The organism is Extensimonas soli (assembly GCF_029211265.1).
GTDB classification, from domain to species: domain Bacteria; phylum Pseudomonadota; class Gammaproteobacteria; order Burkholderiales; family Burkholderiaceae_C; genus Extensimonas; species Extensimonas soli.
In genome coordinates, this window is record NZ_JARGEL010000011.1 from 55,008 (window position 1) to 168,086 (window position 113,079).

Sequence of the window (113,079 nt, forward strand, 5' to 3'; positions counted from 1 at the left end):
GCCATCGTGGCGCAGACGGGCAACATGTACAACGGCCTGTGGTATCCGATCATCATCGCGGCCATCACCGCGGTGGTGGGCACGCTGTTCGTGCGCGAAACCAAGGACGTCGATATCTACGCCAACGACTGACCACCGCGTGCGTTCACGTGATCCAGGTACAGCCTGGCGCCGGCCGTGGTCTCCTGCACGCTCGCGGCGACGATGCCCGAAAACCCCGCCGTCTGCCCGATCAGTAGATCGGCATGGGCGCATAGGCTAGCGACGGCCAGGGCAAGGCCTGCCCATAGTGACATCCAACGTTGCATTTCCTTCTCCTCTGAGGGTAGTACTCGCTGACAAACAGGTATTCAGTCTAACGGACATGACGTGAGGCACACCCCTCCTACAATGCCCCGCCTCACCCACACACGACCCCCATTGCAGCCATGACCCAGGGACTGATACGCATCCGCGGCGCGCGCCAGCACAAGCTGCAGAACCTCGACCTGGACCTGCGCATGGGCGAGCTCACCGTGGTCACGGGCCCCAGTGGCTCGGGCAAGTCGAGCCTGGTGTTCGACACGCTCTACGCCGAGGGCCAGCGGCGTTACGTGGAAACCTTCAGCGCCTACGCACGCCAGTTTCTCGACCGCATGGACAAGCCCGCGGTGGACAAGGTCGAGGGCGTGCCGCCGGCGATCGCGATCGACCAGACGAACCCCGTGCGCAGCTCGCGCTCCACCGTGGGCACGATGACCGAGCTCAACGACCACCTCAAGCTGCTGTTCGCGCGTGCGGGCCGGCTGTTCGACCGGCAGACCGCGCTGCCCGTGCAGCACGACACGCCCGAGAGCATCTACGCTGAGCTGCAGCGGCGCTGCGCCGCCGAGGATGCGCGCATCGTGCTCACCTTTGCCGTGACCGTGCCCGCGGGCACGCCGCCCGAGCAGATCGAGCAATGGCTGTCGGCGAGCGGCTTTACCAAGGTGCAGGCCGAGCGCGAGGAGCCCGGCGCGCCGGGGCAGGCGCCCGTCAAGGTGCTCGACGTGGTGGCCGACCGCTTTCGCTGGAGCGTGGCCGACAAGGCGCGCGTGGTCGAGGCGATCGAGCTCGCGCTGCAGCGCGGCGGCGGACAGCTCACGGTGTACCGGCTGGGCGAAGGCGGCAAGGCTGCGGGCGAGGCCGGGCGCGAAAGTAAAGGCGATGGCAATGCCGACGGTGCGCCCGAGCGCTGGCGCTTTTCCAGCGGCCTGCACTGCCCCGACAGCGGCCTGCACTATCACGAGCCGCTGCCGTCGATGTTCTCGTTCAATTCCGCCGTGGGCGCGTGCCCGACTTGCCGGGGCTTTGGCCGCGTGATCGGCGTCGATTGGGGGCTGGTGATCCCCGACGACAAGCTCACGCTGCGCGCCGGTGCGATCAAGCCCATACAAACGCCCGCCTGGAAAGAGGTGCAGGCCGACCTGCTGCGCCACGCCGAGGCCGCGGGCATCCCGCGCGACACGCCCTGGAACCGACTCACGCCCGAACAGCAGCACTGGGTGCTGCAGGGCGCGCCGGGCTGGTCGGGCCAATGGCAGAAGCAGTGGTACGGCATCCAGCGCTTTTTCGACTACCTCGAAAGCAAGGCGTACAAGATGCACATCCGCGTGCTGCTGTCCAAATACCGCAGCTACACGCCCTGCCCGGCCTGCGGCGGCGCGCGCCTGCACAGCGAAAGCCTGCTGTGGCGCGTGGGCAGCAAGGCCGCGGCCGACGCCGTGCTCGAACCCGCGCAGCGCTTCATGCCCGTGGGCCTGCCCTGGAGCCGCGCGCAGCTCGAGGCGCTGCCGGGCCTGTGCCTGCACGACCTGATGCTGCTGCCCATCGCGCGGCTGCGGCGCTTTTTCGCGCTGCTTACAGAAGAACTGCAGCAGGCGCAAAACGCTTCTGAATCAGGAGCTGCCAGCGCTGTACCCACGAGCGCAAAGGGCGGATTTGACCTCAAATCGCACGGCGAGGCGCAGGCGCTGCGGCTGCTGTACGACGAGATCAGCACGCGCCTGCGCTACCTGTGCGACGTGGGCATAGGCTACCTCACGCTCGACCGGCAAAGCCGCACGCTCAGCGGCGGCGAGGTGCAGCGCATCAACCTGACCACGGCGCTCGGAACCTCGCTGGTCAACACGCTGTTCGTGCTCGACGAGCCCAGCATAGGCCTGCACCCGCGCGACATGCACCGCATCACCGAGGCCATGCTGCGCCTGCGCGACGCGGGCAACACGCTCGTGGTGGTGGAACACGACCCGGCCGTGATGCTCGCCGCCGACCGCGTGATCGACATGGGGCCGGGCCCGGGCGCGCAGGGCGGGCGCATCGTCTTCGACGGCACTCCTGCGGCGCTGCGCCAGGCCGACACGCTCACGGGCGCGTACCTGAGCGGGCGCAAGCAGGTCGGCTTCGGCTACAAGCGCCGCGTGACCGAAGCCACGCCGCGCCTGATCCTCGAAGGCGCACGCGCGCACAACCTGCAGAACGTGACGGTGGAGTTTCCGCTGCAGCGCATGGTCACGGTGACGGGCGTGAGCGGCTCGGGCAAATCCACGCTGATCCAGGACATCCTCGCGCCTGCGCTGCTGCGCCACTTCGGCAAGCCCACCGAGCCGCCCGGCGCACACGAGCGCCTGCTCGGCGCCGACCACCTGAGCGACGTGGTCTTCGTCGACCAGTCGCCCATAGGCAAGACCGCGCGCTCCAACCCCGTGAGCTACGTCGGCGCCTGGGACGCCATCCGCGCCCTGTTCGCCGACGCACCGCTCGCGCGCCAGCGCGGCTACACCGCGGCCAAGTTCAGCTTCAACAGCGGCGACGGCCGCTGCCCCACCTGCGGCGGCTCGGGCTTCGAGCATGTCGAGATGCAGTTTCTCAGCGACGTCTATCTGCGCTGCCCCGACTGCAACGGCCAACGCTACCGCCCCGAAATCCTCGAAGTCACGATCGAGCGGAAATGGGGGTCAGATTCCAATTTTGCCGACGCTTCGGGCGCGCTCCAGAAATTGGGGTCAGATTCCAATTATTTTGGCGACTCTGAAGAGGGGCAGAAATTGGAGTCTGACCCCAATTTGGCAGAAGAAGGCCGGAAATTGGAATCTGACCCCAATTTCCGCTTCCGGCGCCTGAACGTGGCGCAGGTGCTGGAGCTCACGGTGGCCGAGGCGGTGCAGGCGTTTGCGCAGGACCGCGAGGTGCTGCGCATGCTGCAGCCGCTCGTGGACGTGGGGCTGGGCTATCTGGCGCTGGGGCAGCCCGTGCCCACGCTGAGCGGCGGCGAGGCGCAGCGCCTCAAGCTCGCGGGCTTTCTGGCGCAGGCGGGCAAGAGCGCGTCGGCGAGCCGGCAGCCGCTCGCGCGCAAGGGCACGCTGTTCTTGTTCGACGAGCCCACCACGGGGCTGCACTTCGACGACATCGCCAAGCTCATGCGTGCGCTGCGCAAGCTCCTGGACGCAGGGCATTCGCTGATCCTGATCGAGCACAACCTCGACGTGATCCGCGCGAGCGACTGGCTGATCGACCTGGGCCCCGAAGGCGGCGACGCGGGCGGGCGCATCGTGGCCGAGGGCTCGCCCGAAGACCTGCGCCAGCACCCGAGCTCGCACACCGGCCAAGCGCTGCGCGACTACGACCAGACGCTGGGCCTGGGTTCAGGCGCCGTGCAGGAAGCGGCACCGATACTCCTGCAAACAGAGCTGCCCACGCAAGCAGGACGGGCGCAAGAGGCCCCAAACACTATAGACATCGTGAACGCTACCGAGCACAACCTGCAGCACCTGAGCGTGCAGATTCCGCGCGGGCGCTTCAACGTGGTCAGCGGTGTGAGCGGCTCGGGCAAGTCCACGCTGGCCTTCGACATTCTGTTCAACGAGGGCCAGCGCCGCTACCTCGAAAGCCTCAACGCCTATGCGCGCAGCATCGTGCAGCCCGCGGGGCGGCCCGAAGTCGATGCGGTTTATGGCATTCCGCCCACGGTGGCGATAGAGCAGCGCCTCTCGCGCGGCGGGCGCAAGAGCACGGTGGGCACGAGCACCGAAATCTGGCATTTCCTGCGCCTGCTCTACGTCAAGCTCGGCGTGCAGCACTGCATCCACGACGGCGCCGCGGTGCGGCCGCAAACGCCCGAGCGCATCGCCGCGCAGCTGCAGCAGCAATACCGCGGCCAGCACATCGGCTTGCTCGCGCCGCTGGTGCAGGGCCGCAAGGGCATTTACACCGAGCTTGCCGAGTGGGCGCGCGCGCGCGGCTACAGCCATTTGCGTGTGGATGGTGAATTCGTGCCCACTGCGCCATTTCCGCGCCTCGACCGCTTCAAAGAGCATAGCATCGAGCTACCCGTGCTGAGTTTGCACGTGACGCCCGAGGCCGAAGATCTGCTGCGCGACGGACTGGCGCGCGCGCTCGAATTGGGCAAGGGCGTGCTGCACGTGCTCGCGCCGCTCGACGGCCTGGCCGAGGCGCTGGCCGCGGGCGTCTCTACGGCCGGGGTCGGCACGCTGCAGGTGTTTTCCACCACGCGCGCGTGCCCGGTGTGCGCGACCAGCTATGCCGAGCTCGACCCGCGCCTGTTTTCGTACAACAGCAAACACGGCTGGTGCCCCGACTGCGTGGGCACGGGCGTGCTGCTGAACAAGGAGCAGCGCAAGCTGTTCGACGATTCGCAGCGCGCCGACGACGCCAAGGGCCGCGAGCAGACCTTTGCCGAGCCCGAAGTCGAAGACCTGGCCGACACCGTCTGCCCGAGCTGCCAGGGCACGCGCTTGAACGCCACGGCGCGCGCGGTGCGGCTCGAATTGCCGGGCGCCGGGGCGCTCGCCACGACCGATGTCGGCACCGACGCCAGCGCCACGGCCAGCACCTTGACCGAGATCCCGGCCGACACCGCCACGCACGCCGGCATCGCCATCACCACGCTCGCGCGCCAGAGCGTGCGCGAACTGCGGCGCTGGTTCGCGGGGCTGCGGCTGCAGGGCCGCGCGGCCGAAATCGCGCGCGACCTGCTGCCCGAAATTCAAAGCCGCCTCGCCTTTCTCGAAGAAGTGGGCCTGGGCTACCTCACGCTGGACCGCGGCGCGCCCACGCTCAGCGGCGGAGAGGCGCAGCGCATCCGGCTCGCGGCGCAGCTCGGCAGCAACCTGCAGGGCGTGTGCTACGTGCTCGACGAGCCCACCATAGGCCTGCATGCACGCGACAACCGCGTGCTGCTGCGCGCGCTGCAGCAGCTGCGCGACCAGGGCAACACGCTGGTGGTGGTGGAGCACGACGAGGACACGCTGCGCGCCGCCGACCACCTCATAGACATTGGCCCCGGCGCGGGCCGGCGCGGCGGGCGCCTGGTGGCGCAGGGCAGCGTGCAAGACCTGGCCGCCGAGCCCGCATCGCAAACCGGGCGCTACCTGCTGCACGCCATGCGCCACCCGCTGCAGCCGCGCCGGCCCGTGGTGCCTGACCCGGCCTGGGAGAGCGGGTGCTCTGCAGCCACGCAAAACGCTACGGATAAAGAAGCTGCCAGCGAAGATTCCATAAGCGGCAAGGCCGAATTTGACCCCCAAACCGTGCAGCCCGCCGAATGGCTACGCCTTTACGGCGCGCAGCTGCACAACCTGCAGCAGCTCGACGTGCGCGTGCCGCTGCGCCGCCTCGTGGCGGTCACGGGCGTGAGCGGCTCGGGCAAATCGACGCTCGCGCGCGAAGTGCTGCTGCGCAATGTGCAGGCCTGGGTGCAGCAGCGCAGCACGCGCGCCGGGCGCGAAGCCTTGGACGCGGGGCGCGCGCCGGCGCTCGTGGGCTGCACGGGGCTCGCGGGCTTCGAGGGCATAGACCGCGTGCTCGAAGTCGATCAGACCCCCATAGGCAAGACGCCGCGCAGCTGCCCCGCGACCTACATCGGCTTTTGGGACACGGTGCGCAAGCTGTTTGCCGAAACGCTAGAAGCCAAGGCGCGGGGCTGGGGGCCGGGGCGCTTTTCGTTCAACACCAGCGCGGGGCGCTGCACAAGCTGCGAGGGCCAGGGCATACGCACCATAGGCATGGCCTTTTTGCCCGACGTCAAAGTGCCGTGCGAGGCCTGCCACGGCGCGCGTTTCAACCCCGAGACGCTCACGGTGCGCTGGCGCGGCAAAAGCATTGGCGACGTGCTGCGCATGGAAGTGGATGAGGCGGTGGAATTTTTCGCGAGCATGCCCAGCATCGCGCACCCGCTGCAGTTGCTCAAGGAAGTGGGCCTGGGCTACCTCACGCTGGGCCAGCCCAGCCCCACCCTTTCGGGCGGCGAGGCGCAGCGCATCAAGCTCGTGACCGAGCTCAGCAAGGTGCGCGACGAGGTCGGCCGCCGCGGGCAAAAGGCGCCGCACACGCTCTACGTGCTCGACGAGCCCACCGTGGGCCTGCACATGGCCGACGTGCGCCTGCTCATCGCTGTGCTGCACCGCCTGGTCGACCACGGCCACAGCGTGCTCGTGATAGAGCACGACCTCGACCTGATCGCCGAGGCCGACTGGGTCATAGACCTGGGCCCCGAGGGCGGCGCCGAGGGCGGCCGCATCACCGCTGCGGGTACGCCTGAAGCCGTCGCGCAGCTGCCCATTCCCACGGGCCAGGCGCTCGCGCCGGTGCTCGCGCGCGGGGCGGACGGGACAGGTGGCGCGGACTGAGAGGGCAGAGCGCCAGCCTGAGCCCCCCTTGGGCGCGCGCCGCATGGGGGCCTGCGAGGCTGAGCTTACGCGGTGTCGGCCGCCGCAATCACCCCGCCGCCCAGGCACACCTCGCCCGCGTAGAGCACGGCGCTCTGGCCGGGCGTGACGGCCCACTGCGGCGTGGCGAATTCGAGGCGGAACTGGTCGCCCTGCGTGTGCACCAGCGTGCACGCGGCGTCCTGCTGGCGGTAGCGCGTCTTGGCCGCGTAGGCGCCCGGCGCGGGCGGCTGGCCGGCGACCCAGCTCGCATCGAGCGCGTCCAGGCGCTGCGAGAGCAGCCACGGGTGCTCGTGCCCCTGCACCACGCGCAGCACGTTGCTCGCAAGCTCCTTGCGCGCGACGAACCAGGGCGCGTGCGCGCCACCGCCGCGCTGCGCGCCGCGCTCCTTGACGCCGCCTATGCCCAGGCCCTGGCGCTGGCCCAGGGTGTAAAAGCTCAGCCCCACGTGCTCCCCGAGCTTGCGCCCCTTGTCGTCGAGGATGGGGCCGGGCGTGTGGCGCAGGTAGCGCTGCAAAAATTCACGAAACGGCCGCTCGCCGATGAAGCAGATGCCGGTCGAGTCTTTTTTCTGCGCGTTCGGCAGCCCGATTTCGGCAGCGATGCGACGCACCTCCGACTTTTGCAGCTCGCCCACGGGGAACAAGGTCTTGGCAAGCTGCGCCTGATTCAGGCGGTGCAAAAAATAGCTCTGGTCCTTGCCGGCATCCAGCCCCTTGAGCAGCTCGAACAGCCCGCTCGCCGGGTTCTGGCGCACGCGCGCATAGTGGCCGGTGGCGATTTTTTCCGCGCCCAGGCGCATCGCGTGGTCGAGAAAGGCCTTGAACTTGATCTCGGCATTGCACAGCACGTCGGGGTTGGGCGTGCGCCCGGCTTCGTACTCGCGCAAAAATTCGGCGAACACGCGGTCTTTGTATTCGGCGGCGAAGTTGACGTGCTCGATTTCTATGCCCAGCACGTCGGCCACGGCTGCGGCATCGACGAAATCGACATTCGACGCGCAGTATTCGCTGTCGTCGTCATCTTCCCAATTCTTCATGAAGATGCCGACGACTTCATGCCCCTGCTGCTGCAAAAGGTAGGCCGACACGGCGGAATCCACCCCGCCCGAGAGGCCCACGACGACGCGGTATTTGTGCATGGGCGGAATTATCCCGCGCCCCAGGGTGTTGCCAGCTTCTCAGGCGCCGTTCCACACGCTCGTGTCGGTGTGGATCAATTCGAGCGGGTGGCGCTGCCCGCCCAGGTAATCCTGCAAACATTGCAGCAGCACGGGGCTGCGGTGGCGCTCGGCGCAGGCGCGGATTTCATCGGGCGTGAGCCAGAGCGCGCGCACGATGCCCTCGTCGAGCTGGCGCCACTCGTGGTGCGTGCCCACCGTGCCCGCAAAGGCAAAGCGCAGGTAGGTGATGTCGTCCCCCGTGCGCGTGCGCCGGAAGCGGTTGAGGTAAACGCCCACCAGCGCCGTGGGCGTGAAGTCGTAGGCCGTCTCCTCGAGCACCTCGCGCACGCAGGCTTCTATGGGCGACTCGCCCGGGTCCAGGTGCCCGGCCGGGTTGTTGAAGCGCAGGCCATCGGCCGTGTCTTCTTCGACGAGCAGAAAGCGGCCGTCGCGCTCGATCAGCGCCGCCACGGTGACATTGGGTTTCCAGCGGTTGGGCATGGCGCGCATTATCGCCATGCGGCCCGAGAGGCTGAGGCTCTGGCGCGCGCGGCCCGGGCTGACATCCCCGCGCAAAACACGAGCCGTCAAAATACCGGCATGACTTCCCCCACCACACCCCCAGCCCCCGCCGGCGCGGCGCCCGCACCAGCCTGTGCCCTCTCCACTCCGCCGCGCGCCCTGGCGCTCGAAGGGCTGACGAACTTCCGCGACCTCGGCGGCTACACCGGGCTGCAGGGGCGGCCCGTGAAGTGGCGGCGGCTGTTCCGCTCCGACCAGCTCGGCGCGCTCACGCCGGCCGACCAGCAGCGGCTCGCAGAGTTGGGCATAGTCCGCGCGGTGGACTTTCGCGGCATGCACGAGCGCGCCGCGCAGCCCTACGCGCTGCCGGGCGTGACGCAGTACGCGCTGCACGTCGAGCCCACGGTGGTGCAGCGCGTGCAAGAGCTGCTGCAAAAAGGCAGCGCGCCCACGCCGGCCGAGACCGTGCGGCTCATGCAGGACACCTACCGCGCCTTCGTGCACGACAACGCGCCGCGCTTTGCCGAGCTGCTGCAGCTGCTGCTGGCGAGCGACGCGCCGCTGGTCTTCCACTGCACCGCGGGCAAGGACCGCACGGGCTTCGCCGCCGCGCTGATCCTGCTCGCGCTCGGCGTGCCGCGCGAGGTGGTGATGCAGGACTACCTGCTCACCAACGCGCTATACCGCCCGCCGTTCCTCGCGTCGTCCAGCACGCCGCGCGAGGTGCTCGAGGTGATCTGGTTCGTGCGCGAGGATTTCCTGGACGCCGCGCTGCGCCTGATCGACGCCGAATACGGCGGCCCAGAGCCCTACCTGGAGCGCGTGCTCGGCCTGAACGCCGCGGCGCGCGCCAGGCTGGCGCAGCTGTATCTGCAGCCGCCCACGGCGTGATCGCTTCGTTTTGCGTAGCTGCTTGTGTTTGGTGTGTTGTCAAAAGTGTCCTTGTCCCTGAATTCCGTATCCCATAACCGATATCATGGGCTGGCTGGCTTGGGTTGAGCGGCAAGCCAGTTTTGGCCTATCTGGGACACGGTTGCCCCAGGCAAGTCGAACTAGCCTGACAACCTTTTCAGGAAACCGCCGACTTGGACTATCAACCCGCCAAATTGAACCTGCTGCCATTGAATCTGGAAGGCCTTCAGAACTCCCAGACCCACTGCCAAAAATTCTGAAACAGATATCACGGTAGCATTGACAACCGTCTGATGAGGAAACCATACCGGATCTTTGCCTCATCTGCCCGACACACTCAACCCTATGTCGAACAGCACTCGCTACGAACCTCAGGATTTATTCAAGGTTGCCAAGTTTATTGCGCGCATCAGCGGCACCCGGAAAATCGGGCATCCCCAGTTCCTGATCGCGCTGGAATTCTTCAAGCCGCTGAAAGGCGACGACGATGCCAGTCGCCGGATCGCTCCCAAAGATCTCCAGGCCGCCACGCCTGTCATCCTGAACGCCTATGACGGTAATCCGCGCTTGCCTCTGTCCGAGGAAATGCGCCAGATGCGCAACGACATGGACCTCACTGGTACGCAATTCGAGGTCATCGACGAAGCCATTCATCCAACCGAAACCAGCACCGCATTCATTCGCATGCTGGTTCGCAGCATGGAAATCGCCGGGAAAAATGAATGGGACATCACGCTGGAGACCATGCTGACCGCCTGGGGCAAAGAGTCTGGTGCCTCTGAGCGGGACCGGGTGTGGGCCAAAACCTTTTCAGAGTCTTTGTTCACCTATTTGCGCGGGAACCCCTACCATCTTTATGATTCGGCAGCAGACCCAACCCCCTCTGCGGGGCTGACACCATCCACCAAAGCCGCAACCACAACGAAACCCTGTCCCGCCACGCTACGGGCTACGCTGCGAACTCCCTACACCCAGGCGCTGAGCGAGCAGGTGCTAGGGCAACCGTTGGCCTTGCGCTGGTTTGATGAATCGCTGCTGCTGAGCGCGTGGATGCCCTCCAGGCGAGCCCACCCTGAAGTATTCCTGCTTGCTGGCCCTTCGGCGACAGGCAAGTCCACCTTTGTTGACGCCTTGCGGCAGGAGTGGGCACTGCGAGGCGGTGAGCACATCACCATCGACATGGCCAGCATGCTCTCTTACAACGAAGGGTTTGGCCTGACCGGCCTGCGTGCAGGCTACGATTCTGCCGGGCCCGGACGCCTGACCTCCTACGTACAGGAGCATCCTGACGCTCTGGTGATATTGGAAAACGTCACCCAGGCGCACCCGAACGTGCAGGCCCTGCTGATACCCTTGCTGACCAGCGGCAAACTCGCCGACGAATACGGTTTTGGCCCCGGAGCTGACCGCGGCCATCCCGACTCCAGAGACGTGTCATTTGCCAACGCGACCGTGATACTCACCTGTACAGTCGGTGAGGAAGTATTTGAGCTGCCTGCCAACCTAAAGCGATACGACTCTGACCCTGACGCACTGGTGGCCTTGCTGAAAGATGCCATGGGCAACATTGCGTCCGATGGCGTCCGGTCGCGCAACCCGCGCACGCGGGATACCGAGCAGCCCAGCCCCCTTGCGCCCTACCTCCGGCAAGTCAACATGCTCCCCTTCAGACCGCTGGGTCTGGCAGCGTTGGAGCAACTCGCCTTGGCCGGCGTGGCGGATGTAGAGAACACACTGGCCGCCAAAGGAATAGCGATCCACTGGACTGCAGGCGGCGGAGACGCTCGCCAAAAGCTGGGGCGCATCCTCGCGCTATCCAGCGCCCCACAATTCAGCCCGCTGATGGTGCGGCAACTCGCGGCAGACCAGATCCTGCGCCAATGGTTGTATCAAAACACCCACCTCACAGACGTGCATGAACTCAGCGTCAGCATTGAAGACGCTGACCCAGAAGCCATCAACCCGAGCCAAACGCCGGAGGCCTTGCAGCGCGAGTTTTTCCGGCGCGGGCAACGCCTGGCATTCAGGGTCACCGCACAAGGCCCGGACCAGTTGCTCCTCGGTGACATCCGGATCGACCGGGTCGCCACCCAGCAAGACTACGGCATTGAGGGCGGGCTTACGGTCGAAGTACCGCAACAGAAATTCAAAGACATCTTCGGCCATGACGTCATCAAAGACCGCCTTGCCGAAGTGGTGCGCCTTCTGAAAGACACCCACCCCCAAAACCAACTCAGCCTACCGCGCGGCATGTTGCTGCACGGGCAGCCGGGCACCGGCAAAACCATGCTGGCCAAGGCGCTGGCCTGCGAAGCTGGCTTGCCTTTCATCGCCGCCAGCGGTCCACAATTGTTGCAGATCAACGCTATTCGCACCATTTTCCGCAGAGCACGCCAATACGCCCCGTGTTTGGTTTTTCTGGACGAAATCGACGCCCTGGGCGTACGTGGCCAGGGCGGGATTGACCCCTGCATCAACCAACTGCTTGTGGAAATCGACGGCTTCCAGGCCTCCGATGAAGGGCATGTGTTCGTGATCGCGGCCACCAACTTCCACGACAAGGTAGACCCGGCCCTGACACGATCTGGCCGTCTCGACCTGTGCTTGGAGGTACCCCTGCTCGACCGCGATGCCCGCCGCCACTTCCTGGAAAAGCTGCGTGCAGAAATCCGTCTGAAGGCCGGCGAGGCCTTCCCGCTGGATGACCTGCTGGAGTTGAGCGCCGGAATGTCCGGTGCCGACCTGGAGAAACTGACTCGCGAGGTGCATCTGACGGCGATCCGCCGGGGACAACAGGAAGTTACCCGGGCAAACCTGCTGGAAGAGCTCAACGTCATCAAGCATGGCGCCAGGCTCGATAACCCGCCGCTGCGCACCCAGTTGGCCGTCACTGCGCATCACGAAGCGGGGCATGCCGTGGTCGCGCGTGCGCTCAATCCAGATGTCCGCATTGAACAGGTCACCATCGTGCCCCGCCGCAATGCCTTGGGGTTTACGGCCTACTCGGAAGAGTCTTGTCCCCGGAGGGCATTTGATCGACAAGAAGTCATGGACCTCATCTGCGTGGCCCTGGGCGGCAGGGTCGCCCAGCGCAAGTACATGGCGCAGCAAAAGGGCGAGCAAGCGCTGGACACCGGCAGCGACGCGGGCGCAGAGTCCGACTTGAAACAAGCCACCCGACTGGCGTGGTTGGCCGTTACCACTTGGGGACTGGATACAGAATTTGGCTGGGTTTCCATCCAACCCTGGGACAATGAATCATCCATACCGAAGCTCCTGGAAGAACTGGCCACACAGCGCGTCAAGGCTTGGATGGGAGAAGCACGCACGAAGACAGAGCAGGTGGTGGACGCAAACTGGCAAGCCATTTGCCGCTTGGCGGACGGATTGCTGGCTGAAGAAATGCTTTTGGGGGATAAAATCGAATCACTGTTCAAGGAAATAAAGAAATGATTGACCGTTGCTATGAGGTTGTTCTGATAAGAGAAAAAAAAGCACCAAACAAAAGCAAATCATCTTCTGGCGATTATCGTCCAGAAATAATCGTGTACCTTCCCGACGAAAATAACCAAAAAAATAATCAAGACAAAAAATCATTGCAAAGCGGCGAAGACAAACCAAGAGCAATTGATAAAAAAGATAAACAAAAGGGAGGTGCGAATAGTCTGGAAAATATGAAGGAGCCAGGCATATGACCAGCAGCGCAGAAAAACAAAACCTTCGCGCAGAATTACCTGATTCCAAGACCAAAAATACACCAAAGACAAATGAATCGCCAAATTCCAACCAGTCCGTTTTTGAATCGAAAGGGATTAATATTCGTCGCGTGACGAATTTAAAAGACGAGTTCCCAGAAGAATCTTATGAAGTGATTCGCTTGTATAAGCTAGAGAAAAAAACAGCAGAATGGAGAATATCCTACTTTAACCCTTGTCTTTCATCACCCCTAGACCCGCATGCAGAAACATTCATATGGAAATCCATGTGCCCCACCAGGGGGCTTTGGGAATCGAATGCTGTCGACCAAGCCATACTAAACCGCCTATTTTTATTGGGCAGCATAACCGCCGCCAAGATTAAAATCAAACAACAGCTCGTCGATTTATCTAAAACAAATACAGATGGCAATAAGGACGCCCAAGAGAACGGGCTACGCCACCGCCCTCCAAAAATCTTCGCACTTTCGAGTGGCGCATTGTGCCTGTCAGCAATTTCACTGATTTTAGTTGAAGCTTATTTGCCAAATCCACGGCCATGGATATTTTTATCCCTAGAAATATCTAGAAGCACGCCGCTCTGGATAGTTTTTGTATGTGCTTTCGCGATTTATTTCGGTGCTTTTGCAGAAGCCATTTACCAATCATTGCACAAAGATGCAGATCATGAAAAAATTGAAGACCTGTCCGCATCTACTGCCAAAATTCGCTCCGGCATTTCGCAGGAATACCTAAAAGTGGCATGCGGTCATTTTGAGGAAACTGGTGAAATAAAAGACATTAGCAGTAGTCAAATTTTGCCAGAATTCATGATTCGAGAAATTGATGAAGAGTTACAAATCAAATCGTCTTTTGATAGCCTAGATAAAGTGATTTCAAATCAACTGCAGGCTGTTTCCATAGATCATCAAAAAAGACAAGGGCAACGATTACACGTCCAAAAAAGCGTCGTGGCAGCAGGCAGCGGCATCTTCACCGGATTTTTCACTTACGAGGTGGGTGATTCGATATTGAAATTCATCCATGCATCACAGCATGCAGACGACCGCTCCTTGCAATACTGGCTGTTCACCAAGGCGGGCGTCTTTGCCGCGCGGCAGGGGGAGGGCATGTCTGCTGCTGAAATTCCCGTACATCCCGTGGTGGGTGCAGCGCATACGGAACAAGAGGCTAAGCATGATCCGACCGCCACCGTCAAAAGTATTAACGAACTCGACCAGCACTATGGCCACAATTTCGCCCACCATGAGATCATTGGGCAGGCTTGGCTACTGACCATCACTATTGTGGTCACCTGGATCGCCGGGTTTATTGCCTGGCACAAGCCCCACGAGCAACGTGGTGGCGGACACGAACACCACGGCTAAAATTACCTTTGAAAGGACTTCTAAATGACCATTAGCGCCCAAAACTTGGCCCAGCGCTATATCGATGCGCTCACGGAAATCGGCGTGGCTGCCAAGCGTGATGATGACAATGATGTCGTCTTCAAAATTCTCGGCACAGGCTCGTTCTACCTCTCTCTGGATGCGGAGAAAGACCCCGAATTCATGCGACTGGTCTTTCCCAATTTCTATGAGAGCAAGGACGCCCTGCCGGTGCTCAAAGCCATCAACACCGTGAACATGGAGAATAAGGCCGTCAAGCTCTGGGCCCGTGAACGCGATGGCAAGTTCCATGTCTCGGCGTCGATCGAGAGTTTTCTCGCATCGCCGGACCAAGCCCCCGACCCTGGCTTGCTGAAAGCCATATTGGAGCGCTGCCTTTCAGCCACCCGTGCGGGTGTGGAGAGCTTTGCTGAGGAGATAGAAAAGTCCGATGCTAGCAAGCCCGAGGATGGCGCTTCAATCTGACCACTGCAACTGAACACCTTGGACGGCGGGGGTCCATAGAATTTTCCGACACCAGTATCCGTTATCAGGAGACCCCATGAGCGCCACCCTCGCCAGCCTCCAAGTGGGCATCCACCCCGACAACCAGGTGTCCGAGCTCAAGGACTACAACCTCTACAGCAGCGACCCGGTGCTGCGCCGCGTCGTGGCGCGCGGCGGGGCGCAGTGGCGCGAGGAAGAGCTGCTGCGCCAGGGCGCCGAATACGGCGCCGAGGCCACGCTGCGCGCCGCCGAGGACGCGAACCGCTACGCGCCCGAGCTCGTCGCCTTCGCGCCCCTGGGCCAGCGCATCGACCAGATCAAGTTCCACCCCGCGTGGCACCAGATCATGGCGATCGCGCGGCGCAACGGCATTGCCAACCTGCCCTTCACCGACGCGCGCCCCTCGGCCTGGACGGCCTACGGCGCGTCGCTGTTCATGCACAGCCAGATCGAGGCCGGCTCGGCCTGTCCGACCACCATGACCAAGGCCTGCATCCCGGTGCTGCGCCACAACGCGCCGCTGTACGCGCTCACGGCGCCGCTGCTCGCGTCGCTCGAACACGACGCGCGCGACATCCCGCTCGCGCAAAAACGCTCGATCGCGGTCGGCATGGGCATGACGGAAAAGCAGGGCGGCAGCGACGTGCGCACCAACACCACGCGCGCCGTACCCGCAGGCAACGGCCCCTGGGGCGACGAATACCTGCTCACGGGGCACAAGTGGTTTTTCTCGGCGCCCATGTGCGACGGCCACCTGGTGCTCGCGCGCACCGACGCGCACGGCCCGAGCTGCTTTTTCGTGCCGCGCTGGCGCCCCGACGGCAGCAAGAACCCCATCCACCTGCTACGCCTCAAGGACAAGGTGGGCAACCGCTCCAACAGCGGCTGCGAGGTCGAGTTCCACGAGGCCTGGGGCGTGCGCGTGGGCGACGAGGGGCGCGGCATCCCCACCATCATCGAAATGGCCACCTTCACGCGGCTCGATTGCGCGCTCTCGAGCGCGGGGCTGCTGCGCCAGGCTTTGGTGCAGGCGCTGCACTATGCGCGCCACCGGCACGCCTTCGGCCGCGCGCTCGCCGATCAGCCCATGATGACCGAGCTGCTCGCCGACCTCGCGCTCGAGTCCGAGGCCGCGACGCTGCTGTCCATGGATCTGGCCGGGCGCTTTGGTTCTGACGATGCGCTCGACGGCGCGTGGCGGCGCATCATGACGCCCGCGGCCAAGTTCTGGGTCTGCAAGCGCGCCGTGGCCCTGACCGGCGAGGCCATGGAGGTTTGGGGCGGCAACGGCTACGTCGAAACCAGCGGCCCCATGGGCCGGCTGTTCCGCGAGGCGCCGGTGAATTCGATCTGGGAGGGCTCGGGCAACGTGATGTGCCTGGACGTGCTGCGCGCCATCGCGCGCCAGCCCGAAGACGCGCAGCGCCTGCTCGAGCATCTGCACGACGTGGCCGCGGCTGCCTCCGCGCCGCAGCTCGTGGCGCAGGTGCGCCAATTGCGCGCCGCCCTCGCGCAGCCGCCCGCCGAACTCGAACGCCAGGCGCGCCGCTTCACCCAGCGGCTCGCGCTCAGCGCGCAGGCCTGCCTGATGCTGCAGCACGCGAGCGCCGAAGCCGCAGGCGCCTTCATCAGCAGCCGCTTCGACCCCGACTGGGGGCCGGTCACGGGCATCAGCAGCGGCACGAGTGACCCAGGCGCGCTGCTGCGCGCCGCCTGGGCGGGTTGAGGCGGTTGAGCGGGAAGCGCTGGAGAATACGCGGGTAGAGGCGGATTGGTGTGGCCCGGACGGGGCTTGGTACGGCTCGGGTCTGGCCTGATAGGGGGCACCACCGTGCGGGTAAACCCGCATCGCCCGATCGGCGCGCTTGCCGGACACTGGGTTACGTTACAACTTTTTGTTCATTGCGAGCACATCCATGGCAGCCCCTTCAGTCCAACCCGTCGTCGCCAAAGCCACGCGGCGGCTCATGCCCTTTCTCGCCCTGCTGTTCCTGCTGAGCTTCCTCGACCGCGCGAACGTGAGCTTTGCAGCGCTGGGCATGAACCAGGACCTGGGCTTCACGCCCACCGTCTATGCCCTGGGCGTGGGCTTTTTCTTCTTTGGCTACGTGCTGTTCGAAGTACCGAGCAACATGATGATCGAAAAAATCGGCGCGCGCCGCTGGATCGCGCCGCTCACCATCGCCTGGGGTTGCGTGGCCGTGCTCATGGCTTTCACCCACAACGCGAACTCGTTCTTCACGCTGCGCTTTCTGCTCGGCATGGCCGAGGCCGGCCTGCTGCCGGGCTTGTTTTTGTACCTGACCTACTGGTTTCCGGCCGAGTACCGCGGCCGCATGAGCGCTTTCATCATGGCCGCCATGCCGGTGGCGCTGATCATCAGCGGCCCCTTGTCGGGCGCCATTCTGGGCATGAAGTCCTTGCACGGGATTGCCGGCCTGAAAAACTGGCAGTGGATGTTCATCCTCGAAGGGCTGCCCACGCTGCTCGCGGGCCTTGCCGTGTACCGGCTCATGCCCGACCGCCCGCGCGACGCCGCCTGGCTGCGCCCCGACGAAGCGCAGGCGCTCGAAGACGCCCTCGCGCGCGAGAGCCAGCAGGCCACGCCGCAGCACCGCAGCAGCCTGCGCGACGGGCTGTTGTCCCTGCCGGTCATTTTTCTGAGCCTGGCCTACTTCGGCGCCCTGATCGGCAGCTTCGGCATCATCTTCTGGGTGCCTCAGATCGTGCGCAGCTTTGGCGCTTCGACGCTGCAGACGGGCTTCATCTCGGCCATCCCGTTCATCGTCGCGCTGGTGGCCATCATCACGCTGGGGCGCTACGTGGATCGCACGGGGCGGCGTTTTTCGGTGTCCATCGTCGGGCTGCTCGCGGGCGCGCTGGGGCTGTGGCTCGCGGGCGGCACCACCAATCCGGTGTTGGCCATCGCCGCGCTGAGCCTGGGCGCCGCGGGCATCATGGGCTCGACCGGGGGCTTCTGGACGCTGCCGCAGCTCTACCTCAAGGGCAGCGCGATCGCGGGCGCGTTTGCCATGATCAACTCCGTGGGCGCGCTCGGCGGTTTCGTCGGCCCCTACATCATCGGCTGGGCCAAGGAGCACTCGGGTGGCTTCGGCCTGGGCCTCACGCTGCTGAGCCTGGGGCCGCTGGCCGCCGCCGTGCTTGTCGCGCTGCTGGGTAGCGTGCGCCGGCCGCAGTTGGCTGCAGCTTGAGAACCTGTTCATGAAAAGATCATGAACAGGTTCTGCGGGGGTGGGACGGTGGGGCAGCTCGTCTATAGCGGCCAAACGGGCCACAGCGCGCCAGCCCCTGACCCGGGCACCAGGCGAACGATCAGCCTGTTCGGGCTATCGCTTTTCATGTTGCATGGCCTTTACAGTTCGATTGAACAAATGTGAAAAAAGAGGCATGCCACGCACCTGTCGGTGATTGCACCATGGAGCCTTTCTGGTGCGCCGCCCCATTTCTTCAACCCATCATTCCTATGTCGTCCGTATCCAACCCCGCCCTGAAATATGCCTTTGCCTGTCTGTGTGCAGGCTTGGCGTTTGCCGATGTCCATGCGGGCGATACCGCGGGCACCGTGAAGACCGTCAAGGGCGCGGTGCACGTCGAGCGGGCCGGGAAAAGTACCGGGGTGGCCGTAGGCAGCGAAATTCAAGGCCGCGATCGCATCGTGACCGGTGCCGACTCTTCCGTTGGCATCACGCTGCGCGACAACACCCAGCTTTCGGCCGGCGCCAATTCGGTGCTCGACCTGAACAAATTCGCTTTCGACACGACGACCCACGACGGCGCGCTCGATGCCACGGTCAGGCGCGGCTCGCTGGCCGTGATTTCCGGAAAGCTGGCAAAGGCCAATCCCGACGCCGTGCGGTTCAATACCCCGACCTCCACGCTGGGCGTGCGTGGCACCGAATTCATCATCGAAGTCGGTGATAACGGGGAGGATGCGCGGTGAGCCTCGCGAACTGGTATCGGCGTCTCGCCGGCGGGGCCGCCGTCGCCCTGCTGGCAGGCTTGTGCGGGTGCAGCACGAACCCGGACAGAATCATCTTGCTGCCGGACCCGGAAGGTCGGGTCGGTGCGGTGATTGTCCACAGTGCCAGTGGCGAGCGGGTGCTCGACAAGGCCTACGCTGAAGTGGGCGTAGGCAAGGGCGGCGCGATGGAAACGACGCAGGAGAGCCAGGCCGGCGTGCAGCAACGCTACGGCGAGTTGCTGGCGGCGCGGCCCCCGCGCCCCATGAGCTTTACCGTGCATTTTCTGTTCGACTCCGCCACCGAAGTGGCCCCGGAATCGCTGGCCATGCTCGAAACCATCAAAACCGTTCTGGCGAACTGGCCGGCCCCTCAGCTCGTGGTGGTAGGACACACGGACCGGGCCGGATCGGTCGAGTCCAACGACAAACTGTCGCTGCGGCGGGCCGAAAGCGTGAAGGCCTTGTTGATCAAGAGCGGCATCCCTGCGCAGCAGATAGAAACCGCCGGACGCGGCGAGCGCGAGCCCCTGGTGGTCACGGCGGACGGCATCCCCAACCTCCAGAACCGGCGTGTCGTCATCACCGTCCAGTGAGAGGCTGAGAGCCTTTCGTCCATGGTCGCCTTGCACACCAAAACACCCCCGCGCGTCGTTGCAAATGCTCGCCATAGCCCGCGCTATGGCTGCGCTTTGCGCCGCTATCGGTGGCGTTTTGATGCGCCTATCGGCCGCGGCCGAAAAACTCTCAGCCCCTGAGCCGCGCCGGCGGTTGCGCGCGCGGCTTGTCGGTCTTGGTCACCCTGTACCGCGATGAAACGCTATCTCCGTCAATGGCTTGCGTTCGCCAAGCACCTGCTGGCGGCGCACAAAGGGCGTCCGGTGGCCTTGCTGGTGCTGCTCGGCCTGAGCGTGCTCAACCTGTCCAGCGAATGGCCCAACGACATTGCGCGTCCGGCTTTTCTGGGAACCCTGGACGCTGCGGTGCCCGACACCTTCAAGTCTGCCCGGCAGTTGCTGTTCGACCAGTACCAGCGTCGCTTTCCGCGCATCCCGAGCTCCGAGCCCGTCACCATCGTGGCGATCGACGAGGACACGCTGGCCCGTATGGGCCAATGGCCCTGGCCACGCAACCGACTGGCGAACCTGATCGACGCCATTGCCGCCCAGCATCCGCTGGCCATCGGTCTCGGCATTTACATGCCCGAGCCGGATCAGACTTCTCCTGACAAGGTCGCCGGCAATTTGCCGAAAACGGCGGCGGCCCTGGCGGCCGGCCTGCGGGCCTTGCCCAGCCACGAAGCGCTTCTGGCGCGCTCCCTGCGGGCGGCGCCGACCATCCTGGGGGCGGTGGGCTTCGAGAACGCCGCCTTCACCACCAGCACCGGCCTGCGCACCGTGCCGATTTCCGTGCATGGCCCCAACCCGCTGCAGTGGGTGCAACGCTTCAGCCACGTGCTGGCCAGCCTGCCAGAGTTGCAGGCCGCCGCGCACGGTCAGGCGATGCTGAGCGCCCCCGTCGAAGGCGGTGTGATCCGGCGTTTGCCCATGGTCTTCGGCCTGGGCGACAAGCTGGTGCCCAGCCTGCCGCTGGAAATGCTGCGCCTTGCCACCGGTTCGTCCGCCATCGATGTCTTTGCCGATGGGGCGGGCGTGCAGGGCGTGGGGGTTGCGGATGTCACGGTGCCCACACAGGCAGACGGCGACATCTGGCTGCATTTCGCGTCCATCCAGGCGACGCGCAATCGCTACGTGTCGGCGCGTGACATTCTGGCCGGCAAGGTCGATCCCGAGCGCATCCGGGACAAGCTGGTGCTGGTCGGCCTGACGGGCGCCGGTCTGGCCGACATGCGCACGACCGCGCTCGGGGAACTGGTGCCGGGCATAGAGATCCAGGCCCAGGCCATGGAAACCGTGTTCGAAGGGCGCTTTCTGCGGCGCCCCGTCTGGCTGAAATGGGCCGAAAGCAGCTTCATCCTGGTGTTCGGCCTGCTGATCATCTGGTATGTGCCGCGCACCGGTTCGCGGCGGCTGGCGGTATTCATGCGCGCGGTGCCCAAGGCTTCCGCTGTGCTCGGCATCGTGTTGAACCTGCTGCTGTTGTCGCTCAGCTTCCTGGTGTTCGTGCGCCTGGGTCTGCTGGTCGATGCAACCTCGATTTTCATCGTGCTGTCGGCGGTCATGAGCTGCTTCTTCTCGACCAACCTGCTGCACGCGGATGAAAAAGCCAGGCCTGCCGCCACGCCCACGTCCGCGCAAGGGCAAGGCGCCGACGCCGAGCGCGCCCCCGCGATGGCGCAGGCAGGGCCTCTCTGATCGGCACGGCCCGGGCGTTCGGTAACCCGGGTAGAGCGGGCATGTCGGGTTCGTTCGCACCTTTTCGGTAGCTAAACGGACCACCCCCGGCCCCCGCGCAAGGCGGGCGCTTCGCCCGTTCGGGCTATCGCTTTCCATGGCGCAGACCCTTACAGTCGATTCCACTGAATCTGAAAGGGAAGGAGTTCGCCATGCAAGCCATTTTTCGCCCCCTGTGCGCCGCCATCCTGGTGTCTGCTGCCGCCGTAAGCCATGCAGCGACGTGGACACAGCCTGCGATTTCGGGTGGCAACAGCTTTACGGTCACCTATCAAAGTAAGGCGACCAACCTGACCGTCACCCCTGACGGCCTGAACACTGGCGATGTCTGGTACTACGACAGCAACCTGACGCCGCAAAGCCCGAGTGCCATCTTGGGCTACCTCGCCACCCAGTTCAACGTGGCGCCAAGTACCTTGAGCTTGGCAGCGTTCTGCAACTCGGACGGCACGGGTTGCAGCGGTGCAAGTGTTTCAGGACCAGCAAAGGGAACTACAGGTACCTATTCCTTCAACACCACCAGCGCATTCGACTACCTGGCGGTGCACCTGGGTGGTGGCGAGTTGCTCTTTCACTGGGCCATCCCTACCAGCAGTTTCACGATCAGCGGTCTGACCGGTGGCGCTTTGAGCGACTACCGCGCCTATGTCAGTTCCGTCCCCCTGCCCGGCGCGGCCTGGCTCTTCCTCTCGGCTCTGGGCCTGGGTGGCGCTGCGCGCCGCATGCGCAAGCCTTCGGGGGCAGCGGCAACCGTTGCGGCTTGAGCGGTTCGCCGCGCGGATGATGCTTCTTCGGCGCTCTTTGTAGGAGTGCCGGTACGGAATGAGGGCGAGAGAGCAGGGCGTGCTTTCTCGCCCTTGCGCTTTTTGCAGCGTGAGCGCGCGACCGGGCGATGCCCTGTTGCCGATTCAGTCGCCGTGCGCGTGCCATAGGCGCAGCGGCGCAGCTTGGCCCCAAAGCGTCCAAGGCCAAAGCGATCTGCAATCATGCGGACCTCTGCTCTGATTTGCTGCAAAGCCCGCCATGTCCCCCATCCTGCAAACCCAGCCGCTGGGCCCGCTGTGGCCCACCATCGATCCCTTTTTGTTCTGCGCGCACCACGACGACGCCTACCCCGCTGGCAATGGTGCCTTCGGGCCTGCGGCGGCGCTCGCCGGGCGGCATATCGGCAACGATTTCAGCCGCCAGGACGGCTGGAGCATGTACCACGGCAGCAGCGTGCCGGGCTTTCCGGCGCACCCGCACCGCGGCTTCGAGACGGTCTCCATCATGCGCCGCGGTTTCGTGGACCATGCCGATTCGCTCGGCGCGGCGGCGCGCTTTGGCGCGGGCGACGTGCAGTGGCTCACGGCTGGGCGCGGCATCGTGCACGCCGAGATGTTTCCGCTGCTCGACGCGAGTGCCCCTAACCCGCTGGAGCTGCTGCAAATCTGGCTCAACCTGCCCGCGCGCCAAAAAATGGCGGCGCCGCACTTCACCATGTTCTGGCGCGAACGCATCCCGCGGCTCGTGCAGCGCGATGCGCAGGGCCGCACGAGCACGGTCACGGTGATCGCAGGTGCGCTGCCGGAGGTGCTTCAGGGGGCGGCCGAGCCGCTGCCGCCACCGCCCGAGTCCTGGGCCGCGCAGCCCGAGGCCGACGTGGCGATCTGGACGCTGCAGCTCGGGCCCGGCGCGCAGTGGCGGCTGCCCGCGGCGCGGCACACGCAGACGCGGCGCATGCTCTACTTTTTTGCAGGCGATCGCCTATGTATCGGACCGCAGGAAGTGCAGGCGCACGCCGCGCTCGAGCTGCACGCGGGGCAGGACTGGCTGCTCAGCAACACGGGCGCATCAACGGTCGAATGCCTGCTGCTGCAGGGCCGCCCGATCGGCGAGCCCGTGGCGCAGTACGGGCCCTTCGTGATGAACACGAGCGCCGAAATTCACCAGGCCATGGCGGACTACCGGCGCACCCAATTCGGCGGCTGGCCCTGGCCCACGAGCGCGCCGGTGCACGGCCCGCTGCCGCGGCGGTTTGCGCGCCACCCTGGGGCGCAGGTGGACAACCTGCCGGGTTGAGACTGAGAAGGTGGTGCGGGATAGCGCCGCGCGGCGCTGCAGCGGGCGTGAGCGGTACGCACGGCTGCGCGCACGCAGCCCCCGCGCTTCATGGATGGGCTTCTTCACCGACAATGCGCATCCCGGTCCACGCGCCGCGCATCCATCGTTTATCTGGTTTTCTTTCCCATGCCCATCACGCAAAACACCGCCGTCACGCTGAACTACCGCATCACCAGCCCGCAGGGCCAGCCGCTCGATGCGGGCACGCTGGCTTATTTGCACGGTGGCTACGGCAACCTGTTCCCCAAGGTCGAAGCCGCGCTCGAAGGCCAGGATGTGGGCTTCGCGACCACCATTGAGCTCAGCCCTGAAGAAGCCTTCGGCGTGCGCGACGAGCGCCTGGTGCGCACGATCCCGAAGTCTGAATTTCCGCCCGGCGTGAAGGTAGGCGGCCAGCTCGAAGGCGTGAACGACGCGGGCGAGCGCCAGCTGTTCCACGTGGTGAAGATCAAAGGCCCCGAGGTGCACCTGGACGGCAACCACCCGCTCGCGGGGCAGGCGCTGCGCTTTGTCTGCAAGGTCACCGCCGTGCGCCCCGCCACGCCCGAAGAAATCGCGCACCGCCACGTGCACGGTGCGCATGGGCATGCGCATTGAGGCTATCCTGATGCTATTGTTTAAATAGCTGCTTGCGCTTGTGTATCAAGCGTCAGAGGCTATTTTCGCTTGAACCCAGATTGTTCGTTAGGACGCGGGATGGTGGCGAGGCGGCTGGCGTGGCAGTTTGATCGCGGGTGAGAAGTCCATGGCCAGTGCCATGGACGCCGAAGCCGCGGCCAAAATGACCGGCAGACGTCCGCCAACGCCCGCGTAGGTGCGCAGCACCGCCTAATGGACAATCTGGGTTGAAAAAACAGGGCGACGCAAGGCTCACTCCGGGCGGCTGAAGCGCGCCGCGAGCCACACCAGCAGCAGCACGGGCAGGCCCAGCAGCGCCGTCGCGGTGAAAAAATGCGCGTAGCCGAAGGCATCCACGTAGCGGCCCGAAAAGCCCGCGACGAACTTGGGCAGCAGCAGCATGATGGAGCTGAACAGCGCGTACTGCGTGGCCGAATAGCGCACGTTGGTCAGGCCCGACAGGTACGCGACGAAGGCCGAGGACGCAATGCCGCCCGCGAGGTTGTCCGCCGAGACCACGGCCACGAGCGCACGCAGGTCGTGCCCGTGGCCGGCCAGCCAGGCGAACAGCAGGTTGCTGCCCGCGCTCAGCACCGCGCCCAGCATGAGCACGCGCATCACGCCCAGACGCAGCGCCAGCGCACCGCCGACGAAGGCGCCCAGCAGCGTCATCGCCACGCCATAGACCTTGGTGACGGCGGCGACTTCATCCTTGCTGAAGCCCAGATCGACATAAAACGGGTTGGCCATGATGCCCATGACCACGTCGCTGATGCGATAGACGGCGATCAGCGCGAGGATCAGGCCCGCCTGCCAGCGGTAGCGGCGCCAGAAGTCGGCAAAGGGCTCGACCACCGCGCCGCGCAGCCAGGCCGCGAGGTTTTGCGCCGGCGCGGGCGCAAGCGGCGCGGGCTCGGGCGAGAGCAGCACCGTGAGCATGCCCACCGCCATGGACGCCGCCATCACGAGGTAGGCCGTGCACCAGGCGCCGTTGTCATAGCCTGCTGCGCCCTGCGCGCGCGCCGCGATCCAGAGCACGCCCGCGCCGGCCCAGATCATCGCGAGGCGGTAGCCCGTCTGGTAGGCCGCGGCGAGCGCGCCCTGCATGCGTGCGTCGGCCGATTCGATGCGAAAGGCGTCGAGCGCGATGTCCTGCGTGGCCGAGCCCAAGGCCACGGCGAGCGCGCAGGCGACGATGGGGCCGAGCGCCTGGCGCGGGTCGGCAAGCGCCATGCCCGCCAGCCCCGCTACCACCACGGCCTGCGCCAACAGCAGCCAGCTGCGCCGCCGCCCGAGCAGGCGCGTGAGCAGCGGCAGCGGCAGCCGGTCCACGAGCGGCGCCCACAACCACTTGAAGCCATAGGCCAGGCCCACCCAGCTCAGGTAGCCTATGGTGCTGCGGTCCATGCCCGCCTCGCGCAGGCGAAAGCTCAGCGTGCCCAGCACCAGCAGCAGCGGCAAGCCCGCCGCAAAGCCCAGCGCCAGCATGCGCAGGCTGGCCGGCTCCAGATAGATGCGCAAGGTCTGCTGCCAGGACGGGCGGGGGGATGGTGAGGAATCAGGCATGGCGAGGGCGGATTTTTGCATGCGTTGCCGGCGCTGCGGCGTCGCCATCAAGCGCAAGCAGTGACGTCACACGCCACGTGCATCGCGGTGTGTTAGAACCCCGGCTCTTCGGACAGATGGCCCCGCCAGCCGCTGCACGCCTTTTGCACTACACAGCACCATGCTCGCCCTGCCTTCCATCACGCCTTTGGAACATGTCGCTGCCGTCGTTGCCGGCTTGCTGGTGTATGTGGTTGTGTCGCGTGCGCAGCGCCAGCGGCGCCAGCCCGCCGCGGCGCTGGCCTGGGTGATGACGATCACGATCTTTCCGTACCTGGGGGCACTGCTGTTTCTGATCTTCGGCACCCGCAAGGTGGCACGCCCGGCCACACGCACCCCGATTGCCACACCGGAATGTCTTGCGCAATGGGCGCCACCCTGGGCCACGCAGCTGCTCGCCGCCATGGGGATCGCCGGCCCGCAGCCCAACGCGGCCGTGGCCTTTCAGGCGGACGGCGCGGATTCTCTCGCCGCGCTGCTGGCCTTGCTGCGCAGCGCGCGGCAAACGCTGGACTTGTGCACCTTCATCCTCGGGGACGACGAAGTAGGTGCCGCCGTGGCGGCCGCGCTGGCCGAGCGCGCGCGCAGCGGCGTGCGCGTGCGCCTGCTGGTCGATGCCGTGGGCAGCCTGAGGACGCTGCACAGCCACGATGCCGTACTGCACCCCGCCGGCGTGCAGCGCCGCGTCTTCATGCCGCTGCGGGGCCGCCCTCGGGGACGCATCAATCTGCGCAACCACCGCAAACTGGCCGTGGCCGACGGCGTGCAGGTGTGGAGTGGCGGGCGCAATCTGGCCAAAGAGTATTTTCTGGGTCAGGCAGGGGATGCTCCCTGGATAGACCTGAGCTTCACCACGCACGGCCCGCTGGCTGCGCAGGCGCAGGCTTTGTTCGACGGCGACTGGGAACTGGGGCGAGATCTCGCGCCGGCGCCGCCTGCCGCAGCCATGCCTGCGGTGCCGCCGATGCCAACCCTCGGCATGTTCGGCATGTTCGGCAGCGATGTCTGGCAGGCATCCGGTGCGCTCGCCCAATGGGTGCCGAGCGGGCCCGACTTCCACGAAGACACGCTGCACGCCTTGCTCCTGAGCGCCGTTTTCCGCGCCGAGCGCCGGCTGCTGCTCGTGACGCCGTATTTCGTGCCCGACGAGGCGTTGCTGGAGGCGCTGCTGCTGGCCGTCACGCGCGGCGTGCAACTGCTCCTGGTGCTGCCGGCACGCTCCAACCACCGCCTGGCCGACTGGGCGCGGGGCCGCGCGGTGCGTGCTGTCGCCGCGGCGGGCGCGCAGGTGTGCCTGCTGCCCCAGATGCTGCACGCCAAGGCCGTCGTGGTGGATGAGGTGCTGGCGCTGTGCGGGTCGGCCAATCTGGACTGCCGCAGCTTTTTCCTCAACTTCGAGGCCATGGCGGCGTTTTACGACCGCGCACAGATCGACTGGCTCGCCCACTGGGCCCAAGCCACGGCAGCATTGGGCCAGCCCGTGCGGGCCACGCCCCCAAGCTGGTCGCGCGACCTGCTTGAAGGCGTGGTGGGGACGGTGGCGTTTCAACTTTAGGGAACCACCGGGTTTTGCGCGCCGAAAGCGCACTGCCCCCTGACGGCGCCCATTTTCACGAGCCGCTCACTCCATCCACGAGATGAACTGCGCGCGCGGGCGGCGCACCTTTTTGAGCGACACCAGCCAGTCGTTGGCCGCATCGCGATAGCCCAGCGGCATGATGGCCACGCTGCGCAGGCCGCGTGCGCGCAGGTTCAGCAGGGCGTCGAGCGCGTCGGCATCGAAGCCTTCCATGGGCGTGCTGTCCACTTCTTCGAACGCCGCCGCGACCAGCGCCACGCCCAGGCCGATGTAGGCCTGGCGCGCGGCATGCTGAAAGTTGACTTCGGCGCCGCGCTGCGGGTAGCGTGCGAGCAGCATCTGCCGGTAGGCCTCCCAGCCCTCGTTCTTGCCGCCGCGCTCGGCGTTGGTGTGGTCGAACACGGCATTGATGCGCTCGGCGGTGTAATCGTCCCAGGCAGCAAACACCAGCAGGTGCGAACCGTCGCCGATCTGCGTCTGGCCGTTGGCGATGGCCTGGATTTTTTCGCGCAGCGGCGCATTCGTCACGACGATGACCTCGAACGGCTGCAGCCCGCTGGAGGTGGGCGCAAGGTGCACGGCCTGCAGAATGCGCTCGACCTTCTCCTGGGGCACCTTTTTCGTCGGGTCCATTTTTTTCGTGGCGTAGCGCCATTGCAAGCGTTCGATCAAGTCCATGGGAACTCCTTCAGTGAAAAAATGTCTATAGCAGCACACGCGCGGCCTGCCACGCTTGCGGCCGCGTTGCCATTGTCCGCCAGCGCCCGCGCCCGCGCCCGCGCAGGTGCGCAGCACCGCCTCATGGACAATCTGGGTTCAATGGATTGCACCACGCTTTTTGCACTCGCGTCATGACAGATTCCCCCGCACCACCGCCCGCCGGCCCGTCGTCACTTTCGCCTTCATCGGCGCCTTCCTCTGCGCCCACCTCGCCCCCGCGCCGCGTGAGCCCCTGGTGGCGCGGTCTCAGTGTGGTGTTGCTGCTCGTGCTCGTGCTCGGCTGGGCCACGAGTGTGAGCCTGTACGAGCAGCTCAAGGCGCAGATCCACCACCTTCAGGCCAAGATCGTGGCGCTGCCGCAGGTGCACTACGTGGCCGTGCTCGTGGATGAGCAACAGCGTCCGGCCCTGCTCGTCACCTACGACCCCAAGGCCAAGGCCCTGCAGGTGCAGCGCCTGAACGCCGTGCGCGAGGGGCCCGAAGACAGCATGCAACTGTGGGCGCTGGACGGCAAGAACCCGCCGCGCTCGCTCGGCCTGGTGCTGAGCAAGTACCAAACGCTGCAAATCCCCGTGCAGCCGCAGGCGCTGCAAGGCGCGGTGGAGCTGGCCGTGAGCGTGGAAGACAAGGGCGGCGTGTCCGACCGCCAGGGGCCGCGGCTGCCGTACTTGTTTCGCGGCTGGTGGATTCAGAAGGCGATCTGATCAACCTGCCGGGTGGTCTTCACGGCTTCTTTGCAGCGGGCTTTTCCGCCGGGTTTTCCACCGCATCCGGCAGCAGGCAGCCTTCGCGCACTTGTAACTGGTTGTCGCGCGCAAAGTTCAGCACGAAATTCCAGGCCATGGGTTCGTGTTCGCGCAACTCGGTGTTCACCACCACGCACTTCACGCCGTCGAGCGTGGTCGGAATGCACCAGGGGGAATAGCTCAGGTGGCTGCCCGGCGCGGCGCCGCCGGGGCGGAACTGGCTCATCACGCCCGCCAGGCGCTCGGCCCAGTCGCTGGGGCGAAAGGTCTTGCCTTCCTGGGTGACGCCCAGGATGAAGACTTCGTTGGCGGAAGGAGAAACCATCGGGGTTGGAGTGGTGGGCGGCAAAGCGCATGGCAGGATCGCTGCATGCTGCACCGCAGCGAAGATTCTAACTCTTATATAAGAGCTGTCATTTCGCCGTGTCCGTCCTGCCCCTAAAATGGCTGCTTTCCAGCCCGGCGCGTGTGGCGTCGCGCACTGCGGGCCAACCCGCCACCACTGCACCGCCAGGAGATTCGCGCATGACCGCTTTCATCGAGGCCGCATCGCCCCACGTGATGAACACCTACGGGCGCCTGCCCATCGCGCTCTCGCACGGCCAGGGCTGCCGCGTGTGGGACGTGAACGGCAAGGAATACCTCGACGCGCTCGCGGGCATCGCGGTGAACACGCTGGGCCACAACCACCCCAAGCTCGTGCCGGCGCTGCAGGAGCAGCTTGGCAAGCTGATCCACACTTCCAACTACTACCATGTGCCGCTGCAGGAGGCGCTGGCAGCCAAGCTCGCCCAGCACGCAGGCATGAGCAACGTGTTCTTCTGCAATTCGGGCCTGGAGGCGAACGAGGCCGCGCTCAAGATTGCGCGCAAGTTCGGACACGACAAAGGCATAGAGCGGCCCGAAGTCGTGGTCTATGAAAAAGCCTTCCACGGCCGCTCGATCGCCACGCTCTCGGCCACGGGCAACCCCAAAGTGCAGGCCGGCTTCGGCCCGCTGGTCGAGGGCTTCATCCGCGTGCCGCTCAATGACATCGCCGCGCTCGAGCGCGCCACCGCGGGCAATCCCAATGTGGTCGCGGTGTTCCTCGAAACGATCCAGGGCGAAGGCGGCATCCACCCCATGCGCATCGAATACCTGCAGCAACTGCGCCGCCTGTGCGACGCGCGCGACTGGCTGCTCATGACCGACGAGGTGCAATGCGGCATGGGTCGCACGGGCAAGTGGTTTGCGCACCAATGGGCGGGCATCGTGCCCGACGTGATGCCGCTGGCCAAGGGCCTGGGCTCGGGCGTGCCCGTGGGCGCGGTGGTGGCCGGCCCCAGGGCCGCCAACGTGCTGCAGCCGGGCAACCACGGCAGCACCTTTGGCGGCAACCCGCTGGCCATGCGCGCGGGCCTCGAAACCCTGCGCATCATGGAAGAAGACGGCTTGCTCGACAACGCCGCGCGTGTGGGTGCGCACCTCAAGGCCGGGCTGGAGCGCGCCCTGGGCGGTTTGCCGGGCGTCAAGGAAGTGCGCGGCCAGGGTCTGATGCTGGGCGTGGAGCTCGCCAAGCCCTGCGGCGCGTTGCTGCAGCGCGCGGCCGACGCGGGTCTGTTGATCAGCGTTACGGCAGAGAGCGTGATCCGCATCGTGCCGCCCCTCATCCTCACCGCCGCCGAAGCCGACGAGATCGTCGCGCGCCTCGCGCCGCTGGTGCAGGCCTTCCTGGCCGAATGAACCGGACTCGGACATCCCCATGAAACACTACCTGCAATTCACCGATTTCAGCGCCGACGAGTACGCCTACCTCTTTCGCCGCGCCGCACTCATCAAAAAGAAGTTCAAGGCCTACGAAAAGCACCACCCGCTGGTGGACCGCACGCTCGCGATGATTTTCGAAAAAGCCAGCACGCGCACGCGCGTGAGCTTCGAGGCCGGCATGTACCAGCTTGGCGGCTCGGTCGTGCACCTGACCACGGGCGACAGCCAGCTCGGCCGCGCCGAGCCGATCGAGGACACGGCGCGCGTCATCAGCCGCATGGTCGATCTGGTGATGATCCGCACCTTCGAGCAGACCAAGATCGAGCGCTTCGCCGCGCACTCGCGCGTGCCCGTGATCAACGGCCTGACGAACGAATACCACCCCTGCCAGATCCTGGCCGATCTGTTCACCTTCATCGAGCAGCGCAGCGCGCCCGGCCAGGCGAGGCCGACCGATTGCCTCCAAGGCATTACCGTGGCCTGGGTGGGCGACGGCAACAACATGGCCAACACCTGGCTGCAGGCCGCGTCGCTGCTGGGTTTCAAGGTGCACGTGAGCACGCCGCGCGGCTACGAAATCGATGCCAAAATGGCCTCTAGTGCAGGCGGGATCAGCGCAGGCAGCTATCAATTTTTCAGCGACCCGCATGAGGCCTGCAAGGGCGCAGACCTGGTCACCACCGACGTCTGGACCAGCATGGGCTACGAGGCCGAGAACGCGGTGCGCCAAGAAGCCTTTGCCGACTGGTGCGTGACCCCCGCGATGATGGCCGCCGCCAGGCCCGACGCCCTGTTCATGCACTGCCTGCCCGCCCACCGCGGCGAAGAAGTCGCGGCCGAGGTCATCGACGGCCCGCAGTCCGTCGTCTGGGACGAGGCGGAAAACCGCCTGCACGTGCAAAAGGCGCTCATGGAATACCTGCTGCTCGGCACCGTGGCCTGAGAGGTTGACGCCACTGCCGCTGCCGGCAGCCTGCAAACATATAATCAAAAGTCAAATTCTCCACCAACTACCGCCCCATCCCCCCATGAGCGATACCCATACCGACGAAGCCCACACGGGCCCGATCAAGACGCCCAAGCAATTGCTGGTGACGAGCATTCTGGCCTTTGTCGTGCCGGTTTTCATCATCATCGGTTTGGTCATGTATGTCAGCTCCGGCAACAAACCCGCAGCCGGCGCCGACAATCTGGAAAAGGCCGTTGCCGAACGCATCCAGAAGGTAGGCTCGGTGGAGATACGCGACGCCAACCGCCCCCTGCGCACGGGTGAGGAGGTCTTCAAGGCCCAGTGCTCCGCATGCCATGCCGCCGGCGTGGCCGGTGCGCCCAAGTTTGGCGACGCGGCCGCGTGGGCGCCGCGCATCCAGACGGGGTTCGACGCCCTGGTGCAGTCCGCCATGAAGGGCAAGAACGCCATGCCGCCGCAAAGTGGTGGCGACTTCAACGACACCGAAATCGCCCGCGGCGTGGCCTACATGGCAAATGCCGGCGGCGCCAAGTTCACCGAACCGGCCGCGCCTGCAGCCGCCGCTTCGGATGCCGCAGCCGGGGCGCCAGCCGCCGCCGCGAGCGCGAACTGAAATCGCGGCCAAGTTTTTCCGCCATTCTCCCGCCCTTGCCCTATGCCCCACGGCAGACATTAGTGTGCTGCCCCGCAAAGAGCTGCACATGAAATCGCGCCTTCGCACGCAGGGCGGCGTTGCAAATCCTCGCGATACCACCCGGTATCGCGAGGATTTGCAACGCCGCCCGGGCCGAAAAGACGCGGTTTTATGTCGCAGATAGCGTCGAACACTACACTAGCAAGGCCGCCGCCAACGCTTCATCACCCGGCTGCTCGGACGCAGCCCCAGCACTGTCAACCGAAAACTGCGGCTCTGCGCCGCCGCGGGGCGCGAAGTGACTTTGCGCGTCTGAGAGGTTGAGAGTCTGAGAGTCTTTCGTCCATGGCCGCCTTGCACACCAAAACACCCCCGCTTGTCGTTGCAAATGCTCGCCATAGCCCGAGCTATGGCTGCGCTTTGCGCCTCGATCGGTGGCGTTTTGATGCGCCTTTCGGCCGCGGCCGAAAAACTCTCAGCCTCTGAGCTGCCTTGCCTGCTCAAGGGCAGCGTCGCAACGGCTCGCCGCCCGCGCCATCAAACCGGCGCAGCGTCTTCCGCTTCGGGCGGCACGCCAGGAGCAGGCACTTGGTCGACCCCCAGGCTGCCTTGCAAGGGTTGCTGTGCGAACAGGCCCTGGCGCAAGCCGATCAGGCCCAGCAGCGCCTCGTCGCGCATGCTGCCCGGCGGCAAGGTGCGCAAGCGCGACAGCGACGCTTCAAGCGCAAGCCGCAATTCCTCGGGCGGCGGCAGCGGCCGTCCGGCACGTTGGCGCGCGCGGTAGTGCGCGGCGATCATCCCCAGCAGGCGGTTCAGCGCGGCGCGGTTGACATCGGGCAAGTCGTTGCGCGCGCGGCGCAGGTTGAGGATGTTGAGCCCCAGGCGGATCTCGTCGAGCAAGTCCACACCCGCGATGTCTTCACCGGGCTGCAGCGACGCGAGCCGCGGTGCGAGCAGGCCCAGCAGATCGAGCATGCGGATCATGAAGCGCTCGCGATTTTGCGGGCCGCTGCCTTCTGCCGCCTCGGCCAGCAGCCCCCAGCCCTGGCGCACCAGGCGCTGCGCGCTCCATTCGGCACCGATCGAGCGAAACAGCCGCGTCACCACGAGCGCGAACAGCATGCCGATCACGGTGGACAGCGAGGAGTTGACGAAGCGCGTGAAGTCGGCCTCGTAACGGTTCTGGATCGCAAGCAGCGTGGCGAAATTCGTCACCAGCACCATGCCCGGCAAAAAAAGCGTGGGACGCACCGCCATCAGGCCCGCGGGCAGCAGCACCGTGGCCACCACCAGCACCAGCGGCACGAAGTCGTGGATCGCGGGCAGGATGCCGAACAGGTACACGCCCGCGACCAGCGTGGCCACCATGATCCAGTTCAGGAACAGCATGATGCTCGGCGCCGGGTCGTCCTGCGCGGCAAAGAACGCCGCCGCGACGCCGGCCATCATTGCTCCCGAGGCGCCGTCGGGCCAGCCCAGCGCGAGCCAGATCAGGCAGTACGAAAACATGGTCGCCCCCGCGGCCAGGGCTGAAAAGCTCACCATGCTCCAGTCGATGTGGCGATTGCCGATGTGCACCAGGCGCCGCAGGTCAAGGCCGAATGCCGGCGCAGGCGGAGGCGCCCCATCCGTGATGGCCTGCTGCAGGTGGCGGCAGTCGAACCAGAGCTCGGCGAGCTCCGCGAGGCGCAGCAGCAGGCTGTTGCGCAGCAGCGCCGCGCTGTCGCCATCGAGCGGCGCGCGCAGGCCGTCGATGCGCGCGCGCCATGCGTCCAGGCTGGCCTGCGCGGGCGGCGCTTCCTGCTCGATCCAGCTGCGCAGGTCGGCAAGCAGGCGCTGCAGCTCGGCGTCCTCGGTCGCGGCGGTGCCGAGGTCATCAAGCCGGGACTCGACCGCAGCCAGCACCGGCAGCATGCCGAGCAGGCGCGCGCGCAGCTCGGCGAGCCAGTCGGCCAGCGCGCCGTGGCGCGGGTCGTCGCGCCGCGTGAAGGGGATCACCAGGTCCAGCTGCGACAAGTCCATGGCAAGACGCCGGCGCAGCTCGCCGGGGCTGCCGCGCTGCGCGAGCACCTGTGCGCACCACGAGCGCGCATCTTTCATCAGCGCCTGCATGCGCGGCACGAGCTGCGTCTTGATCGAGACCGGGAACACCACCGCGCCGATCACCACCGCGCACAGGCTGCCCAGCACGATCTCCTCGCTGCGCGCGAGGGCGGTGTCGAAGATCGTGTCCGGCTGCATCGCCGCCGGAAAACCGACGAAGGCGGCCGTGTAGCCGGCCAGCATGAAGATGTACGAGGACGGCCCGCGGTGCAGCAGCGAAACGAACATGCAGCCCGCGAGCCACAGCGCAAGCGCCAGGCTCAGCACCTCGGGCACATGCAGCAAGTTGGGCACGAGCACGATCACCGCCGAAGAGCCGAGCAAGGTGCCCAGGATGCGGTAAATCCCGCGCGAATTGGTACCGCCGAGCACCGGCTGCATCACGATGTACGCGGTGGCCATGGCCCAGTAGGGCCGCGGCAGGTCGGCAGCCAGGGCGATGTAGAGCGCGATGATGGAGGCGAGAAAAGACTTGGCCGAATGCAGCCACGCCTGGCGATCGAGCAGCAACATGCCGTGGGCCTTTTCCTGTCCGTTCCTGCTTTCAGCCTCTCAGGGCATCCTGGGGCTGCCGCCCGCGGATGCGCTGCCTTCGGTCGTACCCGCGGCCTGATCGCCCCAGCCGCCGCCGAGCGCGAGGAACAGGCGGATCTGGTCTTTCGAGACCTGCGCCTCGGCGGCCGCGAGGCTGGCTTCGGCGGCGGCCAAGGTGCGCTCGGCGTCCAGGCTCGCGAGGTAGGGCACGCGCCCCCCTTCGTAGAGGCGGCGCATGTCGGCGGCTGCGACCTCGGCGCGGTCGCGCGCCTCGCGCAGGGCCGCGACGTGGCGCAGGTCTTCGGCGTAGCTGCTCAGGATGGTCTGGGTTTCGCGCAGGGCCTGCAGCACGACGCGGTCGAACTCGGCCAGCATCATGTCGGCACGCGCCGACGCGCCGCGCACCCGCGCCCGCGCACCGCGGCCAGGAATGGACCAGCTGAGCAAAGGCCCGAAGGTGAACTGCTGCGTGACTTTTTTGCCGAAGTCGTCGAGCAGGCCGTTGGCACCGAAAGAGCCGCCGATGAACACGTCCGGGTACATCTCGGCCGTGGCCACGCCGACGTCGGCCGTGGCGGCTGCGAGTTCGCGCTCGACCTGGCGCACGTCGGGGCGGCGGCGCAGCAGTGCGGCGCCGTCACCGACGGGGATGGGCTGCTTGAGCTCGGGCGCCTCGGCGCAGTCCAGGGCCTCGGCGGGTACCTGGTCGGGCGTGCGGCCGAGCAATTCGGCCAGTTCGTAGGCGGCAGCCTGCTTGCGCGCCTGCAGCAGTGGCAGCGCGGCTTGCAGGGTTGCTACCTGGGTGTCGGCGCGCTTCACCGCCGTCACGGTGCCGCGGCCACTCGTGTGCAGCCGCGCGGCAACTTGGCGGCTGGCTTGCTGCAGCTCGAGCGAATGCCGCGCCACGGCGAGTTCGTGGTTGCCATGGCATATCTCGGCGTAGGCGCCAACCACGGCGGCCACGACGCTGATGCGTGCCAAGTCGCTGGCCGCCTGCACGGCCTCGGCGTCGGCGCTGGCGGCTTCGGTGACACGGCGCAGCTTGCCAAACAGGTCGAGCTGGTACGACACGGACAGGCTCCCGTTCGCAAAATTGGCCACGGGCAGCACCTCGGGCTGCAGCAGCGACTCGGCGGAGATGCGGCCGCGCATCACCGCGGCTTCGACGTTGCCGTTCACGCCGCCCAGCGCGAGCGCCTGCACGTAGCGCGCCTGCGCCTGCGCGAGACGCGCCGCGGCCACCCTCAACTCCACGTTGCCTTGCAGCGCCTGCTCGACCAGCGCATCGAGCCGCGCATCGTCGTAGAGCTTCCACCAACGGCCGGCGACGGCTTCGTGCGCCGCGTCCACGGCACTGGAGCCGCGCGCGTCGAGCGCCAGCGGCTGCTGCTGCGTCTGGGCAAAGCGCGAATCCTTGGGCAGCGCATAGTCCGGCCCCACGGTCGTGCACGCCGTCATGCTGGCGAGCGCCAGTGCCAGCACACCCCCTTGCAACAGCCGCTTCATGATGCGTGTGCGGAAGATGCAGTGGGCGCGGGGGCAGCGGGTTTGGACTCTTCCTTGCCCGCTTCGATGCTCACCGTGGCCGTGCGGCCCGCAATCAGGTGCATGCCCTGCGGAACCGCGTCGATGCCGATGCGCACGGGCACGCGCTGCGCGAGCCGCACCCAGTCGAAAGCCGGCTGCACGTTGGGCAGCAGCGTTGCGCCGTCGCTGCGAAAGCGGTCTTCTATGCCCACGGCGATGCTTTGCACGTGACCATGCAGCACGCCCGACTCGCCCATGACGTGGATGTCCACGGGGTCGCCCTCGCGAATGCCATGCAGGCGCGTTTCTTCGAAGTAGCCATCGACGCGGAACGAGCGCGTGTCGAGCACGGCGAACACCGCCTTGCCGGCCGTCACATAGTCGCCCACGCGCACCGTGCGGTCGCCGGCGCGGCCATCGACGGGGCTGCGCACCACCGTGCGCTCGAGGTTCAGGCGTGCGAGGTCGAGCGCCGCCTGCGCCGTGGCGACGCTGGCCTCGGCCGCGGTGATGTTGGCCTTGGCGGCTTCGACGCCGGCATGCGCCTTGTCCAGATTGGCGCGGCGCGCTTCTATTTCTTCCGTGGCGATGAGGTCTTTGAGGCTGCGGTCGCGCTGCGCCTCGCGTTGCAACTGTTGCTCCGCGGCCAGGCTTTGCACCAAATTAGCGCGGTGCTGCGCCAGGCTCGCCTTGCTTTGCGCAAGCGCCGCCTGCGCCTGCTCCAGCGCGATCTTGTAGCGCGCCTGATCGACCACGAACAGCACCTCACCACGGCGCACGGCGGCGTTGTCGCGCACGCGCACGTCGGACACCAGGCCCGAAACGTCGGGCGCCACCTGCACCACCTCGGCGCCGATGTGCGCATCGCGGGTCCACGGGTCGTGCATGTAATAACGCCACAAGTGCTGCAGCACGAGCAAGGCCGCGACGGTGACCGCGAGCGTCACCACGACGGAAATGATCTTGCGCGCCATGGCTCAGGCCGCCCAGGTGCGCACGAGCGCAAACAAGGCGCCGAGTACCAGCACGTACAAGGCAAGATCGAACAAAGGCGGGTGCCAGACGTAGCGGTACACCTGGGTGCGCAGCAACACCAGGCGCACGCCGCTGTGCAGTAGATAAGCAAGCAGCATCATCCCCACGAGCGTGGGGATGAAGACGCCATAGAGGCTGAACTCTCCGTACATGGGGGTGTCTCGATGGTTGTGAGTCAAGCAAAACCGATCGATTTTAGCGAGGCCCCGCCTTGCGCGCTGGGGTAGGGAAATTGCGCTTGCTACCTGACATCGTCGCGCCGCGACAAGCGCAGCAGCGCGTACAGCAGCGTGGCATAAGGCCAGAGCCAGCCCAGCCATTGCCCCAGGCCGTAAAAACGGATGAATCGCCCTTGCTCCCAAAGTTGGAGCGTGTGGCTGAAGTAGGCGCTCGTCGGTGCCTGGTTGAGCACCGACAGATGCCAGGCCAGTGCGAGCAGCAGCAGCGCCAGGCACGCGCGCCGGCCCATGGGCAGCAGCACGGTGGCCGCCAGCAGTACCAGCACCAGGCTCGCGCGCACCGGCAGGCTCAGCCAGTCCCAGGCGTGCACCGGACCCCAGCTCAGCGCCGCCGACAGCGCCGTGGCGGCCAGGCCCGCGAGCAGCGCGCCCGCGGCAAACAGCGCACGCCGCCCGGCCGTGCGGATCACGCCGTAGCCGAGCAGGCACGGAATCAGGAGCCCCAGCGCCACGCAAAGCATCTCGCCGCCGGGCGAAAGCGGATCGAGCGATTCTTCGTCGAGCTGCGGCAGCCAGTCCAGAAACGGCGTGCCGTCCAGCGCCTCGACGAGCGCGGCATCCAGCCGCTCGAGCACCTGGCCGAGGCCAAAAGGCACGGCTGCCGGAAACAGCAGCGCGGCGGGCCACAGGGCCAGCAGCACGAGCGCGCCGCGCGCGTCGGGCACGAACCAGCGCGCGCGCAGGTCGCTCCAGCGCGCCAGCGCGCCCCAGCGCTCGAGCAGCACGGCCGCCAACGCGCCCGCGAGCGTGCCCAGCGCATTGAGCAGCCAATCGAGATTGGACGCCACGCGCTGCGGCAGGTAAATCTGCAAAAACTCCATGCCGAGCGACAGCAGCGCCCCCGCGAGCGTGGCAAGCGCGAACGCCCAGCGCGTGCGCACGCCCGTGCGCAGCAGCGCGAGCGCGAGCACAAACCCCAGCGGCGCATAGCCAAGCAGGTTCGTAAAGACGTCGAACCGCGTCCAGTACGGCGGCGGCAGCGGTGTCAGCAGGAAAGCCCAGGGCGCAACCCCTTGCGCGCGCCAGCCGCTGAAGGGAAACAGGCTCGCAAAAACGATCAGTGCGACGTAAATCAGCGCCAGGGGCCAGGCAGAGGTCTTGTGCATGTTTTGTGCATGATCCCGGTGCGCCCCGCGTCCTCAGAACGGTTTGACCACCACCAGCACCACCGCCACGAGCAGCAGCAGCACGGGCACCTCGTTGAACCAGCGAAACCACGTGTGGCTGCGCTGGCTGGTGCCCGCCGCGAGCTTGCGCAGCAGCACGGCGCAGGCATGGTGGTAGCCGATCACCAGCAGCACCACGGCGAGCTTGGCATGCAGCCAGCCGTTGCCCGGCCCGCGGCCTATGCCGTAGCCCAGCCACAGCCACAGCCCCAGCACCACGGCCGGCACGGCGAGCAGCGTGCTAAAGCGCAGCAGCTTGCGCGCCATGAGCAGCAGGCGCTCGCGCTCGGCCACCGAGCCCGGCGCCACCATGGCGAGGTTGACGAAGATGCGTGGCAAATAGAACAAGCCGGCGAACCAGCTGGCCACGAAGACGATATGGAAGGACTTGACCCAGAGCATGGCGGCAGTGTAGGGCTTCCACGGGCGAGGCGTAGCGATAACCCCGGATGAGGCACAATTTTCCCCATGCACCTCCACAGCCCCGCCCCTTTCCCGCAAAACCGTCCGCGGCGCCTGCGCCGCAACGCCTTCACGCGCAACCTGGTGCGCGAGCATGCGCTCTCGCCGCACGACTTCATCTACCCCGTGTTCGTGCACGAGGGCACCAAGCTGCGCACCCCCGTGCCCTCCATGCCCGGCGTGGAGCGCCTGAGCCTGGACCTGCTGTGGCCCGTGGCGCAGGAATGCGTGCAACTGGGCATTCCGGTGCTGGCGCTGTTTCCGGCCATAGACCCGGCGCTCAAGACGCCCGACGGCAAAGAGGCCACCAACCCCGACGGCCTGATCCCGCGCGCGGTGCGTACGCTCAAGCGCGAGTTTCCCGATCTGGGCGTGCTCACCGACGTGGCGCTCGACCCGTACACCAGCCACGGCCAGGACGGCGTGCTCGACGACACGGGCTACATCCTCAACGACGAGACGGTGGAAATCCTCACCGCGCAGGCGCTCGCACATGCGCAGGCCGGCGTGGACATCGTCGCGCCCAGCGACATGATGGATGGACGCATCGGTGCGATCCGCGAGGCCTTCGAGGTGCAGGGCCACATCCACACCGCCATCATGGCCTACAGCGCCAAGTACGCGAGCGCGTTCTACGGCCCGTTTCGCGACGCCGTGGGCACGCGCGGTGCGCTCGGCAAGAGCAACAAGAACGTCTATCAGATGGACCCGGCCAACACCGACGAGGCGTTGCGCGAAGTGGCGCTGGACATCGCCGAAGGCGCGGACATGGTGATGGTCAAGCCCGGCATGCCCTACCTGGACGTGGTGCGCCGCGTGAAGGACGAATTCCGCGTGCCGACCTTTGCCTACCAGGTCAGCGGCGAGTACGCGATGCTCAAGGCCGCAAGCGCCAACGGCTGGCTCGATCACGACGCGGTGATGCTCGAGAGCCTGCTCGCCTTCAAGCGTGCGGGCGCCGACGGCGTGCTGACCTATTTCGCCCTCGAGGCCGCACGGATACTGCAAAAAACATAGCTGTTAGCGCAGTATTTACCTGCGCAAGGGGCTTATTTGTTTGTGAAAATCATGCTCCTGGCCCTCAAGGATGCGTTGCTTTTGCGCCGCAAAGCCTGCGCACCAGCCATTCGCTTGCACAGACAAATGCTATTTCGACAATAATTGCGTTCTCATTTATTGTCATGAACATGCCATCCCCAGCCCTTCCTGCCGATGCCACCCTTGCATCGGCGCCGTTCGACCTCGAAAAACAGGTGGGCTACCAGCTGCGGCGCATCGTCGCGCTGCTGGGTGCCGAGATCACGCACCGTGTTGAGCCGCTGGACCTGACGGACGCGCAGTGGAAGCCTTTGTTGCGCCTGCTGCTGGGCCAGGAAGGCACGGTGGCCGCACTGGCACGCAGCTGCCACATGGACGCGGGCGGCATGACGCGGCTGCTCGACCGGCTCGAAGCCAAAGGGCTGTGCACGCGCGTGCGCTCGGCGCAGGACCGGCGCGTCGTGCATACCGAGCTGACCGACGCCGGCCGCACCGTGGCCGCGCAGCTGCCCGCGATCTTCGAAGCACTGCAGGCCCAGGCCTTGCAAGGCTTCAGCGCGGCCGAGGTGGCGCAGCTGCTCGCCTTCACCCAGCGCATCCGCGAAAACCTGCAGGCGCTTGCCCCGGCCCTCGATGGCGCAAGCGCCTCTTGCTACGAACACCCTGCACCATGACACCTCCTTTCATTGCCGCCGTGTCCCAGGCGCGGGCAGGTTTCGCCGCGTCCCTGCGCCCGCGTTCCTGCATGGCGGGTGCGCGGGCCTTGGCTGTCACGACAGTGGCAGCCCTTATGGCCCTGGCGGGCTGCGCCGACCACGCCGGCATTGCGGCGCAGGTGCAGATGCGCGACGCCGCCAGCCTGGGGCTGGCGCCGGCACCCCACTCTGCCGCGGGCGGCGCGGGCGCTGAGGCCGGCAACGCCAGCGCGCCCGGCGTGGCGCTGCAAGCCGATTGGTGGCGCATGTGGGGCGACGCGCAACTCGACGCGCTCGTCGCGCAGGCGCTGGCCGGCAACCCCTCGCTGCAGCAGGCGCAGGCGCGCCTCGCGAGCGCCTGGGCGTTCAGCGAGGCCGTGCGCGCAAGCGACGGCCCGCGCCTGGACGGCAACCTGAACCTGAACCGCCAGCTCTACAGCGCCAAGGGCATGTACCCGCCCCCCGTAGGCGGCAGCGTGCTCAATAGCGGGCTCGGGCGCCTCACGGGCAGTTGGGAACTCGACTTTTTCGGCAAGAACCAGGCTGCGCTCGCGGCGGCCATAGGTGCGGCGCGCGCCGCCGAGGCCGACGCGCAGGCCGCGCAGCTTTTGCTCGCGAGCAGCGTGGTGCGCAGCTACTTCCAGCTTGCACGGCTGCAGGCGCAGCTCGCCGTGGCCGAACGCACCCTGGCGCAGCGCCAGGAAACGCTGCAACTGGTGCGCGAGCGCTTCGCCGCAGGGCTGGACACGCGCGTGGAGCTGCGCCAGAGCGAAGGCGGCGTGCCCGACGCGCGCCAGCAGATCGAGGCGTTGCGCGAGCAGATCGCCCTCACGCGCAACGCCATCGGCGCGCTCGTTTCCGAGCCAAAAGCGGCTCTAGTGCTTGATACACCTCCACTAGCAGCTATCAAAGCAGTAGAAATCCCGGCGCAGCTGCCGGCCGAACTGCTCGGCCACCGGCCCGACATTGCCGCCGCGCGCTGGCGCGTGGAAGCGGCCACACGCAGCGTCGATCAAGCGCGCAGCCTGTTCTACCCCAACGTCAACCTCGCCGCCTTCGTGGGCCTCTCCAGCATAGGGCTGGACAACTTTGCGAAGGCGGGCAGCAAGGAATGGGGCTTCGGCCCGGCGATCAGCCTGCCGATCTTCGACTCGGGCCGCCTGCGCGCCAATCTGCGCGGCAAGTCGGCCGACCTGGACGCCGCGGTGGCGAGCTACAACGCGAGCCTGCTCGACGCCGTGCACGACGTGGCCGACCAGCTCGACTCGGCACGCTCCATCGCGCGCCAGCAGGCCGAGCAACGCCAGGCGCAGGCCGCGGCCGAAGCTGCGTATGCGCTCGCGCTCGAACGCTACCGCGCGGGGCTGTCGAATTACCTCACGGTGCTCGTGGCCGAAACCAGCGTGCTCGCGCAGCGGCGCCTGGGCGTCGAGCTGGCCGCGCGGAGTCTGGACACGCAGGTCAGCCTGATCCGTGCGTTGGGCGGCGGCTACCAGGCCACGCTGCCCGAGTCGGTGGCACGCGCAACACGCTGAACGCGCGCCACCTGCAGCCACGTTGCCCGCCCGGCCCAAGCCCCCAACACCCCTCCTTTTGCCGTTTCGACCTTTTTGGACCTCCCATGACCGAACCGCAACCCACCTACGCCGCGCGTGCCACCAACCCCACCCGCCGCAAGGCCCTGCTCGCGCTCGCCGTCGTGGTGCTCGTCGCGGGTGCCGCCTGGGGCGCCTACGAGTGGCTCATCGCCAGCCATAACGAAGACACCGACAACGCCTACGTGCAAGGCAACGTGATCCAGATCACGCCGCAGACCGGCGGTACCGTGACGGCCATCCTCGCCGACGACACCGACTTCGTGCAGGCCGGCGCACCGCTCGTGCGGCTCGACCCGGCCGACGCCCGCGTGGCGCTGGCGCAGGCCGAGGCCGCGCTCGCGCAGACCGTGCGCCAGGTGCGCACCATCTACGTCAACGACGCCGCGCTGCAAGAACAGGTGCGCCTGCGCGAGGCCGACGCCACGCGCGCGCGCACCGACGTCACGCGCACCAGCGACATCCTGCAGCGGCGCCAGAAGCTCGCGGGCAACGGCGCCGTCTCGCAGGAAGAGCTGCACCAGGCACAGGCCCAGTACGACGCCGCGCGCGCTGCACTTGCCGCGGCCGAAGCCGCCATCGCCGCCGCGCGCGAACAGCTCGCGAGCAACCAGGCGCTGACGCAGGGCGTGCCGCTCGAGCGCCACCCCAACGTGCTCGCCGCCGCCGCCAAGCTGCGCGAAGCCTATCTGGCCGAGCGCCGCACCGTGCTGCCCGCGCCCGTGGCCGGCTACGTGGCGCGCCGCAGCGTGCAGCTGGGCCAGCGCGTGGCCGCGGGCACGCCGCTCATGAGCATCGTGCCGGCCGAGCAGATGTGGATAGACGCCAACTTCAAGGAAAACCAGCTGCGCAACCTGCGTCTGGGCCAGCCCGCCACGCTCACGGCCGACCTCTATGGCGGCAAGGTCGAATACCACGGCCGCATCGCCGGTCTGGGCATGGGCACGGGCGCGGCCTTTGCGCTGCTGCCCGCACAAAACGCCACGGGCAACTGGATCAAGGTGGTGCAGCGCGTGCCGGTGCGCATTGCGCTCGACCCCAAAGAGCTGCGCGCGCATCCGCTGCGCGTAGGGCTGTCCATGCTCGTCGATGTCGATACCTCGGACCGCAGCGGCCCCATGCTGGCCGCGCAGCCGCGCACCGAACCCGTGGCGCAGACCGGCGTCTATGCCGACCTGGACCGCGGCGCCGAGGCCGAAGTGGCGCGCATCATCGCGGCCAACGCCGGGCCCACCGCCAAGGGCGGGCCCCAAAACGGCAAGCCGGCGGCCAGCGCCCCACGCAGTGCCACCAGCAGCAGCACACACAGCGCCAGCGCGCACCAAGGCTGATCGGCCCCCGAAAGTCCGCGCATGAACGCAGCTTCCGCCAGCGCAACTTCGGGCACGCCGCCACCAGCACCGCCCGCTCCACCGGCCTCACAGGCGCCCGCGCCCGCTGCGCCGCTGCCACCGCTGTCGGGCAGCGCACGCCTGTGGGGCACGCTCGCACTCTCGGCGGCCACGTTCATGAACGTGCTCGACACCTCGATTGCGAACGTGTCGCTGCCTGCGATCGCGGGCGACCTGGGCGTGAGCCCCACGCAGGGCACCTGGGTCATCACGAGCTTTGCCGTGGCCAACGCCATTTCGGTGCCGCTCACGGGCTGGCTGTCGCAGCGCTTCGGCCAGGTGCGCCTGTTCGTCGCGAGCGTCATTTTGTTCGTGCTGGCCTCGGTGCTGTGCGGCCTCGCGCCCACCATGACGCTGCTGATCGCCTTCCGCGCGCTGCAGGGCTTCGTCGCCGGGCCCATGATCCCGCTGTCGCAATCCTTGCTGCTGTCGAGCTACCCGCGCGCGCTCGCGGGCGTGGCCATGGCCGCCTGGTCCATGACCACGCTCGTCGCCCCGGTGACGGGCCCGCTGCTGGGCGGCTGGATCACCGACAACATGACCTGGCCGTGGATTTTCTACATCAACGCGCCCGTGGGCATCCTCTCCGCGCTCGTGACCTGGGCGATCTTCCGCCACCGCGAGTCGCCGCGCCATGCCCTGCCCATAGACTCGATCGGCCTGGGCCTGCTCGTGGTCTGGGTCGCGAGCATGCAGATCATGCTCGACATCGGCAAGGAACACGACTGGTTCGAGTCGCCGCTGGTGGTGGGCTGCGCCGTCGTCGCGGCCATAGGCTTTGCCGCGTTCATGGTCTGGGAGCTCGGCGACAAACACCCGGTGGTGGACTTGACGCTGTTCAAGGTGCGCAACTTCTGGGCCGGCTCCATCGCCATTTCTCTGGGGTATGGCGTGTTTTTCGGTAACGTGGTGCTGCTGCCGCTGTGGCTGCAGCAGTTCATGGGCTACACGGCCACGCAGGCTGGCGAAGTGCTGGCGCCCGTGGGCCTGCTCGCGTTGGTGCTGGCACCCATCGTCGGGCGCACCATCTCCAAAGCCGATCCGCGCCAGTACGCCACCATTTCCTTCCTGGTGTTCGCGCTGGTGCTGTGGATGCGCTCGCGCTTCAATACGCAGGCCGACGTGCTCACCATCCTGATCCCCACCGTCATCCAGGGGATCGCGATGGCGTTTTTCTTCATCCCGCTCGTGACGATCACGCTCTCTGAGGTGCACGGCCCGCGCATTCCCTCGGCTTCGGGACTGTCGAACTTCATGCGCATCACCGCCGGCGCCATAGGCACCTCGGTCTCAACCACGCTGTGGGAGCGCCGCGCGACAATGCACCATGTGCACCTGGTCGAAACCCTGCAGCAGGGCAACGGCACGCTCGCGCAAACGCTGCAGGGCCTGCAAGCCGCGGGGCTGACGCAGCAGCAGGCGCTGGGCCAGGTGGAGCGCCTACTGAACCAGCAGGCCTTCATGCTCGCGGCCAACGACATTTTTTACGCCTCGGCGCTCATCTTTTTGCTGCTGATCCCGCTGATCTGGCTCGCGCATCGTCCGCACGCCGGCGAGGGCAGCGCCGACGCGGCTGCGGGCGCGCATTGATGCCGTCTTGATGCAGCGGGAGGGCCCGGTTACGATCCGCCCACCCAGCCCGCTCTGCGCACCCCACCCTCTGGAGCCGCGCCATGCACCTTGCCATGCCCACCGACGCTTCGTCCAACCGCCCGCACCGCTTCGACGTCTGCAACGGCGACGCCGACGGCCTGTGCGCGGTGCGACAGTGGCGCCTGCACGCGCCTGGAGAGGCCACGCTGGTCACGGGCCTCAAGCGTGACATCGCACTGCTCGAACACGTGGCTGCCGAGCCGGGCGACGAAGTGCTGGTGTGCGACATCGCGCTGGCGCGCAACCGCGCGGCGCTCGAACGCCTGCTCGCGCGCGGCGTGCACGTGCGCTACTTCGACCACCACGCGAGCGGCGCGCCGCTCCAGCACCCCTGCCTCGAAGCACACCTCGACGCTGCGCCCGATGTTTGCACCAGCGTACTCATGGACCGTGCGCTCGGCGGGCGCTTTCGCGCCTGGGCCGTGGTCGGCGCGTTTGGCGACAACCTGGGCGCCGTGGCCGAGCGGCTCGCCGCCACGCTGGCGCTGAGCCGCAGCCAGGTCGACGCGCTGCGGCGCATGGGCGAGGCGATCAACTACAACGCCTACGGCGAGTCCGCAGGCGACGTGCTCATCCACCCCGCGCAGCTGTATGCGCTCATGGCGCGCTACGAAGACCCGCTCGAAATGCGCGCGCACGAGCCCGTGTTGCAGGCGCTGGACGCGCAGCGCGCGGACGACCTGGCGCACGCCGCGGGCCTTGCCCCCTACTGGCAGGATGCGCGCGGCAGCGTTCTGATCTTGCCCGCCGCGCCCTGGAGCCGGCGCATCGTGGGCCACCTCGCGAACCAGCTCGCGAACCAGGAGCCGCAGCGCGCGCATGCGCTGCTGCTGCCCGTGCAAGAAGATACGCCCGCGGGCAAAGACAGCACCCTCTGGCGCGTGAGCGTGCGCGCCCCGCGCAGCGCCCCTGGCGGCGCAGGCGAGCTGTGCAGCCGCTTCGGCGGCTCGGGCCGCGCGGGCGCGGGCGGCATAGACCAGCTGCCGCAAAACGCGCTCGAAGACTTCGTCCGCGCCTTTGCTGCGGCGCGCTGGGCTTGCTGAAAATCGCCCGGTTCGCGCACCACGTACGGCAGGGCCGCCCCGCTTTTCCGCCACGCCTTCCACCGTAAAGGACTTGCCCATGCTGCTTTTCACACTGGAACCGCAAAGCCCCTTCGCCACCGCGCTGGCCGCGGCGCTCGGCGTGCCGCTGGCGCTCCATGAAGACCGTATCTTTGTCGACGGCGAGTGCAAGCTGCGCCCGCTGGTCGATCCGCGCGGCGCCGACGCCTACGTCGTGCACAGTCTGCACGGCGGCCCCGACCTCAGCCCCCACGACAAGCTCGCGCGGCTGCTGATCTTCATCGCAACGCTGCGCGACCATGGCGCGGCGCGCGTCACGGCGGTCGTGCCCTACCTGGCCTATGCGCGCAAGGACCGCCAGACCAAACCCTGGGATCCGCTCACGCTGCGCTACGTGGCGCAGCTGTTCGAGGCCGTGGGCACGGCGCAGATCATCGTGCTCGAGGCGCACAATGTCGCAGCGTTCCAGAATGCCTTCCGCATCCCCACGATGCACCTCGAGGCGCACCGTGCGTTCGATGCCTTCGCCAGCGAGATCGCCCCGTCCGGCCCGCTTGCCGTCGCCTCGCCCGACCCCGGGGGCGTCAAGCGCGCCCAGCTCTGGCGCGAGGCGCTCGAGCAACGGCTGGGGCGCGAAGTCGGCTTTGCGATGATAGACAAGCGGCGCAGCGCCGGGCTGGTCAGCGGCGGTGAACTCGTCGCCGGTGACGTGGCGGGCGCCACCGTGCTGCTGCTGGACGACCTGATCGCCAGCGGCGAAACCATGTCGCGCGCCGCCAGCGCGTTGCGCCGGGTCGGCGCGGCGCAGGTGCTGGCATGCGCCGCGCATGGCTTGTTCATCGCCCCCGCCGCGGCGGTGCTAGCAGCCTGTCGGACTTTAGGCGTCGATAGCGAGAATGTGCCCCAGCGAGGCCAGTTTTTGCCGGATTCGCCGCCGACGATTCCAAAGTCCGACAGGCTGCTAGAGCACGAATCCATCGCGCGGGTGCTCGTCACCGACAGCGTGCCGCCGTTTCGCATCGACCCGGCGAGCCCCGTCAGGCACAAGTTGCGGGTGGTGTCCGGCGCGCCGCTGTTCGCACAGGCAATCCAGGCCAGTCACGCGGCGTGGCTGGGGAAGGCAATGACCGGCGACGCCAGCGCCGCCGCAGCGCGCGCAACGTAGCGCTGGGCCTGCGCAGGCCACTTCGCGGGCGTGCGCGGCGACGGTTCGAGCAGGTGGGCCAGCGCCAGGCGAGCGCGCCGCAGCGCCCGCTGGGCGAGGTACAGCTGCAGCAGGGCGGCAGAAGGCCGCCCGCCCAAGGCCGCGGCACAGCCGTCGATCAGACGCGGCGCGACCCAGGGCGCACCGAGCATCTCGCACTCGAGACCGAGGAAGACCAGCTCCTCGAAAGGGTCCTGCTGCCGCATCGCGGTGTTGAACTCCAGGCAGTCGATGACGACCGGGGGATCGAGCAGACACACATGCTCGGGCCGCAGGTCGCCATGGCCATCGACCACCTGGTGTGTACGCAGGCGCTCCGCAATCTCTGCCTCGTGCACGGCGAACGCGGCGTCCAGACGGTCGAGCACCACGGCAGCGCCGGGCACCGCGAGGTGCGGCGTCAGCAAGACCGCGCGATCGATGGCACGTTCGCTGCGCAGGTGACCCAGGTACTCGTCGATGCCCATGGTGCTGCGCTGCGCGCCGCGGTAAAACGGCGCGAGCACGCCCGCCACGGCATCGATGTCCGCCGCGCCCGCCTTGCCTTGGCGCAGCAGCTGGTCGAGCATGCGCCCCTCGGGCAGGCGCTGCATCAGCACGAGCCAATCCACCGTACGGGCCGATGCCTGGCATGCGCTTTCCGATACGAGCCTGAAGGCCTGCCCATCCCACTGCAGCGCCAGCACGTCCAGATAGACGCGCGCGGCCAGGCGCCGGTTGAGCTGCAGTTCCGCGTGCGCATTGGCCTCGCGCAGGGCCAGCGTCGTGAAGTCGAGGAAAGGGTAGCGCACCGGCTTCTTCAGCTTGAGCACGCGCTCGGGGCCAAGCACCAGCCACGACATGTGGGTCTCTATCGTCTGCACGGGCTGCCCCACGCAGGTACGCAGAAAGCCGAGTTTCGCGGTGATGTCGGGCGTGTCGTCCTGGGCTGTCATGGGAATGGGTTCAGCCTCTTGGGGCAGCCCGCGCAGGTGCGAAGCGCCGCCCAATGGACAATCTGGGTTCAAACATCATGGGGCCGCAGCGATAGCAAGCAGCCAAACTTCCGCGCCGACCGCTGCGCCATCAGCCCGCATCAGCCCGCGCCCTCATGAACGGGTTCAAGTGGCCTGCAGCGCGCGCCCCACGCGCTGCTCCAGCTCGGAGAGGCCGTAGCTGGTGAGGTCAAGATCATGCGTCGAAGACAAGCGCCGGCGCGCAGCATCACCGAGCGCGGCCTTGAGCTCGCCGAGGAAGGGGTCCGACGCAAAGATGGCCAGCGCCTGAAAGCGCCCGTCCGCTGCCTCCCGCTCCAGGTAGTCGGCAAGCTCGTGCGCAAAGTGCAAGTGCTCCTTGCGCTTGGGATCGGTAGGCGGCTGGTAGGCCGTGCCGCCGTATCCCCGGTCCGAGGCTTCGCGCCCCATCTTGTCGGACACGATCTCGCTCACCTTGCTGCGGCTCTCTGGATGTTCAAAGGTTTCGAGCACCCGCAAGGTGCCGTTGCTCTCTCGTTCCAAACAGCGTGCATGCGTGGCGTTGGCAATCAGGATGCGGTCTGCTTTCATGGTCTGAGCCCCTCTGTGTCATGGAAAAGGAAACCAACGGGCGCGGCAACTGCCTCGTGCGCCTAGCAGCCTGTCGGACTTTGGAATCGTCGGCTGCGAATGCGCCGCAGCGGCCCATTTTTTACCGTCTTCTTGCCCCATAGTCCCGCTATGGGGCGGCGAATCCGGCAAAAACTGGCCTCGCTGGGGCGCATTCTCGCTTTCGACGCCCAAAGTCCGACAGGCTGCCAGTGTAGTGTTGACGCTATCTGCGACATAAAACCGCGTCTTTTCGGCCGGGCCGCGTTGCAAATCCTCGCGATACCCCCCGGTATCGCTGCGGTTTGCGCCTTGCCCAGACCCAAAATCCATCGGTTTTATGTGTCGCATCAAACATCAAACACTGCACTAGTCACATTCTTGCATGAGGACAAGAACCGCCCGACAAGCGCGCACTGTGCGCGACCGATCGCGATCGGCGCGCGTCACCCAAGGTGCTTGGCGAAGAATGCCAGCGTGCGCTCGTTGGCGAGCTGGGCCGCGGCCTGGTCGTAGGAGCCGCGCTGGTCGCAGTGGAAGCCATGGTCGGCGGCGTAGATGTGCACTTCCACCTCGGGGTGCGCTTTGGCAAAGGCCTTGGCTTCATCGACCGGAATCCAGTGGTCGCGCTCGCCGAAGTGCGCGAGCGCCGGCACGCGCGGCTTGCGTGCCGATTCCTCGGGTGTGGTCATGCCGCCGCCGTAGTAGCACACGGCCGCCGACAGGCCGTCCAGCGTGCACGCGGAGCGCCAGGTCAGCAGGCCGCCCCAGCAAAAACCCACGATGCCGACCTTGCCGCCGCTGCGCTTGGCGGCTTCGTGGATCGCGGCCTGGATGTCGGCCATCACGCCCGGCGCCGGCAGTGCATCGACGGCGGTCTTGAGCGCAAAACCGGCCTCCATGTCCTGCTGCTCATAGCCGAGCTCCACGCCCTGCTTGACGCGCGCGAAGGTGGAGGGGGCGATCGCCAGATAGCCGCTCGCGGCGTAGCGATCGGCCACCGAGCGGATGTGCGAGTTCACACCGAAAATTTCCTGCAGCACCACGACGGCGCCGCGCGGCGTGCCCTGGGGCTCGGCCAGCCAGGCAGGTACGGAAAAACCATCGCTCGAAGTCAATTGAATGAACTGGCTCATGAAACGCTCCTTGGAATGAAAAGACAAGTTGGGGCATACCAAGCTCCTGCGACGGCGAACGTCACGGAACACGGCATTTTTGCAGCAGACCGCGACAAGGGCAAAACGAACGCGCAAAAATCCCGCGAACGTGAACATTCACGCGAAATTTCGCGCAAGCTTGTTTACGATAGTTGTATGGAGCCCCGTGCATGGACCTCAAGCCGCTGATCACCCTGCTGGCCATCGTGAACCCGCTGGCCATCGTGCCGTTTTTCATCCACTACACGCAAGGGTTCTCGCCCGCGCAGCGGCGCGCCACGGTGCGCACGGCGTCGCTCGCGGTGTTTTGCGTGATTGCAGTTTGCGCGCTGTTCGGGCTGCAGATTCTGGCGTTTTTCAACATCTCGCTGCAGAGCTTTCAGGTCGGTGGCGGCATGCTGCTGCTCATCAGCGCGATGAACATGCTCAACGCCCAGCCCGCCGAGGCCAAGGCACACACGCATGAAATGGAAGAAGGCGCCGAAAAAGCCGCCTCGGGCGCAAGCATCGCCGTGGTGCCGTTGACCATTCCTTTGCTCACGGGGCCGGCCACCATGTCCACTGTGGTGATTTATGCCGACCGCGCGCACACCCTTTGGCAACACGTGGCCCTGCTGGGCTATGGCCTTGCAATCGCGCTCGCCACGGCGCTGTGCTTTGCCCTCGCCAACCCCATCGCGCGCGTGCTGGGCAAGACCGGCATCAACGTCATGACGCGCCTCATGGGCCTGATCCTCGCTGCCCTGGCCGTCGAAGTCATGGCCGAGGGCGTGGGCAAGCTGTTCCCCGGCTTGCTCGGCTAAGAACCTATTCATGATTTTTTCATAAGGGACGCGCTATTCCGCACTAGCGGGCAGACGGCAACGCGGCCAGCGACCACACGGCAAGAGCTTTTGCAATGCCCGGGCAAAATTTGGGCTACAATGTGAGGCTTAGGCCCGGTAGCTCAGTCGGTAGAGCAGAGGACTGAAAATCCTTGTGTCGGTGGTTCGATTCCGCCCCAGGCCACCAAAATTCAAACCCCAACCACTCTCGGTTGGGGTTTTTTATTGCCTATTCGCGCCAACTCCCGCGTGTTCTCGCGGGCTCCTTCGGAGTCTTGCGGACTTCGCCTTCGCCACCGCTAGCCAGGTTCGGCGCCCAGTTCTCTCTCTATCGGCCCTTTCTCTCTGCGGGTGGGACTTCGTGTTTTGGCACGAAGTCCGCAAAGGTCACGCTCGACCCGTATAAAGATCAACAGGTTACAAGTTGTCGAATCGAGTGGTTTGTTTTATGGATTGGTAGGCGAGCAAACCATCGATTACCGATCCCACACGTCGTTAATGGTCGTCGTCGCTGATGGCGCGAAACATCTCCGCCGCGAACTTCTGTGCGGTCGCCTGTTGTTCAGCGTTGATCGGAGCAAGAGTGATCCCGTCACGTCCATCTGCAAACATGGGGCCGCCAACGTCATCGTCGTAAGGGGAGCCGTCTTCGTGGATGGCGTGGTACTCGTCCTTGGTCAGGTCATCACCAAGCATCTCTGCGAGGTATAGCCATGTCCAACAACGAACCAAGTCGCCATGGTCATGCTCCTCAATCAGTTGACGCATGGCTTCGGTGTCACCGGATATGGCCGCCTCGGTCAGCCATTTCTTGGAGTCCTCGGACCTGCCCAATCGTTCAGCGATCTCTGCCACCCATGCGGGGTCGGCATTGACGCCAGTGGTGGCTTGATCGAAAAACGCAGGGTCATCAAAACGATCGGCCAGTTCCAACAGGGCTTCAGGGTTGCCAAGCCTGGCTGCCTCCTGCAAGTGCCGTGAGAACAGTTGCTCACGATCAAGACGAGCTGCATGGCTGTCTGCCCACTCTTTCTCGACACCCGTCAGCAAACGGCCGCTTTGCGCTTGCTGGTACCAGTAGTCGCCACCAATCTCCTGATCGTCGAGATCGTCCTCTGCGCCAGCATGGATTAACGCCAGCGCATAGTGGGCCATCGCACTACCCTTGCTCGCTGCATCGTTAAGTCCATCCATGAGGAGAGGGGAAATCAGCATGTCGGTAACCGCCATTCGTGCGTCTTGCACGAGTTCCCAGTCATCTTCCTCTTCGTCCTCATTCCACTCCTCATGTGCTGGTTCATGGCGAAGATGCGCGACCAGATCTGGAATCGAGATGACGCCAATCTCTTGTTCGGTGAGCAAGGCAGGAAGCGACTTGCCCACCACGTCTGCTGTCTTGGAGTCGTAGCCGATTTCCAAGCAACGATCCTTGACGTGGTCGGAGTATTTCAGAGCACGACGGCTGCTGAGTGAATCCCGGGTGAAAACCGCGTCCGAGGTCAGCGACGCATAAGAGTTGAAGCCGAATGCAGCGGCCAACAACTCGTAGATGTGGGCCCGTTTGAACGTGCTGCCGGTGGTGGTCTGGAGGTTTTGCTGCGTGCTGTACGCGAGCTCTTTGATTGTCATGATCAACCTTTCCTGAATGCCACGTCGAATTCGGGTCAGGCGCACACGTTTAAGTCCCCGACGACGAGGCTCAAAGAGAGGTTTTCAGTGACGGAACAGATTGCCTGTTTTTACTCGTGTGCAAGTAAGGTGGGCACCTGTTGGAATTCTAGCCTCGCGGGGAGGATCGGTCCATGCCCGAATGGCATCCGGTTTTCAATGAAATTCAGATTTATTTTCTGAAGTTCAGAAAACTGCTGCCGCTTTGATCAGGACTCCAGCGTCGACTTCAAGTTGTGCAACCCCATGGCGACCTCTTCGACCAAGGCCTGCTCAGTAGCGTCCTCGGGGGTGCAATTGGTGGTCCATTCGACAAACTGGGTCATCTGGGCGGCGCGTTCGTGCGAAAGCTTGGCGTTGGCCAACCCGGACTGGATGATGGGGATGAGGGCTGCCGCAGCGCGTAAGCGATTCAGCTGTGGAGTGGGTGCAGGCGTTTTCGACATGGCCGAGCATTGAAGCATCTTTGTCTTTTTACGTAAACGATGCCAGAGGCACGAATGCATGGGCCTCAACTTGTGGCGTCAAAGGTGTCGACCTTATACTGTATGGAAAAACAGTAAAATCATGCAGCCAGTCCTATTCCGACGCCGTCAAACACCGACCCTGAGTCAGATCCCCTTGGATGTGCCTCAGGAGCCGGTCGCGTTCGAAATCCGGCTGCTCCTGCACAGAATCAGTGCAGGATTTCCTTCCCCAGCGGCAGACTACGCCGAGGAGGGGCTCGATCTCAACGACTACCTCGTTCGCAACAAGCCGGCGACGTTCATGTTCACCGTCAAGGGGGATTCCATGATCGGAGCCAGTATCGAAGAGGGCGACAAAGTGGTCGTGGACCGGGCGATGACCCCGAAGCACGACGATATTGTGGTTGCCGTGGTCGATGGTGAATACACGATCAAGCGCCTCTACCGGCATCAGGGCCGGGTTGAACTTCGCCCTGAAAACCCTGCATACAGCCCGATCGTTTTCACCGAAGGCATCGAACTGATGGTCTGGGGTGTCGTGGTCGGTGTAGTCCGGCGTTATCCATTCCGGGGTTGATCATGGCGGCCGCGCCGCAATTCGCGTTGGTGGACGTCAACAACTTCTACGTCTCCTGCGAGCGCGTCTTCAAGCCCTGCCTCGAGAACACCCCCCTTGTTGTCCTCTCGAACAACGACGGCTGTGCCGTGGCTCGCAGTAATGAGGTTAAGGCACTTGGCGTGAAAATGGGCACTCCCTGGTTCAAGATGAAGGACTTGGCCCGCCAACACGGGATTCTCGCCTATTCATCGAACTACACGCTGTATGGCGACATGAGTAACCGGGTGACCACCATCCTGCGCGACTTCTCTCCCGACCTTGAGGTGTACAGCATCGACGAGTCCTTCCTGCGTATCGAGACGGTGGCGCACCTCCATGGTGGAGCCATCCCCATGGGGCACCAGATGCGCAACCGCATCAAGCAATGGACGGGGCTACCCGTCTGCGTTGGCGTTGGTCCGACGAAGACGCTGGCGAAGTTTGCGAACCACCTGGCCAAGAAGAATGACGTGTTCAAGGGCGTGTGCGACCTCCATGCGATGTCGCGGCCGGAACGCCTGGAGTGGATGTGGGGTGTCGATGTTGGCGAGGTCTGGGGTGTCGGGCCGCGCATAAAAAAACGCCTGAGTGCGATGGGCATTGATACCGTGCTCGATCTGCGCAACGCATCGCCCAAGGAAATGCGCACGCATTTTGGGGTGGTCATGGAGCGCACCTGCAACGAGTTGCGTGGAATTTCCTGCCTGGATCTAGAGGATGTCATGCCGCCGAAGCAGCAGATCATGTCGTCGCGCAGCTTTGGCGAGCCGGTCGAAACGATCGAAGAACTGCGCGAGGCCGTCGCAAGTTACCTGGGCAATGCAGCCGAAAAACTGCGCCACCAAAAATCCGTGGCTGGCGCCGTCTACATCTTTGTGCTGACCAATCGTTTCAAGGAGGATGAGCCACAGTACAACGCGGGCATCACCGTACCGTTGATCGATGGCACGGATGACACACTCGTGCTGACCACTGCGGCGTTGAAGGGGCTCTTGGCGATCTTCCGTCCCGGGTTCCGCTACAAGAAGGCCGGAGTAATGCTGACCTTGCTGTCGGACAAGGATGCTCGGCAAGCCACCCTTTTCGATGATCTGGCGGCAACGGAGAAGTCAGCCCGACTGATGGCTGCCATGGATGCCGTCAATCGTGAGTTCGGCCGGGGAACCTTGCGTTCTGGCGCGAGCGGCGTGGCTCAGCGTTGGGCCATGCGTGCCGGCAATCGGTCGCCACGTTACACGACACGGTGGGATGAATTGCCAGTGGTTTCATAGCGCAGCCGATGTATGCATTAAAGGAACAAAGCCAGCACTGAAAGACCGAACGATAGATCGTGGCGTAAGTACCTGCACGACTGTTTCGCTGTTCATTGTTTGTGGGGTGCCATAGCCATCGAAAGACCAAGGCAGAATTCCTCGGGGAGATAGCAGATAGGCAGATCCATCAACGGCGAACATCGCTCCAACCGGGAGCTCAGCAATCGGCGCCTCAAAGGTCACTTTGCCACCACCACGGACCGCACGTTCCGCGTGCAATATCTTGTCTATTTGTGGCATCCGGAAGTTGCCAAATTCATCCGAATTGGCAACATTGGCTCGTAGCCATGCATCCCGGAACGAGTTGCTGCGATCTCTCTGGCAATACGAGCATGGTCGATGTCCCGCAGAGAAGGCTGTGGACGGCGATCAGGTGTCGTAACCGAGGCATATCTTGCGAAGGGCAAAGAGTGGATGATTTCGTTGAAGGGAGGGACGAAGGGTGGCCATGTTGGCCAAATCGTCGAATCCACGACCTCAAGACCAAGGCGTTGCTACCTCGCTCAGATTACGGACGCGGGTTCGGTTCCGTGTCCCGACGGAGTGCGCGCAATTTCGGGGCATCTTCGTGGTCTCCATGCAAAACCTGCATGGAGCTCGTGGCGGTGATAGTCGCAGGCCCATCCCCGAGGGCGCCCCTCCATTTCTACGCCCATTTGCACACAATTCTGCCGCTTGTTGAAATGGGTGTAAACGGGTGTATTATTGGTTCATGTTCCGAACCGACACCCTCCAGATCACCCCGGAGGTCTTGGGCCTGGTCGCCCGGATCGACGAATTCAAAGGTGCGTGGCGCGCCTTGGGCACGCTTGCGCCCGACCGCCTGTCGGCGTTACGGCGTGTGGCCACCATCGAGAGCATCGGCTCATCCACTCGCATTGAAGGCAGCAAGCTCTCCGACCGGGAGGTCGAACGGCTGCTGTCCAACCTCGCCATCAAGAAGTTCGACTCACGGGATGAGCAGGAGGTTGCCGGGTACGCCGAGCTGATGGATTTGATCTTCCGGGCATGGGAGGACATCCCCTTCACCGAGAACCACGTCAAGCAGCTGCATCAGATCCTGCTGCAGTACAGCCAGAAGGACGAGTGGCATAGGGGTGGCTACAAGACCAACTCGAACAGCGTCGCGGCCTTTGATGAGAATGGCGCTCAGATCGGCATCGTCTTTGAGACGGCCACACCGTTCGACACGCCGCGCTTGATGACTGAGCTGCTGGCATGGGTCAGCGATGAGCGCGAAAAAGCCGTGCTGCATCCCTTGCTCATCATCGGCATCTTCGTGGTCGTGTTCCTCGAAATCCACCCGTTCCAGGAGGGCAACGGGCGTTTGAGCCGCGTGCTGACGACCCTGTTGCTGCTACAGGCGGGCTACGCCTACGTTCCGTACAGCTCGCTGGAAAGTGTGATCGAGGCCAGCAAGGAAGGCTACTACCTCGCGTTGCGGCAAACGCAGGGCACGATCCGCAGCGACGAGCCGAACTGGCAGCCGTGGTTGCTGTTCTTTCTACGCTCGCTGGCCGAGCAGGTGCGACGTCTGGAGAAGAAGGTCGAGCGCGAAAAGATCGTGCTGGCCGCGCTGCCCGAGCTGTCACTACAAATCGTGGAGTTCGCCCGGGAGCACGGGCGCGTCACGATGATGGATGCCATCAAGCTGACAGGAGCCAGCCGCAACACCCTGAAGCAACACTTCCGCGACCTGACCGAACGCAACCATCTGGAGCAGCACGGCAGCGGGCGTGGCGTGTGGTATGGATTGAAGTGACTGGCCTGTTCGATTCCGTGTTTGGGATCGAACCGCCGACCGTTCATGGCCTGTGGCAGCGAGCAAATGCGCGGGGGCGGCCCGTTTTTCCTCGGATGCGCGACCAGTGTAGAGTCACGCCCACGGTGGCAATGCCCGTATGGCAGGGAAGTTTCCTCTACCGGGGAACTACACCACCACCAAATATCCGAAATCCCTGCTCAGCAGGGATTTCGCATTTTTGCACTTCTCTCACGCGCTTCTAAGGCTGTTGCACACCCAAAAAGGCGGCAGTTGCGTTCCTCGCGCCTCGTGTCTGCGCGGCTTCCCACACAAGACCCGGTGCCATAGCCGAACGATGGCATTTTTGCCAGAGCCCTGAACCATACAGGCAGCGCACCCAGGGGTTTTGCTTGCTTTTCACGCGCACTTGCGTCACACTTGCGCGCTTCGATTTCGGGTGAGGTCGTGGTTTTCGAAAGGTGTCGTTGATGCGCAAGGCGCTGGTTTTAGGGCCGCAGAAAGCAGGATTCGCATGGCTCTTGGCTCTGGCGCTCTTGCTGATACCGTGGGCAGCACTGGGGCGGGGCGGGGCGGCGGGGCAAGGCCTTGCTGCAGTAAGGCTGGCCGCATTGCCCCCTGAAGCGCGCACGGCCTACACCCTGATTTTCGCCGGCGGCCCGTTTCCGCATGAAAAGGATGGCACTGTCTTCGGCAATCGCGAGCGGCTGCTGCCTCTGCACAGGCGCGGATATTACCGTGAGTATACCGTTACCACCCCTGGCGCCCCCGACAGAGGCACGCGCCGTATCGTATGCGGCGGCAAGCCGCGGGTTCCGGACGTCTGCTATTACACCAGCGATCACTACACGAGTTTTCGCATCATCGTTGAATAGCAGCGTTCTAGGCTGGGGGCGGTGCAAAGGTGAAGATTGCCAGTGTTTTCAGCATGAAGTTAATGCCGCATTCTGTTTCGTTTTATGCCCGTAGTTCGTGAATTTCAGCAAGAAAGAGTAGCGCAAATGCAGTCGCCACTTCAAAAAGACCAGGAAATACCCTTGCGCAATGTGCGCGCCAATATCGTCCAGTCCATACGCGCGTTCCGTGTGGCCGATTTGCAGGAAGCTGCCAAGACTCTGGGGCATCACTTTCTGTATGCCAACCTCGCGCATGCGCAGACCAAGCAAGACATACTGGACCTGATCGCCAGTCAATTCACTTTCCCGGCCCATGTCGGGAAAAATTTTGACGCCTTGTACGACAGCATGACCGACCCCTTGCACAAGTCGGGTCCGCAGCCCGGCTTCGTCGTGGTGCTCGAGCAGATTCCGGCCACGCCCAAATTCGACAAGGAAGCACGCGAGCAACTGCTCGACATCTTCCGCGACGCCGCCGAATACTGGGCAGACCGCAAAATTCCGTTCCGCTGCTTCTATTCTTTTCTGTAGCCCGTTCTGCATCCATTGGCCAAGCAGAACGGGCAAGCACGGCTACAGGGGCACAGGATATCGTGCTCGATGCGCAAGTGGCGGAGCAGCCGCCCGCCGACAGGCTCGTCGATGTTTCCCCGCTCGCATTGCGCATGAGCAGCCCATTCAACGTGCGCTATTGGGTGGATGCGGGCTGACGGCTGTCTTGCGCTCTTGCAAACGCCTGCCTCGCCGAGGTGGGCTTTTTTGTGCTTGGCTGGCCCTGATCCCGCGCGGGCACTGTGCTATATTGGAGCCATGGTTTCGGCCCGTTGCTATTTTTTTGGCTACTTTTGGTTCTCATGCGCCGCTGGCGGAAGAGAGTTCTGAACGTACCCGCAAACAACGTACCGAATTCCCCTAAACCGCCGGCACTCGCTGGCGGTTTTTTTTCGCCCCAGGTTTTTCTTACGCACCCTCTTTTTTAAGGACCGACACGATGACTGCCCAAGCCCATGCCACTTCCACCGGCGATGCCTGGTACCGCGGCGCTGAAAAGACCAGCCTGACCGACGACGAACGCATAGAGGACATCACCGTGCTGCCTCCACCCGAACATTTGATCCGCTTCTTTCCGATCCGCGGCACGGCCGTGGAGAAGTTGGTGAGCCACACGCGCAAGACCATCCACCGCATCATGCACGGCAAGGACGACCGCTTGCTGGTCATCATCGGTCCGTGCTCGATCCACGATCCGGCTGCGGCGATCGATTACGCGCGGCGCCTCGTGGCGGCGCGCACGCAATATGCCGACACGCTGGAGATCGTGATGCGCGTGTATTTCGAAAAGCCGCGCACCACCGTGGGTTGGAAGGGCCTGATCAACGACCCCTACCTCGACGAGAGCTACCGCATCGACGAGGGCCTGCGCATTGCGCGCCAGCTGCTCATCGAAATCAACCGCCTGGGCATGCCCGCGGGCAGCGAGTTCCTCGACGTGATCTCGCCGCAATACATCGGTGACCTGATCTCCTGGGGCGCGATCGGCGCGCGCACCACCGAAAGCCAGGTGCACCGCGAACTCGCTTCGGGCCTGTCGGCGCCGATAGGCTTCAAGAATGGCACCGACGGCAACATCCGCATCGCCACCGACGCCATCCAGTCCGCAGGCCGCCCGCACCACTTTTTGTCGGTACACAAGAACGGCCAGGTCGCCATCATCACCACCACGGGCAACAAAGACTGCCACGTCATCCTGCGCGGCGGCAAGACGCCGAATTACGACGCGGCCAGCGTCGCCGCAGCGTGCAAGGAGCTCGAGGCGACCAAGCTCAACCCCAGCCTGATGGTCGATTGCAGCCATGCCAACAGCAGCAAGCAGCACGAGCGCCAGCTCGACGTCGCGCGCGACGTGGCTGCACAGATCGCGGGCGGTTCGCACCAAGTGTTTGGCCTGATGATCGAAAGCCACTTGTGCGCGGGCGCGCAAAAGTTCACGCCCGGCAAGGACGACGCCGCCAAGCTCGAGTACGGCAAGAGCATCACCGACGCCTGCCTGGGCTGGGACGATTCGCTGCACGCACTCGCCGAACTCTCGGCTGCAGTGGTGGCGCGCCGCGCGCGTTGAGCAAGGCCAACGGGTCTGATGGGCAAAGCGCGCCTCAGCGCTCCGGTGCAAGGGTGCCGGAGCGCGCGCCGAGGTAAAGGCCTTCGACGCGCGGCACGTTCTGCTCCAGCGTCTGGATGCGCTCGGGGCCGCTCGGGTGCGTGGAAAGAAACTCCAACCCGCCCGCGCCCGCGGCGGCCTGGTTCATCTTCTGCCACAGGGTCACGGCGGCGTGCGGGTCGTAGCCGGCGCGCGCGCCCAGCTCCAGCCCGACGAGGTCGGCCTCGGATTCATCGGCACGGCTGAACTTGAGCGCAAGCAGCTTCGTGCCCAGGTCGGCCACGGTATTGCCTAGCTCGCCCAAACCCAGCAGTTGCGCCCCGAGCGACAGACCTATGCTGGTGGCACGGGTCTTGGCGAACTGCGCGCGTGCGTGCTCGCGCAGGGCGTGCGCCATTTCGTGGCCCATGACCATGGCGGCTTCGTCGTCGGTGAGCCGCAGCTGGTCCAGGATGCCCGTGAAAAACGCGATCTTGCCGCCCGGCATGCAAAAAGCGTTGATCTGCTTGCTGCCAATCAGGTTGACCTCCCAGCGCCACTGCGCCGCGCGAGGGTTCCACTGCGGCGCGAACGGAATCAGGCGCCGCGCGATCGCGCGCAGGCGCAGCAGCTGCGGATGGTTGTCCGGCGCGAGGGCACGCTTGGCGCGTGCCTGCGCGAGCAGTTCGCTGTATTGCTGGGTGGCCGCGGATTCGAGCGCCTCTGCAGGCACCAGCGCGCGCATGCCTGAAGGCGGCCCCACGTCGACCTGCGCCAGCGCAGGGGCCGCCGCAGCTGCGGCCGAAGCAAGCACGAAGGCGCGCCGCGCCGACCAGGGGGCAGACGGGGCGGGACGGAGGGCGGTGCAAAGCAGGCACATAGGGCAGGCATCATAGGGGAGAACCCGGGCCTTGGGCGCGCCCTAGGAGCCTGTCGGACTTTGGAATCGTCGGCTGCAAATGCGCCGCAGCGGCCCACTTTTCACCGGTTTCTTGCCCCATAGTGCCGCTATGGGGCGGCGAATCCGGCAAAAACTGGTCTCTCTGGGGCGCATTTTCGCTTTCGACGCCCAAAGTCCGACAGGCTCCTAGTGTCACCGCCGGTGAGCTCAAAAAATCCCTAACTCCAGACCGCAGGCCAGGGCGGCGCCCAGTTCGCGGCAGCGCGCGAGCTCGGGTGCGCGCAGTTGTTTGGGTGCCAGGATCGCCTCGGGCGTTTGCGCGTGCGTGCAGACGATGAGCGGATCGGCGATGGCACTCAGGCGCCAGCCCGTGGCGATGCGCTGCACCTGCCGCACCGCGTTGCTGCCGTCGCTGCCCGCGCACACCAGCAGGGCGTAGGGCCGCCCCATGATGCGGTCCAAGGCCGGGTAATAGCAGCGGTCAAAAAAATCCTTGAGCTGGCCACTCATCGCGGCAAGGTTTTCGGGTGTGGCGAAGAGGTATCCGTCGGCCTGCACAAGGTCCTGCGCCTGCGCCGCGGCCGCGTGCAGCAGCCGCACCTGGACGTTCGCGGCTTCGCGCGCACCCTGGCAGGCAGCCTCGACCATCTGGCGCGTGCCGCCGGTCATGGAGTGGTAAACGGCCAACAGGGTTTTGGACATGGGGCAGCGGGCGGCCTGGTGCGCGGGAAGTTTGCGGGGCAAGGTGGTCATGATCGCAGATTGCCGCACACATCTGCCGTGCACATTGGCAGGCGAACAGTTTCTACAATCGGCGCATGCCACAACCTCGTTACACCCGCGCCCAGCAGCTTCCAGACATTCTGGCCCAACGCATCGCCATCCTCGATGGCGCCATGGGCACCATGATCCAGCGTTTTCGCCTGAGCGAAGCGCAGTACCGCGGCGCGGGCTATGACGGCCCCGACGGCGTGGGCGCGCGCTTCGTGGATTTTCCGCGTGAGGTCAAGGGCAACAACGAGCTGCTCAGCCTCACCCGGCCCGACGTGATCCGCGACATCCACGCACGCTACCTCGCGGCGGGCGCGGACCTGGTCGAGACCAACACCTTCGGCGCGACCTCGATTGCGCAGGAGGACTACGGCATGGCGCAGCTCGCGTACGAAATGAACCTGCGCTCGGCGCAGATTGCGCGCGCTGCCTGCGACCAGTTCAGCACGCCAGAACACCCGCGCTTCGTCGCGGGCGCGCTCGGCCCCACGCCCAAGACGGCCAGCATCAGCCCCGACGTGAACGACCCGGCGGCGCGCAATGTGGACTTCGAGCAGCTGCGCGCGGCCTACTACGCGCAGGTGCAGGCGCTGGTCGAGGGCGGCGCCGACGTGTTGCTGGTCGAGACGATTTTCGACACGCTCAACGCCAAGGCCGCGCTGTTTGCGATCGACGAGTTTTTTGAGGCGAGCGGCGAATGCCTGCCCATCATCGTGAGCGGCACGGTGACCGACGCCTCGGGGCGCATTTTGAGCGGCCAGACCGTGACCGCGTTCTGGTACAGCGTGCGCCACGCGCGTCCGCTGGCCGTAGGGCTGAACTGCGCGCTCGGCGCGGCGCTCATGCGCCCCTACATCCAGGAGCTGGCGCGCGCCGCGCCCGACACCTTCATCAGCTGCTACCCAAATGCCGGCCTGCCCAACCCCATGAGCGACACGGGCTTCGACGAAACGCCCGAGGTCACGAGCCGCCTGTTGCACGAGTTTGCCGCCGAGGGCCTGGTGAACATCGTGGGCGGCTGCTGCGGCACCACGCCCGAGCACATCCGGGCGATCGCGCATTCCGTGGCCCCGGTGCCCGCGCGCCGCATGTTCTATCCAGAAGCGGCCTGACCGCTGCAAAAAACCATCATTGCGCGCCCCGCAGGGGCGCGGCAATCCAGTTCTGTCCTTTGCGGTCTGCGCAGGCGCTGGTGCCAGGGCCCCGTGGATTGCCGCTGGCCTTTGGCACTCGCCTTGACGGGGCACGATCATCCCGCGTCCTCATGAACCATCTGGGTTCAAGCCTTTTTGCCGCTTTGGGAAGATAAGACAATGGCAAGCAGCTCCTTATTCAGGAGCGTTTCATGGTCTGTCCTCAGATGATCACGGGCCTGTCGGGCAACTCATTGGTGCGCGCCTCGCCACCCTGCGCGGGGAAGTGCTGCACCAGCAGCGCATGCACTTCGTCTATGGCCAGCGCGAGTCCTTGCGCGTGCTGGCCCGCACGGAAGGTTGCCGCCATGCGCGCGACGATGTCCTGCCACTGCTGCGCCGGCACCCGCTGCGCGAGCCCGCGGTCGGCCACGATATCGATCGCGCGTTCTGCGAGCAGCAGGTAGATCAGCACGCCGTTGTTGTGCGCGGTGTCCCACACGCGCAGCTTGCCGAACAGCATCACGGCGCGCTCGCGCGGCGGTGCGGCGCGGCGCAGGTAGCTCCAGGGCAGGCCGCCTTCGATCGCGATGCGGATCTGGCCCGTGTGCTGGCGCTCGCTCGCTTGCACGCGCGCGGCCAGGTCTTGCAACAGCTTTTCGGGGAAGATGCGCCGCACCTGCCCCTCATACCAGCGATGGCGCAGCAGCCGGGGCAATGCCTTGCAGGCGCGGAAAAATGACTGCATGTTCACCAATCTCCCGAAGCACCGCCGCCGCCGAAGTCGCCCCCGCCGCCAGAGCTGAAACCGCCGCCGCCCGATCCGCCGCCCCAGCCCCCACTGGAGCCGCCACCCCAGCCGCCCCCCGGCGGCCCCAGCGTGACGCCGCCGCGGGCGGCCAGGGCGAGCGTGTAGATAAACCCCAGCACGGCGACCACCACGGTGAGCAGCAGGCTGGCCGAGAGCCAGTAGGCCACGAAACCCGCGGCCGCGCCCGTCAGCAGCGCGCCCAGCGAGGTGCCGAAAAGCGCGCGCAATATGCCGCCGCCCACACTGACCAGCACAAAGAGCAGCACGAGCAAGGTGCTCCAGTCCAGCCCCGCGCCGCCTTGCGCACCCTCCTTCCCGCCCTTTGGCGTGGGCGCGGGCAAGGGCTCGCCCGCGATGCGCGCCGCGATCTCCTGCACCGCGGCCTGCAGGCCGCCCGCGTAGTCGCCCGTGCGAAAACGCGGTTTCATGACCGTGTCGATGATGCGCGCGGCGGCAATGTCGGGGATGGCGCCTTCGAGCGCTTTGGCGACCTCGATGCGCATGCGCCGGTCATCCTTGGCCACGACGATGAGCACGCCGTCGCCCACGCCGCGGCGGCCTATCTTCCAGCTGTTGCCGACGCGGTTGGCAAAGCTCGCGATGTCTTCGGGCGCCGTGCTCGGCACCAGCAGCACCACCACCTGCGAACCATGCGCGGTTTCGAGCGCCGCAAGCTGCTGCTCGAGCGCCTGCCGGTCGGACGCGCTCAGCGTGCCCGTCTGGTCGATCACGTGCGCGGTGAGCGCGGGCACGGGGCGCAAGTCCTGCACCGGCAGCTGCGCCCGCGCGGGCACGGCGAGCGCACACAAAACTACTATAAAAGTAGCTGCCAGTACACGCCACGCCTTGACAAATGGCATAAAACGCTATGAATCGTCAAGGTTTCGAGGCGGAAAAATCGACCTTGGGTGGTATGGCGATCTGCGCCTCGTTGGCCACGCTGAAAACCGGCTTGGGCTGGTAGCCAAAGGCCATGGCCGTGAGGTTGGACGGGAAGCTGCGCGCAAGCACGTTGTATTCCTGCACCGTCTGGATGTAGCGGTTGCGCGCCACGGCGATGCGGTTTTCCGTGCCTTCGAGCGTCACGCGCAGGTCGCGAAAGGCCTGGTTTGCCTGCAGCGTAGGGTAGCGCTCCGACACCGCCATCAGGCGCGAGAGCGCGCCCGAGAGCTCGTTTTGCGCCTGCTGGAATTTGGCGAAGGCCTCGGGGTCGTTGAGCGTCTCGGGCGTCACCTGGATCGAGGTGGCCTTGGCACGCGCCTCGACCACGCGCGTGAGCGTCTCCTGTTCGAAATTCGCCTCGCCCTTCACGGTGGCGACGATGTTGGGCACGAGGTCGGCACGGCGCTGGTACTGGTTGAGCACCTCGCTCCAGGCGGCCTTGGATTGTTCGTCAAGGCGCTGGAAGTCGTTGTAGCCGCAGCCCGTGAGCAGCAGTGCCGTGGCGATGAGGAGCAAAAAGCGTTTCATGGTTGGAAACTCCGGCAGAGAAAACTGCGCGCATTCTGCCCCATGCGCACACCCCCGCAGACGACGCCCCATGCGGCACAATGCCCCGCATGGACGACATCGTGAAACAAGCCATGGCCAAGTGGCCCAACGTGCCCGCCTGCTACGGCTGGCTGGGGCTGGACGCGCGTGGTCGCTGGTACCTGCGCGACGAGGCTGCGCAGGCCGCGGGGCCGTTTCCGCAAAGCCGCGGCGCGCTATTGACGCACGAGAAACTGATCGAATTCATCCACCGCAACTACGAGCCCGATGAAGCCGGACAGTGGTTCTTTCAGAACGGGCCGCAGCGCGTGTTCGTCGAGCTCGAATGCGCGCCGCTGGTGTGGCGCGTCGAGGACGACTTCAGCGTGGTCGCCCACACGGGCCGCGCCGCCGTGGTGCGGGAATGTGTGCTGGACGAGGCGGGGCGTTTGTATTTGGCGTGTGACATGGGAGCCTGTCGGACTTTGGGCGTCGATAGCGAGAGTACGCCCCAGCGAGGCCAGTTTTTGCCGGATTCGCTGCCCCATAGCGGGACTATGGGGCAAGAAGACGGTAAAAAATGGGCCGCTGCGGCGCATTCGCAGCCGACGATTCCAAGGTCCGACAGGCTCCCAAGCTTCGGTCTCGTGCACAGCCTGGATATCCTGCAGGCGGCGCAGGCCGTGGAGCTGGGCCTTTGGACTCCGCTGGAGCTGCGCCAGGCCGAGTTGCCTGCGCGGTATGGCTATGTGCTCAGCCCGCTGGCGCGGCGCCTAGTGTAGTGTTCGACGCTATCTGCGACATAAAACCGCGTCTTTTCGGCCCTGGCCGCGTTGCAAATCCTCGCGATACCACCCGGTATCGCTGCGGTTTGCGCCTTGCCCAGACCAAAAATCCATCGGTTTTATTTGTCGCATCAAGCATCAAACACTACACCAGGGCAGGGTACCGGTCCGCAGCAGCGATAGGCCGGCAGCCCCCAGCGCCTCGCCCGCGCAAAAAATCGTCCTATTCACCCGGCAACCAAGTTTTGCTCTGCGGCGTAGCTCACCCGTGGGGGCGCTCTTACTGCCAGGGAGGAAGCAAATTGGGGTCAAAAAATGGAAATGGGTCGGATTCCAATGCTTTTGCAGCCTCGCTCCAGCCCCCATTCAAATCGTCAGCACCGCCAGCGCCGCGAGCGGGGCGGTTTCGGCGCGCAGGGTGCGGGGGCCCAGGGTGACGGCCGTCCAGCCCTGCTGCAGCGCGAGCGCTTCTTCAGCGCTGCTCAGGCCGCCTTCGGGGCCCGAGAGCAGGTGCACGGGCGCCGCTTTGCCGTCTTTGCCGTCTTTGCCTTCCGCGGTCCCGCTTGCGGCTGCGGCGCGCAGCGCGATGCTGTGGGGTTGCAGCGACAGCAGCAGGCGCTGCGCTGCGGCGCTGGGTGGTGCGTCCGATGGCCCGGCGAATGCTGCAGCGGACGGCGCGCGCGCCTGAGCGGCGCCCTGCGCACGCAGCCAGTCGGTCAGGCTCTGCACGGGGTGCACGCGCGGCACGCGGTTGCGGCCGCATTGTTCGCAGGCGGCCACGGCGATGGCCTGCCAGTGCGCGCGTTTTTTGTCGGCGCGCTCACCCGCCAGGCGCAGCACGCTGCGCTCGGCCAGCAGCGGCGTGAGGCTTGCGGCGCCGAGTTCGGTGGCTTTTTCGATGAGCCAGTCCATGCGCTCGTTGGCCATGATGGCAGCGGCCAGGTGCACGGCGCGCGCGGCCTCGCGTTCGACGGCGTGCTGGCGCTGCACGCGCACGCGCACCGCGGCACGGCCCATGTGCACGATGGTGGCGTCGAATTCGCCCGCGCCCGCCGCGGCGTCCACGCCCACGTCTTCGAGCCCGCCATGGAACAGCGTGACGGCATCGCCCGGCTGCAGGCGCAGCACCTGCACGTGGCGCGCGGCGCCTGCGGGCAGGTCGATTTCGCTACCAAGCTGCAGCGCGAGAGGGCAGTAAAAACGCGGCATGGCTTCTACAATGATAGCTGCTAGCGCTTGCTGGATGTGCTTTAGAGGCCGATTTGGCTCATGAAACCCGGCCGAAGGCGTACCCGCTTTGTTCCTGCACCCCTTCGATCTGGTCGAGCAGGCGCAAGAGCGGCGCAAGCTCGCGGTAGCGGCTCGCGGTGGCGCGGATGTAGGCGACGAAGCGCGGCGCGTCGGCGAGGTATTTGGGCTTGCCGTCGCGCAGCGTGAGGCGCGCAAAAATGCCCGCGACCTTGAGGTGGCGCTGCAGCCCCATCCACTCCACGCTGCGGTAAAACGCGCCAAAGTCCGCGCCCCAGCCCGAGGCGCTGGCCGCGCCCAGCAGGCCCGCGCGGCGCGCCTTTTCCCAGTAGCGCACGGTGATGTCGATGACGAATTCCTCGTCCCAGCTGATGAAGGCGTCGCGCAGCAGGCTCGCGATGTCGTAGGTGATGGGGCCGTACACCGCATCCTGAAAATCGAGCACGCCCAGCGGCTCGCCTTCTCGCGTGGGCAGCATCAGGTTGCGCGGCATGAAGTCGCGGTGCACGAACACGCTGGGCGCGGCCAGGTTGTGCGCGACGATGGCGTCGAAGGCGCGCGCAAGGGTGTTTTGCTGTGCCTCGTCGAGCTGGATGCCGCGGTGCCGGGCCACGTACCAGTCGGGGAACAGGGCAAGCTCGCGGCGCAACAGCGCTTCGTCATAGGTTGGCAGCACGCCGGGGCGCGAGGCTTTTTGCCACTCGATCAGCACTTCCACGGCCTGCAGATACCAGCCTTGTGCGGCCGCAGGCGCAGCCGGGGCCAGCGCCTCGATGAGCGTGTGCGCGCCCAGGTCGCTCAGCAGCATGAAGCCGTCAGCCTCGTCCCAGGCGAGGATCTGCGGCACGCGCAGGCCCGCGGCCGCCATGAGTGCCTGCACGCGCACGAAGGGGCGGCAGTCCTCGAGCTCGGGCGGCGCGTCCATGACGATGCAGCTGCCGCTCGCGGCGCGGTCTATGCGCAGATAGCGTCTGAAGCTCGCATCCGCCGAGGCCGGGCGCAGGCTCTCGGGCCGCAAACCGTGCGTGGCTGCAAGCGGCGCGAGCCAGGCTTCGAAGGCCGCCTGCCGCGCCGCGCTGGGCCAGGCGATGGCGCTGGGGGCAGCGGCGGGGGCAGCGGCGGGGGAGGCAACGGGTGTGGCGGCGGGGCCGGAATTCGTGGCGCCGCCAGGGGCCGAGGGCAAGAGCTTGGGATCGGTCATGGATAATCGGATTCTATTTCCCACGTGTGCGTTTCCTCGCCGTATCCCCTGTCCGTGCCCCGCTGCCAGACCCCCACCGTGCAGATACCACCCACTCCCCGCGCTGCGTCCGCCGCCGCGCAACGGCCGCTCTCGCGTCCAACGTTGCGCCCCCTGGTCTATGCGCTCGCGCTCGCCTGGTGCGGCGTGCCGCCGGGCGCGTTTGCGCAGGGGGCCGCGGCGCAACCCGCATCCACGCCGCCCGCATCCGCGGCGTCCACGCCTACGTCTGCGTCCACCGGTGATGCCACGGCCCAGGACGGCTGGGGCCGGCCGCAGCTGCACCCGAGCGCACAGCTGCAGGAAACCCTCCCGCGCGACGTGCGCCCGCAGTTGCCGCTGTTCGTGCGCGGCGACCGCGTCACGGGCCAGACGGACTTGAACGTGCGGGTCGAGGGCAACGCCGAGCTGCGCCGCGGCGACACCACGATCCGCGCCGACCGCCTCGAATACCTCGCGCCCGAAGACTTGGCCAAGGCGCGCGGCCAGGTGCACATCAACCGTGCGGGCAACATCTTCGACGGCACGGCGCTGGACCTGCGCGTGGAGGCGTTTCAGGGCTTTTTTACCGACGCGCACTACCGCTTTCTGGCCAACGGCGCCTACGGCGACGCCACGCGCGTGGACTTCGTCGATTCCGACCGCTCCGTGGTGCACGACGCCACCTACACCACCTGCGAGAAGAACGACAGCGCGAGCTGGACGCCCGACTGGATCCTGCGCGCCAAGACCATCCACCTTGACCAGGAGGAGGACGTGGGCGTGGCCGACGATGGCGTGCTCGAGTTCAAGGGCGTGCCGGTGCTGCCCATACCGCACATCAGCTTTCCGCTGTCGGACAAGCGCAAGTCCGGCTTTCTGCCGCCCACCTTCGGCCTCGACAGCCGCAGCGGCTTCGAATATTCGCAGCCCTATTACTGGAACATCGCACCCAACCGCGACGCCACCTTCACCGGCACGGTGATGGGGCGGCGCGGCGTGAATGCGGGGGGCGACTTCCGCTACCTCGAGAGCAACTACCGCGGCGAGCTCAAGGCGCAATACATGCCTTCGGACAGCCTGCGCGACCGCGAGCGCTGGACGTACAGCGCCAAGCACGACGGCAGCATAGACGCCGCTGGCGTGGGCAATCTGAACCTGCACCTGAACCTCAACCGGGTGAGCGACAACGACTACTGGCGCGACTTCGGCCACGCCTCGTCGCTGGGCACCAATGTGATGCTGGAGCGCCTGCTGCCCAGCGAAATGGCCTTGTCCTGGGCCGCACGCGACATGACGGCGCAGGTGCGCACGCTCAAGTGGCAGACCCAGCAGGACATCAACGCGCCCATCGTGCCCCCCTACGACCGCATGCCGCAGTTGCAATGGCGCTATGCCCCCAGCGACTTGCGCCACGGCCTCGAGAGCAGCGTCGAAATCGATGCCACGCGCTTTGAGGCCGACCGCTTCCTCACCCACCAGCCCAACGCCGACCGCAGCTACATGCTGGCGCAAGTCAGCCGCCCTTTCCGCACGCCGGGCAGCTTCGTCACGCCGCGCCTGCAGCTCAACGCCACCAACTACCAATTCGACAGCCCGCTCATCAACGGCAGCAAGTCCGCGAGCCGCACCGTGCCCACCTTCAGCCTGGACAGCGGCCTGGTGTTCGAGCGCGACACACGGCTGCTAGGGCGCAGTTTCGTGCAGACGCTCGAGCCGCGCGCCTTCTACACCTACACGCCCTACCGCGACCAGCACCTGCTGCCCATCTACGACACCGCAGCCAACGACTTCAACTTCGCCACCATCTACACCGAGAATGCCTACGGCGGCAACGACCGCATCGCCGACAACAACCTGCTGACCCTGGGCGTGACCACGCGCTTTCTCGACCCCGACACCGGCGCCGACTCGCTGCGCCTGGGCATCGCGCAGCGCCTGCGCTTCAAGGACCAGAACGTCACCCTGCCCGGCGAAGCGCCCGCCACCGACCGCGTCTCCGACGTGCTGCTGGGCGCCGGCACGAACTGGACGCCGCAATGGGGCTTCGACTCCGTCGTGCAATACAACCCGCACACCCGCCGCTCGGTGCGCTCCACCGTGAGCGCCAACTACACGCCCGGCAATTACCGCACCCTCAGTGCGGCCTACCGCATGCAGCGCGGCACCAGCGAGCAGATCGACCTGGGCTGGCAATGGCCCTTGAGCTCCAGCGCGTCCGACGCCGGCGGGCGCAAAGACGCCAAAGCCGCGCGCACCGGCAGCGGGCGCTGGTACACCGTCGGGCGGCTGGACTACAGCATGCGCGACAAAAAGCTCGTGGACATGGTGGTGGGCTTCGAATACGACGGCTGTTGCTGGGTGGGCCGCGTGGTCGTCGACCGGCTGCAAAGCAGCCTGATCACCGCCAACACGCGCCTGCTGTTCCAGATCGAATTCGTTGGCTTCTCGCGCCTGAGCCTGGGGCAGGACCCGCTCGCGGCGCTCAAGCAAAACGTGCCACGCTACCAGCCCCTGCACGACCCCGCGGCGCGCGCCCTGCCCAGCCGCTTCAGCAACTACGATTGACCCGCCACCATGAACCACCGTCTTCTTGCCCTGGGCCTTGCGTGCCTGGGTTTCTGTGCGCTGCAAAGTGCCGCGGCGCAGGGTCTGCGCCCCACGACAGGCACATCGGGCGCAACAGGCGCATTGGGCACGGCCAGAGGGCTCGCACGCCCCGCGGCGCAGACGCCGGCGCTACCCGGCCCGGCCGAGGGCAGCGGGCTGACGCAGCAGCAGGCCGACTACATCGTCGCGCTGGTCAACGCCGAGCCCATCACCAACAACGAGGTGCGCATGCGCCTGGCGCGCATCGAACGGCAGATCGCCCAGCAAGGCGCCACCGCACCCCCGCGCGAGGTGCTCGCACGTGAAGTGCTCGAGCAGCTCATCCTCGAAAAAGCGCAGCTGCAGGAAGCCAAGGACACCGGCATCCGCGTGGACGACTACGCCATCGACCAGGCCGAGCAAAACGTGGCGCGGCAAAACCAGCTCGGCGTCGAGGCGTTCTACCGCCGCCTGGCCGAACAAGGCATCAGCCGCAAGAGCTTCCGCGAAGAACTGCGCAACCAGCTGCTCCTGCAGCGCCTGCGCGACCGCGAAGTGCAGTCGCGCGTGCGCGTGACCGACCTCGACGTCGATCAATATCTGCAACAACAGCGCACCGAAACCGCTGCAGCCAAGGCCGAAGTCAACCTCGCGCACTTCTTCGTGCCCGTGCCCGAAAACGCCGCCCCCGCCGAAGTCGCCCAGCGCCAGGCGCGCGCGCAGGCCGCGGCCGACAAGCTGCGCGCGGGCGAAGACTTTGCCGCCGTGGCGCGCGAACTCGCCGACCCGTCGCAGGGGATCGCTGGCAGCGCCATGGGGCTGCGCCCGCTCGAGCGCTACCCCGAGCTGTTCGCGAACGCCGTCGCCTCGCTGCCCGTGGGTGCGATCGCCGGCCCGCTGCGCTCGGGTGCGGGCTTTCACGTCTTGAAGGTCGTGGAGCGCAGCAACGCCGGCATTCCCGCGGTCATCACGCAAAGCCACGCGCGCCACATCCTGCTGCGCACCGGCCCGCAGCTCAGCGAAACCGCGGCCGCCGCGCGCCTGGCCGAGCTGCGCCGGCGCATGCTCGCGGGCACGGCCGACTTTGCCGACCTCGCGCGCGAATATTCGCAAGACGGCAGCGCCAAGCAAGGCGGCGACCTGGGCTGGGTCAACCCCGGCCGCTTCGTGCCCGAGTTCGAAGAAGCCATGAACGCCCTGCAGCCCGGCGAAATCAGCGCGCCCGTGGTCACGCGCTTTGGCGTGCACTTGATCCAGCTGCTCGAGCGCCGCGAAGTCAAGCCCAGCCAGCGCGAGCTGCGCGACATGGCGCGCGACACCGTGCGCGAGCAAAAGACCGAGCAGGCCTACAACACCTGGCTGCAGGAGCTGCGCGGCCGCGCCTACATCGAATACCGCGACCCGCCGCTGTGACGCAGCACCGGGAGCACCGCGCGCGCAAGCGCTTCGGCCAGCACTTCCTGGCCGACAGCGCCATCATCGACGCCATCGTGCGCGCCATCGCACCGCAGCCGGGGCAGGCCATGGTCGAGATCGGCCCCGGCCTCGCGGCGCTCACGCAGCCGCTGGTGGAGCGCCTGGGCCACTTGGCCGTGATCGAGCTCGACCGCGACCTGGCCGCGCGCCTGCGCCAGCACCCGCAGCTCGAGGTCATCGAAGCCGACGTGCTCCAGGTCGATTTCAGCGCGCTGGCCGTGCGCCTGACCGGCGTCGGTGCCAGCGCCGCCGCGCCCGCCCCCACCCCGGCGCGCAAGCTGCGCGTCGTGGGCAACCTGCCTTACAACATCTCCACGCCCATCCTGTTCCACCTGCTCGAACATGTGGGCGTGATCGCAGACCAGCACTTCATGCTGCAAAAAGAGGTGGTGCAACGCATGGTGGCGCAGCCCGCCACCGCCGACTACGGGCGCCTGTCGGTGATGCTGCAGTGGCGCTACGCGATGGAAGACGTGCTGCACGTGCCGCCCGAGAGCTTCGCGCCGCCGCCGCGCGTGGACAGCGCCGTGGTGCGCATGCTGCCGCTTGCGGCGCCGCCCGAGGTGCCGCCGGCGCTGCTTGGCGAACTGGTGCAGGTGGCTTTCAGCCAGCGCCGCAAGCTGCTGCGCCACACGCTGGGGCGCTGGCTCACGGAGCGCGCCTACGCCGGCCATTTCGACACCCAGCGCCGCGCCGAGGAAGTGCCAGTGCACGAATACGTCGCGTTGGCGGGGGCATTGCAAGGTCGCCCATGACCCAAGGCTTCGGGCATGGGATACCCAAAAATCCTACGACATAGCCCTTTGCAAAGTGCGTATTTGCCACGCCCAATGCCTATATGGACAGCCCGCCAACAGTTCAGTCCAAGCGGGCATGTACCGTCATTTTTCTCTGGTTTCCCCATTGCGAATGACGGTTTTTGTGTAAGTGGCCGCGCAGATTTGGCCTCACCGTCAGGACTCGAACCTGAATCTTCCGCTTAGGAGGCGGAGGCACTATCCCTTGTGCTACGGCGAGATGAGGAGGCAAAGACTGTGCCCGAAAGCATGCCCATGGCGAGATGGCAAGAACGGGCTGGGGGTGCATTGTAGGTCGCCCCAGCACAAGCGCCTCAATCCCGGCGCAGCGTGTAGATGATGTCGAGCGCGCTCTTTTCGCCCGTCTGGCCGCGCAGGGTCAGGTGGCGCGTGAGGTCCAGAAAGATGTAGATCGCGCCGAGCGCGTTCGTGAGGCCGTATTCGTAGGTCACGTACATCTTGTCGGACAGGCGTTTGCCCAGCGACAGCGCCGTGCCGCTGGTGTCTGTGCTGTCGCCGCCCAGGCCGAGCTCGTCAAGGCCCAGGCGGCTCGCGATCTGTGCGCCGGGGCTGCCGCCGCCGCGCCCGAGCAGGCTCAGCGCGGCCTGCTGCAGCATGGCGGTCTGCGTGCCGCTTTGCGCGGCGTCGCGGCCCAGCACCACCCACGAGAGCTTTTCGGCCTCGGGCAGTTCGGGGTCGGAATACAGGCGCACGCGCGGCGCCTGCGCCGTGCCGCTGATCTGCACGCCAGCGCGCACGCTGATGTTGGGGCGCAGCGCCAGAATGTCGAGCGCGGGGTTGTCGTAGGCGCCGTTGAAGTGGATATGCCCGGTTTCTATGTCCAGCGTCTGGCCCCAGGCGCGGTAGCGGCCCTGCACGGTGGCGATGTCGCCCGTGATGCGCGGCGCGCCGCCGGGCTCGGGGCTGGAGCGGACGTCGAGCGTGCCGCGCAGGCGCGTGGTCAGGCCCATGCCCTGCAACGCGAAGTCGCGTCCCAGGTTCAGGCTCACATCGATGTCGGGCGGGTGCGCGGCCTGCACTGTGGCGCGCGCCTCGGGCTGCGCGGCCGTTTGCGCGTTCTTTTGCGCGGCCTCCTCCTTGGCGCGCGAGTGCACGACCACGTCGTCGCCCAGGCGGGGCGCGCTTTCTTCGGGCAGCAGGATGGCGGCGCGGTCTATCGTGAGCTGGCCGCGCAGGCGGATCTGGCCGCCCTCCAGCTGCGCCTGCACGGGGCCCGAGACGCTGACCTGCCGGTCGGCGCGCACCAGCAGCTGCAGCGCGCGCGCCTCGCCCTGCAATTGCACGCCGATGCCCGCGTCGCCGTCGGCAGGGTTGCCCCAGCGCAGCGTGCCCGTGCCGGCGAGCGTGCCGCCGTCCTGCGGCGGCGGCGTGCGGTTGCCGCTTTGGCCCGGGATGCGCGCATTGCTGCCGCGCCCGCCCTGGATGCGCCATTCGGTGATGGCCAGCGTGTCGCCGCGCAGCGTGGCGCGCAAACGGCCTTGCTGCAGGTCGATGCCGTCGAGCACGGAGCGCACGGCCACGTCGTCGGCCGCGAGCGTGCCCGACCAGCGCGGCGCGGCGCGGCTGCCCGCGAGCTGCGCGTCCGCTTCGACCGTGCCACGCACGCGCCAGCCCGGCGGCGCGAGCAAAGACCAGGCGCCGAGATCGGGCAGGCGCGCCTGCAGCGTGCCGGCCACGGGCGCCTCGGCGGGCCAGACGGGCGCGCCCTGCATCCAGGCGATGCGCGTGTCGGCCGTGGCGTTGACGTGGCCCGCGCGCTCGCTGTCCCACAGCAGCCGCGCGTGCACGGCGTCGCCCTGCGCTTCGAGCGCCACCTCGGCCGCGCGCACGCCGGCCTGGGTGACGGTGGATGACTTGCCTGCGCCGCCATTGCCGACTTTGCCGCCGCTGGCAGCTTTGCCACCCGCTCCGCCGGCGCCATTCATGCCCTCTTCGAGGCGGATGCGCAAATCGCCACGCGCGCGCTGCAGGCCCACGCGCGCGCGCAGGCCGTCGCGCGCGGTGGTGTCCACGCTCCATTGGCCGTCAAAGGCCAGGTCACCTCCGAGCCCGAGGCGCGTGAGCAGCGGCGCCGTGTCGGCGGAACGCGCCTCGAAGGCATCGACCCAGGCGAGCGGCAGGCCGAGCACGCTGCCTTGGGTCTGCAGGCGCATGTCGACGACGCCCGTGCCCGTGCCACGCGCCCAGCGCAGCGGCTCCCAGCGCAGCTGCACCGTGCCAGGCAAGGGGCCCGTCAACGCAGCCTGCCCGGCCGTGGCCTGCACAGTCCAGGCCGGGGTTGCCGAGGCGCTGGCTTGGCCGATCGGAATGCGCCCGTCGAGTGCGAGCGGCGCGCTAAGCGCCAGCGTCCACGGGCCCGGGCGTTGCGCATCTTCGGCTTGCAGGCGCAGGGTTTGCACACGCGCCTGCCAGGGCAAGCCGGCGCCTGCCTGTGCGGCGCGCTGGATGCCACCCTCCACCTGGGTCTGCAGCGCAAACTGCAGACCGCCGCGCTGCAGCGCGCCATCGAGGGCCAGCGTGGCCTGTGCGGCAGAGCCCGCGAATTCGGCGCGCACGCCGCGCAGCTGCCAGGGCGCGGCGCCGGGCCCGGTGGCGTTGAGTTGCGGCACGGCCAGCGTGGCCTGCAGCGTGAAAGGCGCTGGGGCTTTATCGCGCGGCGCTGATGACGCCCCTGCCGTGGGCGCCGGGCGCCGCAGCATGTCCCAGGCGCTTTGCCAGCCGCCCTGCCAGCGCGCGGACAGCTGCGCCTGACCTTGCAGCTCGCCTTGCTGCGCGAATCCGAGCCCAGGCACGCCGAGCGCGGCCAGACGCGCGAGCCACTGCTGCGTGGCGCGCAGGTCTTGCGCCTGCAGCTGCAGCGTGCCGGCGCCGCGGCGCGCGCCCAGGCTGCCGTCCGCATCGGCGGCGGCACCGGGCACTTCGAGCTGCACGCGCCCCTGCGCCGCAGGCGACGCGCCAAAGGCCATGCGCAGCGCCTGCGCCTGCACGCGGGCTTGCAACGCGACGAGCTGCAGCGTGCGCAATTGCACGCTGGGGCTGCCGTCGGCCTGCTGCTGCCATTCGCCCTCGGTCTGCAAGGCGTCTATGCGCAGTTTGGCCACGGGCGTGGCTTTTGCCGTGGCCTTGGGCGCTGGCGCGGCTTTGGAAGGCTTGGGGAGCTTGGTCGGGCTGCCGCGCGCAGGGTTGCTTGCTGCGGCCTGGACGCCGTTCGCGGCGGCTGCGCCCTTGCCAACCGGTACGGGCTGCGCGCGCAGGTCTGCCGCAAAGCGCACGGCCCCGGCTTCTTCACGCCGTGCCGTCAGCCAACCCGAAAGCGCCTGCACGTCGAAGGCTGTATGCACGGCGCCGGGCGACACGCCGTGCAAGTCCAGCCGGCCGTCCCACGCTCCGCTGGCCGGCGTGTAGTGCGCCTGCAGCGTGGCCGTGCCTGGACCCAGTGCCAGATTGGCCGCGGGCGCGCTCCAGCGCTGGCCGTCGTACTCGACGCGCCCTTGCAGCGCCGTGGGCGGCAGGCGGCCCGCGTCCCATGGTCCGGGCAAACGGTTGCCGAGCTGCACCACGATGGCCCAGCCCGACGCCACGGGTGCAACGGGCGGAGCCGCTGCCGCCACGGATGGAGCGGATGCCGCAGGCGTTGTTGGCGATGGGGATGGGGCTTTGTCATGGTTGCGCACCGGCTGCGCCAATGGCCCCGCGTGCAGCGTACCGTCGAGCAAAGTGGTCGGCGCCCCTGGCCACAGGGCCGCAAGATCGACACCGCGCAGCCGCGCCTGGGCCTGCGGCAGCGGCTGCGCCGCCCACGGCTGGAGCGTGGCGCTGAGCTCGGCCTGCATGGCATCTGCGGCGGACGCGGCCTGGGGCTTGGCAAGCGCACGCTTACCCTTGTCGTCGGGCAGCGTTTTTTCTTCTGAATCGATAGCTGCTTGCGCAGGCGTATCAAGCGCTAAGAGCATTTTCAGCTCCAAACTCGCAGCGGCCGTGGCAAGCTGGCCTTGCACGCTCGCGTGCGCCTTCGCCTGGGTGCCCGCGTAGGGTGCGTCGGGCGGCGTCTGCGCTGCATCGCTGGGCGCGGCGATGTGCACCAGACCATCGAGCGTCGCTGCGAGCGCGAACGGCGCCTGCGCCCCCAGCGTGGCCTGGCCGCGGTACTGGCCGCGCGCGAGCGTGAGTTCGCGCAGCGTGAACTGGTGCTGCGCCTCGCGCCAGCCGCCGAGACTGAAGCCGCTGCCCGTGTAGCGGTAGCCGAGCTTCACGTTTTGCAGCTCGAGCGCGGGTGTGCCCGTCCAGCGCAGGCGATCGACGCGCAGCTTCACGTGCAGCTGCAGCGGCACAGGCAGCGCGAGCGCGGTGGGCGGTGTGGGCGGCCCGGCATCGGTGCTGCGCGCACCCGCAGGCGTGAGCGTGACTAGCGCAGCCTGCAGCTTGCCGAGCTCGACCTGCCCTTGCAGCAGCGCGGCCCAGCGCCAGCCCAGGGGCTGGCCAAAGCGCAAGTCCTGCACTTCGACGGCGAACTTGGGGCTGCTCCAGCGCAGCCAGCCTATGCGCCCGCCCTCGCGCAGTGTGCCTTGCACCGCACGGCTCTCGAGCCGCTGCTCGGCAGGCAACAGCCGCGCGACCAGCGCGAGCGTGTCCGCAAGCGAGCTGCTGCGCCCGGCCCACCACCAGCCGCATGCCGCAATCGCGAGCAGCAAGGCCAGCAGCAGTCCCAGCAGCGAGGCGCCCAGGCGCACCAAGCTGCGCCCCACGCGGCGCCGAGGTGGCGCGGCTGGCGGAGGTGGCTGCTGGGGGGGCGGCGCGTCAGGCCGCAGCGCTTCTTGCGATGGCATCTCGGTCGTGCTCAAAAATTGAACCCCAGCCGCATGTGCAGCCGCAGGCTGTGCACGCGCACGCCGTAGGCCAGGTCGGCCTGCAGCGGCCCCACGGGGCTGCGCCAGCGCACGCCTGTGCCCACGCCCACGCGCGGGTCGAGCGCGCGCACGCGGTCGGCAACGGCGCCTGCATCGATGAAAAAGGTGTTTTCCCAATCGCTCAAGCGGCCGTCGCGCAGCATGGGGCGCTGCCATTCGACGCTGCCCACGGCCAGGTAGCGGCCGCCGTAGAGTTGGTTGTTCTCGGTGCGTGCGCCTATGCTGCGGTAGGCGTAGCCGCGCACGGTGGCATCGCCGCCGGTGAGGAAGAGCTCGGTCACGGGCACGGGGGCGTTGGTGCGCGCGAGCACGGCGCCCAGGTCGGTGCGCACGGCCAGGCGGCTGCGGCGCCCGCGTCCATCCTCGCCTTCCACGCGCCCCAGTGGCACGAACCACTGCCAGCGCAGCAGGCTGCGCGCGTAGGGTTCGTGGCGTTCGCCGAGCGTGCTGCCCGCGCCGAGTTCGAGCCCCAGCCCATAGCCGCGCGTGGGCGCGAGGTTGCTGTTGAAATAGCGCCCCGTCCAGGCGTAGTTGGCGCTGAGCGAACTGCTCGTGGGCGGCGGGTTCAGGCCCTGGCTGTGCGCGTTGTCGTACTGCAGAAAATAGCTGCGGTCTATGCGCAGGTCGCTCTTGCTGCGGCCCGCGCGCAAGCGTCCGCTGTTGACGCGGTAGTCGCCCGTGTCCTCGCGCTGCAGCTTGCCGCTGCCGAACCAGCGCCAGCCCGTTTCGCCGGGCAGGTCCATGAGCTCGGTGCCCAGGAGCTTGTCCTTGTTGTCGAGCGCGAGCCGGCTCACCGCGCGCCAGCCTATGCCGGGCACGCGGTTGTGGATATGGTCCACGCTCAGGCGCGGGCCGGCGTCGGTGGAGACGCCCGCACCGAAGACGAACTTCTGCAGCGGCGCCTCACGCACCTGGGCGACGACGGGCGCGGCCTTGGGGTCGGGTGCCTCGGTGTCGAGCAGCAAAAACACGGTGTCGTAATAGCCACTCGCGGCCAGGCGCTGCTGGGCGTCGAGCATCTGCGCCTCGGAGTAGAGGTTGCCCGTGGGCAGGCGTGCGATGCGGCGCGCGCCTTCGGGGTCGTAGCGCTGGCTGCCTTCGATGCGCAAGGGGCCGAAGAAATACGGCGGGCCCGGGTCGTAGAGCACGCTCAGCGCCGCCTCGTTGCTGTCGGCGTCAATGTCGGCGCGGCTGCTCTCCAGACGCGCGGCGGGGTAGCGGCGCGCCTGCAGCTGGTGCAGGCTTTCTTTCTTCGCGGCGTCCCAGCCGGCCTGGGTGAAGGGCTGGCCGGGCGGGAGCTCCCAGCTTCTTTGCACACGCTGCAGCTGGCGCGCGCCGCTTTCGGGCGCACCGGGCCGGCCCACGGGCGTGTCTGTCTGCGCGCTCACGCTGTGGCCGACGAAGCCGATGTCGGCGCGCACGACGCGCGTCTGCGGCCCCGGATCGACGCGCAGCCGCACCACGCGCGCGGCCGCCACATCGCCGGGCGCGGCATGGGTTTCGATGGTGATGCGCGGCGCAAAATAGCCTTGCGTCGCGAGCAGCTCGCGCGCATCTTCGTCGGCGCGCGCGAGCAGGCGCTGCAACTCGCCTTCCTGCAAGTCGGGCAGCTGGCGAAAACGCTGCAGTTCGAGGTGGCGCTCGAGCAGGGCACGCAGCGCATCGGGCGCCTGCACTTCGAGCGTGAACGCGGCGCGGCCTTCGGCTGCGGCGGCCGCATCGACATCAGTGCCCCGGCCCGTGACGCGCTGCCATACGCTGCAACCGGGCAGCAGCAGGGCGAGCGCAAACAGCAGAAAAAACAACGCCGGCCCGCGGGCCGGCGCTATGGCGCGGCTAGGAGCCTGTCGGACGTTGGGCGTCGAAAGCGAGAAGGTGCCCCAGCGTGACCAGTTTTTGCCGGATTCGCCGCCCCATAGCGGGACTATGGGGCAAGAAGACGGTAAAAAATGGGTCGCTGCGGCGCATTCGCAGCCGACGATTCCAAAGTCCGACAGGCTCCTAGGCATCCAGTTATTTTGACAGCAGCCGCATCGCGTCTTCGAGCCCTTTGAGCGAGAGCGGGTACATGCGCTGCGCCATGAGCTGCTGGATGATGCTGATGCTCTGGCGGTACTGCCACACGCCGGGCGGCTCGGGGTTGATCCAGGCGAATTTGGGGAAGGCGTGCGTGAGGCGCTGCAGCCATTCAGCGCCGGGCTCCTCGTTGTTGTATTCGACGCTGCCGCCGGGCTGCAAAATCTCGTAGGGGCTCATGGTCGCATCGCCCACGAAGATCAGTTTGTAGTCCTTGTTGTATTTGCGGATGATGTCCCAGGTGGGGAATTTTTCGGCAAAGCGCCGGCGGTTGTTCTTCCACATGAAGTCATAGATGCAGTTGTGGAAGTAGTAGAACTCCAGGTGCTTGAACTCGCTGCGCACGGCAGAAAACAGCTCTTCGACGCGCTGGATATGCTCGTCCATGGTGCCGCCCACGTCCATGAGCAGCAGCACCTTCACGTTGTTGTGGCGCTCGGGCACCATTTTGATGTCGAGGTAGCCCGCGTTCGCGGCCGTGCTGCGTATGGTGTCGGGCAGGTCGAGCTCGAGTTCGTTGCCCTCGCGCGCAAAGCGGCGCAGGCGGCGCAGCGCGACCTTGATGTTGCGCGTGCCCAGTTCCTGCTGGTCGTCGTAGTCCTGGTAGGCGCGCTGTTCCCAGACCTTGACGGCGCTTTTGTTTTTGCTCTGCCCGCCTATGCGTATGCCCTGCGGGTTGTAGCCACCGTTGCCAAACGGGCTGGTACCGCCCGTACCTATCCATTTGCTGCCGCCTTCGTGGCGGCCTTTTTGCTCTGCTAGGCGCTTTTTGAGCGTTTCCATGAGCTCGTCCCAGCCGAGCTTTTTGAGCGCAGCCTTTTGCTCGTCGCTGAGCTCGCGCTCGAGCATCTGCGTGAGCCAGTCCGAGGGCAGCTCGCGCGCGGCGAGGTCGGCCGCCGTTTCCACGCCCTTGAAGTACGCGGCAAAGGCGCGGTCGAACTTGTCGTAGTGCTTTTCGTCCTTCACGAGCGCCAGGCGCGCCATGAAGTAGAAGTCGTCCAGGCTCCAGGCGTCTTCAGAGCGCGGGCCGACGATGCCGGCCTCGAGCGCTTCGAGCAGGCTGAGGAATTCCTTGACCGATACCGGCAGCTGCGCAGCGCGCAGCGTGTAGAAAAAATCGATGAGCATGATTTTGGCCTCCAGCGCTTATGTGGCAAGCGCATGCAGCTGCAAAAGGTAGAGCAATTGGGCGCGCGCCTCGGGCCACTCGCCGGCGCGCATGCTGTACATCACGGTGTCGCGTATGGTGCCGTCGCGGCGCAGCGCGTGGCCGCGCAGCACGCCGTCTTTCTTCGCGCCCAGGCGCTCGATGGCGCGCTGGCTCGCAAAGTTGAAGTTGTCGGTGCGCCAGCCGACCACGTGGCAGCCCAGCGTGTCGAAGGCGTGCCCCATGAGCAGCAGCTTGGCGGTGGTGTTCACATGCGTGCGCTGCACGCTTTGGGCGTACCAGGTCCAGCCGATCTCCAGGCGCTTCACTGCGGGCAGGATGTCGTGGTAGCTCGTGCTGCCGAGCACGCGCCCCGTGGCCTCGTCGCACACGGCAAAGGGCAGGCGGCTGCCCTCGGCCTGCATGGCCAGCGCCTGCTCGATGTAGGCGCGCGTGTGCTGCGGCTCGGGCACCGAGCTCACGCGCAGGCGCCACAGCTGCCCGTCGGCCGCCGCCGCCGCAAGCCCCGCCTCGTGCGCAGCAGCAAGCGGCTCCAGGCGCACGCCGTGTGCGCGCAAGGTGACGGGTGGGGCGAACGCGGTCATGGGGATCGGCGTGGGGCGCGGAAGTGGGCTTGGGCAGGCGCGGTTTGGCAGCGGCAGTGGGTGGCAGCTTGGCGCCGGCGCTCAGCGGTTGCGCTGGTTCATGAACACCAGCTTTTCGAACAGGCTCACGTCCTGCTCGTTCTTGAGCAGCGCGCCCACGAGCGGCGGTATGGCGATCTTGTCGTCGCCGCTTTGCAGCGCCTCGACGGGGATGTCCTCGGCCACGAGCAGCTTGAGCCAGTCGAGCAGCTCGCTCGTCGAGGGCTTTTTCTTCAGGCCGGGCAGGCCGCGCACGTCGTAAAACGTCTTCATCGCGGCGCTGATGAGCTCACCCTTGAGCGTGGGAAAGTGCACGCCGATGATCTGCCGCATGGTGTCGGCGTCGGGGAACTTGATGAAGTGGAAGAAGCAGCGGCGCAAAAACGCATCGGGCAGCTCTTTTTCGTTGTTCGAGGTGATGAACACCAGCGGGCGGTGCTTGGCGCGGATGAGCTCGCGCGTTTCGTAGCAGTAGAACTCCATGCGGTCGAGCTCGCGCAACAGGTCGTTGGGGAACTCGATGTCGGCCTTGTCGATTTCATCGATCAGCAGCGCCACGGGCTGGTCTGCCGTGAACGCACGCCAGAGCACGCCCTGCACGATGTAGTTGCGGATGTCCTGCACGCGCGTGGCGCTGTCGGCGTCGCCGAGCTGGCTGTCGCGCAGGCGGCTTACGGCGTCGTATTCATAAAGGCCCTGCTGCGCCTTGGTCGTGCTCTTGATGTGCCACTGCAGCAGCGGCATGTTCAGCGCCTGCGCCACTTCTTCGGCAAGCATGGTCTTGCCGGTGCCGGGCTCGCCCTTGATGAGCAGCGGGCGTTGCAGGGTGATGGCCGCGTTCACGGCAAGCATGAGGTCGGGCGTAGCGACGTAGTTCTGGGAGCCTTGGAATTTCATGGATGGAATGGCAAAACGTTGATAAATGGGCTTGACAAGCGCTGGCTATAATCAACCACCGATCACAGCCGCAGGCTGTTTTTTTACACCATTGTGCGCGCAAAATGACAAAAAAGCTGACCACATTGTTCGCTCTGGCTGTCGCCTCCGTGACCGCCATCGCCACCGCCCACGCTGCCGAGGTGCAAGGAGACGCCCAGGCAGGGGCCAAGAAAATCGCCATGTGCGTGGGCTGCCACGGCATCCCCGGCTACCAGGCCACCTTCCCTGAAGTGCACAAGGTGCCCATGATCGCGGGGCAAAATGCCAAGTACATCGCCTCGGCGCTCGACGCCTACCGCAAGGGCGACCGCCGCCACCCCACCATGCGCGGCATCGCGGCCTCGCTGTCCGACCAGGACATCGCCGACCTCGCCGCGTATTACGAGCAACTCGGCAAGTCCCAGACCGGCAGCACCGAATTGCCCGCCAAACCGCGCACCGAGCCCAAGCCCCAGGTCGCGGCGCTGCTGCAAAAGGCCGCCTGCGTCTCGTGCCACGGCGACAACTTCTCCAAACCGATCGACCCGGCCTATCCCAAGATCGCGGGCCAGCATGCCGACTACCTGTTCGTCGCGCTCAAGTCCTACAAGGCCGAGCCCAGCGCCGTGGTCGGCCGCTCCAACCCCGTCATGGGCGGCATCGCCAAGCAGTTTTCAAACGCCGAGCTCAAGGAACTGGCGAACTACGTAGGTTCGCTCGACGGCGAACTGCGCACCGTTCCCGAGTCGCGCTTTCGCTGATCCTCTGCACGCCATCAAAAAAGCCCGCTGTTGCGGGCTTTTTTGATGGCATTTTTGCCACTTTACGCAGTATTAATGTGCGCCAATAGCTATTTTTAGTATAGCACCGTGCGCGCTGCTCAATCCCGCGTGGCGCGCCGCTGCACGCAGGCCACGTAGGCGTCGCCATCGGGCGCGCGGCCCTGGCGCTGACCCTCCCACAGCATCTGACCCAGGCATTCCATGGCCACGTGGTGCGCGTCGTGCAGCGCATCGAGCCGCGCCGTGAGCAGCTCCACCGCCTGGCGGATGCCGCGCGGCTGGTCTATGCTGCACTGTTCGCTGATCGCCAGGTGCATCGAAAGGTGCAAAAAGGGGTTTGTGCGCTCGGGCGTGTCGTCGTAATGGCGCGCCACGGCGGCCTGCGCGTCGGCCAGCTCGGCGTGGTATTCGGGGTGCTCGGCAATCCACAGCTGCGCCAGGGTCTCGAGCGGCTCGAGCGGCGCGCCGCGTGCGGCCTTGGCGTGCACCTCGCAAAAGAAGCGGCGCACATCGGCTTGGGTCGGTTGAAACATGCGCGCAGGGTAGCACGCAGAGCCGGCCGGAATGCTGCAAGGGGCATCGGCCTCGGGCTAGACTGGCGCCTCACGGCGCAGCGCTGCGCGCAGCTGCGGCCCTTCTGCAGGAGACACGACACCATGCACATCATCGAACCCATCGCTGCCCAGGCAGACGGCTTTGCGGCGCTGCGCCGCGACCTGCACGCGCATCCGGAGCTGTGCTTTCAGGAACTGCGCACTTCCGACCTTGTGGCGCAAAAGCTTGACGAATGGGGCATTCCCATCCACCGCGGCATGGGCCAGACGGGCGTGGTCGGCATCGTGCACGGGCGCGACGGTGGTGCCTGCGGGCGCGCCGTCGGGCTGCGCGCCGACATGGACGCGCTGCCCATCCACGAGGCCAACAGCTTTGCGCACGCGAGCCGCCATCCGGGCCGTATGCACGCCTGCGGGCACGACGGGCACACGGCGATGCTGCTCGCGGCGGCGCAATATCTGGCACGGCACCGCCACTTCGACGGCACGGTCTATCTGATCTTCCAGCCCGCCGAAGAAGGCGGCGGCGGCGCACGCGAAATGATCGCGGACGGCCTGTTCGAGCGCTTTCCCATGCAGGCGGTGTTTGGCATGCACAACTGGCCCGGCATGCCCGTGGGCCACTTTGCCGTGAGCCCGGGGCCGGTGATGGCCTCGAGCAATGAATTTCACATCACCATCGAAGGCAAAGGCGGGCATGCCGCGATGCCGCACATGACCATAGACCCCGTGCCCATCGCGTGCCAGTTGGTGCTGGCGCTGCAAACCATCATCAGCCGCAACACCAAACCCGTCGAAGCCGGCGTGATCTCGGTCACCATGGTGCACGCGGGCGAGGCGAGCAACGTGGTGCCCGACTGCTGCGAGCTGCAGGGTACGGTGCGCACCTTCACGCTCGAACTGCTCGACCTGATCGAGGCACGCATGCGCGAAGTCGCCGAGCACCTGTGCGCAGCACACGGCGCGCGCTGCCACTTTGCCTTCAAGCGCAACTACCCGCCCACGATCAACGCGCCCGCCGAGGCCGCGTTTGCGCGCCAGGTCATGGCCGGCATCGTCGGTGCGCAGCACGTGCTCGAACAAGAGCCCACCATGGGCGCAGAGGATTTCGCCTTCATGCTGCAGGCCAAGCCCGGCGCCTACTGCTTCATCGGCAACGGCGAAGGCGCGCACCGCGACGTGGACCACGGCGGCGGCCCCTGCACCTTGCACAACCCGAGTTACGACTTCAACGACGCGCTGATCCCGCTGGGCGCGAGCTACTGGGTGCGCCTGGCCGAGCAGTGGCTGGCACGCGCGGCCTGATCCACCCAGCCTGATGGGCGCAGGGAGGGCATTCAGCGCCTCCTCAGACAGGCTCTCATTCGCACCAGCGCACGGCGTCGGCGATGGGTGCGCGGCGGGTGCGGAACTGGTTCGCCGGGTGGTCGGGGTCGGCCAGGCCGAAGGAGATGCCGCAGACGATGGTGCGCTCCGTGTCAATGTCGAGCTGCGCGCGCAGCACCTGCGGGTAGGCCGCGAGCGCGGCCTGCGCGATCGAGCCCACGCCCAGGCTGTGCGCGGCCAGCATGAAATTGGCCACGTAGGCGCCGCAATCGACCGCCCCATAGACACCGAGCGCCGCGTCGCTCGTGACGATGGCCACATGCGGCGCACCGAACATGGTGTAGTTTTGCGCCGCCTGGCGCTGCGAGGCCGCGCGGTCGTCCTTGGCGATGCCCAGCGCCTGGTACAACCCCCAGCCGCATTCACGCCGGCGCTGCAGGTACACGCCGCGGTACTCACCCGGCCAGGGCAGATCGGGCGCGGGCTGCGCCTGGGCCACATGCGCGCACAGTGCCACACGCAGGCGCTCGAGCGCACCGCCGCTCACGATGGTCAGCTGCCAGGGCTGGGCATTGCACCACGAGGCCGTGCGTTGCGTCAGCTCGAGAATGCGCTCCACGGTGCTGCGCGGCAGCGGCTGTGGCAAAAAGGCGCGGCAGCTATAGCGGGTGTGCAACAGCTCAGACAAGGTCTGGTAGGCCGGCGGCAGGGATGTTTCAGCAAGGGCAGTCATGGGCAGTTTCCACGGTTTTTTGCTGCATCGAATGCTTTGTGAGCACGCGGGATGATGGCGCAGCGGCCTCCGAACAAGCGTCCGAAAGGGCGCAAAATCATAGCCAATCTACCCTCGAGGCGCATAGGGTGCACGCGGTAGCCGAGTTTCCTGGGCAGCCAAGCATGGCCGACGATTGACGCGCCGCGCAGTGGCGGGAAAAATGTCCCGTCATGAGCGCACATTCCGACACTCTGGCGGCACGGCTCGAGGCCCTGCCAGTGCCCGTGGCCCTGGAACTGCCAGGCGGCAAAAAACTTGGCGCCGCGGAAAACGCCGCGGCCGTCATTTTCCGCATCCGCGAGCGCAAGGCCGCGCTGGCGCTGGCTTCTGGACAGATCGGCGATGTGGGCATGGCCATCGTCGAGGGCCAGGTGGCGTTCGAGGGCAAGATGCGTGAGCTCATGGCCGCTGCCGAGGCCTTGCTGCCCGCAAGCCCCATCCAGGGCAAACCCGGCGCGTGGCAGCGGCTGCTTGGCTGGTTGCGTTCGCGCGCGGCGCACACGCTTGCGGGCGACGCACGCAACATCCAGTTCCACTACGACGTTTCCGATGATTTTTACGCGCTCTGGCTCGATCCGCGGCGCGTGTATTCGTGCGCCTATTACCGCACGCCGGACATGCCGCTCGCGCAGGCGCAGGAAGCCAAGCTCGACCACATCTGCCGCAAGCTGCGCCTGCGCCCGGGCGCGCGCTTTCTCGACATCGGTGCGGGTTGGGGCGGGCTGCTGCTGTGGGCGGCCGAGCATTACGGCGTCGATGCCACGGGCATCACGCTTTCGCGCAACCAGCATGCCTACGTGCAGCAGCGCATTGCCGCGCTCGGGCTGCAGGGGCGCGTGCGCATGGAGCTGCGCGACTACCGCGAGCTGCCCAGCACCCAGCCCTTCGACGCCGTGGCCTCGGTGGGCATGTTCGAGCATGTGGGGCGGCGCAACATGACGGCGTATTTCCACACCGTGCGCCGCCTGCTGCGCCCCGGCGGCTTGCTGCTGAACCACGGCATCACGGCGGGCGGGGTGGAAAACTCCGAACTCGCTGGCGGCATGGGCGAATTCATAGACCGCTACATCTTCCCCGGCGGCGAACTGATGCACGTGGGCGCGGTGCTGCGCCACATGGCGCTGGGCGGCCTCGAGATGGTCGATACCGAAAATCTGCGCCCGCACTATGCGCGCACGCTCTGGGCCTGGTCGGACGCGCTGGAAGCGCAGCTGCCCAAAGCGCGTGAAGTGCTCGCCGTCACACATGGCGCCGAGCGCGCCGAGAAAATCCTGCGCGCCTATCGCCTCTACCTGGCCGGCTGTGCGCTGGGTTTCGAGCGCGGCTGGGTAGCCCTCCACCAGATGCTCGCCACGCACCCCGACGGCCGACCGGAAACGGGCAGCCTGCGCGGCGCGCAGTCCGAGTATCCGTTCACGCGCGACTACATGTACGCACCCCAAAACGTCTGATTTCATGCTCTACAAATTCAAGTCGCGCGCCACGGCCGACCTCATCATGCTCGAGCCGCAAGGGCGGCGCGTGCTGCAGCTCATCGGCAGGGAGCCGGGCGTGCCCGGCATCCTGACGGTGGAACAAATTCCTGCTGCAATCGCCGCCCTCGAAGCCGCCGTGGCCACCGAAGAAGCCCTGATCGCTGCGCGCAGGCAAGCGGCGCAAGAGCAGCAAGGCGAAGCCTCGAAAGAGCAAGTCGAGCCCGCGGAAGAGCCCATACGCCTGCGCCAGCGCGTTGCGCCGCTGATCGACATGCTGCGGCGCAGCGCCGCCGAGGGGCGCGAAGTGACTTGGGGCAGCTAATGCAGTGTTCGACGCACTCTGCGACATAAAACCGCGTCTTTTCGGCCCGGGCCGCGTTGCAAATCCTCGCGATACCACCCGGTATCGCTGCGGTTTGCGCCTTGCCCAGACCAAAAATCCATCGGTTTTATTTGTCGCATCAAGGACTGAACTGGCCCCTGAAAAATGGACGCCACTAGCAGCCTGTCGGACTTTGGAATCGTCGGCTGCGAATGTGCCGCAGCGGCCCATTCTCGCTTTCGACGTCCAAAGTCCGACAGGCTGCAAGGGGTTCCCTCTTTACCCCTCGCAACTGCGCCAAGCCCTCCCCCCGAGCTGCGGCCGCAGCGCGTCGGCTTGGGGGCGCAGGGCCTCGGTGACGGCGGGCAGGCGCAGCACGTAGGCCGTGCCGGCGGGGCGCTCGGGCACCACGCGGGCGGTGCGCACGCCCTTGGCGCGCAGCTCGGCCAGGGCGCGCTGGGCGGCTTCCTCGGTGCTGTAACGGCCCAGCGACAGACCGGGCTCCCAGGCGGCGCCGGGGCGGTCGAAGGCGATGCCGAGTTCGCGCAGATCGGCCTTTTTCTTGTCGAGCACGTCCGCCTGCGGAAAGCGCCCCAGATACACCATCCAGCGCCCCGCGACCGGCATGGGGTCTAGCGTCCAGCTGCCTTGCGGCCAGCGCGCCAGGGTTTTGCGCAGCGTCTCGGCCTGGTGCGCGTCGAAGGTGCCGGCCTGCAGGCATACCGCGGGCGCCGCAGCGTTGCGGGAGGCCGTTGCAGGGGTGGCCGGGTTGGTGCCGGCAGCGGCCACGGTCGCCGCCTTCGAAGCCGCCTCGGAAGCGGCGGCTGGAGCCGCAGCGCCCGACGTGGCGTCGGTCGGGGGTGCTGACGACGCGGGCGTCTGCGCAGTGCCCGGCGACACGCTGGAAGGTGCGAAGGCCGGGGCTGCGTCGCTGGCCGGCGCCGTGCGCAGGATTTGCAGCGTCTCGGGCCGGATCTGCTGCAGTTGGTGCTGCGGCTCGGAAGTCTCGGCAGGCGCGAGGCCGAGCGTGCGCAAAGCGCCGTGCGACCAGGCAAAGTAGCCGAGATTCAGCAAAAAAAGGAGCGAGACGAAAAGACGCATCATGGACAAATGGCTTATATGGCTTTGGATGGTGGCGCCGCGGGAGGGACTGCCGTGGCCGCGGGGTCGGCGTCATCGGCAGCACCAGCATCAGCAAGGGCGCCAGCCACAGCCACAGCCACAGCCGCTGCGCCAGCAGCACTGGTGCGCGGGCGCACGCTGACTTCGGCGCTCGTGATGGCGCGCAGGCCCGCGGGCGTTTGCACCTGCAGCGCGCCGTCCGCGCCCACGCCCTGCGCCACGCCGCTGGCACCGTCGCTGAGCAGCACTTCGCGCCCTGCCAAAAGATCACGCGCGGCGTAGCGCGTGCGCAGCGGCGCAAAGCCGTGCGCGGCGAAGGCTTGCACGCCCTCCAATAGCGGCGGCAGCAGGCGCAGCAGCGCGGCGGGCGCGTCCATTTCGGGGGCGATGTCTTGCAGGCAGGCGGGCGGCGTGGCGAACCCTTGCGCGTCGCGCGGGCGGATGTTGATGCCTATGCCTATGACCACGTAGCGCGCCGCTGTGGCCGCGGCCGGCGCCCACAGGGAGGACGGAAAACCGCTGCCCACGCCCGGCAGCACGAAGCTCGCGGTCTCGATCAGGATGCCGCCGAGCTTGCGGTCGTCGGCCAGCCACAGGTCGTTGGGCCACTTGAGGCCGAGCTTCAGGGGCAGGGCAGACGCGGGAAGCTCCGGCTGCAGGCTCTCGGCCACGCTCAGCCCCACGGCCAGAGACAGGCCCGACCAGTCGCGCGGCGCAAGCGGTAGCCCGAGCGAAAAGGTCAGCGAATCGCCGGGGCTGCTGAGCCACTGCCGCCCCAGGCGCCCGCGCCCCGCGGTCTGCTGCTCGGCCACGAGCAGCGTGGGCGCGCAGTGCCCCTCGCGCGCGCGGCGCATGAGCTCGGTGTTGGTCGAATCGATGCGTTCGAGCACCTCGACGCTGCCGCCCGGCAGCTGCGCCGCGAGCGCCTGCTGCAGTGCGGGGATGGGCCAGGCCGGTGGGGCCGCGCTTGCGGTGTCGCTTGCCGCGTGCAACGGCGCGCCCGTCATGGCTGGCCCCGGCGCGCGCCGCTGCGCCCGCGCTTGGGCGCGAGCAGCGTGCCGCGGCAGTCGGGGCTGCCGCAGCGGCAGGCGTATTCGGCCTTGAGTTTGGCCGTCTGGCGCGCGTCGATCACGAGCGCGTAGTCGAAGCTCAGCTCCTCGCCCGCGCGGATGTTGCGCAGCGCGGTGATGAAGATGCGGCCTGCGCGTTCGTCCGCGTAGCAGTTGGGCGCGCAGCTGTGGTTGATCCAGCGCGAGGCGTTGCCGCCCACCTTGCCGTCGATCACGTGCTCGTCATCGATGTGGAAGTAAAACGTGTGTTGCGGCTGCGCCGGATCGTGCGGGTGGCGCGCGAGTGCCTCCTGCCAGCTGATGATTTCGCCGGTATATTCGATCAACGCCTCGCCTTCGGCGATGTCCTGCAGCGCGAATACGCCCCGGCCGTGCACGGGCGAGCGCCGCACCTGCAGGCGCCGCCCGCGGCCCCGCGCGGCAGTGGCAGAGAAATTTTCGGCCGCCGCGGCGGCATGCGTGCAAGACATGGCAAAACTCTGTTAATTTGAAATTTGCACCTGCGCGCGCGTATGTACGCATGCGTGCGCGCAAGGTTCCTGGACATTGTAGAAAACACTCCAAAGCATTCCCGCATGAGCAAAACCCTGGTCATCGCCGAAAAACCCTCCGTCGCGCAAGACATCGTGCGCGCCCTCACGCCCGTGGCGGGCAAGTTCGACAAGCACGACGATCATTTCGAGAACGAGCGCTACATCGTCACCAGCGCCGTCGGCCACCTGGTCGAAATCCAGGCGCCCGAAGCCTACGACGTCAAACGCGGCAAGTGGAGCTTTGCGCACCTGCCCGTGATCCCGCCGTATTTCGAGCTCAAGCCCGTGGACAAGACCAAGAGCCGCCTGAGCGCCGTGGTGCGCCTGGCGCGGCGCAAGGACGTGACGGAGATCATCAACGCCTGTGACGCGGGCCGCGAGGGCGAGCTGATCTTCCGCCTGATCGAGCAGTACGCGGGCGGCAGCAAGAACGGCCACCCCGTGCCGCTGGGCAAGCCCGTGCGGCGCCTGTGGCTGCAGTCCATGACGCCGCAGGCCATCCGCGACGGCTTTGCCGCGCTGCGCTCGGACGCGCAGATGCAGGGCCTGGCGCAGGCCGCGCGCAGCCGCTCCGAAGCCGACTGGCTCGTGGGCATCAACGGCACGCGCGCGATGACGGCGTTCAACTCGCGCGATGGCGGCTTCTTTTTGACCACCGTGGGCCGAGTGCAGACGCCCACGCTCTCGCTCGTGGTCGAGCGCGAAGAAAAAATCCGCCGCTTCGTGAGCCGCGACTACTGGGAAGTGCACGCGAGCTTTGCCGCGCAGGCCGGCCAGTACCCCGGCAAGTGGTTCGACCCGCAGTGGAAGAAAAGCGACGACCCCGAAGCCCGCGCCGACCGCCTCTGGTCTGAGCCGCAGGCGCGCGCCATTGCCGACGCGGTGCGCGGCAAGCCGGGCCGCGTGCACGAAGAAAGCAAGCCCAGCACACAAGCCAGCCCGCTGCTCTTTGACCTGACCAGCCTGCAGCGCGAGGCCAACAGCAAGTTCGGCTTCAGCGCCAAGACCACGCTCGCGCTCGCGCAAAGCCTGTACGAGCGCCACAAGGCGCTGACCTACCCGCGTACCGACGCGCGCGCCCTGCCCGAAGACTACCTGCCCGTGGCACGCGACACGCTGCGCGTGCTGGCCGCAAGCGGCCTGCGCCACCTCGCACCGTACGCACAGCAGGCGCTCGAGGGCGACTACGTGCGCCCGAGCAAGCGCATCTTCGACAACAGCAAGGTCAGCGACCACTTCGCCATCATCCCCACGCTGCAGCCGCCCAGCGGCCTGTCCGAGGCCGAGCAAAAGCTCTACGACCTCGTGGCGCGGCGTTTTCTCGCAGTGTTCTTCCCGAACGCCGAATACCTCGTGACCACGCGCATCACCACGGTGGAAGACGCGCACCACTTCAAGACCGAAGGCAAGGTGCTGGTGCAGCCCGGCTGGCTCGCGATTTACGGCAAAGAGGCCGCAGCCGAAACCGAAGACGGCAAAGAGGCAAAAGAAGGCGAGAAGAACCAGAGCCTCGTGCCCGTACAGCCGGGCGAGCAGGTGCGCACCGAGCAGGCCGAGCCCAAGGGCCTGAAAACCCGCCCGCCCGCGCGCTACACCGAAGCCACCCTGCTCAGCGCCATGGAAAGCGCGGGCAAGCAGGTCGAAGACGAAGAACTGCGCGCCGCCATGCGCGAAAAAGGCCTGGGCACGCCGGCCACGCGCGCGGCCATCATCGAAGGGCTGCTTGCCGAAAAATACCTGCTGCGCGACGGCCGCGAGCTCGTGCCCACGCCCAAGGCCTTCCAGCTCATGACGCTGCTGCGCGGCCTGGGCGTGGAAGAACTCTCGCGCGCCGACCTCACCGGCGAGTGGGAATACAAGCTCGCGCAGATGGAAAAAGGCCAGCTCAGCCGCGACGCCTTCATGGCCGAGATCGCCGCCATGACCGAGCGCCTGGTGCAAAAAGCCAAGGAATACGACCGCGATACCATCCCCGGCGACTACGCCACGCTGCAAACGCCGTGTCCACACTGCGGCGGCGTGGTCAAGGAAAACTACCGCCGCTACGCCTGCACGGGCGCGCACGGCGACGGCGCGGGCTGCGGCTTCTCGTTTGGCAAATCGCCCGGCGGGCGCACCTTCTCCACGGCCGAGGCCGAGCAGCTGCTGCGCGACCAGCGCATAGGCCCGCTCGAAGGCTTTCGCTCCAAGGCCGGCTGGCCCTTCACGGCCGAACTCGCGCTCGTGTTCGACGAGGACAGCAAAAATTACAAGCTCGAGTTCGACTTTGGCGACGACGCCAAGGCCGACGAGGCCGGCACGCCCGTGGACTTTTCCGGCCAGGAAAGCCTGGGCCCGTGCCCGCGCTGCGGCGCGCCCGTCTATGAGCACGGCAGCAACTACGTCTGCAGCAAGTCCGTGCCCACGCCCGAGCAGCCCGCGCCGAGCTGCGACTTCAAGACCGGCAAAATCATCCTGCAGCAGCCCGTGGAGCGCGCGCAAGTGCAAAAACTGCTCGCCACGGGCAAGACCGACTTGCTCGACAAATTCATCAGCACGCGCACGCGCCGTCCGTTCAAGGCGCACCTGGCCTGGGACAAGGACGCGGGCAAGGTGGGCTTCGAGTTCGCGCCGAGCAAATTCCCGCCGCGCGCGGGCGCCGCTGGCGCTGCGGGCGCATCCAAATCAGGAGCTGCCAGCGCAGGTGCAGCAACCGCTGGAGGCCAAAAAGGCTCTAAATCTGCAGGCGCCAAAACCGCGGCGAAAACCACGGTGAAAAGCGCAGCAAAAACGGTCGCCAAAACTGCGACCAAAACCACGGCCAAGTCCAGCGCCGCCAAAACCCCACGCGCCCCCGCCGCAGGCCGCGCGCCCAGCCCCGAGCTCGCCGCCGTGATCGGCCCCGAACCCGTGGCGCGCACCGAGGCGCTGAAAAAAGTCTGGGACTACATCAAGGCCCACGGCCTGCAAGACGCCACGAACAAACGCGCGATCAACGCCGACGCCAGGCTGCAGCCACTGTTCGGCAAGCCGCAAATCTCGATGTTCGAGCTTGCGGGGATTTTGGGCAAGCATTTGGGGTGAGGGGCGGGATCACCCCCCACCCTCGACCGCCAGCGGCAGCCTCGTTTCAAATTTCGCGCGCCGGGTGGCGAAAAAGGCGCGCACGTTGCGCACGTTGGCGTCGCTCGTGAACAGGCGCTGCGCGAGCGCCTGGTAGCCGGGCATGTCGCGCGTGTGCACCACGAGGATGAAGTCCGGCCCGGGCGCGACGCGCCAGCACTGCTGCACGCATTCCTCGGCCACGGCGCGCGCCTCGAAGGCGTCGAGCTGTTCGGCGCCCTGGCGCTCCAGCGAGACCTCGACGATGCACGCGAGGCCGTGGCCCTGCAGCGCGGCGAGCCGCTCGGGGGCCAGGATGGCCACCTGCCGCTCGATCAGCCCGAGCGCGCGCAGCCGCTGCACGCGGCGCAGGCAGGTGGGCGGCGACACGTGCACCTTGGCCGCGAGCGCCTGCTGGCTCAGCGAGGCGTCTTGCTGCAGCAGGTCGAGCAGGCGCAGGTCGATGGCGTCGAGTTTGTATTTTTCATCGATCTGCATGGGTATGGAAATAAATTTCAGAAATGGGTGCGTCTGAAATATAGTTTCAAAATCTGCTGAAATTCGAGCGCCATAGAAAAAGTTCTTTGCCTACGATGGCAGCCGTTCTGCCTGAAGGAGGTTTTCATGTGCGGCATCGTCGGCGCGGTTTCTGCGCGCAACATCGTTCCCATTCTGGTGCAGGGCCTGCAGCGGCTCGAATACCGCGGCTATGACTCGTGCGGCATCGCCGTGCACGCGGGCAGCCTGGCGCCGCAGGGCGCGGCAGGTTTGCAACGCGTGCGCGGCACGGCGCGCGTGGCCGAGCTGCTCGCGCAGGTGCAGGCGCAGCAGCTCGAAAGCGCCACGGGCATCGCGCACACGCGCTGGGCCACGCACGGCGCGCCCACGGTGGACAACGCGCACCCGCATTTCAGCTGCGGCCCCGGCAGCGATGCCGACGCGCCCGCGCGCGTGGCCCTGGTGCACAACGGCATCATCGAAAACTACGAGGAGCTGCGCGTGCGCCTGCAGGCGCGCGGCTACCGCTTCACGAGCCAGACCGACACCGAGGTGATCGCGCACCTGGTGGATAGCCACTACGGCGGCGACCTGTTTGCCGCAGTGCAGTCTGCCGTGGCCGAGTTGCGCGGCGCCTATGCGATTGCCGTGCTGCACCGCGACGAGCCGCACCGCCTCGTGGGCGCGCGCGCGGGCTCGCCGCTGGTGCTGGGCGTGGGCCAGGGCGGGGCCGAGCACTTCGTGGCAAGCGACGCCATGGCGCTTGCGGGTGTGACGGACCAGATCATCTACCTCGAAGAAGGCGACCTCGTCGATCTGCAGCCGGGGCGCTACTGGATCGTCGGCCCGGAAGGGCGCCCGCTCTCGGCGCAGGAGCGCCCGGTGCGCACCGTGCAGGCCTTCAGCGGCGCGGTCGAGCTTGGGCCGTACCGCCACTACATGCAAAAAGAAATTTTCGAGCAGCCGCGCGCGATCGCCGACACGCTTCAGGGCGTGGCGGGCATCGTGCCCGAGCTGTTCGACGGCATAGGAGCCTGTCGGCCTTTGGGCGTCGAAAGCGAGAAGGCGCCCCAGCGAGGCCAGTTTTTGCCAGATTCGCAGCCCCATAGTGGTGCTATGGGGCAAGAAGCCGGTAAAAAATGGACCGCTGCGGCGCATTCGCAGCCGACGACTCCAAAGTCCGACAGGCTCCTAGAGCAGCCGGGCCGCCCGCGCCAGGCCGCGTGGCGCGTGTTCCAGGAGATCGACCGCGTGCTCATCCTCGGTTGCGGCACGAGCTACTACAGCGGCTGCGTCGCGCGCTACTGGCTCGAAGACATCGCCGCGATCCCCACGCAGGTCGAGGTGGCGAGCGAATACCGCTACCGCGCGAGCGTGCCCGACGCGCGCACCCTGGTCGTGGTCATCAGCCAGAGCGGCGAAACGGCCGACACCCTGGCCGCGCTGCGCCACGCGCAAAGCCTGGGCATGCGCCACACGCTCACCATCTGCAACGTCGCCACGAGCGCCATGGTGCGCGAATGCGAATTGGCCTACATCACGCGCGCCGGCGTCGAAATCGGCGTGGCGAGCACCAAGGCGTTCACGACGCAGCTCGCGGGGCTGTTTCTGCTCACGCTCGCGTTAGCACAATCGCGCGGGCGCCTCAGCAAAGCGCAGGAAGATGCGCACCTCAAGGCCATGCGCCACCTGCCTGCGGCGCTGCACGCGGTACTCGCGCTCGAGCCGCAAATCATCAGCTGGGCCGAAGCCTTTGCGAGCAAGGAAAACGCCCTGTTCCTGGGCCGCGGCCTGCACTACCCGATCGCATTGGAAGGCGCGCTCAAGCTCAAGGAAATCAGCTACATCCACGCCGAGGCCTATCCCGCAGGCGAGCTCAAGCACGGCCCGCTCGCGCTCGTCACGAGCGCCATGCCGGTGGTCACCGTCGCGCCCAACGATGCGCTGCTCGAAAAGCTCAAGAGCAACATGCAGGAGGTGCGCGCGCGCGGCGGCGAGCTTTACGTGCTTGCCGACGCCGGCACGCAGATCGACAACGGCGAAGGCATGCACGTCATCCGCATGCCCGAGAACTACGGCCCGCTGAGCCCGCTGCTGCACGTGGTGCCACTGCAATTGCTGGCCTACCACACCGCCTGCGCGCGCGGCACCGACGTGGACAAACCGCGCAACCTGGCCAAGTCGGTGACGGTGGAGTAGGGCGGGCGAGTCGGGCGCACGAAAAAAGAAGGAGAAAAGACGAAGCAGGAAGCCCATTTCACCGAAGTGCCAAAATTTGCGCCCATGCTGTGCTTTTTTGTTTTTTGTTCACTTCCTCCGTTTGCCCCGCGCGGTATGCCTGCGTGCGCCGGGGCTGTCATATTCATATCGTCATATCGTGTGTGAGCGATGCGGGCCGTTAGCGCCATGAATCCGCCGTCTTTTCAGTGTCTGCCGGGGCAAGCCTGGCCGCTGGGCGCGACGCCCATGGTGCTGGGCGGGCGTGCGGGGCTCAACGTGGCGGTGTTTTCGCGCCGTGCCACGGCCATCGAGCTGTGCTGCTTCAGCGCCGACGGTTGCACCGAAACGGCCCGGTTGCGCCTGCCCGCGTGCACCGACGGCATCTGGCACGGCTTCGTGCCCGGCCTGGGCGCGGGGCAACGCTACGGTTTGCGCGCCTACGGGCCGTGGGACCCGCGTGCGGGGCATTTCTTCAACCCGGCCAAGCTGCTCATAGACCCCTGGGCGCGCTCGCTGCCCGGCGCGGCCGATACGCTCGTGCTCGAAACCGGCTTTCGCGCCGATGCGCCCGAGCTGCCCGACCCCGCGGACAACGCCGCGCGCATGCCGAAGGCGCGCGTGCTCGATCTGGAGGCCGAGCTGCGCGCGGGTGCGGCGATCGCGCCCGGCCCGGCCATTGCGATGGCGCACACCGTGCTGTACGAGGCGCACGTCAAGTCGCTCACCCGGCTGCACCCTGAAGTGCCCGAGGCGCAGCGCGGCACCTACGCGGGGCTCGCGAGCCCGGCCATGCTTGCGCACTACCGGCGCATCGGCGTCACCAGCCTGTGCCTGCTGCCGGTGCAGCGCCACCTCGACGAGCGCCACCTGATCGAGCGCGGCCTGGTCAACCACTGGGGCTACAACACGCTGGGTTTTTTCGTGCCCGAGCCGCGCTACGCGAGCGCCGCGGCGCGCGCCGACGCGCTCGGCGGGCGATTGGACGATGCGGGCGTGCGCGCCGAATTCCGCGCCATGGTCGATACCCTGCACCGCCACGGCATCGAGGTGCTGCTCGACGTGGTCTATAACCACAGTGCCGAGGGCGGCGCGCTCGGGCCCACGCTGTCGTGGCGCGGGCTGGACAACGTGGGCTGGTATGCGCTCGACGCGCAAGGCCACTACCAGAACCCCACGGGTTGCGGCAACACCTTCGACATGGGCGGGCCGCACGTGGTGCAGATGGTCATGGACAGCCTGCGCTGGTGGGTGCAGGCCTTTGGCGTCGATGGCTTTCGCTTCGACCTCGCGGTGTCGCTGGGGCGCGACCCGCTGCTCGGGCGGCATTTCCATCCGCTGGGCGCGCTGTGTGCGGCGATCGCGCAAGACCCCGTGCTCGCGCGCGTGAAGTGGATCGCCGAGCCCTGGGACGTGGGCGCCGACGGCTACCAGATCGGCCGCTTCGGCCCGCGCTGGCACGAGTGGAGCGACCAGTTCCGCGATACGCTGCGCGCGTGGTGGCTCGGGCCGGTGGCCACGCGCGGGCAGCTCGCGCGGCGCCTTACCGGCTCGAGCGACATCTTCGAGGCCACGGGGCGCAGCCCGCTTGCGAGCATCAACATGGTCACGGCGCACGACGGCTTCACGCTGGCCGACCTGACCGCGTACAGCCGCAAGCACAACGAGGCCAACGGCGAGCACAACCGCGACGGCAACGACTACAACCTCAGCGCCAACGGCGGTCACGAGGGCCCGACGCAAGACCCGGTCATCGTGCAGCGGCGCGCGCGCTGGCGCCGCGGCCTGCTGGCTACGCTGCTGTGTGCGCAGGGTGTGCCGCAACTGCTCGCGGGCGACGAGATCGCGCACAGCCAGCAGGGCAACAACAACGCCTACTGCCAGGACAACCCCATCAGCTGGCTTGACTGGGCCGGGGGCGATGCGCAACTCACGGACTTCGTCGCGGGCCTCACGGCGCTGCGCCGCCGCTACCCCGGTCTGCGCCACGCACAGTGGTTCCACGGCGCGCCGCTGCCCGGCGAGCATTGGCCCGACATCGAATGGCGCACGGCCAAGGGCGAGACGCCTGCACTCTCGGATTGGGAGCACGCGGACGGCCGCCTGCTGGTCTGCACCATCACCGTGGGCGAGCCCGGCCAGCCGGCGCGCGAGCGCCTGCTGCTGGCCGTGCACGCGGGCGAACAGGCCGTGGACATCCAGCTGCCGCCGGGACCGTGGCAGCCCGTGCTCGACAGCGGGCGTGCCTGGGCGGCGTCCGACCCGACTGCGGCCGAGCCAGCGGTGCAAGGGCGCTGGCGCGTGGCGCCGCTTGCCATGCACCTGCTCATCCAGCCCTTGACAGGCCCACCCAATTTGTCCGATACCACCAGGAAAGAGCGCACGCCATGACACCGCCCCTGCATCCGCTCCTGTCACGCCGCGCCAGCGGTGTGCTGCTGCACCTGACCAGCCTGCCAGGCCCGCACGGCTCGGGCGACCTGGGGGCGGAAGCGGAAAACTTTCTGGGCTGGCTGCAGTCGGCCGGGCAGACGCTGTGGCAGGTGCTGCCGCTCACGCCGCCGGGCGCGGGAGCGTCGCCGTACCAGAGCCCTTCGGCCTTTGCCGGCAGTCCTTGGCTGGTCGATCTGGACGATCTGGTGCGCTGCGGCTGGCTCGATGGGGCGGTGCTGCAGCGCGCGCCGCCCTTTCCTGCCGAGCATTGCGACTTTGCGCGTGTGCTGCCCTGGCGCGCGGCGGCCCTGCGCGCGGCCTGGCAGGGCTTTGCGGCGCGCGCGCGCGAGCCTGAGCGGCAGGCGCTGGCCGACTTCGTGCAGGCGCAGGCGCACTGGCTGGATGACTACGCCCTGTTCATGCTGCTGCACGAGCGCCACGGCGAGCCCTGGAACCGCTGGCCCGCGCCCTACGCCTGGCGCGATGCGCAGGCACTCGCGGCGCTGCGCCGCGATGCCGCTGCCGAGCTCGATTTCTGGCATTTCGTGCAATGGCGCTTTCACGTGCAATGGCAGGGGCTGCGTGCGCAGGCGCAGGCGCGCGGCATCCATTTCGTGGGCGATGTGCCGATTTTCGTTGCGCACCACAGTGCCGACGTGTGGGCGCAGCCGCAGCTGTTCCAGCTCGATGCGGATGGCGCGCCGCTGCTCGTGGCCGGCGTGCCGCCCGATTATTTCAGCGCCACGGGCCAGCGCTGGGGCAACCCGCTGTACCGCTGGGACGCCATGGCCGCCGACGGCTACGCCTGGTGGGTGCAGCGCCTGGCGCACCTGTTGACGCAGGTCGATCTGGTGCGCATAGACCATTTCCGCGGCTTCGAAGCCTGCTGGGCGATTCCTGCGCATGCACCCACGGCCGAGGGCGGACACTGGCAGGCCGGGCCGGGGCGCGCGCTGTTCGACGCGCTGCGCGAGCGCCTCGGGCCGCTGCCCGTGATCGCCGAAGACCTGGGGCTGATCACCGAGGCCGTGCACCAGCTGCGCGAAGACTGCGGCTTTCCGGGCATGCGCGTGGCGCAGTTCGCCTTTGGCGACACCGCGGCCAACCCCTATCTGCCGCACAACTACGAGCCGCTCACCGTGGCCTACACGGGCACGCACGACAACGACACCACCGTGGGCTGGTGGCAAAGTGCAAATGCAGCGCTGCGCCAGTCCGCGCTCGACTATCTTGGCCCCGCGGCGGCGCACGAAATCCACTGGGCGCTGATCCAGTCGCTGTCGCAATCGGTCGCGCGCACGCTCGTCGTGCCCTTGCAGGACGTGCTTGGGCTCGACGGCAGCCACCGCATGAACACACCAGGGCATACCGAAGACTGCTGGCGCTGGCGCTTCGACTGGGCGCAGATCGGGCCCGAGGCCGGCGCGCGCCTCGCAGCCATGGCGCGCGCGCATGGGCGCTGTGCTGGCTGATGGGGGCCTACTGACGGGACGGCAGGCGCCGGCAAAAAATATTTTCATCGCCATCCAAGGAGACCGACATGGACCATAACGACCCTTACCAGCTCGCGCGCCGCACCATCGCGCTCGTGCTCGCGGGCGGGCGCGGCTCGCGCCTGCAGGCGCTGACCGACCGGCGCGCCAAACCTGCGGTGTATTTCGGCGGCAAGTTCCGCATCATCGACTTCGCGCTCTCGAACTGCCTGAACTCGGGCGTGCGCCGCATTGGCGTGCTCACGCAATACAAGTCGCACAGCCTGCTGCGCCACTTGCAGCGCGGCTGGTCGTTCCTGCGCAGCGAGTTCAATGAATTCATCGACCTGCTGCCCGCGCAGCAGCGCATCAACGAACTGTCGTGGTACCTGGGCACGGCCGATGCCGTCTATCAAAACCTCGACATCCTGCGCGCGCACCGGCCGCAGTTTCTGCTCGTGCTCGCGGGCGACCATGTGTACAAAATGGACTACGCCAGGCTGCTGGCCGACCACGTGGCGCTGGGCGCACCGTGCACCGTGGCCTGCATCGAGGTGCCGCTGGCCGAGGCGAGCGGCTTTGGCGTGATGGCGATCGACGCGCAGCGGCGCATCGTGCGCTTCGACGAAAAACCCGCGCAGCCCGCGCCCATGCCGGGCCGCCCCGGCCACGCGCTCGCGAGCATGGGCGTGTACGTGTTCGACGCCGAATACCTGTACCGTCTGCTCGACGCCGACGCGGCCAATGCACTCTCCAGCCACGACTTCGGAAAGGACCTGATCCCGGCCATCGTCGCGCGTGGCGAGGCCGTGGCGCATCCGTTCGGCCTCTCGTGCGTCACGAGCAGCCCCGAGGCGCCGCCCTATTGGCGCGACGTGGGCACCGTGGATGCCTACTGGGCAGCGAACATCGACCTCACGAACACCGTGCCCGAGCTCGACATGTACGACCGCGAATGGCCAATCTGGACCTACCAGGAGCAGCTGCCGCCGGCCAAGTTCGTGTTCGACGACGACGGGCGGCGCGGCATGGCCGTGGATTCGCTGGTCTCGGGCGGCTGCATCATCTCGGGCGCGCTGGTGCGGCGCTCGGTGCTGTTTTCGCGCGTGCGTGTGAATTCTTTTGGCTCGGTGGAAGAATCCATCCTGCTGCCTGGCGTCGAGGTGGGGCGCAACTGCCGCCTGCGCAAAACCATCGTCGATACCGGCTGCCACATCCCCGAGGGCATGCACATAGGCCTGGATGCCGAGGACGACGCGCGCCGTTTTCTGCGCACCGATCAAGGCGTGGTGCTGGTCACGCGCGAGATGCTCGATCGGCTCGCGCCAGTGCCTGAGCCGGGTGCCACACCAGGAGCCACGGCTTGAAAATCCTCTACGTCTGCAGCGAGTTTTTCCCCTTGCTCAAAACGGGCGGGCTGGCCGACGTGAGCGCGGCCCTGCCTGCTGCGCTCAGGGCCGCCAATGCCGACGTGCGGCTTTTGCTGCCTGCCTTTCCAGCTATAGAAAGCGGAGTTGATGTCACCGGGCCGGCGTTCGTGCTCGGCTTTGCCGGCGGCCCGCGCGTGGCGCAGGCCGCGCCCGGGCAGAGCGCGCCGCGCCTGCTGCCGGCGCGCGTGCGCGCGGGCGGCCAGCCCGTGTACCTGCTCGACGCGCCCGCGCTGTACGCGCGCCCGGGCGGCCCCTACCACGACGCGCAGGGGCACGAATGGCCCGACAACGCCGAGCGCTTCGCGCTGCTGGGCTGGGCGGCGGCCTGCCTTGCCCTGGGCGCCGATGCCGCGTGGAGGCCCGAGGTGCTGCACGCGCACGACTGGCATGCGGGCCTCGCGCCGCTGTACGCGCGCGAACTCGCGCGTGCGCTGGGCGTGCGGCCGCCCGCGAGCGTGTTCACCATCCACAACCTGGCCTACCAGGGCTTGTTCCCCGCGTACCTGCTGGGCGCGCTGGGGCTGCCCGCGCGGGTGTTGGACATGGAGGGATTGGAGTTTTACGGCCAGATTTCGTTCATGAAGGCCGGCATTCAATACGCGGATGCCATCACCACCGTGAGCCCGCGCTACGCGCATGAAATCCAGACGCCCGAGCAGGGCTGCGGCCTCGACGGCCTGCTGCGCGCGCGCGCCGACCGGCTGCTGGGCATCCTCAACGGCGTCGATGACGCGGTCTGGAACCCGGCGCAAGACCCATTCCTGGCGCCTGAATACGCCTTCGACGTCGATCGCCTCGACGGCAAGGCGCGCGCCAAGCGGGCCTTGCAGCAGGAACTCGGCCTGCAGCCGCGCGCCGACGCGCTGCTGTTCGTCGCGGTGAGCCGGCTCAGCGAGCAAAAGGGCCTGCACCTGCTGCCGGCCGTGCTTGACGCGCTGTGCGCGCGCGGCGGCCAGGTCGCGGTGCTGGGCAGCGGCGATGCGGCCATCGAGGCCGCGCTGCAGCAGGCATTCGCCGGGCACGATGGCCACGCCGCGCTGCGCCTGGGCTACGACGAAGCGCTCGCGCACCGCCTGGTCGCGGGCGGCGACGTGCTGCTCATGCCCTCGCGCTTCGAGCCCTGCGGGCTCACGCAGCTCTATGCGTTGCGCTACGGCACGCTGCCGCTGGTGCACGAGGCCGGCGGCCTGGCCGACACCGTGACCGACTGCGCGCTCGAAAACCTCGACGACGGCAGTGCCAGCGGCTTTGTGTTCCACTCTTTCGGCGCCGCGGGCCTGGACGCGGCCGTGCACCGCGCCTTTGCGCTGCGCCGCCGTGCGCCGGAATGGGCCGCGGTGCAGCGCCACGCCATGCAGCTGCGCTTCGAATGGGCGCAGGCAGCGCAAAGGTATTTAGAGCTTTTTTCGCGTTTTACCCAGGCGTGACCTGCGTAAGCAGCTCTCTTTTTTGATGAAGTCGACGCAAAAACCATGAACGACGAAACCCTCGATTTCCAGGTCGAGCACCCGAGCAACTCGGTGCAGGCCCTGCGCGACTCGATCGCGACCTGGCTGGTCTATGCCGTGGGCAAGGACCCGACCTCGGCCACCCAGCGCGACTGGCTGTTCGCCATCGTCTATGCGGTGCGCGAGCGCGTCATGGACCGCTGGAGCGAAACGCGCAAGCTCACGCGCGACCAGGACGCCAAGCAGCTGTATTACCTCTCGATGGAATTCCTCATGGGCCGCATGCTCACGAATGCGCTCATAGCAGAGGGGATCTACGAGGAAACGCGCGCCGCCTGCGCACAGCTGGGCGCGGATTTCGACGCGCTCGCCAATCTCGAGGCCGAACCGGGCCTGGGCAACGGCGGCCTGGGGCGCCTGGCCGCGTGCTTCATGGACTCGCTTGCCACGCTGGGCCTGCCCGCGATGGGCTATGGCATACGCTACGACTACGGCATGTTCACGCAGCGCATCCTTGATGGTCGCCAGGTCGAAGAGCCCGACAACTGGCTCGTGGGCGGCAACCCGTGGGAATTCGTGCGCCCCGAGGCCGGCTGCACGGTGCACTTCGGCGGCCGCGTCGTGCCCGGCGAGGGCGGCGCGCTCGCCTGGGTCGATGCGCCCGAAGACGTGATCGCCACCGCCTACGACACGCCCGTGCCCGGCTACCAGCTGCACGCGGTGGCCACGCTGCGCCTGTGGTCGGCGCGCGACAGCGACACCATCAATCTCGAGGCCTTCAACCAGGGCGACTACTTTCGCGCCGTCGAGGCGAAAAACGAGGCCGAGAACGTCTCGCGCGTGCTCTACCCTGAAGACAGCTCCGAGCGCGGGCGCGAGCTGCGCCTGCGCCAGGAATACTTTTTTGTCAGCGCCTCGATCCAGGACATCGTGCGCCGCTTTCTGCGCGACCACGGCAATTTTGCCCAGTTCGCCGACAAGGTCGCGATCCACCTCAACGACACGCACCCCGCGCTCGCCGTGCCCGAGCTCATGCGCCTGCTGGTCGATGAGCAGCACCTCGACTGGGACGCCGCCTGGGGCCTGTGCACGCGCGTGTTCAGCTACACCAACCACACGCTGATGCCCGAGGCGCTCGAGACCTGGCCCGTCGACTTGCTCGGCCGCCTGCTGCCGCGCCACTTGCGCATCATCTACGACATCAACGCGCGCTTTCTGGCCCAGGTGCATGAGCAGCACCCCGACGACAACGACCTGCCGCGGCGCGTCTCGCTGATCGAGGAGAACGGTGGCCGGCGCGTGCGCATGGCCTTTTTGTGCGTGCTTGCGAGCCGCAAGGTCAACGGCGTGTCGCAGCTGCACAGCGAGCTCATGGCGCGCAGCATTTTTGCCGACTTCGCGCACATCTTCCCCGAGCGCTTTTGCAACAAGACCAACGGCATCACGCCACGGCGCTGGCTCGCGCAGGCCAACCGCCCGCTGGCGGCGCTGATCGACGCGCGCGTGGGCACCGACTGGCGGCGCGACCTCGACGAACAGCTCGCCGTGCTCAAGCCGCTCGCCGACGACCCCGTGTTCAACAACGCCGTGCGCCTGGCCAAGCAGCAAAACAAGCAGCGTCTGGCCGACTACATCGCGCGTGAGCTCGGCGTGCAGCTCGACGTCGAAAGCCTGTTCGACGTGCAGGTCAAACGCATCCACGAATACAAGCGCCAGCTGCTGAACCTGCTGCACGTGATCACGCGCTACCACCAGATTCAGGCGCGCCCGCAGGCCAACTGGGTGCCGCGCACCGTGATTTTCGGCGGCAAGGCCGCGTTCGCCTACCAACTGGCCAAGAAGGTCATCCGCCTGATCAACGACGTCGCGCGCACCATCAATTGCGACCCTGTCGTGGGCAACCGGCTCAAGGTGGTGTTCGTGCCCAACTACCGCGTCACGCTGGCCGAGCTCATCATTCCCGCGGCCGACCTGTCGGAGCAGATTTCGCTCGCAGGCACCGAGGCCTCGGGCACGGGCAACATGAAGTTCGCACTCAACGGCGCGCTCACCATAGGCACTTGGGACGGCGCGAACATCGAGATCGCGCAGCAGGTCGGGCTCGATAACATTTTCATCTTCGGCCACCGCACCGAAGAAGTGGCCGAGCTGCGTGCCAAAGGCTACCGGCCGCGCAGCTACTACGAGCAAAACTACGACCTCAAGACGGCCATGAACCACATCGCCGACGGCACCTTCTCGCCGCAGGAGCCGCAGCGCTACCAGGACATCGTGCACGCGCTGCTCGAGACCGACCACTACCAGCTGCTCGCCGACTACGCCGACTACGTGGCCACGCAGCAGCGCGTCGATGAGCTGTACCGCCGCCCGAGCGAATGGACGCGCAAGGCCATCCTCAACATCGCCAGCATGGGGCGGTTTTCCTCCGACCGCACGATCCAGGAATACGCCGACGAAATCTGGGCGCTCAAGCCGCTCGGGTGACGCCGGCCGTCGCCAGCAGGTTCAGGTGCGGGTTGCGTTTCCACCCTTGACCGCGCTCACGGGCTTGAACACGCGCAGCCACTTGGTCGCAGGAATGCCCCAGCGCGCCTGCACGGCCTCGGCGCGCGCCTGCAGTTCGGCGCGCGGCGGGCGGCATGGCGTGCGCTGCGCGAGCACGATGGTGTTGCCCTCGCGCGTGGGTTTGAAGGCCCACAGCGCCTCGGCGCCGAAGGCCTCGCTGAGCGCCTGCACGCTGCGCTCGTAGCTCGCCGCGCGGCCAAACAGGTTCACCGTCATGCAGCCGTCGTCGCTGAGCAGCGCGCGGCAAGCGTCGTAAAACGCGGCGCTGTCGAGCACCGGCGCCGCGGCTTCGTGGTCGTACAGATCGACGGCGAGCGCGTCCACCGTGCCCAGCCACATCGGGTCGCGGATCTCCTGCGCCGCGTCGGCCAGCACCACGCGCAGCTTGGGGCCGTCGGGCGGCAGCTTGAACCAGCTGCGGCACACCGCGAGCACCTGCGGATTGAGCTCCACGGCGGTGCAGCACATATGCAGTTTTTTGTAGCAAAACTTCGTGATGGCGCCAGCGCCAAGCCCCAATTGCATCGCATGCCGCTGGCGCACGCTGGCAGGCTCCACGAAGAGCAGCCAGGCCATCATGCGCTGCACGTATTCGAGCTCGATCGCAAAGGGGTCGGCCAGGCGCATCGAGCCCTGGATCCAGGGCGTGCCCAGATGCAGGTGGCGTACCGGGCCGTCCTCGGAGATGCTGACTTCGGGCAGGTTGGCGGTGGTCTTGGAAGCGGTCTTGGAGGTGGACATGCAGTAAAAAGGTCAAACGAGGCCGTAGCGGGCGAACAGCTCGCCCCAGGCGTGCAATTTACGCGCAAAACTCCAGGACGCATTCGCCGGGCTCGTCGAGGGCAGGCGGTGCACGGGCACGCCGAGCCGGGCCGTCTGGCGCGCGTGGCGAAAGCTCTCGCCGCCGTTGTGCGCGACTGCGGCAAGCTCTGGGCAGCGCGCTTGCAGCAGCGCAAAGTCGTTCACCTCGGCATTGCGGATCTGCGCGTCCAGGCTACCGGCGCGCGTGCAGCGCGCATACACGTCCCACAAGCCCAGGCCGCGCGCGCGCAGCCAGTCGCAGCGCTGCGCGTAGCCTTCGGGCGTGTGCGCCGCAGGTATGGGGTGCGCGGGCCACAGCGCCTGCAGGATGCGCCAGAAGTGGTTTTGCGGATGCGCGTAATACTGCTGCGCCCGCAAGGACGCCACGCTCGGAAAGCTGCCGAGCACGAGCACGCGCGTGTGCGCGCCCACCACGGGCGGCAGGCCGGTCAGCAGTTCATCGGGCGCGATGGCGCCAGCGGTCATGGCAATGCTCAAGATACTTCCAAAACAATAGCTGTTTGTGCTTGATATATAAGGGCTATAGGCCAAAAAGACCCATATTTTTCGTGAGACACCGAAACTCCCTCACGCGCGCATGCCCACGATGGCCGCGCCCAGGATCAAGGCCGTGGCGAGCACCAGGCTCGCGCCGGGGCTTTGCCCGCGCACGACCATGAGCAGCGCCGTCGAGGCCACGGGCGTGACGTAGCTCAGGATGCCAATGTGCCGCGCATCGCCGAGCTTGAGCGCCTTGTCCCACAGGAAAAACGCCCCGCCCAAAGGCCCCAGGCCCAGCAGCGCGAGCAAGGCCCAGTCGCGTGCCTGCAGCTGCGCGGCGGGCTCGAGCAGCGCGTGGCACAGCAGCGCGAGCAGGCCCGACACCAGCCCGAACAGGCCGATCGCCGTCGTCGGGAACGCCGCCACGCGCCGCGTCAGCAGCGAGTAGCTGGCCCAGATGAAGGCCGCGGCGAGTGCCGGCAGATAACCCCAGGCGAGCGCGGCATCCGGCGTGCGCCCGCCCGTGATCGCGAGCGCCGCGCCCGTGAAGCCGAGCAGCCCCGCCAGCACATGCGTCCAGCGCAGCCGCATGCCCGGCAGCAGCAGGGGCGCGAGCAGCACGATGAGCAGCGGCCACAGGTAGTTGAGCAGGTTCGCCTGCACGGCGGGCGCGTGGCGCAGCGCGATGAAGAGCAGGAAGTGGTAGGCGAACAGGCCGTACACGCCCAGCGCGAGCGTGCGCAGCGGAATGCGCCACTGCGCCGGATCGCGCAGCACCAGCGGCCAGGACGGCACACTGCCCAGCACCAGCGCCGCGCCGGTCAGAAACAGCGGCGGCACGTGGCTGAGCGACACCGCGAGCGCGGCCAGCGCGGCCCACAGTGCGATCGCGCCCAGCGCGTAGGCATTGGCACGCAGGTGCATGGGCGCAATCTGCTCGTCTGCGGCGGGCGCGGGGCTTTGCTTTTCAGACACCGGCCGCATGCGCCTGCAAGTCGGCGTGGTAGCTCGAACGCACCAGCGCCCCCACGGCGGCGTGGCTGAAACCCAGCGCGTAGGCGGCTTCCTCGTACATTTTGAAGGTGTCTGGATGCACGTAACGCCGCACGGGCAAGTGGCTCGTGCTGGGCGCGAGGTACTGGCCTAGGGTCAGCATGTCGATGCCGTGCGCGCGCATGTCGCGCAGCACCTGCAGCACCTCTTCGTCGGTCTCGCCCAGGCCCACCATGATGCCGCTCTTGGTCGGCACGCCAGGGTGCTGCGCCTTGAACTTTTGCAGCAGGTTCAGGCTGAACTGGTAGTCCGAGCCCGGGCGCGCTTCTTTGTAGAGGCGCGGCACGGTCTCGAGGTTGTGGTTCATCACGTCGGGCGGCGCCGCGCGCAGGATCTCGAGCGCGCGGTCGTCGCGGCCGCGGAAGTCGGGCACCAGGATTTCGATCTGCGTCTGCGGCGAAAGCGCACGAATCTGCTGGATACAGGCCACGAAGTGAGCGCTGCCGCCGTCGCGCAGATCGTCGCGGTCCACGCTCGTGATGACCACGTACTTGAGGCGCAGCGCGGCCACGGTGCGCGCGAGGTTCAGCGGCTCGTCGGGGTCGAGCGGGTCGGGCCGGCCGTGGCCCACGTCGCAGAACGGGCAGCGGCGCGTGCACTTGTCGCCCATGATCATGAAGGTTGCCGTGCCCTTGCCGAAGCATTCGCCGATGTTGGGGCAGCTCGCCTCCTCGCACACCGTGTGCAGCTTGTGCGCGCGCAAGATCTCCTTGACCTCGTAAAAGCGCGAGCCCGCGGCGCTGGCCTTGACGCGGATCCATTCGGGCTTGCGCAAGACCTCGCCGGGCGTGACCTTGACAGGAATGCGCGCGAGCTTGGACGCCGCCTTGTGCTTGGCCAGCGGGTTGTAGGCTTCGGGGGATTGCGCTTCGCGCACGATGTCGGAGGAGCTCATGGCAGGTCGGGGCCGAAAGGCAGTGGAGGGGCCGCGGGGAGAGAAAAGCGGTGTTTCAGGGGGCAAGCCAGATGCCGAGCTGCTGCGCGAGCACCTGCGCGGCTTCCTCCCAGCTGGTGTGCACGCCGATTGTAGAAAGGTCTATGGTGCGCAACTGCGCATAACCACAAGGGTGGATGCGCGTAAAGGGCTCGAGGTCCATCGCCACGTTGAGCGCCACGCCGTGGTAGCTGCAGTGCCGGCTGACCTTGATGCCCAGCGCCGCGATCTTGCCCAGGCCGGTGAAATCGGGCGCGGGTGTCTTGCTGCTTTGTTCACTATCGGTTCGCTCGACTTTGCGCGGCCGCTGCGCCAGCAGCGCATGCCCCGCCGGATCGGCCAGGCGCACATAAATGCCCGGCGCCCCCGCCACGCGGTGGCCCGTCACGCCGAAATGCGCGAGCGTGCGCAGCACAGCCTCTTCGAGACGGTGCACGTATTCCTTGACGTAGTAGCCCGCGCGCTGCAGGTCGATGAGCGGATAGGCCACCACCTGCCCCGGGCCGTGGAAGGTCACCTGCCCGCCGCGGTTGGTCGCGACCACGGGGATGTCCCCTGGCGCCAAAATGTGCTCGTTTTTGCCCGCCAGCCCTTGCGTATACACCGCTTCATGCTCGCATATCAAAAGCACATCGGGGCTTTGCGGCGTGCGTGTGGCGGTGTAGTCCTGCATGGCCTGCACGGTGGCCGCGTAGTCCACCCGGCCCAGCATGTGCAACTCGAACGGTAGGGGCATGGATCAGAGCACTATTTGCACCAGAGGGTGCGAAGTCAGCGCGCGGTACAGGTCGTCGAGTTGCGTGCGGCTGGTGGCTGTGATGGTCAGCGTGATGCCGAGGTACTTGCCCGTGCGGCTATCGCGCAGGGCTACGCGGCTGGAGTCGAAGGAAGGGTCGAACCGCTGCGCGAGTTCAGTCACGGCGGCCACGAAGGCTTCGGACTTGGCGCCCATCACCTTGATGGGGAAGGGCGCGGGGTAGGTCAGCAATGTGTCAGGATGGGCCATGCTCGGAGGGGATTTGTGACAGGTGCAAGCTTGCTGGCAGTGCAAAATAGTCGCCTGCACGCGGCAGAGTGACCGCAAAAACGGTGTCGACTGCCTGCCGCAATCACAAGGGCTTTGCGCAGCGGCAGCCAGCAGCTTCCAGAGCCCTCAGGGTTTTACCTATAATGGGGGGCTTTGTGAATTTTATCGATCTGTAATCTGGGTGCCATCCAATATGACAACAATCGCACCCGAAGATGCAGATGAAGCCCAGGAGCAGGACTTCAAGCCCCTGTCGGCCCAAGAAGCCGCGCAGTGGCGCAGCCGCCATCCTCCGGTATCCTTGTGGAGTTTGGTGGCGGGGCAGGCGTTGACGGGGGGGCTCGTGGCCTTGCTTGTCTGGCTGGTAAGCGGCAATGTCCAGGCGGGCTGGTCGGCGTTGTATGGTGCGTTTGCGGTGGTGGCCCCTGCGGCCCTGCTGGTGCGCGGCATATCGCGCCGTTCAGCGGCCGGGACTGCGAGCGCGGTCATGGCGCGGTTCTTCGGCTGGGAGCTGGTCAAGATCATCGTCTCGGTCGCCCTGCTGCTGGCGGCGCCCAGGCTGGTGCCGGACTTGAGCTGGCTGGCCCTGCTGCTGGGTATGGTGGTCACAATGAAAGCGTACTGGGTCGCCCTATGGGTGCGTCCCGGTGTTCGAGCAACCAATTGATATCGAGGGAAGAGTCGTCCGATGTCCGCAGAAGCGCACGCCCCCACTGCAAGTGAATACATCGTTCACCACCTGCAGCACCTCCAGAACATCCAGCAAAAATCGATCGTCGATTTTTCTGTGGTGAATATCGATTCCATCGTCGTCGCCCTGGCCTTGGGTTTGCTCGGTGTCTTCGTGCTGTGGCTTGCGGCGCGCAAGGCCACCTCGGGCGTGCCGGGGCGCTTTCAGGCAGCGGTCGAGATTCTGGTCGAAATGGTGGACAACCAGGCCAAGGCCAACATCCACAATGCACAAAGCCGCAAGTTCATTGCGCCCCTGGCGCTCACGGTGTTCGTCTGGATTTTCCTGATGAACACCATGGACATGCTGCCGGTCGATCTCTTTCCGGCCATCTGGTCCAAGGTTTACGAAGCTGCGGGCCACGATCCGCACCACGCCTATCTGCGCGTCGTGCCCACGGCCGACCTGTCTACCACGTTGGGGCTGGCCTTTGCGGTGCTGCTGCTGCGCTTTTGGTACAGCGTCAAGGTCAAGGGCGTTGGCGGCTGGGCGCATGAACTCGTCTCGGCGCCGTTCGGCACCAGCAAGAATCCGCTGTTTGCCTTGATCCTCGGCGTGGTCAACCTGCTCATGCAGATCATCGAATACGTGGCCAACACGGTATCGCACGGCATGCGGTTGTTTGGCAACATGTATGCGGGCGAACTGGTCTTCATGCTGATCGCGCTGATGGGCGGCGCTGCCGCGGTGTCCTTGTCCGGTGCGTTGCTGCCCTTGGGGCATGTGATCGCGGGCACGATCTGGACGCTGTTCCACATCCTCGTGATCACCTTGCAGGCCTTCATCTTCATGATGCTGTCGCTGATCTACCTCGGTCAGGCGCACAGCGCACATTGATTCGGTTTTTTCTCGCGTTCCCTTTCGTTTCCTTCCTCAACCTTTCCTTTTCAACTCAGGAGTCATCATGGAAAACATTCTCGGTCTCGTCGCTCTGGCTTGCGGTCTGATTGTGGGTCTCGGCGCTATCGGCGCTTCGATCGGTATTGCGCTGATGGGCGGCAAGTTCCTCGAATCGTCGGCACGTCAGCCTGAATTGATCAATGAATTGCAAACCAAGATGTTCATCTTGGCCGGTCTGATCGACGCGGCCTTCCTGATCGGTGTGGCCATCGCCCTGCTGTTCGCCTTCGCCAACCCCTTCGTGTCGACCTTGCTGGCCAACCTGCCCAAGTAATCCCGTTCAACGCCACTACAGAAAGGTGTTGCCGTGAGTATCAACGCGACACTGTTCTTTCAGGCCATCGTTTTCTTGATCCTTGTGTGGTTCACGATGAAATTCGTGTGGCCACCGATCGCCAAGGCGCTGGATGAAAGAGCACAGAAAATCGCCGATGGCCTCGCTGCCGCCGATCGTGCCAAGTCCGAGTTGACCGCTGCCAACCAGCGCGTCGAAAAGGAACTGGCACAGGCGCGCAACGAGTCTGCCACGCGCCTGGCCGACGCAGAGCGTCTGGCACAGTCCATCATCGAGCAAGCCAAAGCACGCGCCAGCGAAGAAGGCAACAAGATCGTTGCCGCAGCGCAGGCCGAGGCGGAGCAGCAGGCCATCCGTGCCCGCGAGGCTCTGCGCGACCAGGTGGCGGCGCTGGCCGTCAAAGGTGCCGAACAGATCCTGCGCAAAGAAGTCGATGCCACGGTGCATGCCGACTTGCTGAACCGCTTGAAGACCGAGCTGTAAGGGGACACAGATGGCAGAACTCGCCACCATCGCCCGTCCCTACGCCGAAGCCTTGCTCAAGGCGGCCGTCGAGACGGGCGCCGACCTCGATGGCACGGCCGCCTTGGTCGAAGAGCTGGCGGCGATCGCCGCCAACCCCCATGTGCAGCAGCTGGCCGAAAGCCCGAAAGTCACGGACGAGCAGGTTTACGACCTCTTTGCCGGCGTGGCACGCTCTGCGCTGCCGCAACTTGCGCAGAATTTTTTGCGCACGCTGATTGCCAACGGTCGCCTGCCAGCCTTGCCCGAGATCGCCGCGCAATTG

99 protein-coding genes and 2 tRNA genes (2 of these 101 running past the window's edge) are annotated in these 113,079 nt (G+C 66.6%); 57 read left to right on the top strand and 44 right to left on the bottom strand.

From position 1 onward, the window contains the following. A protein-coding gene (locus PYV55_RS03360; protein ID WP_275849264.1) for an MFS transporter crosses the window boundary here: on the top strand, positions 1-132 show its end. The gene continues 1,527 nt to the left of window position 1, outside the view; only the last 132 of its 1,659 coding nucleotides appear in the window; its start codon lies off the left edge, out of view; the stop codon is at positions 130-132. Here the strand turns inward: PYV55_RS03360 and PYV55_RS03365 are convergent. Continuing rightward, entirely contained in the window at positions 117-308 is a 192-nt protein-coding gene (locus tag PYV55_RS03365; RefSeq protein ID WP_407066759.1) for a hypothetical protein, read from the bottom strand. The genes PYV55_RS03360 and PYV55_RS03365 overlap by 16 nt on opposite strands. 504 nt (positions 309-812) lie before the next feature. On the opposite strand from PYV55_RS03365, the gene PYV55_RS03370 reads away from it, so the two are divergent. Then, a complete protein-coding gene (locus tag PYV55_RS03370) occupies positions 813-6,665 on the top strand; it encodes an excinuclease ABC subunit UvrA (RefSeq protein WP_472924674.1) in 5,853 nt (1,950 codons plus the stop codon). Between the two features lie 65 nt (positions 6,666-6,730). On the opposite strand, the gene mnmA is transcribed toward PYV55_RS03370, so the two are convergent. Together mnmA and PYV55_RS03380 are read right to left on the bottom strand one after the other, a co-directional pair. Continuing rightward, a complete protein-coding gene (gene mnmA, locus PYV55_RS03375) occupies positions 6,731-7,846 on the bottom strand; it encodes a tRNA 2-thiouridine(34) synthase MnmA (protein ID WP_275849268.1) in 1,116 nt (371 codons plus the stop codon). A 39-nt stretch (positions 7,847-7,885) separates the two neighbouring features. Further along, positions 7,886-8,368, bottom strand: a complete 483-nt coding sequence (locus PYV55_RS03380) for an NUDIX hydrolase (RefSeq protein ID WP_275849270.1) — start codon at positions 8,366-8,368, stop codon at positions 7,886-7,888. 99 nt (positions 8,369-8,467) lie between these two features. Here PYV55_RS03380 and PYV55_RS03385 point away from each other — a divergent pair, with 99 nt between their 5' ends. The 13 genes from PYV55_RS03385 to PYV55_RS03445 all read left to right on the top strand — a co-directional run bounded on the left by PYV55_RS03385 (position 8,468) and on the right by PYV55_RS03445 (position 23,924). Then, entirely contained in the window at positions 8,468-9,280 is an 813-nt protein-coding gene (locus PYV55_RS03385; RefSeq protein WP_275849272.1) for a tyrosine-protein phosphatase, read from the top strand. 366 nt (positions 9,281-9,646) lie between these two features. Then, a complete protein-coding gene (locus tag PYV55_RS03390; RefSeq protein ID WP_275849274.1) occupies positions 9,647-12,754 on the top strand; it encodes an AAA family ATPase in 3,108 nt (1,035 codons plus the stop codon). Further along, positions 12,751-12,996, top strand: coding sequence for a hypothetical protein (locus PYV55_RS03395; protein ID WP_275849275.1), 246 nt, complete (start codon positions 12,751-12,753; stop codon positions 12,994-12,996). The genes PYV55_RS03390 and PYV55_RS03395 overlap by 4 nt, the downstream gene beginning before the upstream one ends. After that, entirely contained in the window at positions 12,993-14,384 is a 1,392-nt protein-coding gene (locus PYV55_RS03400; RefSeq protein ID WP_275849277.1) for a hypothetical protein, read from the top strand. The genes PYV55_RS03395 and PYV55_RS03400 overlap by 4 nt, the downstream gene beginning before the upstream one ends. A 24-nt stretch (positions 14,385-14,408) precedes the next feature. Then, positions 14,409-14,870, top strand: a complete 462-nt coding sequence (locus PYV55_RS03405) for a hypothetical protein (RefSeq protein WP_275849279.1) — start codon at positions 14,409-14,411, stop codon at positions 14,868-14,870. A gap of 76 nt (positions 14,871-14,946) precedes the next feature. After that, positions 14,947-16,617, top strand: coding sequence for an acyl-CoA dehydrogenase family protein (locus PYV55_RS03410; RefSeq protein ID WP_275849280.1), 1,671 nt, complete (start codon positions 14,947-14,949; stop codon positions 16,615-16,617). A gap of 190 nt (positions 16,618-16,807) precedes the next feature. Then, a complete protein-coding gene (locus PYV55_RS03415) occupies positions 16,808-18,103 on the top strand; it encodes an MFS transporter (RefSeq protein ID WP_275849282.1) in 1,296 nt (431 codons plus the stop codon). A gap of 272 nt (positions 18,104-18,375) precedes the next feature. Then, a complete protein-coding gene (locus tag PYV55_RS03420) occupies positions 18,376-18,852 on the top strand; it encodes a FecR family protein (protein WP_275849284.1) in 477 nt (158 codons plus the stop codon). Continuing rightward, positions 18,849-19,466 carry an OmpA family protein gene (locus PYV55_RS03425; protein WP_275849286.1) on the top strand — a complete coding sequence of 206 codons (618 nt, stop codon included), beginning with the start codon at positions 18,849-18,851 and terminating at the stop codon, positions 19,464-19,466. The genes PYV55_RS03420 and PYV55_RS03425 overlap by 4 nt, the downstream gene beginning before the upstream one ends. 216 nt (positions 19,467-19,682) lie before the next feature. Next, positions 19,683-21,185, top strand: coding sequence for a CHASE2 domain-containing protein (locus PYV55_RS03430; protein WP_275849288.1), 1,503 nt, complete (start codon positions 19,683-19,685; stop codon positions 21,183-21,185). Positions 21,186-21,376: 191 nt separating this feature from the next. Then, positions 21,377-21,988: a VPLPA-CTERM sorting domain-containing protein gene (locus PYV55_RS03435; protein ID WP_275849290.1), complete on the top strand. Its 612-nt coding sequence runs from the start codon at positions 21,377-21,379 to the stop codon at positions 21,986-21,988. Between the two features lie 259 nt (positions 21,989-22,247). Then, positions 22,248-23,285 (top strand): pirin family protein, encoded by a 1,038-nt coding sequence (locus PYV55_RS03440; RefSeq protein WP_275849291.1) that lies wholly within the window; start codon positions 22,248-22,250, stop codon positions 23,283-23,285. Positions 23,286-23,453: 168 nt separating this feature from the next. Next, complete coding sequence (locus PYV55_RS03445) at positions 23,454-23,924, top strand: FKBP-type peptidyl-prolyl cis-trans isomerase (RefSeq protein WP_275849293.1); 471 nt, start codon at positions 23,454-23,456, stop codon at positions 23,922-23,924. Between the two features lie 273 nt (positions 23,925-24,197). Here PYV55_RS03445 and PYV55_RS03450 read toward each other — a convergent pair whose 3' ends face one another. After that, positions 24,198-25,511 (bottom strand): AmpG family muropeptide MFS transporter, encoded by a 1,314-nt coding sequence (locus PYV55_RS03450; RefSeq protein WP_275849295.1) that lies wholly within the window; start codon positions 25,509-25,511, stop codon positions 24,198-24,200. Between the two features lie 160 nt (positions 25,512-25,671). Here PYV55_RS03450 and PYV55_RS03455 point away from each other — a divergent pair, with 160 nt between their 5' ends. After that, positions 25,672-27,105, top strand: a complete 1,434-nt coding sequence (locus PYV55_RS03455; protein ID WP_275849297.1) for a phospholipase D-like domain-containing protein — start codon at positions 25,672-25,674, stop codon at positions 27,103-27,105. A 66-nt stretch (positions 27,106-27,171) separates the two neighbouring features. Here the strand turns inward: PYV55_RS03455 and PYV55_RS03460 are convergent, their stop codons facing one another. After that, positions 27,172-27,807: a nitroreductase family protein gene (locus PYV55_RS03460; protein WP_275849299.1), complete on the bottom strand. Its 636-nt coding sequence runs from the start codon at positions 27,805-27,807 to the stop codon at positions 27,172-27,174. 173 nt (positions 27,808-27,980) lie between these two features. Here PYV55_RS03460 and PYV55_RS03465 point away from each other — a divergent pair, with 173 nt between their 5' ends. Next, positions 27,981-28,553, top strand: a complete 573-nt coding sequence (locus tag PYV55_RS03465; protein WP_275849302.1) for an anti-sigma factor domain-containing protein — start codon at positions 27,981-27,983, stop codon at positions 28,551-28,553. 19 nt (positions 28,554-28,572) lie between these two features. Here the strand turns inward: PYV55_RS03465 and PYV55_RS03470 are convergent, their stop codons facing one another. Further along, the gene (locus PYV55_RS03470) at positions 28,573-28,920 is read right to left on the bottom strand and encodes a DUF3579 domain-containing protein (protein WP_275849304.1); all 348 of its coding nucleotides are present in this window, start codon (positions 28,918-28,920) and stop codon (positions 28,573-28,575) included. Positions 28,921-29,120: 200 nt separating this feature from the next. On the opposite strand from PYV55_RS03470, the gene PYV55_RS03475 reads away from it, so the two are divergent. The 3 genes from PYV55_RS03475 (at position 29,121) to PYV55_RS03485 (ending at position 31,924) form a co-directional block, all read left to right on the top strand. Further along, positions 29,121-30,317, top strand: a complete 1,197-nt coding sequence (locus PYV55_RS03475) for an aspartate aminotransferase family protein (RefSeq protein WP_275849305.1) — start codon at positions 29,121-29,123, stop codon at positions 30,315-30,317. Positions 30,318-30,336: 19 nt separating this feature from the next. After that, positions 30,337-31,284 carry an ornithine carbamoyltransferase gene (gene argF, locus PYV55_RS03480; protein WP_275849307.1) on the top strand — a complete coding sequence of 316 codons (948 nt, stop codon included), beginning with the start codon at positions 30,337-30,339 and terminating at the stop codon, positions 31,282-31,284. Between the two features lie 85 nt (positions 31,285-31,369). Next, a complete protein-coding gene (locus PYV55_RS03485) occupies positions 31,370-31,924 on the top strand; it encodes a c-type cytochrome (protein WP_275849309.1) in 555 nt (184 codons plus the stop codon). Between the two features lie 558 nt (positions 31,925-32,482). Here PYV55_RS03485 and PYV55_RS03490 read toward each other — a convergent pair. From PYV55_RS03490 to PYV55_RS03515, 6 genes are all read right to left on the bottom strand, one after another. Next, positions 32,483-34,561: an FUSC family protein gene (locus PYV55_RS03490; protein WP_275849311.1), complete on the bottom strand. Its 2,079-nt coding sequence runs from the start codon at positions 34,559-34,561 to the stop codon at positions 32,483-32,485. A gap of 39 nt (positions 34,562-34,600) precedes the next feature. Further along, positions 34,601-36,088, bottom strand: coding sequence for an efflux transporter outer membrane subunit (locus tag PYV55_RS03495; RefSeq protein ID WP_275849313.1), 1,488 nt, complete (start codon positions 36,086-36,088; stop codon positions 34,601-34,603). After that, positions 36,085-37,083 carry an HlyD family secretion protein gene (locus PYV55_RS03500; protein WP_275849314.1) on the bottom strand — a complete coding sequence of 333 codons (999 nt, stop codon included), beginning with the start codon at positions 37,081-37,083 and terminating at the stop codon, positions 36,085-36,087. Before PYV55_RS03500 ends, PYV55_RS03495 begins: the two co-directional genes overlap by 4 nt. A 3-nt stretch (positions 37,084-37,086) precedes the next feature. Further along, positions 37,087-37,296 (bottom strand): DUF1656 domain-containing protein, encoded by a 210-nt coding sequence (locus PYV55_RS03505; protein ID WP_275849316.1) that lies wholly within the window; start codon positions 37,294-37,296, stop codon positions 37,087-37,089. Between the two features lie 89 nt (positions 37,297-37,385). Then, on the bottom strand, positions 37,386-38,489 hold the full coding sequence (locus tag PYV55_RS03510) for a VanZ family protein (protein WP_275849318.1): 1,104 nt from the start codon (positions 38,487-38,489) through the stop codon (positions 37,386-37,388). 33 nt (positions 38,490-38,522) lie between these two features. Next, the gene (locus tag PYV55_RS03515; RefSeq protein ID WP_275849321.1) at positions 38,523-38,951 is read right to left on the bottom strand and encodes a CopD family protein; all 429 of its coding nucleotides are present in this window, start codon (positions 38,949-38,951) and stop codon (positions 38,523-38,525) included. Positions 38,952-39,017: 66 nt separating this feature from the next. Between PYV55_RS03515 and hemB the strand changes: the two genes are divergently transcribed. From hemB to PYV55_RS03550, 7 genes are all read left to right on the top strand, one after another. After that, the gene (hemB, locus tag PYV55_RS03520; RefSeq protein WP_275849323.1) at positions 39,018-40,028 is read left to right on the top strand and encodes a porphobilinogen synthase; all 1,011 of its coding nucleotides are present in this window, start codon (positions 39,018-39,020) and stop codon (positions 40,026-40,028) included. Positions 40,029-40,198: 170 nt separating this feature from the next. Continuing rightward, positions 40,199-40,723: a MarR family winged helix-turn-helix transcriptional regulator gene (locus tag PYV55_RS03525; protein ID WP_407066760.1), complete on the top strand. Its 525-nt coding sequence runs from the start codon at positions 40,199-40,201 to the stop codon at positions 40,721-40,723. A gap of 71 nt (positions 40,724-40,794) precedes the next feature. Further along, positions 40,795-42,279, top strand: coding sequence for an efflux transporter outer membrane subunit (locus tag PYV55_RS03530; RefSeq protein WP_275849417.1), 1,485 nt, complete (start codon positions 40,795-40,797; stop codon positions 42,277-42,279). A gap of 86 nt (positions 42,280-42,365) precedes the next feature. After that, positions 42,366-43,670, top strand: coding sequence for an HlyD/EmrA/EmrK family protein (locus tag PYV55_RS03535; RefSeq protein WP_275849326.1), 1,305 nt, complete (start codon positions 42,366-42,368; stop codon positions 43,668-43,670). A 21-nt stretch (positions 43,671-43,691) separates the two neighbouring features. Beyond that, complete coding sequence (locus PYV55_RS03540; protein WP_275849327.1) at positions 43,692-45,320, top strand: DHA2 family efflux MFS transporter permease subunit; 1,629 nt, start codon at positions 43,692-43,694, stop codon at positions 45,318-45,320. Between the two features lie 83 nt (positions 45,321-45,403). After that, entirely contained in the window at positions 45,404-46,426 is a 1,023-nt protein-coding gene (locus tag PYV55_RS03545; protein WP_275849328.1) for a hypothetical protein, read from the top strand. 79 nt (positions 46,427-46,505) lie between these two features. Next, the gene (locus tag PYV55_RS03550; protein ID WP_275849329.1) at positions 46,506-47,612 is read left to right on the top strand and encodes a ribose-phosphate diphosphokinase; all 1,107 of its coding nucleotides are present in this window, start codon (positions 46,506-46,508) and stop codon (positions 47,610-47,612) included. Here the strand turns inward: PYV55_RS03550 and PYV55_RS03555 are convergent. From PYV55_RS03555 to PYV55_RS03570, 4 genes are all read right to left on the bottom strand, one after another. Then, positions 47,546-48,586, bottom strand: coding sequence for a hypothetical protein (locus PYV55_RS03555; RefSeq protein WP_275849330.1), 1,041 nt, complete (start codon positions 48,584-48,586; stop codon positions 47,546-47,548). The genes PYV55_RS03550 and PYV55_RS03555 overlap by 67 nt on opposite strands. Positions 48,587-48,751: 165 nt before the next feature. Beyond that, the gene (locus PYV55_RS03560; RefSeq protein WP_275849331.1) at positions 48,752-49,195 is read right to left on the bottom strand and encodes a host attachment protein; all 444 of its coding nucleotides are present in this window, start codon (positions 49,193-49,195) and stop codon (positions 48,752-48,754) included. 18 nt (positions 49,196-49,213) lie between these two features. Beyond that, complete coding sequence (locus PYV55_RS03565; RefSeq protein WP_275849332.1) at positions 49,214-49,546, bottom strand: hypothetical protein; 333 nt, start codon at positions 49,544-49,546, stop codon at positions 49,214-49,216. 113 nt (positions 49,547-49,659) lie between these two features. Further along, the gene (locus tag PYV55_RS03570; RefSeq protein WP_275849333.1) at positions 49,660-50,349 is read right to left on the bottom strand and encodes a dienelactone hydrolase family protein; all 690 of its coding nucleotides are present in this window, start codon (positions 50,347-50,349) and stop codon (positions 49,660-49,662) included. 191 nt (positions 50,350-50,540) lie between these two features. On the opposite strand from PYV55_RS03570, the gene PYV55_RS03575 reads away from it, so the two are divergent. Further along, positions 50,541-51,173 carry a MarC family protein gene (locus tag PYV55_RS03575; protein ID WP_275849334.1) on the top strand — a complete coding sequence of 211 codons (633 nt, stop codon included), beginning with the start codon at positions 50,541-50,543 and terminating at the stop codon, positions 51,171-51,173. 132 nt (positions 51,174-51,305) lie between these two features. Continuing rightward, positions 51,306-51,381: transfer RNA gene (locus tag PYV55_RS03580), tRNA-Phe, on the top strand. Positions 51,382-51,689: 308 nt separating this feature from the next. On the opposite strand, the gene PYV55_RS03585 is transcribed toward PYV55_RS03580, so the two are convergent. After that, complete coding sequence (locus PYV55_RS03585; protein ID WP_275849335.1) at positions 51,690-52,823, bottom strand: hypothetical protein; 1,134 nt, start codon at positions 52,821-52,823, stop codon at positions 51,690-51,692. Between the two features lie 248 nt (positions 52,824-53,071). Continuing rightward, positions 53,072-53,308: a hypothetical protein gene (locus PYV55_RS03590; RefSeq protein ID WP_275849336.1), complete on the bottom strand. Its 237-nt coding sequence runs from the start codon at positions 53,306-53,308 to the stop codon at positions 53,072-53,074. Positions 53,309-53,489: 181 nt separating this feature from the next. On the opposite strand from PYV55_RS03590, the gene PYV55_RS03595 reads away from it, so the two are divergent. The 6 genes from PYV55_RS03595 (at position 53,490) to PYV55_RS03620 (ending at position 60,017) form a co-directional block, all read left to right on the top strand. Continuing rightward, entirely contained in the window at positions 53,490-53,906 is a 417-nt protein-coding gene (locus tag PYV55_RS03595; RefSeq protein ID WP_275849418.1) for a LexA family protein, read from the top strand. Between the two features lie 2 nt (positions 53,907-53,908). Next, positions 53,909-55,198 carry a Y-family DNA polymerase gene (locus PYV55_RS03600; RefSeq protein WP_275849337.1) on the top strand — a complete coding sequence of 430 codons (1,290 nt, stop codon included), beginning with the start codon at positions 53,909-53,911 and terminating at the stop codon, positions 55,196-55,198. 754 nt (positions 55,199-55,952) lie between these two features. Beyond that, positions 55,953-57,002, top strand: coding sequence for a Fic family protein (locus tag PYV55_RS03605; protein ID WP_275849338.1), 1,050 nt, complete (start codon positions 55,953-55,955; stop codon positions 57,000-57,002). A 470-nt stretch (positions 57,003-57,472) separates the two neighbouring features. Next, complete coding sequence (locus PYV55_RS03610; RefSeq protein WP_275849339.1) at positions 57,473-57,877, top strand: ribonuclease domain-containing protein; 405 nt, start codon at positions 57,473-57,475, stop codon at positions 57,875-57,877. A 126-nt stretch (positions 57,878-58,003) separates the two neighbouring features. Continuing rightward, the gene (locus PYV55_RS03615; RefSeq protein ID WP_275849340.1) at positions 58,004-58,429 is read left to right on the top strand and encodes a barstar family protein; all 426 of its coding nucleotides are present in this window, start codon (positions 58,004-58,006) and stop codon (positions 58,427-58,429) included. 460 nt (positions 58,430-58,889) lie between these two features. Continuing rightward, positions 58,890-60,017: a 3-deoxy-7-phosphoheptulonate synthase gene (locus PYV55_RS03620; RefSeq protein ID WP_275849341.1), complete on the top strand. Its 1,128-nt coding sequence runs from the start codon at positions 58,890-58,892 to the stop codon at positions 60,015-60,017. Positions 60,018-60,051: 34 nt separating this feature from the next. Here PYV55_RS03620 and PYV55_RS03625 read toward each other — a convergent pair whose 3' ends face one another. Genes PYV55_RS03625 through PYV55_RS03635 form a run of 3 tightly spaced genes read right to left on the bottom strand, consistent with a single transcriptional unit; the run spans position 60,052 to position 61,638 of the window. After that, positions 60,052-60,915 carry a M48 family metallopeptidase gene (locus PYV55_RS03625; RefSeq protein WP_275849342.1) on the bottom strand — a complete coding sequence of 288 codons (864 nt, stop codon included), beginning with the start codon at positions 60,913-60,915 and terminating at the stop codon, positions 60,052-60,054. A gap of 10 nt (positions 60,916-60,925) precedes the next feature. After that, positions 60,926-61,108, bottom strand: a complete 183-nt coding sequence (locus PYV55_RS03630) for a hypothetical protein (RefSeq protein WP_275849343.1) — start codon at positions 61,106-61,108, stop codon at positions 60,926-60,928. Between the two features lie 35 nt (positions 61,109-61,143). Then, entirely contained in the window at positions 61,144-61,638 is a 495-nt protein-coding gene (locus tag PYV55_RS03635) for a flavodoxin family protein (RefSeq protein ID WP_275849344.1), read from the bottom strand. 116 nt (positions 61,639-61,754) lie between these two features. On the opposite strand from PYV55_RS03635, the gene PYV55_RS03640 reads away from it, so the two are divergent. Then, a complete protein-coding gene (locus tag PYV55_RS03640) occupies positions 61,755-62,819 on the top strand; it encodes a homocysteine S-methyltransferase family protein (RefSeq protein ID WP_275849345.1) in 1,065 nt (354 codons plus the stop codon). 244 nt (positions 62,820-63,063) lie between these two features. Here the strand turns inward: PYV55_RS03640 and PYV55_RS03645 are convergent, their stop codons facing one another. From PYV55_RS03645 to PYV55_RS03655, 3 genes are read right to left on the bottom strand one after another with little or no spacing between them, the layout of a single operon-like run. Further along, on the bottom strand, positions 63,064-63,588 hold the full coding sequence (locus tag PYV55_RS03645; RefSeq protein ID WP_275849346.1) for a TPM domain-containing protein: 525 nt from the start codon (positions 63,586-63,588) through the stop codon (positions 63,064-63,066). Positions 63,589-63,590: 2 nt separating this feature from the next. Next, the gene (locus PYV55_RS03650; RefSeq protein WP_275849347.1) at positions 63,591-64,511 is read right to left on the bottom strand and encodes a TPM domain-containing protein; all 921 of its coding nucleotides are present in this window, start codon (positions 64,509-64,511) and stop codon (positions 63,591-63,593) included. Between the two features lie 16 nt (positions 64,512-64,527). After that, positions 64,528-65,121: a LemA family protein gene (locus tag PYV55_RS03655; protein ID WP_275849348.1), complete on the bottom strand. Its 594-nt coding sequence runs from the start codon at positions 65,119-65,121 to the stop codon at positions 64,528-64,530. An 89-nt stretch (positions 65,122-65,210) separates the two neighbouring features. Here PYV55_RS03655 and PYV55_RS03660 point away from each other — a divergent pair, with 89 nt between their 5' ends. Next, the gene (locus PYV55_RS03660; RefSeq protein WP_275849349.1) at positions 65,211-65,903 is read left to right on the top strand and encodes a DUF2946 family protein; all 693 of its coding nucleotides are present in this window, start codon (positions 65,211-65,213) and stop codon (positions 65,901-65,903) included. A gap of 369 nt (positions 65,904-66,272) precedes the next feature. On the opposite strand, the gene PYV55_RS03665 is transcribed toward PYV55_RS03660, so the two are convergent. After that, the gene (locus tag PYV55_RS03665; protein ID WP_275849350.1) at positions 66,273-67,115 is read right to left on the bottom strand and encodes a 16S rRNA (uracil(1498)-N(3))-methyltransferase; all 843 of its coding nucleotides are present in this window, start codon (positions 67,113-67,115) and stop codon (positions 66,273-66,275) included. Between the two features lie 58 nt (positions 67,116-67,173). Next, a complete protein-coding gene (locus tag PYV55_RS03670) occupies positions 67,174-68,355 on the bottom strand; it encodes an aminoglycoside phosphotransferase family protein (protein WP_275849351.1) in 1,182 nt (393 codons plus the stop codon). A 78-nt stretch (positions 68,356-68,433) separates the two neighbouring features. Between PYV55_RS03670 and PYV55_RS03675 the strand changes: the two genes are divergently transcribed. Genes PYV55_RS03675 through rsmA form a run of 3 tightly spaced genes read left to right on the top strand, consistent with a single transcriptional unit; the run spans position 68,434 to position 73,193 of the window. After that, entirely contained in the window at positions 68,434-70,941 is a 2,508-nt protein-coding gene (locus PYV55_RS03675) for an LPS-assembly protein LptD (protein ID WP_407066761.1), read from the top strand. Between the two features lie 9 nt (positions 70,942-70,950). Further along, positions 70,951-72,375, top strand: coding sequence for a peptidylprolyl isomerase (locus PYV55_RS03680; protein ID WP_275849352.1), 1,425 nt, complete (start codon positions 70,951-70,953; stop codon positions 72,373-72,375). Then, positions 72,372-73,193 (top strand): 16S rRNA (adenine(1518)-N(6)/adenine(1519)-N(6))-dimethyltransferase RsmA, encoded by an 822-nt coding sequence (gene rsmA, locus PYV55_RS03685; protein WP_275849353.1) that lies wholly within the window; start codon positions 72,372-72,374, stop codon positions 73,191-73,193. Before PYV55_RS03680 ends, rsmA begins: the two co-directional genes overlap by 4 nt. Positions 73,194-73,380: 187 nt before the next feature. Here the strand turns inward: rsmA and PYV55_RS03690 are convergent. The 3 genes from PYV55_RS03690 to PYV55_RS03700 form a co-directional block, all read right to left on the bottom strand. Then, positions 73,381-73,455 (bottom strand) — tRNA-Arg (locus PYV55_RS03690). 94 nt (positions 73,456-73,549) lie between these two features. After that, positions 73,550-78,082: a translocation/assembly module TamB domain-containing protein gene (locus tag PYV55_RS03695; protein WP_275849354.1), complete on the bottom strand. Its 4,533-nt coding sequence runs from the start codon at positions 78,080-78,082 to the stop codon at positions 73,550-73,552. 11 nt (positions 78,083-78,093) lie between these two features. After that, positions 78,094-79,968, bottom strand: coding sequence for an autotransporter assembly complex protein TamA (locus tag PYV55_RS03700; protein ID WP_407066762.1), 1,875 nt, complete (start codon positions 79,966-79,968; stop codon positions 78,094-78,096). A 49-nt stretch (positions 79,969-80,017) separates the two neighbouring features. On the opposite strand from PYV55_RS03700, the gene PYV55_RS03705 reads away from it, so the two are divergent. Next, positions 80,018-80,185 carry a hypothetical protein gene (locus PYV55_RS03705; protein ID WP_275849355.1) on the top strand — a complete coding sequence of 56 codons (168 nt, stop codon included), beginning with the start codon at positions 80,018-80,020 and terminating at the stop codon, positions 80,183-80,185. Here the strand turns inward: PYV55_RS03705 and PYV55_RS03710 are convergent. The 3 genes from PYV55_RS03710 to PYV55_RS03720 all read right to left on the bottom strand — a co-directional run bounded on the left by PYV55_RS03710 (position 80,177) and on the right by PYV55_RS03720 (position 82,927). Further along, entirely contained in the window at positions 80,177-81,367 is a 1,191-nt protein-coding gene (locus PYV55_RS03710) for a vWA domain-containing protein (protein ID WP_275849356.1), read from the bottom strand. The genes PYV55_RS03705 and PYV55_RS03710 overlap by 9 nt on opposite strands. An 18-nt stretch (positions 81,368-81,385) precedes the next feature. Next, a complete protein-coding gene (locus PYV55_RS03715; RefSeq protein ID WP_275849357.1) occupies positions 81,386-81,991 on the bottom strand; it encodes a GNAT family N-acetyltransferase in 606 nt (201 codons plus the stop codon). An 81-nt stretch (positions 81,992-82,072) separates the two neighbouring features. Beyond that, positions 82,073-82,927 carry an AAA family ATPase gene (locus PYV55_RS03720; RefSeq protein WP_275849358.1) on the bottom strand — a complete coding sequence of 285 codons (855 nt, stop codon included), beginning with the start codon at positions 82,925-82,927 and terminating at the stop codon, positions 82,073-82,075. 104 nt (positions 82,928-83,031) lie between these two features. On the opposite strand from PYV55_RS03720, the gene PYV55_RS03725 reads away from it, so the two are divergent. Continuing rightward, the gene (locus PYV55_RS03725; protein WP_275849359.1) at positions 83,032-83,709 is read left to right on the top strand and encodes a c-type cytochrome; all 678 of its coding nucleotides are present in this window, start codon (positions 83,032-83,034) and stop codon (positions 83,707-83,709) included. Positions 83,710-83,828: 119 nt separating this feature from the next. On the opposite strand, the gene PYV55_RS03730 is transcribed toward PYV55_RS03725, so the two are convergent. After that, positions 83,829-84,263, bottom strand: a complete 435-nt coding sequence (locus tag PYV55_RS03730) for a DUF1841 family protein (protein WP_275849360.1) — start codon at positions 84,261-84,263, stop codon at positions 83,829-83,831. A 123-nt stretch (positions 84,264-84,386) separates the two neighbouring features. Here PYV55_RS03730 and PYV55_RS03735 point away from each other — a divergent pair, with 123 nt between their 5' ends. Continuing rightward, complete coding sequence (locus tag PYV55_RS03735; RefSeq protein ID WP_275849361.1) at positions 84,387-85,589, top strand: M20 aminoacylase family protein; 1,203 nt, start codon at positions 84,387-84,389, stop codon at positions 85,587-85,589. A 55-nt stretch (positions 85,590-85,644) separates the two neighbouring features. Here the strand turns inward: PYV55_RS03735 and PYV55_RS03740 are convergent, their stop codons facing one another. Further along, complete coding sequence (locus PYV55_RS03740) at positions 85,645-86,343, bottom strand: nitroreductase (protein WP_275849362.1); 699 nt, start codon at positions 86,341-86,343, stop codon at positions 85,645-85,647. 212 nt (positions 86,344-86,555) lie between these two features. Here PYV55_RS03740 and PYV55_RS03745 point away from each other — a divergent pair, with 212 nt between their 5' ends. Together PYV55_RS03745 and PYV55_RS03750 are read left to right on the top strand one after the other, a co-directional pair. After that, positions 86,556-87,836 carry a class I SAM-dependent methyltransferase gene (locus PYV55_RS03745; protein ID WP_275849363.1) on the top strand — a complete coding sequence of 427 codons (1,281 nt, stop codon included), beginning with the start codon at positions 86,556-86,558 and terminating at the stop codon, positions 87,834-87,836. Positions 87,837-87,840: 4 nt separating this feature from the next. Beyond that, positions 87,841-88,182, top strand: coding sequence for a DUF1840 domain-containing protein (locus PYV55_RS03750; RefSeq protein WP_275849364.1), 342 nt, complete (start codon positions 87,841-87,843; stop codon positions 88,180-88,182). Positions 88,183-88,461: 279 nt separating this feature from the next. Here PYV55_RS03750 and PYV55_RS03755 read toward each other — a convergent pair whose 3' ends face one another. Genes PYV55_RS03755 through PYV55_RS03765 form a run of 3 tightly spaced genes read right to left on the bottom strand, consistent with a single transcriptional unit; the run spans position 88,462 to position 90,844 of the window. Beyond that, a complete protein-coding gene (locus PYV55_RS03755; RefSeq protein ID WP_275849365.1) occupies positions 88,462-89,286 on the bottom strand; it encodes an SPOR domain-containing protein in 825 nt (274 codons plus the stop codon). 11 nt (positions 89,287-89,297) lie between these two features. After that, a complete protein-coding gene (locus tag PYV55_RS03760; RefSeq protein WP_275849366.1) occupies positions 89,298-90,311 on the bottom strand; it encodes a biotin--[acetyl-CoA-carboxylase] ligase in 1,014 nt (337 codons plus the stop codon). Beyond that, positions 90,308-90,844, bottom strand: a complete 537-nt coding sequence (locus PYV55_RS03765; RefSeq protein ID WP_275849367.1) for an SET domain-containing protein — start codon at positions 90,842-90,844, stop codon at positions 90,308-90,310. Before PYV55_RS03765 ends, PYV55_RS03760 begins: the two co-directional genes overlap by 4 nt. A gap of 105 nt (positions 90,845-90,949) precedes the next feature. Between PYV55_RS03765 and PYV55_RS03770 the strand changes: the two genes are divergently transcribed. Further along, positions 90,950-93,970 carry a DNA topoisomerase III gene (locus PYV55_RS03770; RefSeq protein WP_275849368.1) on the top strand — a complete coding sequence of 1,007 codons (3,021 nt, stop codon included), beginning with the start codon at positions 90,950-90,952 and terminating at the stop codon, positions 93,968-93,970. A gap of 9 nt (positions 93,971-93,979) precedes the next feature. Here the strand turns inward: PYV55_RS03770 and PYV55_RS03775 are convergent, their stop codons facing one another. Then, positions 93,980-94,486: an Lrp/AsnC family transcriptional regulator gene (locus PYV55_RS03775; RefSeq protein WP_275849369.1), complete on the bottom strand. Its 507-nt coding sequence runs from the start codon at positions 94,484-94,486 to the stop codon at positions 93,980-93,982. A 126-nt stretch (positions 94,487-94,612) separates the two neighbouring features. On the opposite strand from PYV55_RS03775, the gene glmS reads away from it, so the two are divergent. From glmS to PYV55_RS03805, 6 genes are all read left to right on the top strand, one after another. After that, positions 94,613-96,685, top strand: coding sequence for a glutamine--fructose-6-phosphate transaminase (isomerizing) (glmS, locus tag PYV55_RS03780; RefSeq protein WP_275849370.1), 2,073 nt, complete (start codon positions 94,613-94,615; stop codon positions 96,683-96,685). Positions 96,686-96,892: 207 nt separating this feature from the next. Continuing rightward, the gene (gene glgX, locus PYV55_RS03785) at positions 96,893-99,094 is read left to right on the top strand and encodes a glycogen debranching protein GlgX (protein ID WP_275849371.1); all 2,202 of its coding nucleotides are present in this window, start codon (positions 96,893-96,895) and stop codon (positions 99,092-99,094) included. Then, on the top strand, positions 99,091-100,608 hold the full coding sequence (malQ, locus tag PYV55_RS03790; protein ID WP_275849372.1) for a 4-alpha-glucanotransferase: 1,518 nt from the start codon (positions 99,091-99,093) through the stop codon (positions 100,606-100,608). The genes glgX and malQ overlap by 4 nt, the downstream gene beginning before the upstream one ends. A 68-nt stretch (positions 100,609-100,676) precedes the next feature. Then, positions 100,677-101,975: a glucose-1-phosphate adenylyltransferase gene (gene glgC, locus PYV55_RS03795; RefSeq protein ID WP_275849373.1), complete on the top strand. Its 1,299-nt coding sequence runs from the start codon at positions 100,677-100,679 to the stop codon at positions 101,973-101,975. Beyond that, on the top strand, positions 101,972-103,465 hold the full coding sequence (glgA, locus tag PYV55_RS03800) for a glycogen synthase GlgA (RefSeq protein ID WP_275849374.1): 1,494 nt from the start codon (positions 101,972-101,974) through the stop codon (positions 103,463-103,465). The genes glgC and glgA overlap by 4 nt, the downstream gene beginning before the upstream one ends. A gap of 45 nt (positions 103,466-103,510) precedes the next feature. Next, a complete protein-coding gene (locus PYV55_RS03805; RefSeq protein ID WP_275849375.1) occupies positions 103,511-105,970 on the top strand; it encodes a glycogen/starch/alpha-glucan phosphorylase in 2,460 nt (819 codons plus the stop codon). A 21-nt stretch (positions 105,971-105,991) separates the two neighbouring features. Here PYV55_RS03805 and PYV55_RS03810 read toward each other — a convergent pair whose 3' ends face one another. The 6 genes from PYV55_RS03810 to PYV55_RS03835 form a co-directional block, all read right to left on the bottom strand. Beyond that, complete coding sequence (locus tag PYV55_RS03810; RefSeq protein WP_275849376.1) at positions 105,992-106,792, bottom strand: class I SAM-dependent methyltransferase; 801 nt, start codon at positions 106,790-106,792, stop codon at positions 105,992-105,994. Positions 106,793-106,804: 12 nt separating this feature from the next. Then, positions 106,805-107,338 carry a DNA-deoxyinosine glycosylase gene (locus tag PYV55_RS03815; RefSeq protein WP_275849377.1) on the bottom strand — a complete coding sequence of 178 codons (534 nt, stop codon included), beginning with the start codon at positions 107,336-107,338 and terminating at the stop codon, positions 106,805-106,807. 102 nt (positions 107,339-107,440) lie between these two features. Further along, positions 107,441-108,271 carry a DMT family transporter gene (locus PYV55_RS03820; protein ID WP_275849421.1) on the bottom strand — a complete coding sequence of 277 codons (831 nt, stop codon included), beginning with the start codon at positions 108,269-108,271 and terminating at the stop codon, positions 107,441-107,443. Positions 108,272-108,320: 49 nt separating this feature from the next. Then, positions 108,321-109,301 carry a lipoyl synthase gene (gene lipA, locus PYV55_RS03825; RefSeq protein ID WP_275849378.1) on the bottom strand — a complete coding sequence of 327 codons (981 nt, stop codon included), beginning with the start codon at positions 109,299-109,301 and terminating at the stop codon, positions 108,321-108,323. A 55-nt stretch (positions 109,302-109,356) separates the two neighbouring features. Further along, complete coding sequence (gene lipB / locus PYV55_RS03830; RefSeq protein WP_275849422.1) at positions 109,357-110,052, bottom strand: lipoyl(octanoyl) transferase LipB; 696 nt, start codon at positions 110,050-110,052, stop codon at positions 109,357-109,359. A gap of 27 nt (positions 110,053-110,079) precedes the next feature. Continuing rightward, a complete protein-coding gene (locus tag PYV55_RS03835; RefSeq protein ID WP_275849379.1) occupies positions 110,080-110,346 on the bottom strand; it encodes a YbeD family protein in 267 nt (88 codons plus the stop codon). 214 nt (positions 110,347-110,560) lie between these two features. On the opposite strand from PYV55_RS03835, the gene PYV55_RS03840 reads away from it, so the two are divergent. From PYV55_RS03840 to PYV55_RS03860, 5 genes are all read left to right on the top strand, one after another. Further along, complete coding sequence (locus PYV55_RS03840; RefSeq protein ID WP_275849380.1) at positions 110,561-111,034, top strand: ATP synthase subunit I; 474 nt, start codon at positions 110,561-110,563, stop codon at positions 111,032-111,034. 21 nt (positions 111,035-111,055) lie between these two features. Continuing rightward, on the top strand, positions 111,056-111,934 hold the full coding sequence (gene atpB, locus PYV55_RS03845) for a F0F1 ATP synthase subunit A (RefSeq protein WP_275849381.1): 879 nt from the start codon (positions 111,056-111,058) through the stop codon (positions 111,932-111,934). A 67-nt stretch (positions 111,935-112,001) separates the two neighbouring features. Continuing rightward, positions 112,002-112,271, top strand: coding sequence for a F0F1 ATP synthase subunit C (gene atpE, locus PYV55_RS03850; protein ID WP_015012210.1), 270 nt, complete (start codon positions 112,002-112,004; stop codon positions 112,269-112,271). A gap of 33 nt (positions 112,272-112,304) precedes the next feature. Continuing rightward, complete coding sequence (locus PYV55_RS03855) at positions 112,305-112,775, top strand: F0F1 ATP synthase subunit B (protein WP_275849382.1); 471 nt, start codon at positions 112,305-112,307, stop codon at positions 112,773-112,775. 10 nt (positions 112,776-112,785) lie between these two features. Continuing rightward, positions 112,786-113,079, top strand: the 5' portion of a protein-coding gene (locus tag PYV55_RS03860; RefSeq protein WP_275849383.1) for a F0F1 ATP synthase subunit delta. The gene runs 246 nt beyond the window's last position; only the first 294 of its 540 coding nucleotides appear in the window; it begins with the start codon at positions 112,786-112,788; its stop codon lies off the right edge, out of view.

What these genes read in the sequence shown, in the direction of transcription:
- PYV55_RS03365 (WP_407066759.1), bottom strand. Translation starts at nt 308, where the DNA reads ATGCAACGTTGGATGTCACTATGGGCAGGCCTTGCCCTGGCCGTCGCT.
- mnmA (WP_275849268.1), bottom strand. Translation starts at nt 7,846, where the DNA reads ATGCACAAATACCGCGTCGTCGTGGGCCTCTCGGGCGGGGTGGATTCC.
- PYV55_RS03380 (WP_275849270.1), bottom strand. Translation starts at nt 8,368, where the DNA reads ATGCCCAACCGCTGGAAACCCAATGTCACCGTGGCGGCGCTGATCGAG.
- PYV55_RS03385 (WP_275849272.1), top strand. Translation starts at nt 8,468, where the DNA reads ATGACTTCCCCCACCACACCCCCAGCCCCCGCCGGCGCGGCGCCCGCA.
- PYV55_RS03390 (WP_275849274.1), top strand. Translation starts at nt 9,647, where the DNA reads ATGTCGAACAGCACTCGCTACGAACCTCAGGATTTATTCAAGGTTGCC.
- PYV55_RS03395 (WP_275849275.1), top strand. Translation starts at nt 12,751, where the DNA reads ATGATTGACCGTTGCTATGAGGTTGTTCTGATAAGAGAAAAAAAAGCA.
- PYV55_RS03400 (WP_275849277.1), top strand. Translation starts at nt 12,993, where the DNA reads ATGACCAGCAGCGCAGAAAAACAAAACCTTCGCGCAGAATTACCTGAT.
- PYV55_RS03405 (WP_275849279.1), top strand. Translation starts at nt 14,409, where the DNA reads ATGACCATTAGCGCCCAAAACTTGGCCCAGCGCTATATCGATGCGCTC.
- PYV55_RS03410 (WP_275849280.1), top strand. Translation starts at nt 14,947, where the DNA reads ATGAGCGCCACCCTCGCCAGCCTCCAAGTGGGCATCCACCCCGACAAC.
- PYV55_RS03415 (WP_275849282.1), top strand. Translation starts at nt 16,808, where the DNA reads ATGGCAGCCCCTTCAGTCCAACCCGTCGTCGCCAAAGCCACGCGGCGG.
- PYV55_RS03420 (WP_275849284.1), top strand. Translation starts at nt 18,376, where the DNA reads ATGTCGTCCGTATCCAACCCCGCCCTGAAATATGCCTTTGCCTGTCTG.
- PYV55_RS03430 (WP_275849288.1), top strand. Translation starts at nt 19,683, where the DNA reads ATGAAACGCTATCTCCGTCAATGGCTTGCGTTCGCCAAGCACCTGCTG.
- PYV55_RS03435 (WP_275849290.1), top strand. Translation starts at nt 21,377, where the DNA reads ATGCAAGCCATTTTTCGCCCCCTGTGCGCCGCCATCCTGGTGTCTGCT.
- PYV55_RS03440 (WP_275849291.1), top strand. Translation starts at nt 22,248, where the DNA reads ATGTCCCCCATCCTGCAAACCCAGCCGCTGGGCCCGCTGTGGCCCACC.
- PYV55_RS03445 (WP_275849293.1), top strand. Translation starts at nt 23,454, where the DNA reads ATGCCCATCACGCAAAACACCGCCGTCACGCTGAACTACCGCATCACC.
- PYV55_RS03450 (WP_275849295.1), bottom strand. Translation starts at nt 25,511, where the DNA reads ATGCCTGATTCCTCACCATCCCCCCGCCCGTCCTGGCAGCAGACCTTG.
- PYV55_RS03455 (WP_275849297.1), top strand. Translation starts at nt 25,672, where the DNA reads ATGCTCGCCCTGCCTTCCATCACGCCTTTGGAACATGTCGCTGCCGTC.
- PYV55_RS03460 (WP_275849299.1), bottom strand. Translation starts at nt 27,807, where the DNA reads ATGGACTTGATCGAACGCTTGCAATGGCGCTACGCCACGAAAAAAATG.
- PYV55_RS03465 (WP_275849302.1), top strand. Translation starts at nt 27,981, where the DNA reads ATGACAGATTCCCCCGCACCACCGCCCGCCGGCCCGTCGTCACTTTCG.
- PYV55_RS03470 (WP_275849304.1), bottom strand. Translation starts at nt 28,920, where the DNA reads ATGGTTTCTCCTTCCGCCAACGAAGTCTTCATCCTGGGCGTCACCCAG.
- PYV55_RS03475 (WP_275849305.1), top strand. Translation starts at nt 29,121, where the DNA reads ATGACCGCTTTCATCGAGGCCGCATCGCCCCACGTGATGAACACCTAC.
- argF (WP_275849307.1), top strand. Translation starts at nt 30,337, where the DNA reads ATGAAACACTACCTGCAATTCACCGATTTCAGCGCCGACGAGTACGCC.
- PYV55_RS03485 (WP_275849309.1), top strand. Translation starts at nt 31,370, where the DNA reads ATGAGCGATACCCATACCGACGAAGCCCACACGGGCCCGATCAAGACG.
- PYV55_RS03490 (WP_275849311.1), bottom strand. Translation starts at nt 34,561, where the DNA reads ATGTTGCTGCTCGATCGCCAGGCGTGGCTGCATTCGGCCAAGTCTTTT.
- PYV55_RS03495 (WP_275849313.1), bottom strand. Translation starts at nt 36,088, where the DNA reads ATGAAGCGGCTGTTGCAAGGGGGTGTGCTGGCACTGGCGCTCGCCAGC.
- PYV55_RS03500 (WP_275849314.1), bottom strand. Translation starts at nt 37,083, where the DNA reads ATGGCGCGCAAGATCATTTCCGTCGTGGTGACGCTCGCGGTCACCGTC.
- PYV55_RS03505 (WP_275849316.1), bottom strand. Translation starts at nt 37,296, where the DNA reads ATGTACGGAGAGTTCAGCCTCTATGGCGTCTTCATCCCCACGCTCGTG.
- PYV55_RS03510 (WP_275849318.1), bottom strand. Translation starts at nt 38,489, where the DNA reads ATGCACAAGACCTCTGCCTGGCCCCTGGCGCTGATTTACGTCGCACTG.
- PYV55_RS03515 (WP_275849321.1), bottom strand. Translation starts at nt 38,951, where the DNA reads ATGCTCTGGGTCAAGTCCTTCCATATCGTCTTCGTGGCCAGCTGGTTC.
- hemB (WP_275849323.1), top strand. Translation starts at nt 39,018, where the DNA reads ATGCACCTCCACAGCCCCGCCCCTTTCCCGCAAAACCGTCCGCGGCGC.
- PYV55_RS03525 (WP_407066760.1), top strand. Translation starts at nt 40,199, where the DNA reads ATGCCATCCCCAGCCCTTCCTGCCGATGCCACCCTTGCATCGGCGCCG.
- PYV55_RS03530 (WP_275849417.1), top strand. Translation starts at nt 40,795, where the DNA reads ATGGCGGGTGCGCGGGCCTTGGCTGTCACGACAGTGGCAGCCCTTATG.
- PYV55_RS03535 (WP_275849326.1), top strand. Translation starts at nt 42,366, where the DNA reads ATGACCGAACCGCAACCCACCTACGCCGCGCGTGCCACCAACCCCACC.
- PYV55_RS03540 (WP_275849327.1), top strand. Translation starts at nt 43,692, where the DNA reads ATGAACGCAGCTTCCGCCAGCGCAACTTCGGGCACGCCGCCACCAGCA.
- PYV55_RS03545 (WP_275849328.1), top strand. Translation starts at nt 45,404, where the DNA reads ATGCACCTTGCCATGCCCACCGACGCTTCGTCCAACCGCCCGCACCGC.
- PYV55_RS03550 (WP_275849329.1), top strand. Translation starts at nt 46,506, where the DNA reads ATGCTGCTTTTCACACTGGAACCGCAAAGCCCCTTCGCCACCGCGCTG.
- PYV55_RS03555 (WP_275849330.1), bottom strand. Translation starts at nt 48,586, where the DNA reads ATGACAGCCCAGGACGACACGCCCGACATCACCGCGAAACTCGGCTTT.
- PYV55_RS03560 (WP_275849331.1), bottom strand. Translation starts at nt 49,195, where the DNA reads ATGAAAGCAGACCGCATCCTGATTGCCAACGCCACGCATGCACGCTGT.
- PYV55_RS03565 (WP_275849332.1), bottom strand. Translation starts at nt 49,546, where the DNA reads ATGGATTTTGGGTCTGGGCAAGGCGCAAACCGCAGCGATACCGGGGGG.
- PYV55_RS03570 (WP_275849333.1), bottom strand. Translation starts at nt 50,349, where the DNA reads ATGAGCCAGTTCATTCAATTGACTTCGAGCGATGGTTTTTCCGTACCT.
- PYV55_RS03575 (WP_275849334.1), top strand. Translation starts at nt 50,541, where the DNA reads ATGGACCTCAAGCCGCTGATCACCCTGCTGGCCATCGTGAACCCGCTG.
- PYV55_RS03585 (WP_275849335.1), bottom strand. Translation starts at nt 52,823, where the DNA reads ATGACAATCAAAGAGCTCGCGTACAGCACGCAGCAAAACCTCCAGACC.
- PYV55_RS03590 (WP_275849336.1), bottom strand. Translation starts at nt 53,308, where the DNA reads ATGTCGAAAACGCCTGCACCCACTCCACAGCTGAATCGCTTACGCGCT.
- PYV55_RS03600 (WP_275849337.1), top strand. Translation starts at nt 53,909, where the DNA reads ATGGCGGCCGCGCCGCAATTCGCGTTGGTGGACGTCAACAACTTCTAC.
- PYV55_RS03605 (WP_275849338.1), top strand. Translation starts at nt 55,953, where the DNA reads ATGTTCCGAACCGACACCCTCCAGATCACCCCGGAGGTCTTGGGCCTG.
- PYV55_RS03610 (WP_275849339.1), top strand. Translation starts at nt 57,473, where the DNA reads ATGCGCAAGGCGCTGGTTTTAGGGCCGCAGAAAGCAGGATTCGCATGG.
- PYV55_RS03615 (WP_275849340.1), top strand. Translation starts at nt 58,004, where the DNA reads ATGCAGTCGCCACTTCAAAAAGACCAGGAAATACCCTTGCGCAATGTG.
- PYV55_RS03620 (WP_275849341.1), top strand. Translation starts at nt 58,890, where the DNA reads ATGACTGCCCAAGCCCATGCCACTTCCACCGGCGATGCCTGGTACCGC.
- PYV55_RS03625 (WP_275849342.1), bottom strand. Translation starts at nt 60,915, where the DNA reads ATGTGCCTGCTTTGCACCGCCCTCCGTCCCGCCCCGTCTGCCCCCTGG.
- PYV55_RS03635 (WP_275849344.1), bottom strand. Translation starts at nt 61,638, where the DNA reads ATGTCCAAAACCCTGTTGGCCGTTTACCACTCCATGACCGGCGGCACG.
- PYV55_RS03640 (WP_275849345.1), top strand. Translation starts at nt 61,755, where the DNA reads ATGCCACAACCTCGTTACACCCGCGCCCAGCAGCTTCCAGACATTCTG.
- PYV55_RS03645 (WP_275849346.1), bottom strand. Translation starts at nt 63,588, where the DNA reads ATGCAGTCATTTTTCCGCGCCTGCAAGGCATTGCCCCGGCTGCTGCGC.
- PYV55_RS03650 (WP_275849347.1), bottom strand. Translation starts at nt 64,511, where the DNA reads ATGCCATTTGTCAAGGCGTGGCGTGTACTGGCAGCTACTTTTATAGTA.
- PYV55_RS03655 (WP_275849348.1), bottom strand. Translation starts at nt 65,121, where the DNA reads ATGAAACGCTTTTTGCTCCTCATCGCCACGGCACTGCTGCTCACGGGC.
- PYV55_RS03660 (WP_275849349.1), top strand. Translation starts at nt 65,211, where the DNA reads ATGGACGACATCGTGAAACAAGCCATGGCCAAGTGGCCCAACGTGCCC.
- PYV55_RS03665 (WP_275849350.1), bottom strand. Translation starts at nt 67,115, where the DNA reads ATGCCGCGTTTTTACTGCCCTCTCGCGCTGCAGCTTGGTAGCGAAATC.
- PYV55_RS03670 (WP_275849351.1), bottom strand. Translation starts at nt 68,355, where the DNA reads ATGACCGATCCCAAGCTCTTGCCCTCGGCCCCTGGCGGCGCCACGAAT.
- PYV55_RS03680 (WP_275849352.1), top strand. Translation starts at nt 70,951, where the DNA reads ATGAACCACCGTCTTCTTGCCCTGGGCCTTGCGTGCCTGGGTTTCTGT.
- PYV55_RS03695 (WP_275849354.1), bottom strand. Translation starts at nt 78,082, where the DNA reads ATGCCATCGCAAGAAGCGCTGCGGCCTGACGCGCCGCCCCCCCAGCAG.
- PYV55_RS03710 (WP_275849356.1), bottom strand. Translation starts at nt 81,367, where the DNA reads ATGCTCATCGATTTTTTCTACACGCTGCGCGCTGCGCAGCTGCCGGTA.
- PYV55_RS03715 (WP_275849357.1), bottom strand. Translation starts at nt 81,991, where the DNA reads ATGACCGCGTTCGCCCCACCCGTCACCTTGCGCGCACACGGCGTGCGC.
- PYV55_RS03720 (WP_275849358.1), bottom strand. Translation starts at nt 82,927, where the DNA reads ATGAAATTCCAAGGCTCCCAGAACTACGTCGCTACGCCCGACCTCATG.
- PYV55_RS03725 (WP_275849359.1), top strand. Translation starts at nt 83,032, where the DNA reads ATGACAAAAAAGCTGACCACATTGTTCGCTCTGGCTGTCGCCTCCGTG.
- PYV55_RS03730 (WP_275849360.1), bottom strand. Translation starts at nt 84,263, where the DNA reads ATGTTTCAACCGACCCAAGCCGATGTGCGCCGCTTCTTTTGCGAGGTG.
- PYV55_RS03735 (WP_275849361.1), top strand. Translation starts at nt 84,387, where the DNA reads ATGCACATCATCGAACCCATCGCTGCCCAGGCAGACGGCTTTGCGGCG.
- PYV55_RS03740 (WP_275849362.1), bottom strand. Translation starts at nt 86,343, where the DNA reads ATGACTGCCCTTGCTGAAACATCCCTGCCGCCGGCCTACCAGACCTTG.
- PYV55_RS03745 (WP_275849363.1), top strand. Translation starts at nt 86,556, where the DNA reads ATGAGCGCACATTCCGACACTCTGGCGGCACGGCTCGAGGCCCTGCCA.
- PYV55_RS03750 (WP_275849364.1), top strand. Translation starts at nt 87,841, where the DNA reads ATGCTCTACAAATTCAAGTCGCGCGCCACGGCCGACCTCATCATGCTC.
- PYV55_RS03755 (WP_275849365.1), bottom strand. Translation starts at nt 89,286, where the DNA reads ATGATGCGTCTTTTCGTCTCGCTCCTTTTTTTGCTGAATCTCGGCTAC.
- PYV55_RS03760 (WP_275849366.1), bottom strand. Translation starts at nt 90,311, where the DNA reads ATGACGGGCGCGCCGTTGCACGCGGCAAGCGACACCGCAAGCGCGGCC.
- PYV55_RS03765 (WP_275849367.1), bottom strand. Translation starts at nt 90,844, where the DNA reads ATGTCTTGCACGCATGCCGCCGCGGCGGCCGAAAATTTCTCTGCCACT.
- PYV55_RS03770 (WP_275849368.1), top strand. Translation starts at nt 90,950, where the DNA reads ATGAGCAAAACCCTGGTCATCGCCGAAAAACCCTCCGTCGCGCAAGAC.
- PYV55_RS03775 (WP_275849369.1), bottom strand. Translation starts at nt 94,486, where the DNA reads ATGCAGATCGATGAAAAATACAAACTCGACGCCATCGACCTGCGCCTG.
- glmS (WP_275849370.1), top strand. Translation starts at nt 94,613, where the DNA reads ATGTGCGGCATCGTCGGCGCGGTTTCTGCGCGCAACATCGTTCCCATT.
- glgX (WP_275849371.1), top strand. Translation starts at nt 96,893, where the DNA reads ATGAATCCGCCGTCTTTTCAGTGTCTGCCGGGGCAAGCCTGGCCGCTG.
- malQ (WP_275849372.1), top strand. Translation starts at nt 99,091, where the DNA reads ATGACACCGCCCCTGCATCCGCTCCTGTCACGCCGCGCCAGCGGTGTG.
- glgC (WP_275849373.1), top strand. Translation starts at nt 100,677, where the DNA reads ATGGACCATAACGACCCTTACCAGCTCGCGCGCCGCACCATCGCGCTC.
- PYV55_RS03805 (WP_275849375.1), top strand. Translation starts at nt 103,511, where the DNA reads ATGAACGACGAAACCCTCGATTTCCAGGTCGAGCACCCGAGCAACTCG.
- PYV55_RS03810 (WP_275849376.1), bottom strand. Translation starts at nt 106,792, where the DNA reads ATGTCCACCTCCAAGACCGCTTCCAAGACCACCGCCAACCTGCCCGAA.
- PYV55_RS03815 (WP_275849377.1), bottom strand. Translation starts at nt 107,338, where the DNA reads ATGACCGCTGGCGCCATCGCGCCCGATGAACTGCTGACCGGCCTGCCG.
- lipA (WP_275849378.1), bottom strand. Translation starts at nt 109,301, where the DNA reads ATGAGCTCCTCCGACATCGTGCGCGAAGCGCAATCCCCCGAAGCCTAC.
- lipB (WP_275849422.1), bottom strand. Translation starts at nt 110,052, where the DNA reads ATGCTGGGCCGGGTGGACTACGCGGCCACCGTGCAGGCCATGCAGGAC.
- PYV55_RS03835 (WP_275849379.1), bottom strand. Translation starts at nt 110,346, where the DNA reads ATGGCCCATCCTGACACATTGCTGACCTACCCCGCGCCCTTCCCCATC.
- PYV55_RS03840 (WP_275849380.1), top strand. Translation starts at nt 110,561, where the DNA reads ATGACAACAATCGCACCCGAAGATGCAGATGAAGCCCAGGAGCAGGAC.
- atpB (WP_275849381.1), top strand. Translation starts at nt 111,056, where the DNA reads ATGTCCGCAGAAGCGCACGCCCCCACTGCAAGTGAATACATCGTTCAC.
- atpE (WP_015012210.1), top strand. Translation starts at nt 112,002, where the DNA reads ATGGAAAACATTCTCGGTCTCGTCGCTCTGGCTTGCGGTCTGATTGTG.